108 protein-coding genes, 1 tRNA gene and 1 pseudogene (2 of these 110 only partly in view) are annotated in these 114,568 nt (G+C 58.4%); 44 read left to right on the forward strand and 66 right to left on the reverse strand.

Features of this window, described 5'->3' with window-relative positions; genetic code table 11:
• From panB to ACR3E0_RS00625, 4 genes are all read left to right on the forward strand, one after another.
• Positions 1-367, forward strand: the end of a protein-coding gene (panB, locus tag ACR3E0_RS00610) for a 3-methyl-2-oxobutanoate hydroxymethyltransferase (protein ID WP_480475155.1). It extends 473 nt beyond the left edge of the window; only the last 367 of its 840 coding nucleotides appear in the window; its start codon lies off the left edge, out of view; it ends in the stop codon at positions 365-367.
• On the forward strand, positions 364-1,215 hold the full coding sequence (panC, locus tag ACR3E0_RS00615) for a pantoate--beta-alanine ligase (protein ID WP_480475157.1): 852 nt from the start codon (positions 364-366) through the stop codon (positions 1,213-1,215). The genes panB and panC overlap by 4 nt, the downstream gene beginning before the upstream one ends.
• A gap of 71 nt (positions 1,216-1,286) precedes the next feature.
• On the forward strand, positions 1,287-2,765 hold the full coding sequence (gene glpK / locus ACR3E0_RS00620; RefSeq protein WP_480475159.1) for a glycerol kinase GlpK: 1,479 nt from the start codon (positions 1,287-1,289) through the stop codon (positions 2,763-2,765).
• A gap of 93 nt (positions 2,766-2,858) precedes the next feature.
• Positions 2,859-3,275, forward strand: coding sequence for a VOC family protein (locus ACR3E0_RS00625; protein ID WP_480475161.1), 417 nt, complete (start codon positions 2,859-2,861; stop codon positions 3,273-3,275).
• A gap of 50 nt (positions 3,276-3,325) precedes the next feature.
• Here ACR3E0_RS00625 and smpB read toward each other — a convergent pair whose 3' ends face one another.
• The 10 genes from smpB to ACR3E0_RS00675 all read right to left on the reverse strand — a co-directional run bounded on the left by smpB (position 3,326) and on the right by ACR3E0_RS00675 (position 11,481).
• On the reverse strand, positions 3,326-3,802 hold the full coding sequence (gene smpB, locus ACR3E0_RS00630; RefSeq protein ID WP_480475163.1) for an SsrA-binding protein SmpB: 477 nt from the start codon (positions 3,800-3,802) through the stop codon (positions 3,326-3,328).
• Between the two features lie 58 nt (positions 3,803-3,860).
• Positions 3,861-4,403, reverse strand: coding sequence for an isopentenyl-diphosphate Delta-isomerase (gene idi, locus ACR3E0_RS00635; RefSeq protein ID WP_480475165.1), 543 nt, complete (start codon positions 4,401-4,403; stop codon positions 3,861-3,863).
• 206 nt (positions 4,404-4,609) lie between these two features.
• Entirely contained in the window at positions 4,610-5,023 is a 414-nt protein-coding gene (locus ACR3E0_RS00640; RefSeq protein ID WP_480475167.1) for a c-type cytochrome, read from the reverse strand.
• Between the two features lie 113 nt (positions 5,024-5,136).
• Positions 5,137-6,153, reverse strand: a complete 1,017-nt coding sequence (locus ACR3E0_RS00645) for a P1 family peptidase (RefSeq protein ID WP_480475169.1) — start codon at positions 6,151-6,153, stop codon at positions 5,137-5,139.
• A 19-nt stretch (positions 6,154-6,172) separates the two neighbouring features.
• Complete coding sequence (locus ACR3E0_RS00650) at positions 6,173-6,919, reverse strand: SDR family oxidoreductase (RefSeq protein ID WP_480475171.1); 747 nt, start codon at positions 6,917-6,919, stop codon at positions 6,173-6,175.
• 60 nt (positions 6,920-6,979) lie between these two features.
• Positions 6,980-7,399: an alternative ribosome rescue aminoacyl-tRNA hydrolase ArfB gene (gene arfB, locus ACR3E0_RS00655; RefSeq protein WP_480475173.1), complete on the reverse strand. Its 420-nt coding sequence runs from the start codon at positions 7,397-7,399 to the stop codon at positions 6,980-6,982.
• A gap of 261 nt (positions 7,400-7,660) precedes the next feature.
• On the reverse strand, positions 7,661-8,305 hold the full coding sequence (locus ACR3E0_RS00660) for a queuosine precursor transporter (protein WP_480475175.1): 645 nt from the start codon (positions 8,303-8,305) through the stop codon (positions 7,661-7,663).
• Between the two features lie 91 nt (positions 8,306-8,396).
• Positions 8,397-9,281, reverse strand: a complete 885-nt coding sequence (locus ACR3E0_RS00665; RefSeq protein ID WP_480475177.1) for an esterase-like activity of phytase family protein — start codon at positions 9,279-9,281, stop codon at positions 8,397-8,399.
• The gene (gene mepA, locus ACR3E0_RS00670; protein ID WP_480475179.1) at positions 9,254-10,117 is read right to left on the reverse strand and encodes a penicillin-insensitive murein endopeptidase; all 864 of its coding nucleotides are present in this window, start codon (positions 10,115-10,117) and stop codon (positions 9,254-9,256) included. The genes ACR3E0_RS00665 and mepA overlap by 28 nt, the downstream gene beginning before the upstream one ends.
• Entirely contained in the window at positions 10,114-11,481 is a 1,368-nt protein-coding gene (locus ACR3E0_RS00675) for an MFS transporter (protein WP_480475181.1), read from the reverse strand. Before ACR3E0_RS00675 ends, mepA begins: the two co-directional genes overlap by 4 nt.
• A 129-nt stretch (positions 11,482-11,610) precedes the next feature.
• On the opposite strand from ACR3E0_RS00675, the gene ACR3E0_RS00680 reads away from it, so the two are divergent.
• From ACR3E0_RS00680 to yaaA, 3 genes are all read left to right on the forward strand, one after another.
• A complete protein-coding gene (locus ACR3E0_RS00680; RefSeq protein ID WP_480475183.1) occupies positions 11,611-11,898 on the forward strand; it encodes a YggT family protein in 288 nt (95 codons plus the stop codon).
• A gap of 78 nt (positions 11,899-11,976) precedes the next feature.
• Entirely contained in the window at positions 11,977-14,016 is a 2,040-nt protein-coding gene (gene recQ / locus ACR3E0_RS00685) for a DNA helicase RecQ (protein ID WP_480475185.1), read from the forward strand.
• Positions 14,017-14,049: 33 nt separating this feature from the next.
• Positions 14,050-14,820, forward strand: a complete 771-nt coding sequence (yaaA, locus tag ACR3E0_RS00690; protein WP_480475187.1) for a peroxide stress protein YaaA — start codon at positions 14,050-14,052, stop codon at positions 14,818-14,820.
• On the opposite strand, the gene ACR3E0_RS00695 is transcribed toward yaaA, so the two are convergent.
• Together ACR3E0_RS00695 and ACR3E0_RS00700 are read right to left on the reverse strand one after the other, a co-directional pair.
• Positions 14,811-15,272 (reverse strand): VOC family protein, encoded by a 462-nt coding sequence (locus tag ACR3E0_RS00695; protein WP_480475189.1) that lies wholly within the window; start codon positions 15,270-15,272, stop codon positions 14,811-14,813. The two genes, yaaA and ACR3E0_RS00695, sit on opposite strands and share 10 nt — an antisense overlap.
• 9 nt (positions 15,273-15,281) lie before the next feature.
• The gene (locus ACR3E0_RS00700) at positions 15,282-17,495 is read right to left on the reverse strand and encodes a response regulator (protein ID WP_480475191.1); all 2,214 of its coding nucleotides are present in this window, start codon (positions 17,493-17,495) and stop codon (positions 15,282-15,284) included.
• Positions 17,496-17,611: 116 nt separating this feature from the next.
• Between ACR3E0_RS00700 and ACR3E0_RS00705 the strand changes: the two genes are divergently transcribed.
• Together ACR3E0_RS00705 and pbpC are read left to right on the forward strand one after the other, a co-directional pair.
• Positions 17,612-23,038 (forward strand): alpha-2-macroglobulin family protein, encoded by a 5,427-nt coding sequence (locus ACR3E0_RS00705; RefSeq protein ID WP_480475193.1) that lies wholly within the window; start codon positions 17,612-17,614, stop codon positions 23,036-23,038.
• A gap of 36 nt (positions 23,039-23,074) precedes the next feature.
• On the forward strand, positions 23,075-25,111 hold the full coding sequence (pbpC, locus tag ACR3E0_RS00710) for a penicillin-binding protein 1C (RefSeq protein WP_480475195.1): 2,037 nt from the start codon (positions 23,075-23,077) through the stop codon (positions 25,109-25,111).
• A 6-nt stretch (positions 25,112-25,117) separates the two neighbouring features.
• Here pbpC and ACR3E0_RS00715 read toward each other — a convergent pair whose 3' ends face one another.
• From ACR3E0_RS00715 to ACR3E0_RS00730, 4 genes are read right to left on the reverse strand one after another with little or no spacing between them, the layout of a single operon-like run.
• Positions 25,118-27,160, reverse strand: a complete 2,043-nt coding sequence (locus ACR3E0_RS00715) for a hypothetical protein (protein ID WP_480475197.1) — start codon at positions 27,158-27,160, stop codon at positions 25,118-25,120.
• Positions 27,157-29,919, reverse strand: coding sequence for a DUF4159 domain-containing protein (locus tag ACR3E0_RS00720; RefSeq protein WP_480475199.1), 2,763 nt, complete (start codon positions 29,917-29,919; stop codon positions 27,157-27,159). Before ACR3E0_RS00720 ends, ACR3E0_RS00715 begins: the two co-directional genes overlap by 4 nt.
• Positions 29,916-30,791: a DUF58 domain-containing protein gene (locus tag ACR3E0_RS00725; RefSeq protein ID WP_480475201.1), complete on the reverse strand. Its 876-nt coding sequence runs from the start codon at positions 30,789-30,791 to the stop codon at positions 29,916-29,918. The genes ACR3E0_RS00720 and ACR3E0_RS00725 overlap by 4 nt, the downstream gene beginning before the upstream one ends.
• Complete coding sequence (locus ACR3E0_RS00730) at positions 30,788-31,795, reverse strand: AAA family ATPase (protein WP_480475203.1); 1,008 nt, start codon at positions 31,793-31,795, stop codon at positions 30,788-30,790. The genes ACR3E0_RS00725 and ACR3E0_RS00730 overlap by 4 nt, the downstream gene beginning before the upstream one ends.
• Positions 31,796-31,859: 64 nt before the next feature.
• Here ACR3E0_RS00730 and ACR3E0_RS00735 point away from each other — a divergent pair, with 64 nt between their 5' ends.
• On the forward strand, positions 31,860-32,441 hold the full coding sequence (locus tag ACR3E0_RS00735; protein WP_480475205.1) for a DUF1285 domain-containing protein: 582 nt from the start codon (positions 31,860-31,862) through the stop codon (positions 32,439-32,441).
• On the opposite strand, the gene ACR3E0_RS00740 is transcribed toward ACR3E0_RS00735, so the two are convergent.
• Positions 32,438-33,376, reverse strand: a complete 939-nt coding sequence (locus ACR3E0_RS00740) for a DMT family transporter (RefSeq protein WP_480475207.1) — start codon at positions 33,374-33,376, stop codon at positions 32,438-32,440. The genes ACR3E0_RS00735 and ACR3E0_RS00740 overlap by 4 nt on opposite strands.
• A gap of 180 nt (positions 33,377-33,556) precedes the next feature.
• On the opposite strand from ACR3E0_RS00740, the gene ACR3E0_RS00745 reads away from it, so the two are divergent.
• Both ACR3E0_RS00745 and ACR3E0_RS00750 read left to right on the forward strand, forming a co-directional pair.
• A complete protein-coding gene (locus ACR3E0_RS00745; protein WP_480475209.1) occupies positions 33,557-34,309 on the forward strand; it encodes a hydroxypyruvate isomerase family protein in 753 nt (250 codons plus the stop codon).
• Positions 34,310-34,385: 76 nt separating this feature from the next.
• Positions 34,386-34,616 (forward strand): DUF2798 domain-containing protein, encoded by a 231-nt coding sequence (locus tag ACR3E0_RS00750; RefSeq protein ID WP_480475211.1) that lies wholly within the window; start codon positions 34,386-34,388, stop codon positions 34,614-34,616.
• A 45-nt stretch (positions 34,617-34,661) separates the two neighbouring features.
• On the opposite strand, the gene polA is transcribed toward ACR3E0_RS00750, so the two are convergent.
• The 4 genes from polA to ACR3E0_RS00770 form a co-directional block, all read right to left on the reverse strand.
• Positions 34,662-37,460, reverse strand: coding sequence for a DNA polymerase I (polA, locus tag ACR3E0_RS00755; protein ID WP_480475213.1), 2,799 nt, complete (start codon positions 37,458-37,460; stop codon positions 34,662-34,664).
• A 70-nt stretch (positions 37,461-37,530) separates the two neighbouring features.
• Positions 37,531-38,001 (reverse strand): hypothetical protein, encoded by a 471-nt coding sequence (locus tag ACR3E0_RS00760; RefSeq protein WP_480475215.1) that lies wholly within the window; start codon positions 37,999-38,001, stop codon positions 37,531-37,533.
• Between the two features lie 69 nt (positions 38,002-38,070).
• A complete protein-coding gene (locus ACR3E0_RS00765; RefSeq protein WP_480475217.1) occupies positions 38,071-38,748 on the reverse strand; it encodes a TIGR02117 family protein in 678 nt (225 codons plus the stop codon).
• Positions 38,749-38,925, reverse strand: a complete 177-nt coding sequence (locus ACR3E0_RS00770; protein ID WP_480475219.1) for a zinc-finger domain-containing protein — start codon at positions 38,923-38,925, stop codon at positions 38,749-38,751. It lies immediately after the preceding gene.
• A gap of 89 nt (positions 38,926-39,014) precedes the next feature.
• Here ACR3E0_RS00770 and ACR3E0_RS00775 point away from each other — a divergent pair, with 89 nt between their 5' ends.
• The gene (locus ACR3E0_RS00775; RefSeq protein WP_480475221.1) at positions 39,015-40,007 is read left to right on the forward strand and encodes an ABC transporter ATP-binding protein; all 993 of its coding nucleotides are present in this window, start codon (positions 39,015-39,017) and stop codon (positions 40,005-40,007) included.
• On the opposite strand, the gene ACR3E0_RS00780 is transcribed toward ACR3E0_RS00775, so the two are convergent.
• Positions 40,004-40,468 carry a DUF1203 domain-containing protein gene (locus ACR3E0_RS00780; protein ID WP_480475223.1) on the reverse strand — a complete coding sequence of 155 codons (465 nt, stop codon included), beginning with the start codon at positions 40,466-40,468 and terminating at the stop codon, positions 40,004-40,006. The two genes, ACR3E0_RS00775 and ACR3E0_RS00780, sit on opposite strands and share 4 nt — an antisense overlap.
• Positions 40,469-40,587: 119 nt before the next feature.
• On the opposite strand from ACR3E0_RS00780, the gene ACR3E0_RS00785 reads away from it, so the two are divergent.
• The 3 genes from ACR3E0_RS00785 to ACR3E0_RS00795 all read left to right on the forward strand — a co-directional run bounded on the left by ACR3E0_RS00785 (position 40,588) and on the right by ACR3E0_RS00795 (position 45,067).
• On the forward strand, positions 40,588-43,506 hold the full coding sequence (locus ACR3E0_RS00785) for an error-prone DNA polymerase (protein WP_480475225.1): 2,919 nt from the start codon (positions 40,588-40,590) through the stop codon (positions 43,504-43,506).
• Between the two features lie 48 nt (positions 43,507-43,554).
• The gene (locus ACR3E0_RS00790; RefSeq protein WP_480475227.1) at positions 43,555-43,968 is read left to right on the forward strand and encodes a group III truncated hemoglobin; all 414 of its coding nucleotides are present in this window, start codon (positions 43,555-43,557) and stop codon (positions 43,966-43,968) included.
• Between the two features lie 142 nt (positions 43,969-44,110).
• On the forward strand, positions 44,111-45,067 hold the full coding sequence (locus ACR3E0_RS00795; protein WP_480475229.1) for a DMT family transporter: 957 nt from the start codon (positions 44,111-44,113) through the stop codon (positions 45,065-45,067).
• A gap of 69 nt (positions 45,068-45,136) precedes the next feature.
• Here the strand turns inward: ACR3E0_RS00795 and ACR3E0_RS00800 are convergent, their stop codons facing one another.
• Positions 45,137-46,249, reverse strand: a complete 1,113-nt coding sequence (locus tag ACR3E0_RS00800) for an S-(hydroxymethyl)glutathione dehydrogenase/class III alcohol dehydrogenase (RefSeq protein ID WP_480475231.1) — start codon at positions 46,247-46,249, stop codon at positions 45,137-45,139.
• A gap of 130 nt (positions 46,250-46,379) precedes the next feature.
• On the opposite strand from ACR3E0_RS00800, the gene ACR3E0_RS00805 reads away from it, so the two are divergent.
• The gene (locus ACR3E0_RS00805) at positions 46,380-46,670 is read left to right on the forward strand and encodes an I78 family peptidase inhibitor (protein ID WP_480475233.1); all 291 of its coding nucleotides are present in this window, start codon (positions 46,380-46,382) and stop codon (positions 46,668-46,670) included.
• Positions 46,671-46,738: 68 nt separating this feature from the next.
• Positions 46,739-48,391 (forward strand): Y-family DNA polymerase, encoded by a 1,653-nt coding sequence (locus ACR3E0_RS00810; RefSeq protein ID WP_480475235.1) that lies wholly within the window; start codon positions 46,739-46,741, stop codon positions 48,389-48,391.
• A gap of 3 nt (positions 48,392-48,394) precedes the next feature.
• On the opposite strand, the gene ACR3E0_RS00815 is transcribed toward ACR3E0_RS00810, so the two are convergent.
• Complete coding sequence (locus ACR3E0_RS00815) at positions 48,395-49,120, reverse strand: SDR family NAD(P)-dependent oxidoreductase (protein ID WP_480475237.1); 726 nt, start codon at positions 49,118-49,120, stop codon at positions 48,395-48,397.
• Positions 49,121-49,349: 229 nt separating this feature from the next.
• On the opposite strand from ACR3E0_RS00815, the gene ACR3E0_RS00820 reads away from it, so the two are divergent.
• From ACR3E0_RS00820 to ACR3E0_RS00880, 13 genes are all read left to right on the forward strand, one after another.
• Complete coding sequence (locus ACR3E0_RS00820) at positions 49,350-50,681, forward strand: NAD(P)/FAD-dependent oxidoreductase (RefSeq protein ID WP_480475239.1); 1,332 nt, start codon at positions 49,350-49,352, stop codon at positions 50,679-50,681.
• The gene (locus tag ACR3E0_RS00825) at positions 50,635-51,180 is read left to right on the forward strand and encodes a hypothetical protein (RefSeq protein WP_480475241.1); all 546 of its coding nucleotides are present in this window, start codon (positions 50,635-50,637) and stop codon (positions 51,178-51,180) included. Before ACR3E0_RS00820 ends, ACR3E0_RS00825 begins: the two co-directional genes overlap by 47 nt.
• Complete coding sequence (locus ACR3E0_RS00830) at positions 51,180-52,403, forward strand: MFS transporter (RefSeq protein ID WP_480475243.1); 1,224 nt, start codon at positions 51,180-51,182, stop codon at positions 52,401-52,403. Before ACR3E0_RS00825 ends, ACR3E0_RS00830 begins: the two co-directional genes overlap by 1 nt.
• Positions 52,400-53,017, forward strand: a complete 618-nt coding sequence (locus ACR3E0_RS00835) for a DUF3833 domain-containing protein (RefSeq protein WP_480475245.1) — start codon at positions 52,400-52,402, stop codon at positions 53,015-53,017. Before ACR3E0_RS00830 ends, ACR3E0_RS00835 begins: the two co-directional genes overlap by 4 nt.
• Entirely contained in the window at positions 53,014-53,556 is a 543-nt protein-coding gene (locus tag ACR3E0_RS00840) for a DUF3833 domain-containing protein (protein WP_480475247.1), read from the forward strand. Before ACR3E0_RS00835 ends, ACR3E0_RS00840 begins: the two co-directional genes overlap by 4 nt.
• Before the next feature lie 298 nt (positions 53,557-53,854).
• Complete coding sequence (locus tag ACR3E0_RS00845; protein ID WP_480475249.1) at positions 53,855-54,955, forward strand: ABC transporter ATP-binding protein; 1,101 nt, start codon at positions 53,855-53,857, stop codon at positions 54,953-54,955.
• 102 nt (positions 54,956-55,057) lie between these two features.
• Positions 55,058-56,149, forward strand: a complete 1,092-nt coding sequence (locus ACR3E0_RS00850; RefSeq protein ID WP_480475251.1) for an extracellular solute-binding protein — start codon at positions 55,058-55,060, stop codon at positions 56,147-56,149.
• Positions 56,150-56,221: 72 nt separating this feature from the next.
• Positions 56,222-57,496, forward strand: coding sequence for an ABC transporter permease (locus tag ACR3E0_RS00855; protein ID WP_480475253.1), 1,275 nt, complete (start codon positions 56,222-56,224; stop codon positions 57,494-57,496).
• Positions 57,497-57,501: 5 nt separating this feature from the next.
• Entirely contained in the window at positions 57,502-58,713 is a 1,212-nt protein-coding gene (locus ACR3E0_RS00860; protein ID WP_480475255.1) for an ABC transporter permease, read from the forward strand.
• A gap of 160 nt (positions 58,714-58,873) precedes the next feature.
• Positions 58,874-60,094, forward strand: coding sequence for an aminopeptidase P family protein (locus ACR3E0_RS00865; RefSeq protein ID WP_480475257.1), 1,221 nt, complete (start codon positions 58,874-58,876; stop codon positions 60,092-60,094).
• A 180-nt stretch (positions 60,095-60,274) separates the two neighbouring features.
• Complete coding sequence (locus ACR3E0_RS00870; protein WP_480475259.1) at positions 60,275-60,673, forward strand: hypothetical protein; 399 nt, start codon at positions 60,275-60,277, stop codon at positions 60,671-60,673.
• Between the two features lie 114 nt (positions 60,674-60,787).
• Positions 60,788-60,997, forward strand: coding sequence for a hypothetical protein (locus tag ACR3E0_RS00875; protein ID WP_480475261.1), 210 nt, complete (start codon positions 60,788-60,790; stop codon positions 60,995-60,997).
• Positions 60,998-61,091: 94 nt separating this feature from the next.
• On the forward strand, positions 61,092-61,220 hold the full coding sequence (locus ACR3E0_RS00880; RefSeq protein ID WP_480475263.1) for a hypothetical protein: 129 nt from the start codon (positions 61,092-61,094) through the stop codon (positions 61,218-61,220).
• Positions 61,221-62,031: 811 nt separating this feature from the next.
• Here ACR3E0_RS00880 and ACR3E0_RS00885 read toward each other — a convergent pair.
• The 15 genes from ACR3E0_RS00885 to ACR3E0_RS00955 form a co-directional block, all read right to left on the reverse strand.
• Positions 62,032-62,397, reverse strand: coding sequence for a VOC family protein (locus ACR3E0_RS00885; protein ID WP_480475265.1), 366 nt, complete (start codon positions 62,395-62,397; stop codon positions 62,032-62,034).
• Between the two features lie 452 nt (positions 62,398-62,849).
• Positions 62,850-63,746 carry an ROK family protein gene (locus ACR3E0_RS00890; RefSeq protein ID WP_480475267.1) on the reverse strand — a complete coding sequence of 299 codons (897 nt, stop codon included), beginning with the start codon at positions 63,744-63,746 and terminating at the stop codon, positions 62,850-62,852.
• Positions 63,743-64,531 (reverse strand): 6-phosphogluconolactonase, encoded by a 789-nt coding sequence (locus ACR3E0_RS00895; protein ID WP_480475269.1) that lies wholly within the window; start codon positions 64,529-64,531, stop codon positions 63,743-63,745. Before ACR3E0_RS00895 ends, ACR3E0_RS00890 begins: the two co-directional genes overlap by 4 nt.
• A gap of 2 nt (positions 64,532-64,533) precedes the next feature.
• Positions 64,534-65,433, reverse strand: a complete 900-nt coding sequence (locus ACR3E0_RS00900; protein WP_480475271.1) for an SMP-30/gluconolactonase/LRE family protein — start codon at positions 65,431-65,433, stop codon at positions 64,534-64,536.
• Entirely contained in the window at positions 65,430-66,251 is an 822-nt protein-coding gene (locus tag ACR3E0_RS00905; protein WP_480475273.1) for an SDR family NAD(P)-dependent oxidoreductase, read from the reverse strand. The genes ACR3E0_RS00900 and ACR3E0_RS00905 overlap by 4 nt, the downstream gene beginning before the upstream one ends.
• A gap of 25 nt (positions 66,252-66,276) precedes the next feature.
• Entirely contained in the window at positions 66,277-67,053 is a 777-nt protein-coding gene (locus tag ACR3E0_RS00910) for an ABC transporter permease (RefSeq protein ID WP_480475275.1), read from the reverse strand.
• Complete coding sequence (locus ACR3E0_RS00915; RefSeq protein WP_480475277.1) at positions 67,050-67,862, reverse strand: ABC transporter permease; 813 nt, start codon at positions 67,860-67,862, stop codon at positions 67,050-67,052. Before ACR3E0_RS00915 ends, ACR3E0_RS00910 begins: the two co-directional genes overlap by 4 nt.
• Before the next feature lie 71 nt (positions 67,863-67,933).
• A complete protein-coding gene (locus ACR3E0_RS00920) occupies positions 67,934-69,073 on the reverse strand; it encodes an ABC transporter substrate-binding protein (RefSeq protein WP_480475279.1) in 1,140 nt (379 codons plus the stop codon).
• Positions 69,074-69,086: 13 nt separating this feature from the next.
• Positions 69,087-70,250, reverse strand: a complete 1,164-nt coding sequence (locus ACR3E0_RS00925) for a mandelate racemase/muconate lactonizing enzyme family protein (RefSeq protein ID WP_480475281.1) — start codon at positions 70,248-70,250, stop codon at positions 69,087-69,089.
• The gene (locus ACR3E0_RS00930; protein WP_480475283.1) at positions 70,247-71,302 is read right to left on the reverse strand and encodes an ABC transporter ATP-binding protein; all 1,056 of its coding nucleotides are present in this window, start codon (positions 71,300-71,302) and stop codon (positions 70,247-70,249) included. The genes ACR3E0_RS00925 and ACR3E0_RS00930 overlap by 4 nt, the downstream gene beginning before the upstream one ends.
• Before the next feature lie 637 nt (positions 71,303-71,939).
• On the reverse strand, positions 71,940-72,803 hold the full coding sequence (locus ACR3E0_RS00935) for a sugar phosphate isomerase/epimerase family protein (RefSeq protein ID WP_480475285.1): 864 nt from the start codon (positions 72,801-72,803) through the stop codon (positions 71,940-71,942).
• A gap of 14 nt (positions 72,804-72,817) precedes the next feature.
• Entirely contained in the window at positions 72,818-73,708 is an 891-nt protein-coding gene (locus ACR3E0_RS00940) for an NAD(P)-dependent oxidoreductase (protein WP_480475287.1), read from the reverse strand.
• A 150-nt stretch (positions 73,709-73,858) separates the two neighbouring features.
• On the reverse strand, positions 73,859-75,139 hold the full coding sequence (locus tag ACR3E0_RS00945) for a TRAP transporter large permease (protein WP_480475289.1): 1,281 nt from the start codon (positions 75,137-75,139) through the stop codon (positions 73,859-73,861).
• A 1-nt stretch (position 75,140) separates the two neighbouring features.
• Positions 75,141-75,644 carry a TRAP transporter small permease gene (locus ACR3E0_RS00950; RefSeq protein WP_480475291.1) on the reverse strand — a complete coding sequence of 168 codons (504 nt, stop codon included), beginning with the start codon at positions 75,642-75,644 and terminating at the stop codon, positions 75,141-75,143.
• A gap of 67 nt (positions 75,645-75,711) precedes the next feature.
• Positions 75,712-76,707 (reverse strand): TRAP transporter substrate-binding protein, encoded by a 996-nt coding sequence (locus ACR3E0_RS00955; protein ID WP_480475293.1) that lies wholly within the window; start codon positions 76,705-76,707, stop codon positions 75,712-75,714.
• Positions 76,708-76,875: 168 nt separating this feature from the next.
• Between ACR3E0_RS00955 and ACR3E0_RS00960 the strand changes: the two genes are divergently transcribed.
• Positions 76,876-77,913: a LacI family DNA-binding transcriptional regulator gene (locus ACR3E0_RS00960; RefSeq protein ID WP_480475295.1), complete on the forward strand. Its 1,038-nt coding sequence runs from the start codon at positions 76,876-76,878 to the stop codon at positions 77,911-77,913.
• A gap of 3 nt (positions 77,914-77,916) precedes the next feature.
• Here the strand turns inward: ACR3E0_RS00960 and ACR3E0_RS00965 are convergent, their stop codons facing one another.
• Positions 77,917-78,933 carry a LacI family DNA-binding transcriptional regulator gene (locus ACR3E0_RS00965; RefSeq protein WP_480475297.1) on the reverse strand — a complete coding sequence of 339 codons (1,017 nt, stop codon included), beginning with the start codon at positions 78,931-78,933 and terminating at the stop codon, positions 77,917-77,919.
• A 138-nt stretch (positions 78,934-79,071) separates the two neighbouring features.
• On the opposite strand from ACR3E0_RS00965, the gene ACR3E0_RS00970 reads away from it, so the two are divergent.
• The 7 genes from ACR3E0_RS00970 (at position 79,072) to ACR3E0_RS01000 (ending at position 85,223) form a co-directional block, all read left to right on the forward strand.
• Positions 79,072-80,157: a fatty acid desaturase gene (locus ACR3E0_RS00970; RefSeq protein WP_480475299.1), complete on the forward strand. Its 1,086-nt coding sequence runs from the start codon at positions 79,072-79,074 to the stop codon at positions 80,155-80,157.
• A gap of 28 nt (positions 80,158-80,185) precedes the next feature.
• Complete coding sequence (locus ACR3E0_RS00975) at positions 80,186-80,500, forward strand: MocE family 2Fe-2S type ferredoxin (protein WP_480475301.1); 315 nt, start codon at positions 80,186-80,188, stop codon at positions 80,498-80,500.
• A 388-nt stretch (positions 80,501-80,888) separates the two neighbouring features.
• Complete coding sequence (locus ACR3E0_RS00980) at positions 80,889-81,758, forward strand: PhnD/SsuA/transferrin family substrate-binding protein (RefSeq protein WP_480475303.1); 870 nt, start codon at positions 80,889-80,891, stop codon at positions 81,756-81,758.
• A gap of 133 nt (positions 81,759-81,891) precedes the next feature.
• Positions 81,892-82,566 (forward strand): phosphonate ABC transporter ATP-binding protein, encoded by a 675-nt coding sequence (locus ACR3E0_RS00985; protein WP_480475305.1) that lies wholly within the window; start codon positions 81,892-81,894, stop codon positions 82,564-82,566.
• Positions 82,559-83,365, forward strand: coding sequence for a phosphonate ABC transporter, permease protein PhnE (gene phnE / locus ACR3E0_RS00990; protein ID WP_480475307.1), 807 nt, complete (start codon positions 82,559-82,561; stop codon positions 83,363-83,365). Before ACR3E0_RS00985 ends, phnE (ACR3E0_RS00990) begins: the two co-directional genes overlap by 8 nt.
• Positions 83,362-84,015 carry a class I SAM-dependent methyltransferase gene (locus tag ACR3E0_RS00995; RefSeq protein WP_480475309.1) on the forward strand — a complete coding sequence of 218 codons (654 nt, stop codon included), beginning with the start codon at positions 83,362-83,364 and terminating at the stop codon, positions 84,013-84,015. The genes phnE (ACR3E0_RS00990) and ACR3E0_RS00995 overlap by 4 nt, the downstream gene beginning before the upstream one ends.
• Positions 84,012-85,223, forward strand: a complete 1,212-nt coding sequence (locus ACR3E0_RS01000; RefSeq protein ID WP_480475311.1) for an alpha-D-ribose 1-methylphosphonate 5-triphosphate diphosphatase — start codon at positions 84,012-84,014, stop codon at positions 85,221-85,223. Before ACR3E0_RS00995 ends, ACR3E0_RS01000 begins: the two co-directional genes overlap by 4 nt.
• 173 nt (positions 85,224-85,396) lie before the next feature.
• Here ACR3E0_RS01000 and ACR3E0_RS01005 read toward each other — a convergent pair whose 3' ends face one another.
• The 14 genes from ACR3E0_RS01005 to ACR3E0_RS01070 form a co-directional block, all read right to left on the reverse strand.
• Entirely contained in the window at positions 85,397-85,999 is a 603-nt protein-coding gene (locus ACR3E0_RS01005; RefSeq protein ID WP_480475313.1) for a DapH/DapD/GlmU-related protein, read from the reverse strand.
• A 46-nt stretch (positions 86,000-86,045) separates the two neighbouring features.
• Positions 86,046-86,903, reverse strand: a complete 858-nt coding sequence (gene phnE / locus ACR3E0_RS01010; protein WP_480475315.1) for a phosphonate ABC transporter, permease protein PhnE — start codon at positions 86,901-86,903, stop codon at positions 86,046-86,048.
• Positions 86,900-87,832 carry a phosphonate ABC transporter, permease protein PhnE gene (gene phnE / locus ACR3E0_RS01015; protein ID WP_480475317.1) on the reverse strand — a complete coding sequence of 311 codons (933 nt, stop codon included), beginning with the start codon at positions 87,830-87,832 and terminating at the stop codon, positions 86,900-86,902. The genes phnE (ACR3E0_RS01010) and phnE (ACR3E0_RS01015) overlap by 4 nt, the downstream gene beginning before the upstream one ends.
• A gap of 60 nt (positions 87,833-87,892) precedes the next feature.
• Positions 87,893-88,801 carry a phosphonate ABC transporter substrate-binding protein gene (phnD, locus tag ACR3E0_RS01020; protein WP_480475319.1) on the reverse strand — a complete coding sequence of 303 codons (909 nt, stop codon included), beginning with the start codon at positions 88,799-88,801 and terminating at the stop codon, positions 87,893-87,895.
• Between the two features lie 67 nt (positions 88,802-88,868).
• Positions 88,869-89,669 (reverse strand): phosphonate ABC transporter ATP-binding protein, encoded by an 801-nt coding sequence (gene phnC / locus ACR3E0_RS01025; RefSeq protein WP_480475321.1) that lies wholly within the window; start codon positions 89,667-89,669, stop codon positions 88,869-88,871.
• Positions 89,670-89,749: 80 nt separating this feature from the next.
• Positions 89,750-90,916 carry an alpha-D-ribose 1-methylphosphonate 5-triphosphate diphosphatase gene (locus tag ACR3E0_RS01030; RefSeq protein WP_480475323.1) on the reverse strand — a complete coding sequence of 389 codons (1,167 nt, stop codon included), beginning with the start codon at positions 90,914-90,916 and terminating at the stop codon, positions 89,750-89,752.
• Positions 90,903-91,622 (reverse strand): phosphonate C-P lyase system protein PhnL, encoded by a 720-nt coding sequence (locus ACR3E0_RS01035; RefSeq protein ID WP_480475325.1) that lies wholly within the window; start codon positions 91,620-91,622, stop codon positions 90,903-90,905. The genes ACR3E0_RS01030 and ACR3E0_RS01035 overlap by 14 nt, the downstream gene beginning before the upstream one ends.
• A complete protein-coding gene (locus ACR3E0_RS01040; RefSeq protein ID WP_480480908.1) occupies positions 91,619-92,410 on the reverse strand; it encodes an ATP-binding cassette domain-containing protein in 792 nt (263 codons plus the stop codon). The genes ACR3E0_RS01035 and ACR3E0_RS01040 overlap by 4 nt, the downstream gene beginning before the upstream one ends.
• Positions 92,411-92,412: 2 nt before the next feature.
• Positions 92,413-93,291, reverse strand: coding sequence for an alpha-D-ribose 1-methylphosphonate 5-phosphate C-P-lyase PhnJ (locus ACR3E0_RS01045; RefSeq protein WP_480475327.1), 879 nt, complete (start codon positions 93,289-93,291; stop codon positions 92,413-92,415).
• A gap of 32 nt (positions 93,292-93,323) precedes the next feature.
• Positions 93,324-94,388 carry a carbon-phosphorus lyase complex subunit PhnI gene (locus ACR3E0_RS01050; protein ID WP_480475329.1) on the reverse strand — a complete coding sequence of 355 codons (1,065 nt, stop codon included), beginning with the start codon at positions 94,386-94,388 and terminating at the stop codon, positions 93,324-93,326.
• A complete protein-coding gene (phnH, locus tag ACR3E0_RS01055; protein ID WP_480475331.1) occupies positions 94,388-94,924 on the reverse strand; it encodes a phosphonate C-P lyase system protein PhnH in 537 nt (178 codons plus the stop codon). Before phnH ends, ACR3E0_RS01050 begins: the two co-directional genes overlap by 1 nt.
• Positions 94,924-95,331 carry a phosphonate C-P lyase system protein PhnG gene (locus tag ACR3E0_RS01060; protein ID WP_480475333.1) on the reverse strand — a complete coding sequence of 136 codons (408 nt, stop codon included), beginning with the start codon at positions 95,329-95,331 and terminating at the stop codon, positions 94,924-94,926. Before ACR3E0_RS01060 ends, phnH begins: the two co-directional genes overlap by 1 nt.
• Entirely contained in the window at positions 95,324-96,040 is a 717-nt protein-coding gene (phnF, locus tag ACR3E0_RS01065; RefSeq protein WP_480475335.1) for a phosphonate metabolism transcriptional regulator PhnF, read from the reverse strand. The genes ACR3E0_RS01060 and phnF overlap by 8 nt, the downstream gene beginning before the upstream one ends.
• Positions 96,041-96,293: 253 nt before the next feature.
• Positions 96,294-96,370: transfer RNA gene (locus ACR3E0_RS01070), tRNA-Arg, on the reverse strand.
• A 722-nt stretch (positions 96,371-97,092) separates the two neighbouring features.
• On the opposite strand from ACR3E0_RS01070, the gene ACR3E0_RS01075 reads away from it, so the two are divergent.
• Positions 97,093-98,073 carry a hypothetical protein gene (locus ACR3E0_RS01075; RefSeq protein ID WP_480475337.1) on the forward strand — a complete coding sequence of 327 codons (981 nt, stop codon included), beginning with the start codon at positions 97,093-97,095 and terminating at the stop codon, positions 98,071-98,073.
• 1,021 nt (positions 98,074-99,094) lie between these two features.
• Positions 99,095-99,757 (forward strand): RHS repeat domain-containing protein, encoded by a 663-nt coding sequence (locus tag ACR3E0_RS01080; protein WP_480475339.1) that lies wholly within the window; start codon positions 99,095-99,097, stop codon positions 99,755-99,757.
• Here ACR3E0_RS01080 and ACR3E0_RS01085 read toward each other — a convergent pair.
• Positions 99,667-99,885: pseudogene (locus ACR3E0_RS01085) on the reverse strand (transposase); the annotation flags it as partial. The gene ACR3E0_RS01080 and the pseudogene ACR3E0_RS01085 overlap by 91 nt on opposite strands.
• A 167-nt stretch (positions 99,886-100,052) precedes the next feature.
• Complete coding sequence (locus tag ACR3E0_RS01090) at positions 100,053-100,688, reverse strand: hypothetical protein (RefSeq protein WP_480475341.1); 636 nt, start codon at positions 100,686-100,688, stop codon at positions 100,053-100,055.
• Positions 100,689-100,716: 28 nt separating this feature from the next.
• On the opposite strand from ACR3E0_RS01090, the gene ACR3E0_RS01095 reads away from it, so the two are divergent.
• Together ACR3E0_RS01095 and gspG are read left to right on the forward strand one after the other, a co-directional pair.
• A complete protein-coding gene (locus tag ACR3E0_RS01095) occupies positions 100,717-101,241 on the forward strand; it encodes a prepilin peptidase (protein ID WP_480475343.1) in 525 nt (174 codons plus the stop codon).
• Entirely contained in the window at positions 101,238-101,678 is a 441-nt protein-coding gene (gspG, locus tag ACR3E0_RS01100) for a type II secretion system major pseudopilin GspG (RefSeq protein WP_480475345.1), read from the forward strand. The genes ACR3E0_RS01095 and gspG overlap by 4 nt, the downstream gene beginning before the upstream one ends.
• On the opposite strand, the gene ACR3E0_RS01105 is transcribed toward gspG, so the two are convergent.
• From ACR3E0_RS01105 to ACR3E0_RS01135, 7 genes are all read right to left on the reverse strand, one after another.
• Positions 101,636-102,274, reverse strand: a complete 639-nt coding sequence (locus ACR3E0_RS01105; RefSeq protein WP_480475347.1) for a PulJ/GspJ family protein — start codon at positions 102,272-102,274, stop codon at positions 101,636-101,638. The genes gspG and ACR3E0_RS01105 overlap by 43 nt on opposite strands.
• The gene (locus tag ACR3E0_RS01110; RefSeq protein WP_480475349.1) at positions 102,274-102,678 is read right to left on the reverse strand and encodes a type II secretion system protein; all 405 of its coding nucleotides are present in this window, start codon (positions 102,676-102,678) and stop codon (positions 102,274-102,276) included. Before ACR3E0_RS01110 ends, ACR3E0_RS01105 begins: the two co-directional genes overlap by 1 nt.
• Complete coding sequence (locus ACR3E0_RS01115) at positions 102,662-103,894, reverse strand: type II secretion system F family protein (RefSeq protein WP_480475351.1); 1,233 nt, start codon at positions 103,892-103,894, stop codon at positions 102,662-102,664. The genes ACR3E0_RS01110 and ACR3E0_RS01115 overlap by 17 nt, the downstream gene beginning before the upstream one ends.
• Before the next feature lie 9 nt (positions 103,895-103,903).
• A complete protein-coding gene (gene gspD, locus ACR3E0_RS01120) occupies positions 103,904-105,838 on the reverse strand; it encodes a type II secretion system secretin GspD (RefSeq protein WP_480475353.1) in 1,935 nt (644 codons plus the stop codon).
• A gap of 111 nt (positions 105,839-105,949) precedes the next feature.
• The gene (locus ACR3E0_RS01125) at positions 105,950-106,498 is read right to left on the reverse strand and encodes a hypothetical protein (protein ID WP_480475355.1); all 549 of its coding nucleotides are present in this window, start codon (positions 106,496-106,498) and stop codon (positions 105,950-105,952) included.
• Positions 106,495-107,031: a GspMb/PilO family protein gene (locus ACR3E0_RS01130; RefSeq protein ID WP_480475357.1), complete on the reverse strand. Its 537-nt coding sequence runs from the start codon at positions 107,029-107,031 to the stop codon at positions 106,495-106,497. The genes ACR3E0_RS01125 and ACR3E0_RS01130 overlap by 4 nt, the downstream gene beginning before the upstream one ends.
• A complete protein-coding gene (locus tag ACR3E0_RS01135) occupies positions 107,028-108,032 on the reverse strand; it encodes a PilN domain-containing protein (RefSeq protein ID WP_480475359.1) in 1,005 nt (334 codons plus the stop codon). Before ACR3E0_RS01135 ends, ACR3E0_RS01130 begins: the two co-directional genes overlap by 4 nt.
• Positions 108,033-108,081: 49 nt before the next feature.
• Here ACR3E0_RS01135 and ACR3E0_RS01140 point away from each other — a divergent pair, with 49 nt between their 5' ends.
• Positions 108,082-109,473 (forward strand): GspE/PulE family protein, encoded by a 1,392-nt coding sequence (locus ACR3E0_RS01140; RefSeq protein ID WP_480475361.1) that lies wholly within the window; start codon positions 108,082-108,084, stop codon positions 109,471-109,473.
• Between the two features lie 86 nt (positions 109,474-109,559).
• Here ACR3E0_RS01140 and ACR3E0_RS01145 read toward each other — a convergent pair whose 3' ends face one another.
• The 3 genes in view from ACR3E0_RS01145 to ACR3E0_RS01155 are tightly spaced (each overlapping or abutting the next) and all read right to left on the reverse strand, a layout consistent with a single transcriptional unit that may run on beyond the window.
• Positions 109,560-109,922 (reverse strand): SCO4402 family protein, encoded by a 363-nt coding sequence (locus ACR3E0_RS01145; protein WP_480475363.1) that lies wholly within the window; start codon positions 109,920-109,922, stop codon positions 109,560-109,562.
• Complete coding sequence (locus ACR3E0_RS01150) at positions 109,919-113,401, reverse strand: RHS repeat domain-containing protein (protein WP_480475365.1); 3,483 nt, start codon at positions 113,399-113,401, stop codon at positions 109,919-109,921. The genes ACR3E0_RS01145 and ACR3E0_RS01150 overlap by 4 nt, the downstream gene beginning before the upstream one ends.
• Positions 113,398-114,568: the 3' portion of an FG-GAP-like repeat-containing protein gene (locus ACR3E0_RS01155; protein ID WP_480475367.1), read on the reverse strand. Its footprint extends 1,067 nt past the window's final position; only the last 1,171 of its 2,238 coding nucleotides appear in the window; the start codon falls outside the window, past its right edge; it ends in the stop codon at positions 113,398-113,400. The genes ACR3E0_RS01150 and ACR3E0_RS01155 overlap by 4 nt, the downstream gene beginning before the upstream one ends.

The following is a 114,568-nucleotide window of genomic DNA, read 5'->3' on the forward strand; positions in this document are numbered from 1 at the left end:
TCAGGGGCGCGATGACCAGGCCGAAGCTGTACTGGCAGACGCCCGCGCCGTGGCCGAAGCAGGCGCATTTTCGGTTGTGTTAGAGAAGGTTCCGCAAGGATTGGCCGACCGGATCACAGTTGATATCGCGATCCCCACAATCGGCATCGGCGCGTCCCCCGGCTGCGACGGGCAGATTCTGGTGGTGGACGACATGCTGGGCTTTTTCACCGCGTTCAAACCAAAATTCGTCAAACGTTACGCCGATCTGGGACCGCTGGCCGAAGCCGCCATCGCGGAATATGCCGCCGAGGTTCGCACGCGCAGCTTTCCGGCGGATGAGCATGTGTTTTCCGATCAGGCTCCGGCCAAGGGACCCAAAATATGACCGCACCCATCTTGCGGCGCCTAGAGGATTTGCGTGCTCTGACGACCGAATGGCGCCAGCAGGGCGAGGTGATCGGCGTTGTGCCGACGATGGGCGCGCTGCATGCCGGGCATCTGTCCCTTGTTGCCGCCGCCAAGGCCGATTGCGACAGGGTCATTGTCACGATCTTTGTGAACCCCAAACAGTTCAACAACCCAGACGACTTGGCGAAGTACCCGCGTACAGAGCATGAAGACGCCGAAAAACTGGTCCCGTTTCAGGTCGACGCCATCTATGTCCCCGATCCCGACGAGATCTATCCGCAAGGTTTTGCCACGACTGTGTCCGTGGCAGGCCTGACCGATATGATGGAGGGGCCGTTCCGGCCTGGTCACTTCGAAGGAGTGGCCACCGTTGTTGCCAAACTCTTCCTGCAAACGCAGGCGGATCGAGCCTATTTCGGGGAAAAAGACTATCAGCAGCTTTTGGTTGTGCGCCGCATGGCCCGCGATCTGGATATCCCGATCGAGGTCATCGGCTGCCCGACGGTGCGTGAGCCATCGGGGCTGGCGATGTCGTCCCGCAACCAGTTGCTGTCACCCGAAGGGTGGAAGATTGCCGTGAAGAAAAGCGAGATCATGCGCGGAATCTCCGACCGGCTGACGGCAGGCGAGGCCTTTGCTCCGCTGGCGCAAAAGGCAGAGGCGGATCTGATGGCGGCCGGGTTCACCGATGTTGAGTACATTGATCTGCGCTGCGCGCAAACGCTTGAAGAATTGACCCACGCCTCGCGCCCCGCGCGGCTGTTCATCACGGCCTGGGCTGACGGCGTGCGGCTGATCGACAATATCCCCGTACAACCGGCCTGATTTCCGCTCTGGCGGGACCGCGACTGTTTGCGCTAAAGTCCCGCAAAACGAAACGGGGGAGACACGCAGGCATGACCTATATTCTCGCAATCGATCAGGGCACGACATCCTCACGCGCAATTCTCTTCGACGCGCAGATGCAGCGGGCGGGGACAGCGCAGCGCGAATTTCCGCAGCATTTCCCGCAAGAAGGCTGGGTCGAGCACGAGGTCGAGGATATCTGGAACAGCGTTCTGACGGTTTGCCGCGAGGTCATGGAAACGGCTGGCGTTTCCACCGAACAGATCGCCGGGATCGGGATCACCAACCAGCGCGAAACCACCGTCGTCTGGGATCGTGCGACCGGCAAGGCCATCCACAAGGCCATCGTCTGGCAGGATCGCCGGACCGCAGATATCTGCGCACGCTACCGTCAGGCGGGGTGCGAAGACGACGTCACCGCGCAAACCGGACTGCTGCTGGACCCCTATTTCTCGGGCACCAAGGTCAAATGGCTGCTGGATACCGTTCCGGGCGCACGCGACCGGGCAGAAGCCGGGGATCTGCTGTTCGGGACCATCGACAGTTTCCTGATCTGGCGGCTGACCGAGGGCCGCAGCCATGTCACCGACGCCACCAACGCGGCGCGCACCTTGCTGTACGATATCCACAAGGGCGAATGGAGCACTGAAATCTGTGACCTGTTGGATGTGCCGTTGAACATGCTGCCGGACGTCCGTGACTGTGCGACAGAGTTCGGCAGCACGTCCCTGTTTGGCGGCAACATCCCGATTCTCGGCGTGGCCGGTGACCAACAGGCGGCCACAATCGGCCAAGCCTGCTTTCAACCCGGCATGATGAAATCCACGTACGGCACCGGATGCTTTGCCCTGCTCAATACCGGGGCGCAGCCCGTGGCCTCTAAGAACAGACTGCTGACCACGATCGGCTATCAGTTGGACGGGCAGCGGACCTATGCGCTGGAGGGGTCAATCTTTATCGCGGGCGCGGCAGTCCAGTGGCTGCGGGACGCACTGCAGATCATCGACTCGGCCCCGCAAAGCGGAGAGCTGGCGGCGCAGGCCGATCCAACCCAGCATGTTGTTCTGGTTCCGGCATTCACCGGCCTTGGTGCGCCCTATTGGAAACCGGACTGCCGTGGGGCCATGTTCGGGCTGACCCGCAATTCTGGACGAGCCGAAATTACACGGGCCACGTTGGAAAGCATTGCTTTTCAGACCCGGGATCTGTGGCACGCAATGCAAGGTGACTGGGGTGCGGATGCGGATGTCATCCTGCGGGTCGATGGCGGGATGAGCGCGTCCGACTGGGCGATGCAGGGATTGTCGGACTGTCTGGGCGCCCCGGTTGATCGCCCCGTGATGCAGGAAACCACCGCTTTGGGGGCCGCTTGGCTGGCCGGGATGAAAGCCGGAGTGTATCCCGATCAGGACGGATTCGCCGAAACATGGCAACTGGATCGGCGCTTTGAACCGGGCTTGCCCGAGGATGAGCGCGACGCGGCCTACGCACGCTGGCAACGCGCGGTTGAGGCGACGATGGCATTTTGATCAGCGGCGTTTATTGAGCGTAATTCCGTGTTGCCTTAGAAAGATGAAACCGTTTGGCAGAAACACCCAAACGGTCGGACAGAAAGGCAAAACATGATTGCATACATCACAGTTGGAACCGACGACATCGCGCGCGCGAAACGGTTTTACTCTGCGTTCATGCCTGCCCTTGGGTATGAGCTTGAGGAAGGCCCCGAGGGCCTGAGCTACGCTCTGCCCGTAGAACCGGGACAGACGCCCATTCTGCCTGAGTTCTATGTAAAACCAACCTTCGACGGGCGTCCGGCCTCAGCTGGCAACGGATCTATGACGGCCTTTGAGGCCCACAATCAGCAGCAGGTTCGCGATCTTCACGCCGCCGCACTTGATGCAGGTGGTTCCGATGAGGGTCCGCCGGGTTTTCGGGCCTCCTACGGACCTCATTTCTATGTCGGCTACCTGCGCGACCCGCAGGGCAACAAGATCGCACTGTTTTCAAGCGACCCAAACGAACCGGGACGAGACGGGTAACGCAAGCATCGCTGGCGTGGTGCAAAAGATCAGCGTTGCGCCCAACTCATTTAGCTGTGGTCTTTCAAAAGCCGCTGCTTCTGCCGCGACCAATCGCGTTTGGCCTGGGTTTCGCGTTTGTCGTGGGTTTTCTTACCTTTGGCGATCCCGATCTTCACCTTGGCCAGACCCTTGTGATTGAAATACAGAACCAGCGGCACCAGCGTCATGCCTTTGCGTTGCGTCGCGTTCCACAGGTTTGACAGTTCCTTGCGCGACACAAGCAGCTTACGGCGGCGGCGTTCTTCGTGTTTGAACGATTTGGCCTGCTCGTATGGCGCAATATAGCTGTTTACCAGCCACAGTTCTCCGTCATCGACCGTGGCATAGCTTTCGGCAATGTTTGACCCGCCTGCGCGCAGGGATTTGACCTCGGACCCCTCCAGCATGATGCCGCACTCGATATCCTCTTCGATCGCATAGTCGAAGCGGGCACGCCGGTTTTCGGCGATTACCTTGTAATTCGGGTCTGTCTTCTGCTTGGCCATGACGCGTTGATTTAGGCGGCTTGCGCCGCCCATGCAAGGCAGGGATTTGCCGCCAGCTTCAGGTTTTTGATGAAATGATCAGGTCGGGACCAAATATCGTGTCGGCATGGCTGTGCAGATAGATCTTGAGCCACGGGGTGAACCGGTCCGGGTGGCGCTGCACCTCGGCCAGAAGATCGTGATAGTCGATCCAGCGGATATCCATGACTTCGTCCGGATTAGGCTCGATTTCCAGCGGGCCGCGCACATGGGCCAGAAACACATCGACCACCTCGTTTTCGACCAGGCCATTGCCGACATCGGCATGATATTCCAACCGGTGACGATATTCGGGGTACAGACCGGTGATCCCCAACTCCTCGCGCAGCCGGCGCACGGCGCAGGCAGAGGGGCTTTCGTTCCAGTCGGGATGCGTGCAGCAGGTATTCGCCCACAGACCGGGTGTGTGATATTTGCCCAGTGCACGGCGCTGTATCAGAATCTCGGTTCCACGCACGACAAAGACGGACACGGCCTTGTGTCTCAGCCCTTTTTCATGTGCTTCCAGCTTGTCAACGGGGGACAGTTCGCCGTCAACCCAAGCCGGGATCATGATACCCATCTGTCGTCTCCTGCTGCCGGTCCGCCAATCCGGCGGGAACTAGGATTTGGCTGCAGCCGGATCAGCTTGGCGTTTGAGTGCAAAACAACAGGTGATATGCACCGATTGGTCCCAGAGTGTCCACAAAATAAAGTTTGATCAATCGCACCAAAGGCCGCAGGGGCTGCGGCCTTTGGTCTTTTTCGCAACAGATTCAGGTTTAATCGCTATTCACCCGACACGCTGACGATATAGGCATAGACGTCTTCGCCGCCCTTTTTCAGCTTGAAGGTCATCTTGGATTTGGCCGATGTCTCACCCAAGTAATCTTTCAGGAAGGCTTTGGGGTCCTGGGAGTATTCGACAAAGGTTACCTCGTCCCACACCAGTCCGTTTTCGCCCGCCGCGACGATGCTGTCACCGTATTTGAACCCTTCGACGGTACCTGCCGTGCGGCCCGCGATGCCATACAGGTTCGGACCGGTCTTGCCGCCTTTCACAATCACCTCACCGTCAGGGTCAGCGATCATGTGGCAGGATTTGCACTTGTTGAAGGTCTTCTGGCCCGCCTCAGCGTCACCTTCTGCGTAGGCAGGGACAGCCAGCAGACCGACGAGTGCGGTAGCGAGGATACGATTCATTGGTTTTTGCTCCGATACAAATTGGCTGACCCGAATGGAACGCTGACACGGCAGAGAGTCAACGCGCAGATTGCCGCGCGCGGGCACTGTGTCAGGTCGATCAGACCGCATCCTTAACCAAAGTCATTTAACTCGGACCAGCAAGGCAAAATGTCCCCTGGGGCAGGGGATGCAAGGTACACCGCGCGTGCAATTGCCCGGGACAGACACAGCGATGCCGCGTGCCCTATCAGGCCCAGTTCTGTCCCGGTCTCCAGCGGATATGCGCCCGTGCTGATACTGAAAACCAGATCGCCATCGCCCGGTGTATGCGCAGGCAGGACAGCCCGCGCAATTCCGTCATGGGCGGCAACGGCAACTCGGTGGCATTGCGGCTTTGTCAGTGTGGCGTCTGTCGCGACGATCGCGATTGTCGTATTGGCCTTCTCCGGTCCGGCAAGGCGCATCGCCTCGGCTTTTCGGCTGGCAGGACGACGGCCCAAGCCCGAAGACGGATCGGGGCCGAGACCGCCGAACTCATCCCCCACCTCGAAAGGCGCGGCCCAGAAATGGCGGTCCCCCGGCGTGGTGACGCTGCCCATCGGATTGGCGGCGACCAGGGCCCCAACGGTGATCCCGTCCTCAAGCACAAGAGAGGCCGAGCCGAGGCCGCCTTTTTGCATCGCCGCCAATGCGCCCGTGCCGGCGCCGGCAGTGCCCAACGCAAACTCCTGCGCCGCGTTTTCAAAGGCCGTGCGTCCAAGTTCACGATAAGGGTTTTGATCCCAGCCCTTGTCTCCGCCGTTCAGCAGATCGAAAAGGATCGCGCCGGGAACAATCGGCACAACGGTGCTGCCGACAGGAAACCCCCGACCACGAGACCGGAGCGCGTCCGAAACCCCGGAACAGGCATCCAGCCCAAAGGCAGACCCGCCGGACAGAGCAATTGCATCAACATGTGTCACGGACTTGTCCGGGTTCAGCAGATCGGTTTCCCGCGTGCCCGGTGCCCCGCCCATCACATGGACCGATGCTGTAAACGCCTCTTCAGCGGTCAGCACGGTCGTCCCGGATTTCAGGACGTCATCCTGAGCGTTGCCGACCTTGAGGCCGGGCACGTCGGTGATCAGGTTTCGGGGTCCGGGGATCATCGCTTTGTCATCCGTTCATTTAGATGCACCGACCGCCATCGACTTCCAGCGCCACGCCCGTGATCATGCTGGCCTCGTCCGAGCACAAAAAACACGCGGCGTTGGCCATGTCGTCCGGCGTTGAAAAACGTCCCAACGGGATGGTAGACAGGAACTTGGCGCGGGTTTCAGGCGTGTCTTCTCCCATAAAGGACTTGAGCAGGGGCGTTTCACCCGCCACCGGGCAGATCGCGTTGACGCGCACACCGGACGGGGCCAGTTCCACCGCCATTGTCTTGGTGGCTGTGATCATCCAGCCTTTGGAGGCATTGTACCAATTGAGGTTCGGGCGCGGGGACAGACCAGCCGTTGAGGCAACGTTCAGGATCGCTCCTGTTGTCCGGGACTTCAGATGCGGCACGAATGCGCGCGCGGTCAGGTAGACGGACTTCATGTTGACGTTGAAGACACGGTCGAAATCCGCTTCATTCACGTCTTCCAGAGGGGTCGGTAAATGGGTGACGCCTGCATTGTTCACCAGAATATCGAGATGCCCAAATCTGTCCAAAACTGCATCAGACATGGCCTCAACCGAGGCGCTGTCAGATACATCGACGTCCTGGGCGACAGCGTTCTCACCAAGCTGTTCCGCCAGATCACGTGCCGCTGCACCGTTGATGTCGGCAATCATGACACGGGCGCCCTCGGTCAGGAATTTTTGCACGATCCCCGCCCCAAAGCCGGACGCACCGCCTGTCACGATCGCGGTTTTTCCCTCCAACCTCATGGCCTTGACTCCCCGCCGTCATTGAAAGGCAGAGTAACGATGCCCCGGAAAGTTACCAGATCAATCTTCGGACACCCTGCCGCGCAGGGCTTTGACATCCGACCGCGCCTTTTTCGTGGCCAGCCGCCGCTTGACCGAGCCATAGGTGGGTTTAGTGGCAATCCGGCGTTTGGGTTTGACGAGAGCGCGGCTGACCAACTCAGCCAGCCGGGTGCGGGCGATGTCGCGGTTTCGGGCCTGACTGCGGGTTTCTTCGCACTGAATGATAATCGCGCCATCCTTGGTCCAACGCCGCCCGGCCAACCGTTTCAGCCGTGACTTCACCGGGTCAGGCAGCGAAGGCGAGCGCGCAGCCTCGAACCGCAGTTCAACGGCAGTCGACACTTTGTTGACGTTCTGCCCGCCGGGACCGGACGAGCGAACAAAGCTTTCAGTCAGTTCCCAGTCCTGCAGGATGATATCGTCGGTGATGCGCAGCATGAGGGCGACCTTACAAGCGGCGCGCGAAAACAAAAAGGGCCGCCCCGGCGGGACGGCCCCTCGAAAGTTCAGGAGGTGGGTCGGTTAGATCAATCGACCAGCCGGAGCGAGCGCTCCGCCAAGGGCTGCCCTAACGGGCGATCCCCCCGGTTGTTCCGACACCTCTCTCCAATCTCTTTCTCGACACTGGATCACCTCCTTTTCTATCTGTTGCGGTTGAAAAGAAGCGTGCCACAACTTGTGCCAATGTCAAAGCGTTTTTTACGCGGGCTGCGCGGTCAGTCGCGCGACGATCACCTTGAACGGGATCAGCGCGATCAGAGCCAGCGAAAGTTTCACCAGCCAGTCGGCAAAAGCCAGCGTCACCCAGAGGGGTGCCATCGGGCCGGTCAACATGAAGGGCACAGGCTCCCACGCCCAGTTGATCGCGGCGTCGGCATTGGCGCCGAAGAACGTGACCGAGGCTGAAAACGCGATGGTAAAGAACAGGGCGGTGTCCAGCGCCGAGCCAACAAGCGTCGAGACCAGCGGCGCACGCCACCAGCGGCCACTGCGCAGCGAATTGAACACGGTGATATCGGTGAGTTGCGCGATCAGGAAGGCGGTGCCCGACGCAACGGCGATGCGCAGCGGTACGGCGGCATAGGTGAACCCGTCACCCTGCAGCATGATCTGGCCGCCGATCAGCGAGCAGATGATACCGGTGACAAACCCCGCAAACACAACCTTGCGCGCCGAGCCCACGCCGTAGACACGATTCATGATGTCCGTGACCAAAAAGGCCAAAGGATAGGTGAAGGCACCCCAAGTCAGCAGCCCGTCTAAGATGAGGAACTGAACCAGAATGTTCGAGGCCACAACAATGGTGGCCATGGCAATAATGCCGGGGATGTAGGCGCGTTGCATATTTTGATGCCCGTTTTGACAAGGTAGCGGCGACTTGGCCCCGGGTTCGTCCCAAGGCAGGCCGAGCGTTTAGACCTTTGCTGCGGCCCTGTCAATCGGGCAGCAGGTATTCCACCAGTTCCGTCCGCTGCAACGCCAGAAAGTTGTCGTCCGAGATCATGCTCGCCCGCAGCCAGCCCAGATCATCGCGCCAGACTGACAGGCCTTCGAGGTTGTCATGTGCGCCTGTGCCAGTCTCGAACAGGATCTCTTCGGCTTCGGGCTCATCATCAACGATCTGCCAGCGGCGCAGGCGCGAGCGAAACCCCGTTAGGGACACGCTGCGTTCCAAAACATAAAGCCGACCTTCAGGCCCGAAATCCGCGGCGACGGGCAGGAAACCATCCCGTTGCGGCAGAACAAATGGCGTGGACCAGGCGCGGCCATTCCAGCGATAAACCGGGATATCGCCCTGCGCAGTCCGGCTTTTCTCGGTCAATGTGTACAGGCGTCCCTGATCGTCGATTGCCAATGCCTCGAACGACCCGTTGAGGTCGAGCCCATCGAACGCTGCGGGGCGCGGCAGAACACGCGCCTTGGTGCCGGGCGCAGGGTAATACGCCACGCGGTGCACGCCTTCGAACGAGATATAGAAGCCACCTTCCGGGGTGACGGCGAGCCCTTCGGAATCACCCGCACGGCCCAGCATGATGCGGCCCGTGCTCGACAGCAGCGGCCAATGGCCCACAATCTTTAATTCTGTTATCCGATCCCCGTCGCGTTCAATGCGCGCGGTCACCAGAACCGACCGGTCGCTGACCGCCATCACGTGGTGCCCGTTCTCTGAAATGTGCAGGGCCGAAAACCCGCCGAACCACTCGGCAGTGTGCCGCCAGACAAAGCTGTGCAGTTGGGTCGCCGTTTTGACATCGACCGCCCAGACCGACCCGGCGAGCAGCAGGGCCGCAATCAGTTGGATTGCAGAACCGCGGCGCATTGCTGGGGCAGATCCGCCAGAACATATTCCCGGCGCTTCTTGGGCGGCGGCGCATTTGGATCCGGCGGTGGCGGATTCAGAATGTTCTGCACCCATTGCTGCGCCTCGGCACAGCCATCGCCCTTTGGCGGCGCATCCTGGTTCACGCATCCACGCGATCCTCGCGGGCAGTTCAGCCTTACATGGAAGTGATAATGATGCCCCCACCAGGGCCTGATCTTGCGCAGATAGGCCCGGTTGCCTTTTTCGTCATTGCACATCTGCACCTTGGCACCCGGGAACACGAAGATGCGCGCCACACGTTTGTCCTTGGCCGCCTCGCGCAGAACAGCGTGGTGCTGCTTGGTCCAGTTGTTGTTCACGTAGGCCCCATTGGATCGGCGCAGAGAGATCGACGAGAGATTCTCGCGCGCCTTGCGGGACAGGCGCATGTTGTCGCCCGGCAGCATCCAGATATCGATATCCAGCCCCAGTTGGTGGCTGCGGTGCCCGGATGTCATCGGCCCGCCGCGCGGCTGGCTGATATCCCCGATATAGAGACCATTCCAACCCGGTTGCCGGGCCGCGAATTTGCTGAGGTCCTGCACATAGTCGATGGCCTCTGGGTGCCCCCAGTTGCGGTTACGCGACAGGCGCATCGCCTGCCATGTTGGCCCGGTTTCCGGCAATTGCACCGACCCTGCGGCGCAGCCGCGCGAATAGCTGCCGAAGGCCGCCGGTTTTTGCTGTGAGCTTTGCTTTTGCGCGCCGAACAATTGCTTGGCCAGTGGCTGCGCCCCTGCGGCGCCAGCAAGTGTTATCGCGGTGAATAGTGCCAAAAGTCGTAGTAAAATCATCTGCTCTGATCCCCTTCCGGTCTGACCCAGCGCATCAGGACTAGACCCAGAATAAACAACAGAATGATGGGTGACACCCCCAGACGTGCACTCCCGGTTGCTGTTGTTGCAATTCCGATCAACAGCGGGGCGGCAAAAGCCGTGGCGCGGCCCGACAACCCGTAAAGGCCAAAGCTCTCGACAGGGGTTGCAGGGTCGGTATGGCGTACCATCAGGGATCGGCTGCAGGACTGCAGAATGCCGCCCATGCCACCGATCAGAACGCCGCAGCCAAAAAACACCAGATCCGGCAGTCCGGATCCTTCGGGCAGCGATATACCGTATATCTGCGTCCGATCCATCGAGACGACTGTTATGCAAACAAAGATCAGTACCCATATGGCCACCAAAATGACCGGCTTGGGGCCGAATTTCTTGTCCATCTTTCCGCCGATCCAGGCAAAGATGGCCGAGGCCAGCACGCTGACAATCCCAAAGACGCCGATCTTGATCAGGTCCCATTCCAGCACCAGACGCGCATAGACCCCGCCAAAGCTGTAGAGCCCGTTCAGCGCATCCCGATAGAACATCGACGAGCCGAGATACGTGGCAAGGCTGACCCGGTGGCGCAGGGCGGATACCGATTTGCCGAGCAGCCGTAGCGCCTCGCCCACGCTGCCCTTTTTGGCCGTATTCGGATCATCCCGAACCCACAGGAAATAGGGAACCATGAACAGGATAAACCAACCGGCCGTAAACGGCCCGACAAAGCGCGTACCCTGCTGTTGCGAGGCATCCAGGCCAAAAACAGGGTCCATGCCTATCAGGGTCTTGCCGTTGGGTTGTTCGACAAACAACGTCAGCATGATTGCAAGCGAGATCAGGCCACCGAAATAGCCAAAGGCAAAACCCGACCCGGAAATCTCTCCGACCTCGCTGTCATCCCCCAGATCGGGGAGTTGCGAGTTGATAAAGATCAGCGCGTATTCCGCCCCTACAAACCCAAGGCCAAACGCAGACAGCATCAACCACATGTTCGAGCCATCCGGCAGCGTGAACCACAAAGCAGCAGAGCCCACGGCATACATTACCGAGAAGGCGAAAATCCACGGAATGCGACGGCCGGACACATCCGCCATCGCGCCCAGAAGCGGCGCCCCAAAGGCAATGATCAGCCCGGTGATGGTCAGGCAATTTGCCCAGACCGTCTGCGCCTGGGCGGCGGCGGCCTCGGCGTCCAATCCGGTGTTTGCGTAATACCCGGCGGCCACACCGGCGAAATAGGGGCCAAAGACAAAGGTGACCAACAGGGTATGCAAAGGCTGGCTGGCCCAGTCAAAAAACCACCATCCCCAGATGCGCTTGCGCTTGGAAATCTCTGCCATACCTGCCTCTTGCCGTCTTTGCGCTCATAAGACGGGCCTTTGGTGCGTTTCGCAAGCTTTCAATTGGCCCGGACTTGCTCTTTGACGCGGGGGCGCTTAGGTCTCGACAGATGTGAAAACGGAGTTCCCATGCTGTCGCTGATCCAAATCCTGCTGCTGATCCTTGACGTTGTCTGGTTCATCATCCTCGCCCATGTGATCATGAGCTGGTTGATCAATTTTCAGGTGCTGAACCTGCATCAACAGCTTGTGGCGCAAATCTGGTATGGGTTGAACCGCATTCTGGAACCCATCTACGGCCCGATCCGCCGTATCCTGCCCGCCATGGGCGGTATCGATCTGACCCCGCTGGTGGTTCTGATCGGCGTGTACGCCTTGCGGATTGTTCTGGTCAACAACATGGTCTATTTCTACTGACCTCTTGTTCACTGAATCTTAGTATGTGATGGTCCTGTCTTAAGAGCAGCCAAACTATAAAACAGGGCTACCCCGCACATGTTCGACGCCGCACCGTTGCTGCGAGATGTCTTTGGATTCGACGACTTCCGCCCCGGGCAGGAAGAGGTGGTCGATGCCGTGACGGCGGGTGAGAACGTTCTGGCCATCATGCCAACCGGCGGCGGCAAATCGCTGTGCTATCAGTTACCTGCCCTGTTGCGGGACGGTGTGACCGTGGTGATTTCGCCCCTGATTGCCCTGATGCGCGATCAGGTTCGCGCCCTGCAGGAGGCCGGGGTCGAGGCTGGCGCGCTGACCTCGGGAAACACCCCTGAAGAAACCGACGCCGTCTGGGAAGCGCTCGAAGAAGGGCGGCTGAAACTACTCTATATGGCACCGGAACGGCTGGCGGCCGGATCCGCGCTGGGCATGTTGCGTCGGATCAGTGTTAGCCTGATTGCGGTGGATGAGGCGCATTGCGTCAGCCAATGGGGTCATGACTTTCGCCCCGACTATCTGCGGATCGGAGAGCTGCGGCGCGCGCTGAACGTGCCCTTGGCCGCCTTTACTGCAACAGCGGATGCGGAAACGCAGGATGAAATTGTCGAGAAGCTGTTCGACGGTATCGAACCGCGAAAGTTTCTGCGCGGCTTCGACCGGCCCAACATACATCTGGCTTTCGCCGCCAAGGACGGACCACGCAAGCAAATCCTCGACTTCGCTGCAGCCCGCAGAGGGCAGTCAGGCATTGTCTATTGCGGCACACGGAGCAAGACCGAAGCGCTGGCCCAGGCATTGCGCGCCGATGGCCATACCGCCTGCCACTACCATGGGGGGATGGAGGCCGAGGATCGCCGCATCGTCGAGACCCGCTTTGCCCGCGAAGATGGCCTGATCGTGGTCGCCACCGTGGCCTTTGGCATGGGCATCGACAAACCTGACATCCGTTGGGTCGCCCATGCCGACCTGCCCAAATCCATCGAGGCGTATTATCAGGAAATCGGGCGCGCCGGACGCGACGGCGCCCCTGCCGAAACCCTGACCTTGTTCGGGCCGGACGATATTCGCTTGCGCCGTTCGCAGATCGACGAAGGGCTTGCCCCGTCCGAGCGGCGCTCGGCCGATCACGCGCGGCTGAATGCCCTGCTGGGCCTGGCCGAGGCGCTGGAATGTCGGCGTCAGACCCTGTTGGGCTATTTCGGCGAGCAGGCCGCGCCTTGTGGCAAATGCGATCTGTGCGATGCCCCGCCCGAAATCTTCGACGGCACCACCCCCGTGCGTATGGCGCTGTCTGCGATCCTGCGCACCGAGGAATGGTTTGGCGCAGGCCATCTGATCGATATCCTTTTGGCCAATCAGACCGACAAGATCCGGGCCCGGCGGCATGATGCCCTGTCGACCTACGGCATCGGCAAAGACTGGTCCCGCCCGCAGTGGCAGGCGATCTTCCGGCAGATGATGGGGCACGATCTGGTTCGCCCCGATCCTGACCGCCATGGCGCCTTGCGCATGACAGAAGCGGCCAAACCGATCCTGAAGGGCGAGGCGCAGATCGAACTGCGCAAGGACTCGATCCGCAAAGCGACCCGGCGACCGGCGGTGAAGGCCATGGTCTCGGAAGAGGACGCGCCGCTGTTGTCGGCTCTCAAAGCCAAACGCCGCGCGCTGGCGGAATCCGCGCGCGTCCCGGCCTATGTCATCTTCCCGGATCGCACTCTGATCGAAATGGCGGAAACCCGTCCCAAGACTCTGGACGACATGGCACGGATCAGCGGAATAGGCGCGAAAAAGCTCGAGCGCTACGGCGCCACGTTTCTTGAGGTGCTGACTGGTGCCAAGGAAGACCTGCACCCGGCGCGGCGCAAACTCGCCGGGCGCGAGCAGGGCGATATTTATGACCGTTTGCTTGAGGTTCAGTCGCAATTGTCGCGTGGCCCGGACGGCATCGACAAGCCTCTGACCTGTTCGGCCTCGCAACTGGCCAAGGTCGCGCAACTGCGCACGGACGATCCGCATGTGATGGAACAGATTCTGGGCGATCGACGCCACGAAAGGTTTGGCGCCGCCTTTCTGGACGTGCTGCGTATCGCGGGCTAGATACAGCCGAACAGGCAAGGAATGAGGGCGGACATGCTGGTAGTGATATCCCCGGCCAAGCGGCTGGATTGGGCAGAGCGCAACGTAGAGGCCACGCAACCCGAGTTTCAGGATGACGCGATCCGGCTCTCGAAGACCGCCCGCAATCTGACCCTTGGCGATCTCAAGACACTGATGGACCTGAGCGATGATCTTGCGCGCCTAAATCGAGACAGGTACCGCGTGTTTTCCGACGCACCTGACCCCAACATGACCCGTCCGGCCGCCCTCGCCTTTGCGGGCGATACCTATCAGGGGCTTGAGGCTGCGTCGCTGGACACGGATGAGATGGTCTGGGCGCAGGATCACCTGCGCATCCTGTCCGGTCTTTACGGCATTTTGCGTCCGCTCGACGCGATTCAGGCCTACCGGCTTGAGATGGGGAGCAAGCTGAAAACCCGTCGTGGCAAGAACCTGTATGACTACTGGCGCGATCAGCTGAGCAAAGCATTGAACGCCCAGGCCGACGAGATCGGAACCGATGTTTTGGTCAACTGCGCCAGCCAGGAGTATTTTGGCGCTGTGGACCCCAAAGCCCTGAAACTGCGCGTGATCACACCGGTGTTCATGGAAGACAAAGGGGGCACCCCCAAGATTGTCAGCTTCTTCGCCAAAAAGGCGCGCGGAGCTATGGCGCGGTACGTCATCCAGCACCGTCTGACCGATCCCAAAGGTCTTTTGGATTTTGACAGCGGTGGTTACGTGTACCGACCGGACCTGTCAGACGAGAGCAAACCGGTCTTCGTGCGCCCCTATCAGGCCTGATCCAACATCGACGGGTCGTATGCAACCAGTTCGACCGTGTTCCCCTCGGGGTCCTCGGTGAAAATACCGCGCCAGCCGATCCAGCCGAATTGCTCGACCCTGTAGGGCTGCCCGATCTCTTCATACCAGCGCATCACCGCGTCCTGCTCGCTGAACGGCAGGGACAGTGCGATGTGATGCAGCGACGAGCCACCGCCCGTTACCAGCTGCCCGCCGCCTTTTGGGTGCAGGCCCGGACGCGGGGTGGCAGAGTGGTGAAACAGCGCGAGAACCTGCGTATGTCCGTCAAACCCTTCGGCGATGCGAAAAAAGGTGATGGCGCTGTGATGATCACCGCTGAGCCGCCCAAGCCCGATCACCGTCTCATAGAATTCCACCATCGCGCTCATGTTCGCACAGCGAATTGCAATCTCACCCAATGCACGGGGACGAAAACCACGATCCTGCGTCATGACCCGAGCCTAGTCCGCCTGCGGAGTTTCGGCAATCACCGGCAGAGCCTCTTTAGGTTGATAGGTCAGAACCATCTCGTGGATGCGCTGCTTGTGCAGGGGTTTGGTCAGGTAGTGGTCCAACCCGGCCGACAGGATACCCTGATCATCCCCCTCCATCGCATGCGCGGTCAGGGCAACGATTGGGACGTGGCGGTTGGTTTCGATCTCGCGCCGACGAATTTCTGCTGTTGCCTGCTTACCGTCCATCTTCGGCATCGAGATATCCATGAAGATCAGGTCCGGGTCGAATTCGAGATGCGCTTCGACCGCCTCGATCCCGTTGGTGGCAAAGCGCAGATCGATGTTCAGATCCTTGACCATCTTTTTCAGGATCAACTGATTTGTCCGGTTGTCCTCTGCTGCTAGAACCCGCATCCGCCTTTGGCCCTGTGGCCCGGCTATCGATTCCACCGGTGTTGCTCCTGAGGTATCGGTTCCACCCACCGTTTCCGAGAGACCTTCCAACGCCATCAGCCGTGAAAACAACTCGGCTCGGGGGATCGGTTTTTGCAGGACACCTTCGATCAGATGACGGGCAGGACTGGCGTGGATCACGGCAGGGTTGGCCGACATCACGACGACCGGCAGGTCGGCCCAGCCCGTTTCGGCCAAAGCCGTGGCCAGCCCCAGAGCGTCCATATCCGGCAAATCATGATCGCAAAGCAGCAGGTCAACCGAGTTGGTCATCGCCTTTAGCGCCTCTGCGCCCGTGGCACATATCGTGACCTCTGCCCCGAGGCGACCGAGCTGTTTGGCCAGAATGGCGCGATTCACGGCAAGGTCTTCGACGACCATGACATGTTTCAGATGCCCGGCCAGATCGGGTGGGGCCGGCTGAGGTCCTTCGGCTGTGGGCAGGGAAAAGCGGAACCCGAAACAGGACCCCTGCCCAAATTCACTTTCGACCCAGACCGCGCCACCCATCATATTGATCAGACGTTTTGTGATCGCCAGACCCAGCCCGGTACCTTCGAACTGACGATTGCGCTCATCCTGCACCTGATTGAACTCGCCGAAGATATGGCCAACCTTGTCGGCCTCGATGCCAATGCCGGTATCTTCGATCGCAACATGGATGTCGCAGCTTTGCGTATCCGCGTGCGGCACCCCGGTGACCCGGATCAGAACGTGACCTTCTGCCGTGAACTTCACGGCATTGCCCACAAGATTGGTCAGAACCTGTCGTACCCGGCCGGGATCGCCCACAAACAGGGTCGGCAGGAACAGGTCGTAGTCGACCAGCAAGGACAGCCCCTTGTCGCGCACGCTGGGCTGGAGAAGCATTGCCACCTCAAGAATACAGCGTTCCAGGTCGAACTGCTCGGGATGCAGGATCAGCTTGTCCGCCTCGATCTTGGAATAGTCCAGAACGTCGTTGATGATGACAAGCAGCGCCTCACCGGAATTGCGGATCGTGTTGACGTAGAGCCTTTGTTCTTCGTCCAGAGACGTTTCGGTCAACAGCTCGGTCATGCCGACAATGCCGTTCATCGGCGTGCGAATTTCATGACTCATGTTGGCGAGAAACGCGGATTTTGCCCGGTTTGCCGCCTCGGCCCGTTCCATTGCGGCCTGCAACTCGGCCTCGTGCCGGACCGAGGCGGTGATGTTGAGCGCAAGGCTCACCACATCGCCGCCATGCCCGCGCTGATCGATCAGCCTGATGTAATGGCCGTTCCACAGTTGGATCACGACGGGCGGCGGGGTGCTGCGTGCCCACCGGGATTGCATTCTGGCGCGCCACGTCCCTGCAGGCTCGGACCCGATATCCACGATCCCTTCGTTCGTCAGCAGCTCCAGAATACGCTGATACGATATCCCGGGCGCAACTTCGTCCAGACCTTCAAAAACGCTCAGATACGCCGTGTTGGCGCTGATCAGGCGGCTGTCGCCATCAAAAAAGGCAAAACCGTCCTGAATGGTCTGGATCGAATGCCAAAGCCGCCTTTCGGCAACTTCGATCTTGGCATTGGCAACAGTCAGGTCGGATTTGACCTTTTCATTCTCACCGCGAACCGTCTCAACCTCGGCCTGGGTTTCGCCAATCTGTCTGGTCAAGGCCATCGCGTGGCGGCCCAGTTTCCGGTTCGCCGCCGACAATTCGGCCTGCTTCAATTCCAGCAATCGCTCCGCCGCCAGACGTGCGCGCCGTTCCTGCGCCAGCTTGTTTGCAAAACTCATGTTTGGTGATCCCGAGACAACCTGCACCCAACATCCCGGCAGACGGTGAAAAAGTGTTTAAGCCGTTGCAAACCGTGCGAACGGCATGCGAGGCTGACGGCAAAGAGGAGGCCGTCATGCACCGCTTTGTTTTATTTATTCTGACGTTTCTTTTGCCGCTTATTCTTCAGCCTGCCGCTGGTTTTGCCCAGTCTCCCGCCCCTGAGTTTCGCTATATCACGACCCGGGATGCGGATTTTTACGGGTCAGACCTGGATGCGCTGTTTGACACGGGCCTCCAGTCCTGCATTCAGGCATGCTCGGCCAACAACCGGTGTACTGCATTTACGTACAATACCCGGTCAAACGCCTGTTTCCCCAAAAGTGGCGTGAACAGGCAGGACGTCTACGAAGGCGCCCTGTCGGCAGAGAAGGTACCAACGATAGAACAGACCCTAAACCTGGCAGAAACGCGCGCAGCGGCGCTGCCAGCCCTGCGGTCAGCCGATCTGGACCGCGCGGCGCAACAGGCCCGTGATCTGGGGTTTGTGCACAACGCGGGTGGGCTGGAGCTCGACGCGGTTCTGAGTGCGGCCCGCAATGCGACCAACGTGACCCAGGCGATGCAGTGGACCGGTGTCGCCGTGTCGCTGAGTGATGCGTCTGACCTCTGGACCGAATACGCGCGATTGTTGCTGACCCTCAACCCGTCCGGCTGGAATGAAAAACGGGACCTGCGCACTCGCGCTGTGAACGCCGCCATCAACGGATATCTGCGTGCAGACGCACCCGGTGTTCAGATTGCGGCCCTCATGACCCTCGCCGATGCACTGGAAGAGGTGGAACGCGGGCGTGACATGATCCCGGTCCTCAGACTGGCGGAACAAGTGCAGCCACGCGAAGATGTCTTGGCCAAGTTGGATGACGCAATTGGCAAATACGGCCTCCGTGTCGCAGACAGCACGGTCGAAAGCGATGCGGCTCTGCCCCGCATCTGCGTCGCGTTTTCTGAGCCACTGGTCAAAGCCGGAGTGGACTATGATCCGTTTGTACAGCGCGACTCCGAGGGTCTGGTAGTACAGGTCGACGATGCGCAGCTCTGTGTCGATGGGGTCGCGCATGGCCAACGGTATCGCCTGACCCTGCGCGAAGGCCTGCCCGCAGCCTCTGGCGAGGTTCTGACTCGCAGCGTCGAACTGACCCACTATGTGCGGGATCGCACCCCTTCGGTCCGGTTTCCGGGGCGCAGCTACATTCTTCCCAAATCGGCGGATGCGGCCCTTCCAGCCGAGACAGTCAACGTTGCCGAACTGGACCTGACCCTGCGGCGAGTCAGTGACCGCAACCTGCTGCGCGCCGTGCAGCAGGACTTTTTCGGTCGTCCGCTCAGCGAATGGCAGGAACGTGAGTTCTCGGACGAAATTGCCGAGGATATCTGGACCGGCACGGCTGAAGTTCCCAATCAGTTGAACCAGACCATGACAACCCGCCTGCCGATGGCCGAAGCCATCGCGGATCAGCCTGCGGGCATCTACACACTGACCGCACGTGTTCCGGGGGCCGATCCCTATGACGATCCGGGGGCGACACAATGGTTTGTACTGACCGATCTGGGGCTCAGCACAGCCCTTGGCACCGACGGGCTGCATGTCACGGTACGCGGATTGCACGATGCCGCCCCGCGCGCGGGGATCGAGGTTTCGCTCATCTCAAAGGCCAATGCCGTAATTGCCAAGGCACAGACCGACGCAGACGGGTACGCAGGTTTTGAGCCGGGCCTGACCCGCGGCACCGGCGCCAGTGCGCCGGCATTGGTGACTGCGTCCGCAAGTGATGGCGACTTCAGCTTCCTGTCGCTGACCGATCCTGCCTTTGATCTGTCGGACCGAGGTGTCGAAGGGCGTGCGCCCGCCGGGCCGGTTGACGTCTTCCTGACCAGTGATCGGGGCGCATACCGCGCCGGCGAAGTGATTCACGTCACCGCGCTGACCCGCGATGGTGAGGCACTGGCGATCGAAGGATTGCCCCTCACCGCCATTCTGTACCGGCCTGATGGTGTTGAATACCGTCGATCCGTCTCGAACGGCGGTGTTGCCGGAGGCCATGTATTCGCGCTTCCGGTTGCTGTGGACGCGCCGCGTGGCGCGTGGAAGATCGAGGTCAAATCAGATCCCAAAGGGGATGCGCTGGCCCGTCAGACAGTGCTGGTCGAGGACTTCCTGCCCGAACGCATCGATTTCGAACTATCCTTGCCCGATGCGCCCCTGCGTCCGGGTGACAGCCCGCCTCTGAGCATCGACGCGCGGTATCTGTTTGGCGCGCCAGGCTCTGACCTGACCATCGAAGGGCAGGTCAGCTTGGCCCCGGCAGAGACCCTGGCCGGCTTCGAAGGATACCGCTTTGGTCGCTATGACGCGGAGGTATCCACGAAAAGCACCTATTTCGGAGACGCCCGCACGGATGCAAACGGGTTGGCCACGATTGCCATCGAAATCCCCATTTTAGAGACGGAAAGACGGCCTGTTGAGGCAACCGTGACCGCGCGGTTGGCGGATGGTTCCGGCCGCCCTGTCGAGCGTCGCCTGACCGTACCCGTTGAACCGGCCCAGCCTCTGATCGGCATCAGGCCGATGTTCGAAGAGGTAATACCCGAAGGTACAGAAGCCACGTTCCAGATTGTCGGCCTGACCCCTGAACTGGCACCCAGCCCCATGCGCCTGCGCTGGACGCTGAACCGCGTTGAAACGCGGTACCAGTGGTATCAGCTATACGGCAACTGGAATTGGGAGCCGACGACACGGCGCACCCGTGTTGCGACGGGCGAGATTGACTTTACATCTGACCCGCTGATCCTGACCCAACCTGTCGACTGGGGCCGGTATGAGCTGGTGGTGCAACGGGTGGATGGACCCTACGCCGAAACTGCGGTCGATTTCTATGCGGGCTGGTATCAGTCCGCTGACGCGTCGACGACCCCGGACAGGCTGGAGATGTCGCTCGACCGCGACAGGTATCGCGCGGGTGATACTGGGCAGCTTCGGATTGTTTCGCGCATGGCGGGTGTGGCGCAGATCGAGGTGCTCTCGAACCGGCTGATCCACCGTGAAATGATTGAGGTGCCGGAAGGCGAGACCGTGATCCCAATCGATGTCACGCAGGAGTGGGGCGCTGGGGCCTATGTGACCGCCACGGTCATCCGTCCGATGGATATCGCCGCCGGGCAGAACCCCGCGCGGGCACTGGGTGTGGCGCATGCCGCTGTCGATGCGACGGATCGGAAATTGGACGTAACCATTGGTGTGCCAGACGTGACCTTGCCCCGGCAAACACAAAAGGCCCTTGTTAGGGTCGAAAACTCTCAAGAGGGCGACCCCGTGTGGCTGACTGTAGCGGCCGTGGATGTTGGCATCCTGAACTTGACCGGGTTCGAAAGCCCGGACCCGCAGGGTTACTACTTTGGCCAACGCCGCCTGGGCGTGGACTTGCGCGATGTATATGGCCGGTTGATCGATGGTATGAACGGCGCGATGGGCATCGTCCGATCCGGAGGCGACAGTGACGCAGGAATGCGGCGTCAGTCGCCCCCACCGACGCAAGACCTGATGGCGGTGTTCAGTGGACCGGTTCAGGTGGGTGCCAATGGAGAGGTCGAGATTGACATCCCCCTGCCCGCCTTCAACGGGACGGTCCGCCTGATGGCCGTGGCGTGGTCCCGCGCCGCCGTAGGCCAGGCCGAAGCAGAGATGATTGTCCGCGATCCGGTTGTTGTGACCGCCAGCCTGCCCCGTTTTCTCGCCCCTGGCGATCAAAGCCGGATGTTGCTGGAAATCGTCCATGCGGATGGTGCTGCCGGGAATATGGCGCTTGGGCTGAAAACCACGTCCGAGTTGGACCTCGGCGCAGTTCCCGCAAGTTTCGCACTCGAAGAACACGGCAAAGCCGTGTTCGAGGTTCCAATCCGCGCCAATACGGTTGGAGACCCCGAGATCAGTGTGTCCATCACAACACCGGATGGCCGCGACCTGTCTCAGACCTTGCAGATGCCCGTGCGCGCGAATGATCCTGTTGTCGCGATGACACGGAGATTTGCGCTGGGCGCAGGCGACAGCTTCCTGTTCTCGCAGGATGTGTTCGACGGCTACCGGCCCGGCACGGCCAAAGCGATCCTGTCGGCCGGTCCGCTGGCTAAGTTCGACACGCCGGGCCTGTTGGATCAGCTGAACCGCTACCCCTACGGCTGTACCGAACAGATCACCAGCCAGGCATTGCCCCTGTTGTACCTGTCCTCGGTCGCGCAGGCGACGGGGCTTGGGAACGGTCCGGCCGTGGATCAGCGCATTGACGCCTCGATCCGCAGCGTGCTGACACGGCAGTCGTCAAGCGGGGGTTTTGGTCTCTGGCGTGCGGGCAGCGGTGATTTCTGGCTGGACGCCTATGTCACCGATTTCCTGTCTCGCGCCCGCGCGCAAGGCTATGCCGTATCAGATCGCGCCTTTGCTCAGGCGATGGACAACCTGCGCAACCGCATCAACTATGCGCCGGACTTCGACACGGGCGGTCAGGACATCGCCTATGCGCTGATGGTGCTGGCACGTGAAGGCGCAGCGTCGATGGGCGACCTGAGATACTATGCAGACGTCAAAGGCGATGCGTTTGACACACCGCTGGCCGCAGCGCAGCTTGGTGCGGCCCTGACCGCGTACGGAGATCAGACACGCGCAGATGCAATGTTCACCCGTGCAGCGCAATTGTTGGCCCAGCGCCCCGCCCAGAACCAGACCTACTGGCGGGCCGATTACGGCACCGACCTGCGCGACGCCGCCGGACTGCTGACCCTGGCCGTGGATGCGGGAAGCGAGGTGATCGACCGGGACGCCCTCATCCAGCGGATCAGCGCCGGGCGATCCCGCCTGTCGACGCAGGAGGCCGCTTGGTCCCTGCTCGCGGCGCATGCGCTGGTCTCGGACCCAACGCAAAGCGGGCTTAAGGTGAATGGTGCGATGGTTGAGGGGCCGTTCGTGCAGGTTCTGGAAACGGGACAGAACCAGGACCTGAATATCACCGCCACAGATGGCCGTCCGACCGACATAACGCTGACCGTCACCGGCATCCCCGAAGTAGCACCGGAAGCCGGTGGCACCGGTTACGCGATTGAGCGGCGCTATTACTCGCTGGAAGGGGACCCGCTCGAGACCCCTGATTTCACCGTTGGCGACCGGTTTGTGACCGTTCTGACAGTTCGGCCCTTCGAAAATGGCGGGGCGCGGCTGATAGTGGACGATCCGCTGGCCGCAGGGATCGAAATCGACAATCCCAGCCTGCTGCGCTCGGGTGATGTACGGGCATTGGACTGGCTTGACCTGTCCGAGGCGACCCATACCGAGTTTCGCTCGGACCGGTTTCTGGCGGCGGTCGATCTGTTTGGTCGGCAGACCGTGACACTTGCCTATGTGGCCCGCGCGGTCACTCCGGGAGAGTTCCGCCTTCCAGCAGCTTCGGTCGAGGATATGTACCGGCCCCGGAACAGGGCGCGCACCGGTACGGCCCACGTTGCGGTCCGGTGATTAGCGCTCCGTCATATCCCGTTGCACGGTACGACCATGCCTAGGGCCACGCGGTTATTGGTGGCTTTGGCCGGGTTCCTGTACCTTGCCGCGCTGGCGCGGGATCGGGCCGAGACGTGGGTGGTGACCACAGACCTGCCGCCTGTACTGGCGGAAACCTCGGTCGAGATGCGGGACCGCACCGGAGCCCTGCTGCGCGCCATCCCGGTCGAAGACGGCATTTGGCGCCTGCGGCCCGGTCCGGTCGACCCCGCCTTTACCGACATGTTGATCCGGTACGAAGACAAACGCTTCTGGTCGCATCAGGGCGTAGACCCCGTGGCAATGGCACGGGCTGCGGCGCAAAGCCTCTGGCACAGGCGCATCGTGTCGGGCGGATCAACACTGACCATGCAGGTTGCACGCCTGATCGAGGATGGCCCGACCGGGCGCTGGAACGGCAAATTGCGCCAGATCAGGGTCGCATTGGCGCTGGAACAACGTCTGACCAAACAACAGATCCTTGAGCTGTACCTGACGCACGCGCCCTATGGTGGAAATCTGGAAGGCATTCGCGCCGGAACCCGCGCCTGGTTCGGCAAGGACCCTCGGCGGCTGACACCGGCCCAGGCCGCGCTGCTGATTGCCCTGCCGCAGTCACCCGAAGCACGGCGACCGGATCGCAGCCCTGATGCGGCCCGCCAGGCCCGCGACCGGATCTTGGAGAGGATGCAGGGATACGGCGTTCTGTCCGAGCCAGAAACCCGCAGCGCTCAGATTGAACCCATACCTGTAGAAATGCGACCCTTTCCGCGCCTCGCCCCGCATCTGACAGATCGCGTGCTGAGCATGCACCCCGAGGCCCGCATGCATGATCTGACGCTGGCGGCGACCCTGCAATCCCGGCTGGAGCCACTGGTTGCGCAGGCCGCCGCCCGGGTTGGCCCGCAGGTGTCCGGCGCCATGATCGTGGCCAATCATCAAAACGGTGAGGTTTTGGCCTCGGTCGGGTCCGCCGGATACCACGACAACCGGCAGGGGTTCGTCGACATGAGCACGGCGCTGCGGTCTCCGGGATCGACACTGAAACCTCTGATCTATGGGCTCGCCTTTGATCAGGGTCTGGCGCATCCCGAAACCCTGATCAGCGACAGCCCGGTGATGTTTGGCCGGTATGCACCACGGAATTTCGACGGAGCGTTCCGGGGCGACGTCAGGGTGCGTGACGCGTTGCAGCTGTCCCTGAACATCCCTGTTGTGCGGTTGACCCATGAGCTGGGACCGGCCCGCGTGATGGCCGCCCTGCGCAACGCTGGAACCAATCCGCGCATGTCGGGCGGGTCCCCGGGGCTTGCGATTTCGCTGGGTGGAGTGGGTCTGAGCCTGCGCGATCTGGTACAACTCTACGCGACACTGGCTGCAGGCGGACAAGGGCCGGCCCTGCGGGACCGGGTTCTGCAGCGGCCAGAGCAAACCGAACGGATCCTGTCAGACATCTCTGCGTGGCAGGTCGCGGATATTCTCGCCGGTCTTGTGCCGCCATCCGGTGCACCGGCGCGTGGGCTGGCCTACAAAACCGGCACGTCTTACGGGCACAGAGACGCCTGGGCCATTGGGTTTGACGGGCAGCATGTCATCGGTGTCTGGCTGGGTCGCCCGGATGGAACACCCGTACCGGGGGCCTTTGGCGGCGAAATTGCGGCCCCGCTGCTGTTCGAGGCATTCGGCCTTCTGAAGCCCAGTTTCGCACCGCTCGGCCCACCGCCACCCGCAACCCTGATTGTCGGCGCCGCGCAATTGCCCCCTCCCCTGCAAAGGTTCCGCCCGCGTCGCGCCGCTTTCGAGGACGATGCCGCGGCGCCGGATGTGCTGTTCCCGCCGGAAAACGCCGTTTTAGAGACTTTTGGGACTCCGTTGACCCTTAAGCTACGGGGCGGGGTCGGCCCGTTCTCGGTCCTGGCGAATGGGACACCTGTGATGACCGGTCAACGCCATAGGGAGTTCGAAATCCCAAACCCGGGACCGGGCTATACAGCGCTGGTCGTCGTGGATTCGCAGGGGCAGTCAGATCAGGTGTCGGTGCGGATTGACTGAACGGCGTCAGCCTCGCCCCTCCCGCAACCAGCCGCCCAGCAGAAACCCACCGGCCAGCAGCAGGACGAGCCAGGGCGGCAACAGGCCCGCCTGAGTGACATCGCGTGTTTCATAGGCGTTGCGAGGGGTCAAACCGATCCACCCGCGCCCCGCTGCGGGCCGACCCGCGCGCACGTTGCGGATGGAGGGCAAGCCGTCTTCCAAACGCACCACACCGCCGCGCAAGCCGTCCAGAACCGGTTGAAGTATCTCGCCAGTCGCAATGGTGCGTTCAAACTCCCGAGGTGCCGCAGGGCCGAGACCAATCACTGCGGCATGGTCACCTTCCTGCAGGCGGTAGAGGCCAATTTCAGGCCCGAAATACCGCGCCTCGAACCGCCCGGGCGTCACTTCTTCCAGCGTGATATCCAGTGTTTCACCATTTGGGCGGGTGACTGTCACCGGACCCACGGTGTCTTCGAGCGTCTGGCGGATGATGCGCATGGATTGGCCGTTTGCTTCGGCCCACAGCGCCTCTTCTTCCAGCTCGGGCTCTTTCATCATCCAATGGGCCAGCCTGCGCAACAACTCCAGTTGCGGTCCGCCCCCTTCAAACCCCCGGCTCCACAGCCATGCATGGTCCGAAGCAAGCATCGCCACCCGTCCTTCGCCCACCCGGTCCAGCACCAGCAGAGGGCGCTCGTCCAGTCCGGTCATCAAAACTTCGCCGGACCGATGGTTCACATCGATCTGCCGCAGCCACGCCCCCCAGTCTTCGGAATCCCCGAGATTGGTGGTTACGGGATGCCGGTGGCCCAGATCGCTGACCATCGGCACATAGCGTTCTTCCAGCACGCGGGCAGTGGGCTGCGCGGGCAGGATCGGTGCCAGAGGCGAGCGGAAAATGCTATCGGCCGAGGCAAAATCCGGACCCGCCGCAATCAGCACGGCGCCGCCGTCGTTGATATAGCTGGTCACATTATCCAGATAGATCGCCGGCAGAATGCCCCGCCGCTTGTAGCGGTCAAAGATGATCAGGTCGAAATCGTTGATCTTCTCCAGAAACAACTCGCGGGTCGGGAAGGCGATCAGCGACAGTTCATCCACCGGCACGCCGTCCTGCTTTTCTGGCGGGCGCAGGATGGTGAAATGTACAAGATCGACGGAACTGTCGGATTTCAGCAGGTTGCGCCACGTCCGCCCGCCGGGATGCGGTTCACCCGAGACCAGCAGCACGCGCAACCGGTCGCGTACGCCGTTCATCTGGATCAGGGCGGTGTTGTTCCGATCGGTCAACTCACCCTCGGCTTGCGGGATGGTGAACTGAATGACGTTGCGCCCGCCATGCGGCAGCGTGACGGGCAACTCGACGTCGATGCCGATGGGAATGCTAAAGCGTTCAGCCTCACCGCCGTCGACTGAGATTTCCAAAGGGGCCGTCGTCGCTCCTGCAGGGGCGGCTCCGCTGTCTTCGACCCGCAGGGTCAGAGTGACCGGCTCATCAATAATGGCGAAAGCCGGGGCGTTGCGCACAATGAGCCTGCGATCCCAGTCACTGTCGCGACCGGTCTGAAGAAGATGCATGGGTGCAGGCAGATCGGGGGCCTGATCAACGTCGTGAACGATCCCATCCGATACGACAAGAATGCCCGCGATGCGCGCCCGCGGTTCCTCGGCCAGCGCGGCGTTCAGGGCCGCCATGACCTGTGTACCTTCGTCCCCGTCGCTGTCGCCCACACGAATGCGCCGCAGTTCGGTGTTGTCACGGGATTCGATCTCGGCGGCAAGGTCCTCAGCCGCCTGCGCCGTCTGCTCGGCCCGATCCGAAAGGGCCTGGCTGGCGCTTTCATCCTCGATCATCAGGACGATATCGGTCAGCGGCGCGCGGTCTTCGACCTGATACACCGGCCCGGACAGTGCTGCGATAATGACCAGCGCCGCCAAGCCGCGCAAAGCCCACCCGGACAGGCCGCGCCACAAGGCCAGAACAATCCCTGCCACAGCAACCGCTGCCACGCCGGCCAGAATGGGCCAGGGGATCAAAGGATCAAAGATGACGGTTCCTGTCATTGTCCCAACCTGTCCAGAAGGGCCGGCACGTGGACCTGATCGGATTTGTAGTTCCCGGTCAGCACATGCATCACCAGATTGACGCCAAAGCGGTTGGCGATCTCGCGTTGCCGCTCGCCCGCATAGCCGCGCCCGACTGGCAGCAACGCCTGACCGTTTCGATCAACGGCCCAGGCCCCGGCCCAATCATTGCCGCCAATCACCACCGGCGTCACGTTGTCGTTGAGGTTGCGAAACGGCATCCCCTCGATCTGTTCTGCGTCCAACGGCGCGGATTCGACCCAGACCTCTGCTCCGGAATACCGCCCCGGGAAATCCTGCAGCAGGTAGAATGTACGCGTCAGCACGTGGTCGCGCGGGATCGGCTCTAACGCGGGGATATTCAGCGGGTCCGCCAGTTGCTGCAGCTTGCGCCCATTGGGGCTGGAGGCACCGAAGCCGGCAATATCGGCATCACGTGTATCAAACAGGATCATGCCGCCGGACCGCAGGTAGGCATTCAGCTTGGCGTAGGCCTCGGTCGAGGGTCGTGGCTGGCTGGGCGTAATCGGCCAATACAGCAGCGGGAAAAAGGCAAGCTCATCCCGCTCCAGATCAACACCGATAGGGTCCGCCGGTTCGACGGACGTGCGGTAGAACAGCGTCTGTGCCAGTCCGCGCAACCCGGCCAGTGCGATATCGTCGACTTGTTGATCGCCCGTCAGGACATGCGCCAGGACAAGCTCTTGCGTGGCTTCAAGGGCAAATGCAGTGTCTTCGGGCGTTTGCGCCTGCGCGTCGGGGACCAGCAACACAGCACCCAGTGCCATGGCTGCGGCACGCGCCAATCCCAGTCGCCCGGACAAGGCCAGCGATGCGATCACGTCAACTGTCAGAAGGATCAGCGCGAGGCTCAACAGGATGCCGCCGAGTGGTGTTTCAGTGGAAACTTCCTGTCCCCGGATCGGAACATCCGCAGGCCAGACAGCCGGGTTGAGTACCGCGTCTTCCGACAGGACATTCAGCGCCAGCTTCTGTTTGCCACTTTCATACAGGCCCGGACGCAGGTCCGGCCCGATCTGTCCGGAAATCAACTGCACACCGTCCACCCCGGCCAGGGTGCCTGCGTCCGACAGTGTCCCAAACCCGTCCATGATCTGAACCGGCTCCCAGGTGGTGCCCTGCAATTGAGCCTCCTGTCGGGATTTTGCCGCCGATGCGACCGCGAGACGGTCCAGCATTTCCACAAACAGACCCGACAGCGGCAGAGTGGACCATTCTGCATCTGCGGTGACGTGGAACAGCACGACCTGCCCCAGACCCAGCGCCTTGCGGGTCACCAAAGGCGTGCCATCCGACAGCGCGGCAATGACCCGATCCGCAAGGTTAGGGTCTGGTTGCGCCATAACCTGCGTCGAGACCACCACGTCATCGGGAATCTGCAAGCCAAAGAACGGTGAGTCCTCGGGGAATGGTGCCAGTGTTTTGGCCTCGCCCCAGCTCATCGCGCCACCCACGGTGCGTCCGCCGCTGCGCAGACGCGCGGGCAAAAGCGTATCCTCTTCGTCGCGACCCAGATCGCTGGCCGCCATCCGTGGACCGGCAAAGCGTAACAAAAGCCCACCCTGTTCGACCCATTCGATCAGCCCGGCCTCTTCGGTGTCCGACATCTGTGCCACGTCTGACAAGACGATCACGTCCGGGTTGGCCGGCAGAACGTCCAACAAGCCCCCATCCACGAAATCCGCCGTGGGGATCAGCACCTGTGTCAGGTAGTGCATGGGTGACAGCAGCTCCAACCCCTCACGATTGACCGTTCCCGCAATCAGCGCAACTTCGCGCCGGCGCAGGCTGTCATCGGTCAGCGTGACGGCGCCAGCCGAACGCTGGCCCTGAAGCTCAAACCGGGTGATCCGGGCGCGCAACTCGGACGGCAGGGCCAGTTCGATCTGCGCGTCCGTCGCACCGGCCTCAAAGGTCAGTTCGGCAGATTGCAGCACACGCGCCGTGCCCGCCGGGTCGCGGCCATGCGCCAGAATCGTCACCGTATCCGTAGGCCCGGGCTCGGCCCGCAGCACGGTCAGTTGAATGACCCCGTCCTGATACGCTGCGGGCAATACCGCCATGGCCGGCGCCGGCGATCGGTACACCGTCACAGACCCGCGGGACTGCAGGGCCGAAACCAATCGATCGTGGCCGTCATATGTCAGCCGGTCACTGAACCAATGGGTGTCAAATCCGCCGTCGACATCGTTGAGCGCGGCCAAAACCTGTTCGGTCTGCGCCTCGGTTGGTTGCCAGGGATTGGGCGTCAGGCCCGGCAAACGGCTGCGCCACGTCTCAGCCGCCTGAAACACAGGCGGTTCCGGCTCGCTGAGACGCAGAATTGACACGGGCCGCCCGGCGCGTCCGGCCTCGGTCAGCTGCGCATCGATCTGATCCAGCGTCGAGGACCAGCGCGTCGCACCGGCCCAACTTGCATCCAGTACCAGCAGCAACGGCCCGGTCCCGGTCTGATCGCGCGATGGGTTCAGGACCGGTCCCGCCAAACCGATAATGATTGCGGCTGCCGCCAGCATCCGCAGCAACAGAAGCCACCACGGAGTTCGGTCCGAGATGCTTTCGTCATCCTTGAGGCCCAGCAGCAAGGTGACCGCCGGGAACAACCTGCGGATCGGGGCGGGCGGCACCGCACGCAGGATCAACCACAGGATCGGCAGGGTCAGAAGACCCAGCAGAACCCACGGGGCGGTAAAGCCGATGCCCGCCAGAACCGTCATCGCATGCCCCCGTCCAGCGCCCGATAAAGCCACAACAAAGCCGCCTGCGCACTGTCACCGGTGTGGTGCAACCCCAGTTGCCACCCGGTCGCACGGCAGAGTTGGGTCAGCGCATCCTTGCGCTGCGCCAGTCGCTCGAGATACCGCTCGCGCAGGTCCCCTGCCTTGAGCGTTTCGTGGCGGAGCGATCCACCGACGCTTTCGAAAATCGTGCGCCCGCGATAAGGAAAGGTCTCTTCTTTCGGGTCCAGCACCTGCAACACAACGCCCCGCACACCCCGGTCGGCGGCCTTAGTCAGAGCCAGTTCGACCTCGTCCATCGGACCCAGAAAGTCCGAGATGAAAACGGCACGCGCATGCGGGATCATGGCGCGATGTTCCGGTGGGGCGTAGTCGGCCTGTTCATCCTCGGACCAGGCCTCGGCCAACCGGATGATCTGGGCATTACCGCGTCGCGGCGGCAGTTTTGTTCCGGTCAGGCCAACCCGTTCCCCGCCACGCACCAGCAGGATGGCGGTGGCCAGCCCCAAAAGGCGTGCCCGGTCAGCCTTGGCGGGCAAGGTCTGATCAGAGGCAAAGCGCATCGAAGCACCCTGATCGACCCACAACATGATGGATTGCGCGATCTGCCATTCCCGTTCGCGGACAAATTGCTGATCCCCCCGGGCGGAGCGGCGATGGTCGATCATGCGGCGGCTGTCACCGATCTGGGCCGGGCGATACTGCCAGAAATCGTCGCCCATGCCGGAGCGCCGCCGACCGTGATCCCCCAACAGAACCGTCCCTGCCAGATGCTCGGCGCGCGCCAAAAGCGGCGGCAACCGGGACGCCTCGGCTTCGGATCTTTCGCGAAGGGTCAGCGCCGCATTCACGCCGCAGCCTCGGTCCGGATCAGCCCGGTAGCGGTCGAGTCGATCAACTCGGCAAGGCTATCGCCTCGCGCCCGCGCCGCGAAGTTCAACGCCATACGATGGCTCAGCACCGGTCGCGCCATATCGAGCACATCCTCGGCATTCGGCGCCAGCCGCCCCTGCAGCATCGCCCGCGCTCGCACGGTCATCATCAGGGCCTGCGCCGCCCGCGGGCCGGGGCCCCAGGCGACTGTCTCGGCCACCCGGTCTGTCACACCCTGTTCCTCGGGACGGAAGGCCCGGACAAGATCGAGGATCAGTTCAACCACCGACTCTCCCACCGGCATCCGCCGCAGCAGAACCTGTGCAGCCAGCAACTCCTCCTTGGTGAAGATCTGGCTGGCCTCTTCTTCCTCAACCCCGGTTGTGGCCAGCAGAATATCGCGTTCGGTCTGGCGATCAGGATAGTCTACGTCGATTTGCACCAGAAACCGGTCCAATTGCGCCTCGGGCAGCGGATAGGTGCCCTCCTGTTCAATCGGGTTCTGCGTCGCCAGCACGTGGAACGGAACGCCCAGAGAACGGTCTTCGCCTGCGACCGTCACCGTGCGTTCCTGCATCGCCTGCAACAGCGCCGACTGGGTCCGCGGGCTGGCACGGTTGATCTCGTCCGCCATCAGCAACTGGCAGAAAATCGGGCCGGGAATGAACCGGAAGTGGCGGCTGCCGTCATCTGCCGTATCCAGAACCTCGGACCCCAGAATATCCGCCGGCATCAGGTCGGGCGTGAACTGGATGCGGTTGCCGTGCAGGCCCATCACCGTCGACAGTGTCTCGACCAGTCGCGTCTTGCCCAGACCCGGAAGACCGATCAGCAGGGCGTGCCCCCCGCACAGCAGGGCGGTCAGCGTCAGGTCCACGACCCGTTCCTGCCCGATGAAGCGGCGGGTGATCGAGGATTTCGCCTCTTGCAGCTTGTTTTCCAGCGCTTCGATCTCGACAACGAGGTCGGCAGGTTCGGACATGACTTTCCCTTCCGTGGACTAATATGATTGAAGTGTATCGCGCTGAGAGGAAATGGCAAAAGCAATGAGCGGACAAAAACCTGTGATACCCTCACCCGACGGGCTGGCCGCTTCGGTCAAAGCGGCCAAAACCAAGGGCTTGCCGCCCGTTCACCTCTGGAATCCTCCGTTTTGTGGCGATCTGGACATCCATATCGCAAAAGATGGCTCATGGTCTTATATGGGCTCGCCCATCACCCGGTTCGAGCTTGTGAAGCTTTTTTCCTCAATTCTTAAGAAAGAAGGCGACAAATATTATCTGGTCACCCCGGTCGAAAAGGTGGGAATCACCGTCGAGGACGCGCCGTTTCTTGCGGTGGATTTCGACCGGGTGGGCGAGGGTGAGACGCAGACGCTCAGATTCACGACCCAGGTCGGCGACGAAACCACCGCCGGTCCGGACCACCCGATCCGAATTGTCATCGACCCGGAAACGGATGAGCCCAACCCGTATATATTGGTTCGTTCAAACCTTGAGGCGCGCATTGATCGCAAGAGTTTTTATCGGCTTGTCGACATCGGCACCGATCACAAAGGGTGGTTCGGCGTCTGGTCCGGCGGTCAGTTCTTTCCCATCACGCCATCAGACGCACTGACTGACCTCTAGGCCGGACGTGCGATCCGACGGTCCTGTGCCAACACCACGGCAAAGGCGACAATGCCGGCACCCAGCGCGCGGGTCCAGTTCCACTCTTCCCCCAGAATCAGCATAATCACCATCACGTAGAAGGGTGTAATGTTGATGTGGAACGAGGCCAGGGCTACGCCAAGTTTTCCGATGGATCCGATGAACAGAACCTGACTGACGGCCATCGAGATCAGCGCATAGATTGCCAGCATGCCCATCTGCTGCGCATCAATCGCTGAGGTGGGAACCACGTCCATGCCTAGCTGATGCGCGCCAAACAGGAGCAGCGATGCCATGATCAAGCCGCCGACAAAGGTGATGGTGGTGCGCCCGGTTTGGCTGAGCTCGGGGAAGTCCCGAGCCGTTGCATGACCGGCCCAGCAGAACAGGACGGTTGACAGGACGGCGCAAACGGCGCCCAACCCCAGTTGGGCCGGGGCCAGGGCACTGGTGGCGATCAGGCCGCCGACAATCGAAACCATCACGCCCAGAACAAAGTTCCATCTCAATCGTCTGGTGCCGGTCGCAAGCTCCAGCAGAGTCGCCATCAGTGGCGCGCAGGAGGCAATAATTGCCACCGTCACCGGATCGGTCAGCTTCTGCGCCAGAATGATCAGGAACATCCCCGACCCCAGACCGATGCCGCCGACCACCATTGCATGTCCCCAACGGGCGTTCAGCACGCGCTGGGGCCCATCCAACAGAACCCAGATCGGCACCATGAAAACCACCGCCAGCCCCAGACGCGCCGCCAGTAGCGCAACGGGCGGCCAGCTTTGCAGAAGGATTTCTGCCGCAGGAAAGCCCGCCGCCCATGTCAGCATGGACGCAATCGCCAAACCGTTGCCGGACAATACCGGATTGCGACCTGCAGCCGCAGCGAGAGTGTTCCCGCGTGCAGGGTCAGGGCTCATGGCCATCGTGAACGAACCTTCTGTTGGCACGACGACATGGAAATGATTCGCCGCGATGCCCTGACCCTCCCTGATCTGTTTGGAATGATCTGGTCGATTTTCGACAATCTGTCGTTTTCAGTCCCTTTCGCGAAAACCGCCCCGGCGCTAAGGTCCGGCCACCACTGTTCGAGACCCCAAATGCCCAGATTTGCCGCCAATATTTCTTTGCTGTTCGCCGAGCTTCCCTATCTCGATCGGTTCGAAGCCGCTGCCGCCGCCGGGTTCAAAGCAGTGGAGATTTTGTTTCCCTACGATGTCGCCGCCAAGGAAACGCGGAGGGCTTTGCGGGCCAACGGGTTGGAGTTGGTGCTGATCAACGCGCCGCCACCGAACTACACCGGAGGTCAGCCGGGCTATGCCGCCGAGCCAGGCAGCGTGGCGCGTTTTCAATCCGATATCCGACGGGTGTTGCGCTATGCGGATGCATTGCAAACCGGCCTGATTCACGTGATGTCGGGATACGCCTCGGGATCGGATGCGCTCGCGTGTTTCGTGGAAAATCTGCAGTGGGCGGCAGATTTCGCGCCTGCACAGCGATTCACGATTGAACCCCTGAACCCAACGTCGCAACCCGGCTATTTTCTCAACACCTACGGTCTGGCGGCGGATGTGCTGGACCGGGTCGACCGCCCCAATATCGGCCTGCAATATGACAGTTTTCACGCGCACATGATCCACGGCGATGCTCTGGATGTCTGGCATCGGTACCGGGATCGCGTTGTCCATGCCCAGATCGGGGCCGCGCCGAACCGGACGGAACCCGGCCCCGGACCAACAGACTTTAACGCCCTGTTCGAGGCAATGGATCGCAGCGGGTATGACGGTTGGGTCAGCGCGGAATACACGCCTTCGACGCCCCGGACCGAAGCCTCTCTGCATTGGATGCGGTGAAGGTGTGCGCCTGCGCACTGGTCTTCGCATTTCATATGCTGCATATGAAATTACGCCCGCATCAAGGAAGGCTCAGATGATTCCAGCCCGTTTCGCCCCTGTGCTGTTTGGCTTTATCCTGTCGGGTCTGATGTCCTGCATCGTGACCTGCATTGCCACCGTCAAGGAAATCGGGGTGGGCCCGGGCACCTTCTCCAGCTGGATGGGCGCATGGAGCGTCAGCTGGCCGGTGGCATTCATCGTGGTTCTGTTTGCGGCCCCGCTGACCCGCCGCCTGGTGGCCCTTATGGTCAGGCCGCAGGGCTGACCCGCTGCAAAGAGGGCCCGTCGGGCCTGATGCGCAGCGCGGCGGTCAGTGTGCCTCGGCCCAGTTGTCGCCTTGCCCGGCATCCACCACCAGTTTCACATCCAGTTTGACCGCCGGATCGGTTGCACCTTCCATAATGTCCCGCGCGACTGAAACAGTCTGGTCAACCGCATCTTCGGACACTTCGAACAGCAGTTCATCATGCACCTGCAACAGCATTTTGGCTGGCAGCCCGTTGATGGCTTTGGGCATCCGCACCATGGCGCGCCGGATGACATCGGCCGCCGTTCCCTGAATCGGCGCGTTGATTGCTGCGCGGCGGGCGAAACCGGCATGCGGCCCTTTGGCGTTGATCTCGGGCGTGTGGATCTTGCGGCCAAAAAGCGTCTGGACATACCCATGCTCCTTCGCGAAGGAGATGGTGTCGTCCATGTACCTGCGAATGCCGGGGAACCGTTCAAAGTATCGGTCGATAAACCCCTGCGCCTCGGCGCGTGGAATGCGCAGATTGCGCGCCAGACCAAAGCCTGAGATGCCGTAGATCACACCAAAATTGATCGCCTTGGCCTGCCGCCGGACATCCGGCGTCATCTCATCCAAAGGCACGTCGAACATTTCGGACGCGGTCATCGCATGAATGTCCAGACCGTCCGCAAAGGCTTGCTTAAGGGCGGAAATATCCGCGATATGCGCCAGAATCCGCAGCTCGATCTGGCTGTAGTCGAGGCTCACCAGAACATTGCCCGGTTCCGCAATGAACGCCTCGCGGATGCGTCGCCCTTCCTCGGTGCGCACCGGAATGTTCTGCAAGTTCGGATCGGTCGAGGCCAGACGCCCCGTATTCGCCCCGGTGATCGAATAAGACGTGTGTACGCGGCCCGTATCGGGATTGATATGGGTCTGCAGGGCGTCGGTATAGGTCGATTTCAGCTTGCTGAGCTGGCGCCAGTCCAGCACCCGGCGCGGCAGCTCATGCTCGGTCGCGAGGTCCTCAAGAATATCGGCCCCGGTCGAGTACTTCCCGGTCTTGCCCTTTTTGCCGCCTTCCAGCCCCATCTTGTCGAACAGGATTTCGCCCAGCTGTGCTGGCGAGCCAACATTGAAGCTTTCCCCGGCCAGTTCGTGGATTTCAGCCTCTAATCCGGCCATTTTCTGCGCAAAGGCGTTGGACATGCGGCTCAGCACATCACGGTCGACCTTGATGCCATGCATCTCCATCTCGGCCAGCACGGGCACCAGCGGGCGTTCGAGCGTCTCATAAACGGTCGTCACCTGCACCTGATGCAGTTGCGGTTTGAACAGCTTCCAGAGGCGCAGGGTGATATCCGCATCCTCGGCGGCATAGGCCGTTGCCTCATCGATCGGCACCTTGTCAAAGGTGATCGCCGACTTGCCGGACCCCAGCAGGGGTTTGATCGGGATCGGCGTGTGGCTCAGATACCGCTCAGACAGGGTATCCATGCCATGCCCGTGCTCGCCCCCATGCATCGCGTAGGACATCAGCATCGTGTCATCGATGGGCGCCACGTTGATACCGTAGCGGGCAAAGATCTTGGCATCGTACTTCATGTTCTGCCCGATCTTCAGGATCGACGGGTCCTCAAACACCGGCTTCAGCAAAGTCAGCACTTCATCCAGAGGCATTTGCCCTTCGGCCAGCGCATCCGATCCAAACAGATCATCGCTTGCGCCTTCACGGTGGATCAGGGGGATGTAACAGGCCTCGCCCGCCTCGATGCACAGAGAGATGCCGACCAGATCGGCGATCATTTCATTCAGACCGGTGGTTTCCGTGTCCACCGCGACCCAGCCGCGTTCATAGGTCTGGTCGATCCATTTCTGCAGGGCCGCCGCATCCCGCACACACTCGTATTTCGACGCATCGAAGGGGATGGCTTCGGCCTCAGCATCTTCGACAACCGGGGCGGGCGCGTCGGCGATCACCGGCGCCTCGACGCCCAGTTTGTCCGCAATCCGCTTGGTGAGCGTGCGAAACTCCATCTCGGCCAGAAAACTCATCAGCGTATCCGGCTCGGGGTCTTTCACCTCGAGATCGTCCAGCGTGAAATCCAGCGGTGTCTGCTCGTCCAGTTGGACCAGCCTTTTCGACAGCTCGATCTGATCGCGTTTTTCGATCAGCGTCTGGCGGCGCTTGGGTTGCTTGATTTCTTCCGCGCGGTCCAGCAGCGACTCCAAATCTCCGAATTCGTTGATCAACAGCGCCGCGGTCTTGACCCCGATCCCCGGGGCACCCGGCACATTATCCACGCTGTCACCAGCCAATGCCTGCACATCGACCACGCGTTCCGGTCCGACGCCGAACTTCTCGATCACACCATCGCGGTCGATGCGCTTGTTCTTCATCGCATCCAGCATTTCCACACCATCGCCGACCAGCTGCATCAAATCCTTGTCGGAGCTGACAATCGTGACACGCCCACCGGCGTCACGGGCCTGAACGGCCAGGGTCGCGATGATGTCGTCGGCCTCGTACCCCTCCAATTCCTTGCAGGCGATGTTGAAGGCTTGCGTCGCCTGGCGGGTCAGGGGCATCTGCGGGCGCAGGTCCTCGGGCATCGCCTCGCGGTTGGCCTTGTATAGGTCGTACAGGTCGTTGCGGAACGTATGTGATCCCTTGTCAAAGATCACGGCCACATGGGTTGGGGCATCCGGTCCGGTGTTCCCGTCCACATATTTCTGCAGCATGTTGCAAAAGCCCGACACCGCTCCAATCGGCAACCCGTCCGATTTGCGCGTGAGTGGCGGCAGGGCGTGATATGCCCGAAAAATAAAGGCCGATCCGTCGATCAGATGCAGATGACATCCTTTTCCGAATTCACTCATGCGCCCTCTCCCTGTCAGTCAGAAACGGTTCTGCCACAGGGCCGAGCGGGTGGCCAGTCAAGAACGCAGCCTAGCCGCCAAACAGGCCGGTGAAAACATCCGAGAAACTGTTGAGCAGCGCCATGATGACCAGCACGCCCAAAACCGCAAAGAACGCCCAGGCAAAGAACTGGAACAGGATTGCGCCGGTGCCGATCACGATACCGGCTACGGCCGGGCGCATTTTCTCGTGGCGCAAAAGGCCAACAGCAGACAGAACAATTGCGATACCGCCCAGCATCGCGACACCGATGCGCAGGAAGTCATCCATATCCCGCGCCCGCGCCACGGGTTCCGGTTGTTCCAATCCGGCCGCCGCGCGCAGTGTGGACTTACCGAGTTCCGCCGCGAGTTCCCCCAACGAGACACCCGTGGACTGCTGTGGTGCAAATGGTCCTGCCCAGAAAACGAACAAAGCCGCCAGCAGTGCAATTGCCGCCACAAGAAATCCAATCCAGCCAAAAACAGGTCTGTGGTAGTCTGTTGCAGAAACATCGGTCATAAAGGCTATTCTCCCGGTCGCGCGGCGTGAGTATCATCAAAACAGGGCAAGACTTGGGCGCCCCTCCCGCTATTGCGATTGATAGAGCCAGTGGGACAGGGTGACCGAATAGGGCAGCGGAACCCAGGACCCGAAGCGCACATCAGCGGCGCGCAGCATTCGCCCGATCCAGACATTGCAGGTTTGAAACAGGTTGAACGTCCCCCGGGCAGCAAAGAACCGGTCGGTCGCGGAGAATCCGGGCGCGTTCAGAGGCATCAGCCGACCTTGGTCTGATCTGGCAAAGCTGGCCCCAATTTCCTCCAGAAACCGTGCGAACTGTGCCTGGTTCATCCGGATCCCAGGCAAGTCCAGGCCCGCCGGCAGCGGACCAACCACATCGGTTCTGAGAACGGACCGGTCGCCCGTCAAACCCTTGAACACCGCGTCCAAGGCGACATCCGAATACCTCCCGGTTGTTGTGTAAAATTCCTGCGCGCCCCAACCAACCAGGAGCCAATGTGCCTCTGGCCGATCCAAAGGGACACCTGCCGCGTTGAGATCGTCCAGCCTTTCGCGCGCCTCGGCGGTCAATGGAATGAGAAAGTCATAGTGGATGGGTCCGCGGATCAGGCGAACCTCCACCATGTCCGCGCCATTTGCCTGGTGACCAGACCCGGGAACGATGGCCCCGATGAGAGCAGCCAGAAAGTAGATTGGCAGAACGGAAAACAAGCCAGCGGCGGTCCCCAGAACCGCCTTTCGCATTTAACCGGCCTCATGCCCTTTCAGCACGTATTTACAGTCGCAATACGGGCATTCGACCCAACCAATGTCCTCGGGGATTTGCAGCCAGACGCGCGGATGGCCCAATGCGCCTTCGCCGCCGTCACAGGCGACGCGGGTTTGCTCAACGATCTTGGTTTCCGGCGCTTCGATAGTCACGGCTGGCGATCCTTCACTGGTTGTCGGCCTCGCGGGCATGCATTAGGTGCGTTTATGGGCGATGAGCAAACCGGGGGCAAGGGCCACAAATGACAGAAGCAGCGATCAAAATCGAAGGTTTGCGCAAAACCTACCGCGGCAGTAAAGGTCAACCGGAAAAGCAGGCTTTGAAGGGCGTCGATCTGACCGTTCCGCGCGGGTCGGTTTTTGGTTTGCTGGGTCCCAACGGGGCCGGAAAATCGACCCTGATCAACATCCTGGCGGGATTGGTGGTCAAATCCGCCGGTCGCGTATCGATCTGGGGTTTCGATCAGGATCAGAGCCCACGCCAGTCTCGTGCCGCCATCGGTGTGATGCCGCAGGAGTTGAACCTCGATCCGTTCTTCACCCCACGCGGAGCGCTGGAGGTGCAGGCCGGTCTGTATGGCGTGCCGAAATCCGAACGGCGCAGCGAAGAGATTCTGGAGCTTGTGGGTCTCAGCGACAAAGCCGAAGCCTATGCGCGAACTCTGTCCGGCGGCATGCGACGGCGGCTGTTGCTCGCCAAGGCGCTGGTGCACCACCCGAAGATCCTCGTGCTGGACGAGCCCACCGCTGGCGTTGATATCGAGCTGCGACAGATGCTCTGGGCCAATGTGCGCAAGCTGAACGAACAGGGCATGACGATCATCCTTACGACGCATTACCTGGAAGAAGCGCAGGAGATGTGCGACGAGATCGCCATCATCAATCACGGCGAGAAGATCGCACAGGACAGCACGGCCAATCTGCTGGACCGGATGGACAGTCGGACCATGGTGATTGTCCCGGATGGGCCGATTTCCGACTTGCCCGATGCAGGGGGCGTCACCGCCTCATTGCGCGACGATGACAGCCTGGTTCTGCAATACCACAGCAAGTCCACAAGCGCCGAACAGGTCCTGGAATCCGTCCGGAGCGCTGGCATCCGCATCCGGGACGTGCGCACGGAAGAGGCGGATCTTGAGGATGTGTTCCTCGCCCTCACGTCTGCCCGCGCGGATGACCCCCCGGCTGACGATCAGGATCAGCCGCGTCGGGGGGTACATCGCGTCAAGCTTTAGGTGCGGTCGATCCGAGCCTGATAGCAGTTGTTTCGGGCGGAGCGCACATGGATATAGGCCACGTCAGGGCGCTCAAAGATGCCTTCGATTGCTGCACTCATCTGATCTGTCGGCGTCACGATTCCGGTGCCGTAGACGATGCGATCGTTGGCACCGTAGCCCTTGATCAGATAGTCGGGCGACGAGGTCAGAATATCCGGCAGGTCTTCATCTGTGTGCCGTTCGCATGGGTCCGCACACAAGAATATTGGCCCGGTTTCCGCGTAAGGATGTGTCTCTGAAAAAGGCCTATGGGCCAATATCAGCATCTCGGCACCTTCGGGGATGTTCTTCAGACAGTGTCGGCACGGGTTGCCGGCCCCGGTCGAAATGGCTCGTTCCGGCGGTGTCCCATACGCATCCGGTGCGCCGGCCTGATAGGCGCGGACCTCTTTGGTGGGCAAGGCGGTGATCTTGTACATTTCAGGTCTCCTTCTTGGACCCAACATGCCCGTCCAGCAGTGCCCAAACGACCCGTTTCCTGCGCAATGACGCAAAGGACTCGAAAAAGAACAAAACGTGAATATAATAGGGAATCGTCATGTATGCCGAACTGTCGATCACGTCGAACTTCACCTTCCTCACCGGGGCCTCTCACCCCGAGGAGTATATGGAGCGTGCGGTCACCCTCGGCCTGCCCGCCATTGCGATTGCCGATGACAACTCGGTCGCCGGGATCGTTCGCGCCCACACGCAAGGGCGCGAGATCGCCCGCAAGGTGCGGGAACGGCTGGAATGGGAGGCGCAGAATACCCTGATCGGCCCGCCCTGTCCCGATCACATCCCCAAACCGCCCTCCTATCCCGTCTATGCGGTGCCACGCCTGATCCCGGCAGCGCGTCTGATCTTCACCGACGCGCCCACGGTCACCGCCCTGCCCCTGAACCGGCAGGGCTGGGCCAACCTGTGCCGTATCCTGTCCGCAGGTCGCCTGCGCGCCGAGAAAGGCGACTGCATCCTGCACCTGTCGGACCTGCTGGAGTTCTCCGACGGTCTCCATCTGCTGCTCTGGCCACAGACGAACCGGTCGCAGGGCGGCACGGACGCATGGCGGACACAGGCACAACAGCTGGCGCGCCGCTTTGCCGGGCGGATGCATCTGTTGGTACACCCCCGCTACGATGGCGCAGACAGTGCTTTTTTCTCTTTGTTAGAGACTGAATCCAAACATCTCAACCTCCCCACCCTCGCCAGCGCCACGCCGCTGATGCATCACGGGGCCCGCCGCAAGCTGGCCGATGTAGTGACAGCCATCCGTCTGCGCCGAAAGGTGGATGAACTGGGCCGCGAGGCCCTGGCCAATGGGGAACAGCGCCTGCGATCCGAGGTCGAGATGCTGCGCATCTTCAAAGGTCATGAAGGTGCCGTGGCCCGGGCTCATGAACTCAGCGAACAGCTCAGCTTTTCGCTCGGCGAACTGCGATATGAATATCCCAACGAAGGCAGCGAACAGGAAACCCCGACCCAGCGCCTGCACCGTCTGGCGTATGCAGGATTGGCATGGCGCTATCCGGAAGGGGCGTCGGACAAGGTCAAGAAGATGCTGACCCATGAGCTCACCCTCATCGGCAAGCTGAAATACGAACCTTACTTTCTGACTGTTCGCGACATCGTCACCTTCGCCCGCTCACGCGACATCCTGTGCCAGGGGCGCGGATCGGCGGCCAATTCGGTGGTCTGCTTCTGCCTCGGCATCACCGAGGTGAGCCCCGAGATGGGTACGATGGTGTTCGAACGTTTCGTGTCCGAAGCGCGGGATGAGCCGCCCGATATCGACGTGGATTTCGAGCATGAACGCCGCGAGGAAGTGATTCAGCACATCTATGACCGCTACAGGCGGGAACGCGCTGGTATTTGTGCTACGGTCGTCCATTACCGCGGCAAGCGCGCCATCCGCGAAGTCGGGCGCGCCATGGGCCTGACAGAGGACACGATTGCGGGGCTCAGTTCGCAGCTCTGGGGCTTTTTTTCAGCCGAAGGGCTTGAGGCGCAGCGAATGCGCGAGATCGGTCTTGATCCCGATGATCACCGCCTGAAACAGACTCTATCCCTGGTCTATGAGATCGACGGCTTCCCCCGTCACCTGTCTCAGCATGTTGGTGGATTCGTTATCACCGAAGGGCGATTGGACGAACTCGTCCCCATCGAAAACGCCACCATGGAGGGTCGCACTGTCATCTGCTGGGACAAGGACGATATCGACAGCCTTGGCATCCTCAAGGTCGATGTGCTGAGTCTCGGAATGCTGACCTGCATCCGCAAGGCATTCGACCTGATCCACCAGCATCATCATACAGCTTATACGCTGGCCACTTTGCCGCCTGGGGATTCCAAGGTTTATGACATGCTGTGCAAGGCCGACAGTATCGGCGTGTTTCAGGTGGAAAGCCGCGCGCAGATGAACTTCCTCCCCCGGATGAAACCGCGCAATTTCTATGATCTGGTGATCGAGGTTGCCATCATCCGCCCCGGCCCCATTCAGGGCGACATGGTCCATCCCTATATTCGGCGGCGGAATGGCGAAGAACCGGTTGTCTTTCCTTCGGATGAACTGGGCGAGGTGCTGGGCAAGACCATGGGCGTACCATTGTTTCAGGAACAGGCGATGCAGATCGCCATTGTCGGCGCGGGGTTCACCCCGGAACAGGCGGACCGGTTGCGCCGCTCGCTGGCGACGTTCAAGAAGCACGGCAATGTCAGCGAATTCCGCGCGCTGTTCCTGCGTGGCATGAAGCGCAACGGGTATGAGGACGACTTTGCCGAGCGCTGCTTTTCGCAGATCGAAGGGTTCGGCTCTTACGGTTTCCCCGAAAGCCACGCGGCCAGCTTTGCGCTGCTGGTCTATGCCTCGGCCTGGATCAAGTGCCACCACCCGGGCATCTTCGCCTGCGCCCTGCTGAACTCGCAGCCGATGGGCTTCTATGCGCCCGCACAGATCGTTCGGGATGCGCGTGAGCATGGGGTGCAGGTCCGTCCGGTCTGCATCAATGCCAGCTTCTGGGACAATGTGATGGAGCCGGACGGCCATGGCGGGCTGGCCCTGCGGCTGGGGTTCCGCCAGATCAAGGGCCTCAGCGAGGAAGACGCCAGCTGGCTGACCGCCGCGCGCGGCAATGGCTACACCCAGGTCGACGATGTCTGGCGCCGCGCGGGGCTGGGCCCGTCCGTGATCGAAAGGCTGGCCGAGGCCGATGCCTTTGCCGCCTGCGACCTGACCCGGCGCGAGGCGCTGTGGCAGGCCAAGGCAATTGCGACCGCCAAACCTCTGCCGCTGTTCTCGCAGGATCTGGAGGGCGAGGCGCTGGACGAGCCCGAAGCCTACCTGCCGCAGATGACATTGGGCGAGCAGGTGGTCGAGGATTACGTGGCCACCCGCCTCAGCCTGCGCGCGCATCCGGTCGCCTTGCTGCGGCATCTGCTGACACCGGATGGGCGCGACAAAACCACCCCTGTCACCTGACGCCAGAACGACCTATCTGCCCAAAACAGAGTCGAAATTCAGGCCCCTATGACCAGACCCACCCTTCCCCCGCGCTTTCCCGCGACGCCCGAGCAGATCAACGCGCAGGTCCGCGCCTTTTACGCCCGCGTGCGGCAGGATGCGGTACTGGGCCCCGTTTTTAACAAACATGTCCATGACTGGCCCGCCCATGAGGACAAGATCGCCGCCTTCTGGCGCAACGCCATCCTGTTCGAACGCAGCTATGACGGCAATCCGCAACGGGTCCATATCGAACGGCCCGATGTGAAACCCGAAATGTTCGCCCATTGGCTGGACCTGTTCGAAGAGGTCGCCGCCCAAACCCTGCCCCATGAGACAGCCGTCCCTTGGGTCGCGCTGGCCCGCCGTATCGGTGTTGGGATGAAGGCGGGCGTGCAATCGGCAAGACAGCCCAAGGACGCGCCTCCGATCCTGCGTTGATCCCACAACATGGCAGCTTTGCATGTTAGCGGTAAAATAGGGACTATGCGGGCCTGCTAAATGGGTTTACTCAGGGGCAAGACAGCCCCTTTTGGCTGGAACGGCACAGTGCCACCACACCGACATCACCCGAGGCCAGACCATGAGCACTCAAAACACCACCCTCCGGGGACTTGGGTTCGCGTTTCTTGGATTCGCGGTCTTTGCCAGCCATGACGCACTGATCAAGGTGCTGGGCGGGACCTATTCGGTGCTGCAGATCATCTTTTTCGCGACCCTGTTTTCCTTTGTGCCCATGGCGGTCACGATTCTGGCTGACCGCACGACCGACAACTTTGTGCCCCGCCATCCGTGGCTGGTGATGCTGCGGTCGGGTCTGATGGTGACAGGCATGTCCTGTGCGTTTTATGCCTTTTCGGTTCTGCCTCTGGCCGAGGTCTATTCGCTGCTGTTTTCCTTCCCCCTGATCGTCACTGTCCTGTCGATCCCGATACTGGGCGAGGTGGTGCGTGCCCAGCGCTGGGCGGCCGTCGGCGCCGGGCTGATCGGGGTGCTGATCGTATTGCGACCCGGAACGACGGATATCACTCTGGGTCATCTGGCCGCTTTGACCGCCGCCTTCTGCAGTGCATTTGCGTCGGTGCTGGTGCGCAAAATCGGGAATGAGGAACGATCCGCTGTTTTGATCCTGTATCCGATGTTGCTGGCAATCCTGATCATGAGCCTCGCGCAACCGGTCGTGTATCAACCGCCGTCGCTGTTGCATCTGGCGATGATGGCGCTGGTCGGCGTTTTTTCGGTCATCGCTCAGCACCTGATCATTCTGGCTTATCGTGCAGCTCCGGCAGGGGTGGTTGCACCCAGCCAGTACAGTCAGATCGTCTGGGCAACAATTTTCGGCGCAGTGTTCTTCGGGGAAACGCCTGATGTCTGGGTCGCCGTCGGCGCAGGCATCATCATCGCGTCCGGTGTGTTCGTGGTGTGGCGTGAAAGCCGGGCAAACGTTTCGCCGAACAAACCCGTTCTGCGGGTCCGCTCGCCACGGGCCGACACCGGCGCGACCGCAAGACCGTCACCGCAATCGGATGACAAGACCTGAAACAAGAAACGGCGCGTTATCAAACGCGCCGCTATTCTCATAAACCGCCGTTCTTGGAGACTGTAGTCGTCAGTAAACCACAACCGACCGGATGCTCTCGCCCCGGTGCATCAGGTCAAACCCGTGGTTGATGTCGTCCAGACCCATGGTATGGGTGATCATCGGGTCGATCTCGATCTTGCCGTCCATGTACCAGTCGACGATCTTGGGCACATCGGTACGGCCACGTGCGCCGCCAAAGGCGGTGCCGCGCCAGGACCGGCCGGTGACCAGTTGGAACGGGCGGGTCGAGATTTCGGCACCGGCAGGGGCCACACCGATGATGATCGACTCACCCCAGCCCTTATGCGCCGATTCCAATGCGTCGCGCATCACACCGACGTTGCCGGTGGCGTCAAAAGTATAGTCCGCACCGCCCTTGGTCAGGTTGACCAGATACGGAACCAGATCGCCCTCGACCTCTTTAGGGTTCACGAAATCAGTCATGCCGAACGCCGTGGCCATGTTGACCTTGGACGGGTTCAGATCAACGCCGACGATCTGGTCGGCCCCGGCCAGACGCAGGCCCTGGATCACGTTCAGACCGATACCGCCCAGACCAAAGACGATGGCACGGCTGCCAATCTCGACCTTGGCCGTGTTGATCACAGCGCCAATACCCGTGGTCACGCCGCAGCCGATATAGCAGATCTTGTCGAAAGGCGCGTCTTCGCGCACCTTGGCCAGCGCGATTTCCGGCAGAACCGTGTGGTTCGAAAAGGTTGAACAGCCCATGTAGTGCAGGATCGGATCGCCATCCAAGGTCGAGAACCGAGACGTGCCATCAGGCATCAGCCCCTTGCCCTGCGTTTCGCGGATCGCCTGACACAGGTTGGTCTTGGGGTGCAGACAGTATTCACACTCACGGCATTCAGGGGTGTAGAGCGGAATTACGTGATCACCGGGCTTCAGGCTGGTCACGCCCGGGCCGACCTCGACCACGACGCCCGCGCCTTCGTGCCCCAGAATCGCGGGGAACAGGCCTTCGGGATCTGCACCCGACAGGGTGAATTCGTCAGTGTGGCAAATACCAGTAGCTTTAATCTCAACCAGAACCTCCCCCGCTTTGGGGCCTTCGAGGTTCACATCCATCACTTCCAACGGTTTGCCCGCCTGAACGGCAACGGCGGCACGGGTACGCATTGTCCACTTCTCCCTGCTAATTTTGACCCGACCCTGCGTCAAATACAGGGTGTTTTCAACTGCGCTTTGATGACAGGCTGGCTAAATGTTTGATATTGCAGAAGCGACATTGCCTGAAAGAGGAACGCCAATGTACCGATTTTTTCCGATCCTTGCCCTTGTGGCGGCGTGTGCTGAAACATCACCTGCGCCCGAAGATGCTGCGCTGCCGCCCGAGCCTGCTCCGGTTGACTTGGCTTTTTGCAAGGGTGAGGCTTTTGCAGGTTCTGTTGGCCAGCCGGTGTCGTCCATTCAAGCCGATTTGCCGGAACGGTCGCGCGTTCTGGGTCCCAATGATATTGCGACGCAGGATTATCGCATCGACCGCCTGAATGTGTATGTCAACGAGACCGGAGACATCCAGCGGCTGACCTGCGGATAAGGGCAGACTCGACTCGGGGTGTGATTCTCGCTTAAGAACAAAGTAAGAACATTTGCGATGTCTGCCCGATGCCCAAACGCCGAATACTTTCGCTCTGGTTCCCGCGTCTGGGGGCTGAACGGCTGGTCCGCGCCGCGCGCGGCCTGCAGGACGGGCCGTTGGCCGTGGTGGCAGAACAATCGAATATGCAGGTCGTCACCTCGCTGAACGCCGATGCTCAGGCCGCCGGTCTGCGCGTCGGTCAGCCGGTGCGCGACGCCCATGCCATGTGTGCCGCCCTTGTCACCCGCCCTCGCAATGCCCCGGCCGAGGCCGCGTTCCTGACCGCGTTGCGCCGCTGGGCGGGCAAATTCAGTCCCTGGGTGGCCGAAGAGGCTCCGGACGGGCTGATCGTCGACCTGTCTGGCTGCTCTCATCTGTTCGGAGGCGAGCAAGCCTTGCTGAGCGTCCTTGAAACCGACTGTGCCGATATGGGTCTGAGCGTGCAGATGGGCATCGCCGACACGCTGGGCGCGGCCTGGGCACTGGCGCGCTATGCAGGGCAAGAGGCCACATCCGACCGCACCGGTGATGCCATCAGTCAGGAGGCCCGCGCCACCCGTGCCCGGGCCACTAAACGGCGGCACTGGACCAAAGGCGGGGCCGCGCCTCAGGTGATGGCCCTGGGTGGCGGGGCACGCATCGCGCCGCCGGGGCAGGCCTATGGCGCGCTCAGCCCCCTGCCCATCGCGGCACTGCGGCTTGAGGATCAGATCGTGACGCAACTGAACCGGCTGGGCCTGCGCCGGATCGGCGATCTGCTGGGACAGCCCCGCGCCTCTCTGGCCCGACGGTTCGGGCGCGAGCTGGTGCTGCGACTGGATCAGGCGATCGGCAGCACGCCCGAGCCGGTGTCACCCGCCCGTCCACCGCATCATTTTGCGGTACGGATGACCCTGCCCAATCCAATCGGGCTGATCGAGGACATGATGGCTGCCATCGACCGAGTACTGCCAACGCTGTGCGACAAGCTGGAAGAAAAGGGGCGCGGCGTCCGTACTCTGCGGCTCGAGGCGCATCGCACGGATCAGGCGGCTGAGATTATCGAGGTGGGTCTGGCGCGTCCGACCCATGATAAACACCGTATTCGCCCTTTGTTAGAGATGAAAATCGATAAGATCGATGCAGGCTATGGCATTGACATGCTGCGGCTTGAAGCGGTGCAGACCGAGCCCATACACGCCCGGACCCGCACCGGCCATGCCGAGGCCCGCAACGCCGCCCGCAATCGCATCAAGGGCAGTATAGGCCTAGAAGACCTGATCGGAAAACTGGGCGCACGGGTGGGGTTGGAGGCGATCACAAGGCGACACCCGGCAGCCTCCAACATCCCTGAGAAAACCGCGCAGACGCTGGCCGCCGCCTGGTCGGATCCCGCAAAAGACTGGCCTGCCCCGCCGCGCCCGCGGCCGCTGCAGATGTGGCAGCCCGAGCCGGTTATGGCTCCGGAAACTGCGGATGTCCCGATTGCATTCCGCTGGCGCGGGCGAGACTGGCAGATGGCACAGGCCACCGGCCCGGAACGGATCGCGCCGGAATGGTGGCTGGACGACCCCAACTGGCGCAGCGGGGTGCGGGATTACTGGGTGGTGGTGACCGAACAAGGGGAGCGGCTATGGCTGTTTTACGGCCATGGCGGCACCATGTCAGCGGGCTGGTTCTGTCAGGGACAGTTTGGTTAGAGTCTATTTTCCGCGATACACCAGCAAATCCGGCAGGAAATCGATCAGCCGGATCACCCACGAAAACGGAGCCGGGAAATCGGTGCGGAACCGGCGGCGGGACATTGCCTTGACCACACGGTCTGCCGCATCTTCGGGTGTCATCAGCATCGGCATCTTGAAGTCATTCTTCTCGGTCAGCCGGGTCTTGATAAAACCCGGATTGACGATCCGCACCGTCACGCCCGTTCCGGCCAGATCATGCCGCATGGTCTCGGCCAGTGAAATCAGCGCGGCCTTGCTGGATCCGTACCCGATGGCTGCAGGCAAGCCGTGATACCCCGCAAGGGAGCCGATGAGCGTAATCTCTCCCCGACCGGCCCGAACAAAGCCCGGAACCGTTTCCCCCAGAACCCGCAGGGCGCCGGTGTAGTTCACATCACTCATCGCCAGCGCAGCCTCGGTGTCCCAATCCGTCGTCCGCATCGGATCATAGGCCCCGGCATTATAGACCAACCCGTCCACCTCACCGGCATAGACCACGGCACGGCGGACAGCTGTCAGATCGGTCACGTCGAACGGGACTGCACGCGCATCGGGCAACGCCTCGCAAATCTCGGCCAGACGGTCGGCATTGCGCGCCGATAGGACCAGTTTGGCGCCCTGACCGCTCAACGCTTCGGCCAGCGCCCGGCCCAGCCCCTCGCTGGCGCCGATGATCCAATAGGTCTTTCCGCTGAAAATGCTCATCTTCTGGCTATCCGGGATGCCGTGCGGAACACGGCCCGACACTTTCTAGGCTTCACTTCAGTCATCGTATGAATTTTACGAACGCGCAACACGGCTGGATCACGTTGACAGCGCAGGAAAACCCGAACGCAGGCCCGGATGCTGCGGCGGGGAAATTAATCTTGGCTGATTGATCCGCGCCCAAACCTGATACGTATCCCCTTGTAAAATGTCGCACAAAGAGGATCACATGTTCGACGAAACACGGGGCGTACGTAAAAAAATCGCAATTGTAGGTGCAGGCATTTCGGGTTTATCCGCAGCTTACTATCTATCCGAAGACCACGATATCACCGTATATGAGGCTGAACCGCGTCTGGGCGGACACGCCCGGACGGTTATGGCAGGCAAAAACGGGGACCAGCCGGTGGACACCGGCTTTATCGTTTTCAACTATGCCACCTACCCTTATCTGACAAAACTGTTCGAAGAGCTGAATGTACCCGTCGTCAAAAGCGAAATGAGCTTTGGCGCGACCATCGATAACGGACGTATCGAATACGGCCTGAACAACCTGCGCACGCTGACCGCCCAAAAGCGCAATCTGGCGCGCCCCTCCTATTACAAAATGATCGCCGATATCCTGCGTTTCAGCCGCGAAGCACCGGATGCGGCGAAGGACGACGATACCACGATTGGCGAGCTTGTGGACCAGATGCGCCTGGGCCATTGGTTCCGCCACAACTACCTGATGCCGATGTGTGGCGCGATCTGGTCCACTCCCACCGAGTTCGTTGATCAGTTTCCCGCCCGCTCGCTGGTGCAGTTCTTCCGAAACCACGCCCTTTTGGCCAGCGGCCGCGCGAAGCAGCATCAGTGGTGGACGGTCAAGGGCGGCAGCATCGAATATGTCCGCCGGATCGACGCCGCCCTTCGTGCACGCGGATGCGACATCCGACTTGCCAGCCCGGTTGACAGCGTTCGGCGCGACGACGTTGGCGTGACCGTGACAAGCCATGGCCAGGACGACGAGTTCGACGAGATCATTCTGGCCACGCATTCCGACCAGTCGCTGGCTATTCTGGGTCAACACGCAACCGCCGAAGAAGCCGCCGCCCTGGGTGCGATCCGCTATCAGCCAAACTCTGCCGTCCTGCATTGCGACCCGGCACAAATGCCCAAGCGGCGCGCGTGCTGGTCCAGCTGGACCTACCGCTCCCACGCGGGAAATGTCGGCGTCACCTACTGGATGAACCGGCTTCAGAATATCCCGGACAGCGATCCGTTATTTGTCACGCTCAACGCCGCGTCGGACATTCCCAAGGATAAAATCTACGATCAGGTCGAATTCGCCCATCCGGTGTTCGACAAGGCCGCACTGCGTGCGCAAGGGCAGATCCGGGATATGCAGGGACAAAACAGAACCTGGTTCGCCGGAGCCTATAACCGACACGGGTTTCACGAAGACGGGATTGCCAGTGCAATGCATGTCGTCGACCTGCTGAAAGGCACCCCGCAAACTTTCGGAGCTGAAAATGGCGTTCTTGAAAAAGACCCGGCCATACCTGTTGCGGCCGAATAACCAAAGCTGGCGCGCTGCGCTGCTTTCGCTTGTGCTGCTGGCCCCGGGTGGGCTGGCGGCCTCCCCGCTGGACAGTGAGCTCAGTGATCCCAAACTGCTCGGCAGTTCCACGTTTCGCTTTCTTGGACTGCCGCTTTACGACGCCAAGCTCTACACGCCCGGAGGCGCCCCGTTCAGTTGGAATGAGGATTTCGGGCTTCTGCTAACGTATCGCAAGAGCCTCACGCAAAAGGCTCTGGTCAACTCGACCCTGGAAGAGATGGATCGGCAGGGAAACAGCGCACCCGTTCGCGGACAGCTAGAGACATGCTTTAAGGCCGTCAGCAAAGGCGACAGCTACCTCGCCATTTCCGAAGGACCCGACAAAGTGGGCTTCTGGCGGAACGGCGCGCAGACCTGCACATTGTCAAACCCGGGCATCAAACGTGCCTTCATGTCGATTTTCCTGGGCAGCGACACGCGATCCGCAGGCTTTACACAACAATTGAAGGGGCAGTGATGCTGTACCCGCGTGTCAGCCTCTATGCGCTGATGCTCGCTGCGGCGGGTATTCCGCTGTATATCCACCTGCCACGCTTTGCGGCGGTGAATCTGGGCATCAGTCTGGGCGTGATCGGAACAGTACTGCTGGTGATCCGGCTGGTCGATCTGGTGCAGGACCCGCTGATCGGATGGGCAATTGACCGGTGGCCCAAGGGTCAGATCCTGTTCGCTGCGGTCGCCGCCATTGGTCTGGCCGTTGGTTTTCCCTTGCTGTTTTCCCTGCCCCAAGACGCCAGCCTGACCGCTCTGGTCGCCATTCTTGTCCTGTTGTTTTCGGCCTACAGCCTTGGCGCGATCCTGCTCTATGGACGCAGCGCCACTTTGGCCAAGCGTCCCGAGCCCAAAGAGTTGATGACGCTCGCAGCCTACCGCGAAGGCGGGCAGTTGGCCGGGGTTGTGATTGCCGCAAGTGCACCGGCGCTGTTCGTGGCATTTGGTGCGCAAGCGCAAGGCTACCCGGCCTTTGGCCTGTTTCTGGGCCTTCTGGCCATCCTGACGTTGATCCTGACTTTCCCGATGTGGCGCCGCACACCGATCACCGGGGACAGCCTGTCCTTCGCCGGGCTGGGTCAGGCCGGGGCCTTGCGCCTGCTGGGGTTGGCGCTGGTCAACAGCCTGCCGGTTGCGATCACATCCACCTTGTTCCTGTTCTTCGTCGAGGACCGGTTGCAACTGCCGGGAAAAGCCGGCCCGCTGCTGATCCTGTTCTTTCTGAGCGCGGGCGCCAGCGTGCCGCTCTGGGCAAGGCTCAGCAACCGGATCGGGCCAAAGCGCACCCTGATCATCGCGATGCCCCTGTCGATTGCAGGATTTATCGGCGCCGCGACACTGGCCGCCGGAAACTTGTCGGGTTTCGCACTGATTTGCATCGCGTCAGGCGCGGCCCTCGGGGCGGACATGGTGGTTCTGCCCGCCATGTTCTCGGTGGTGCTGACACGGGCCGGCCTGAACGCCTCGGCGGCGTTTGGTGTCTGGTCATTTGCCGGCAAGCTGGGCCTCGCCCTGGCTGCCTTTTTTACCCTGCCGTTGCTTGAACGCAGCGGTTTCTCACCCGGTCAAACCAATTCCGCACAGGCGCTGGACACACTCAATCTGGCATATGCCGTGTTGCCCTGCATTCTCAAGCTTGGGGCGTTTGGAATGGTGCTGACCCTGCCTACAGAGGTCGCGAACAAATGAATGTCGTTGTCATTATCTTACTGGCCCTCCTCGCTGCCATCATCGCGAAGAGTCGCCTAATGAGTTTTCGGTCCCAATCCCCGTCGGACTATTCCGGGACCGGGCCGGAGTTCTCACTCCAGAAACATCTGAACGGCGAAATCCTGTCCGAAGGTCTGATCTATGGACCCAATGCAAAGATGTCGAACAGCTTTGTCGCGCGAATGGTCGGCGAATGGAAAGGGAACTCGGGTACTCTGGCCGAGTATTTCACCTATTCCAACGGCAAAAAGATGACCCGCAAATGGTACCTGACCATGGGCACCGGCAACACTTTCACGGCAACCGCTGATGACATCGTGGGTGAAGGCAAAGGCACGATTTCGGGGTCGACGGTCAAACTGACCTATCGGATCATCCTGCCGAAGGATGCCGGCGGTCACACGCTCGACGTCACCGACTGGATGTATCTGACCGAAAACGGGTCAATCATGAATCGGTCCGAAATGCGCAAATTCGGTCTCAAGGTGGCCGAACTGGTTGCCACAATGCGACCGGCCCCCAAGGTCAAGCCGGTGCATCTGAATGGCGCCAACGGTTATGATGCCGCCTCGGAAGGACGGCCGCTGCAATGATCTCCTATCGGTCTTTCATCACTATCATCGCTGTCGCCGGACTGACGATCCTGGCGGCCTGCTCCGCCAAGCCGCGCATTCCGGACACGTTCCTCTCCGACCGGAAACTGAACCTCGAAGAGTTCTTCGAAGGTAAAACCGTTGCCTACGGTCAGTTCCAGGATGTTTTGGGCAATGTCCCGCGCCGCTTTTCCGTCGACATTGACGGCACATGGGACGGTGAGACGCTGACACTGGTCGAAGACTTCCTGTATGATGACGGCGCGACGGAACAGCGTATCTGGACGTTGACCAAGACCGGCGAAGACACCTGGACCGGAACCGCACCGGGTGTGCTTGGAACCGCGACCGGGATCGAGCGGGGCGATACCTTCAACTGGAAATACAAGATCGACCTGCCGGTCAAAGACGGCACCATGCGGGTGAATTTCGATGACTGGATGTGGCTGCTGGAAGATGATCGCCTGCTGAACCGCGCCTATGTCTCGCGCTTTGGGGTTCGCCTAGGCGAGGTCATCCTGTTTTTCGAAAAGAAGTGATCCTGCAGACCGCTTGACGACTGCAGGAAACGATTTCTGAGCTTTACGAACCTCAGAACTCTGGTGGCGATCCCACGTATCGAGGCGACTATCGGCAAACCGGTCCCGTCCTCCAATCAAAGTTTGGCCTAGCATATGTCACGCCTCAATATGTCGCAAACATGAGGTGAAGAGGCGCTTTGCACGGCTCCGATGCTTTACTGGTCTGCGAGCATTTGTTAGCGTTTTGCGAAATGCATGAGATGATCAGATGAAATCCGCGCGTACCGGATAATCGTCTGGCAAAACAGGGGGTCTTGTGGCCGACACATCTAGCGACACCGCGTTTGTCGAGTTTCAACGCGTTCAAAAGTCTTATGACGGCGAAAACCTCGTTGTAAAAGACCTCAATCTGGCAATGCCCAAGGGAGAGTTTTTGACAATGCTCGGCCCTTCCGGGTCAGGAAAGACAACCTGTCTCATGATGCTTGCCGGGTTCGAAACGGCCACTCACGGTGAGATTCTGCTGGACGGGCATCCCATCAACAACATCCCGCCTCACAAGCGCGGAATTGGCATGGTGTTTCAGAACTACGCCCTGTTCCCGCATATGACCGTGGCCGAGAACCTGTCCTTTCCGCTGGAAGTCCGCAAGCTGGACAGATCCACGCGTGAGGCCAAGGTGAAACGGGCGCTGGACATGGTTCAGATGGGGGCCTTTGGCGGTCGTCGTCCGGCACAACTGTCCGGGGGACAACAGCAACGGATCGCGCTGGCCCGCGCGCTGGTGTTCGAGCCCGAACTGGTGCTGATGGACGAGCCGCTGGGCGCATTGGACAAACAGCTGCGCGAGCATATGCAGTTTGAAATCACCCGGCTTGCACATGAATTGGGTATCACGACCGTCTATGTGACCCATGACCAGACCGAAGCTCTGACTATGTCGGACCGTGTCGCCGTCTTCGATGACGGGCGCATTCAGCAGCTGGCGCCGCCGGATCAGCTGTACGAGGAACCGGAAAACAGTTTCGTGGCGCAGTTCATTGGCGAGAACAACACCATGGAAGGTGTGGTAAAGTCCATCGATGGCGAGACCTGCCTCGTACAACTGGATGACGGGTCCGAGATCGACGCGGTGCCGATCAATGTCCACAACCCCGGCGAACGTACAAAGGTATCGATCCGGCCCGAGCGTGTTGAGTTCAACAAGGACCGCCTGCATGCCGATGCGCATACGTTGAAGGCTACGGTCAAAGAATTCATCTACATGGGAGATGTGTTCCGGTTCCGCATGTCCGTTGCAGGCAATGAGGACTTCATTGTCAAAACACGGAACGCCCCCGATGCCGTCCGACTGCAACCCGGCCAAGAGATCGATATCGGTTGGCTGGCCAAGGATTGCCGTGCGCTTGACGCATAGGCCTTGCCGCGCAGCAAAAGCGCGGCTCCACCGAGGGACCGGCTGGTGAAAACCCGTGCGCCAGCTGACCAAATACAAAACGGGATGTACTGGGAGTAACACATGAAACCAACTAAAACTCTGCTGACGGCAGCTGTGCTGGCAACTGCGGCTGGTGGCGTTTCGGCCCAAGAGATGACCATCGTGTCGTGGGGCGGCGCCTATTCCAAATCGCAGCTCAAAGCCTATCACGAGCCCTATTCGGAAAAGACCGGCGTCACCATTCTGAACGATGACAGCTCGAACGAAGCGGTCGCCAAGCTGCGGGCCATGAACGAAGCGGGCAACATCACCTGGGATGTGGTTGATGTTGTGGCAGCGGACGCGATTCGCCTGTGCGACGAAGGCTTGGCGATGGAGATCGACTTTGACACCATGCTGGCCCCGGCGCCGGACGGCACACCAGCATCTGAGGATTTCGGAGACCTGCTGGTCAGCGACTGCTTTATCCCGCAGATCGTGTATTCCACCACGTTCGGCTATCGCACCGATCTGGTTGGTGACACCCCGCCGACAGATGTCTGTGCTGTCTTCGATCTGGAAGCCTATCCGGGCAAGCGGTCACTTGAGAAGCGTCCGATCAACAACATGGAATGGGCCTTGCTGTGTGATGGCGTGGCCAAGGATGACGTCTATGACGTTCTGGCCACTCCGGAAGGTCAGGATCAGGCATTGGCCAAGCTCGACACCATCAAAGACAGCGTTGTCTGGTGGTCGGCAGGTGCGGACACCCCGCAGCTTCTGGCGGATGGCGAAGTCATCATGGGCTCGACCTATAATGGTCGTCTGTTCAGCGTGATCGAAGAGCAGAACCAGCCCGTCGCCATGCTGTGGGATGCGCAGGTGTTCGATCTGGACGGCTGGATCATCCCCGCCGGCCTGAGCGAAGAGCGTACACAGCAGGCGCTGGACTACATCATGTTCGCAACCGACACCCAGCGTCTGGCGGATCAGGCCAAGTGGATCTCCTACGGTCCGGCCCGTGCCTCGTCGGCTCCGCTGGTCGGTCAGCATGCCGAGCTGGGTATCGAGATGGCACCGCACATGCCGACCGATCCGGAAAACGCCAAGAACACGTTCCTATATAACTACGAGTTCTGGGCGGATTACCGTGACGACATCGACGCCAAGTTCCAGGCGTGGCTGGCGCAATAAGCGTTTGCTGATCTGATACAATCGTCGGGGGCGGTGCGCCGCCCCCTGACCCAAAAAACCCAAGGGGCACCGATGACTGACGCAAGCCAAAACGCAGGACCCATGCTGGCGGCGGACGGAACGCCGCTCAAGCAATCGCTGGCACGTTCTTTGCGGCGGCAGAAGTTGCGCGCTCTGTTACTGGTTGCCCCCCTTCTTTTATTCGTTCTGTTCTCATTCATCGTGCCGATTGCTTCGATGCTGTTCCGGTCCGTGGAAAACAGTATCGTGGAAGAGACACTGCCCCTGACAGTCGAGGCACTGCAAAGTTGGGATGAAACCAGCGGTGAATTGCCGGATGAAGCTGTCTATGATGCCTTTGTCCGCGACATGGTTGTGGCCGTCGACAACAAAACCCACACCCGATTGGGTTCGCGTCTGAACTATGAAGAAACCGGTATGTCTTCGATGTTCCGACGCTCGGGCCGGAGCTTGGGAAAACTGGACCCCGAAACCGACGGTCCGTTCAAGGAACAACTGATCGAGATTCACGACGGCTGGGGCGATCCGCAGACCTGGGCCGTGATCAAGACACATTCACCACAGATCACCAACGGCTACTTCCTGAACGCGGTCGATATGCAACGCACACCGGAAGGTGCGCAGGCCCAACCCGAAGACAAGCAGATCCTAATCAAGCTATTCGGTCGCACCTTGTTCATGTCGCTGGTCATTACCGGGGCCTGTATCCTGCTGGCCTATCCGGTCAGCTACCTGCTGGCGACGCTGCCGATGCGGGTGTCGAACCTGCTGATGATCCTTGTCCTGTTACCGTTCTGGACATCCCTACTGGTGCGAACCTCAGCGTGGAAGGTGATGCTGCAACAACAGGGGGTGATCAATGACACGCTGGTCTGGCTCGGGCTGGTCGCGGATGAATCGCGGCTGATCATCATCAACAATCAGATCGGCACAATCACTGCGATGACACACATCCTGCTGCCCTTCATGATCCTGCCCATGTATTCGGTGATGCAGACCATCCCGCCCTCGTATACCCGCGCGGCGAAGTCGATGGGCGCAACCAACTGGACGACCTTTTGGCGGATCTATTTCCCGCAATCCATTCCGGGCATCGGCGCGGGTTCAATCCTCGTGTTCATTCTGGCCATTGGGTACTACATCACGCCGGAAATCGTCGGTGGCACCAAGGGCGTGTTTATCTCGAACCGGATCGCCTATCACATCTCGTCCTCGCTGAACTGGGGACTGGCGGCTGCGCTGGGGACGATCCTGCTGGGCGTCGTGCTGTTGCTCTACTGGGTCTACGACAAGATCGTGGGCATCGATAACGTGAAGCTGGGATAACCGACATGGCCGCACTGACACCCATATCCCGCAAACCTCTGTCCATGGTCCTGCCCAGCGTTGCGCTGGCCGGCGCCTTTGCCGGCATCTTTGTCGGCGCAGGTAACGGCGCGGTCCTGCCCGGAATACTGGGCGGAGCGGTTCTGATCGCCGCGATTGCCTGGGTCTATATCGCCGTCGTGAAAAACGAGAGGCTCGCACGCTGGATCAATATTCTGGGCTTTGGCCTCGCCGGCTTCCTGTTCTCCGGGCTGATGGGCGGTCTTCTCGGCCTGTTGGGCGGCTGGTTCTTTGTCTGGTTCATCTACTGGCTCTACGAAGGCCGTTACCGCCGGAAACTGCTGCCCTATCTGACCGGGCGGCAGGTGTTCAATCACTATCTGTTCCGGGTGATCTGCGGCGCAGTCTTTGTGTTCCTGATCACGCCGATTCTTGTGGTGTTGCCACTGTCCTTCAATGCGCAGGATTTCTTTACCTTCACGCCCGAGATGCTGCGGCTGGACCCCGAGGGGTATTCGCTGAAGCATTACCGGGACTTCTTCACCAACAACGAATGGCAGCGCAGTTTCAGGAACTCGCTGATCATTGCGCCGATCGCAACCGTGATTTCGGTGACGCTTGGCACTCTGGCCGCCATCGGTCTGAGCCAGTCTCATGTGCCCGGACGGCGTGCGATCATGGGTATCCTTATTTCCCCCATGATCGTGCCGCTGATCATCTCGGCAACGGGCATGTTCTTTTTCTACAGCGACATCGGCCGTTTTCTCGAAGGCACGCTGGGCATGAATAAGAACTTCGTGGGCTACCTGAAGGTGATCCTGGCCCACGCAGTCCTTGGTATTCCCTTTGTGATCATCACCGTGACCGCCACTTTGGTGGGTTTCGACAGGTCCCTGACGCGCGCTGCTGCAAACATGGGTGCCGGGCCGGTGCGGACCTTTTTCAAGATCCAGATGCCGCTGATCCTGCCGGGCGTGATCTCGGGCGGATTGTTCGCGTTCATCACGTCCTTCGACGAAGTGGTCGTCGTCCTCTTTGTGGGTTCCGCCAGCCAGAAAACCCTGCCGTGGCAGATGTTCACCGGCCTGCGTGAACAGATCAGCCCGACCATTCTGGCGGTTGCGACAATCCTGGTGGTGCTGTCCATCGCGCTGCTGACCACGGTCGAGCTGTTGCGGCGGCGTTCGGAACGTCTGCGGGGGCTTTCCCCCGCTTGACGGAGCAACCCGACTGATCTAACGATTCACCCGTCCAACCTTGCTGCGATGGCGTCGCGGAGCGACAGGGTTGATCGGCTCTCGGACCCCGAGACCGCCTGTCCTGAACGCCGGGACAAGTGGCCGGGTTTGCCGCCCGGCAAACATGAGAGACCTTGTGATGACAGACACAACAAAACGCCCCGAATTCTTTACCTGCCACAACGGCGAAAAGGCCCCGCTGCCGTTCAGCAAGGGTGAATACGACCGCCGTCTGAGCAAGCTGCGCGCGATCATGGCCCAGCACGATATCCCCGCCGTATTGCTGACCTCGATGCAGAACATCGCCTACTATTCGGGCTTTCTCTATTGCTCTTTCGGTCGCCCTTATGGCTGCGTTGTCACGCAGGATGCCTGCACCACCGTATCCGCCAATATCGATGCCGGTCAGCCGTGGCGGCGCTCGGTCGAAGACAACGTCATCTACACCGATTGGAAGCGCGACAATTACTGGCGCGCGGTGGCCAGCCTGATCGGCGGTGCCAAACGGATTGGTATCGAAGGCGACCACATGACCTTGGCGGCGCGCAATACGGCGCTGGACATGTTGGGCGGGCCAGAGCTGATCGATATTGCGCCTGATACGATGTTCGCCCGCATGGTGAAATCGGCGGAAGAGATTGAACTGATCAAAGGCGGCGCACGTACCGCAGACGTGGGCGGGGCCGCCATCCAAGCAGCGATCCGCGAGGGTGCAACCGAGATCGAGATCGCCATGGCCGGGCGCGACGCGATGGAGGCGGAGATTGCCCGCGCCTACCCCGATGCCGAATACCGCGACACATGGGTCTGGTTCCAGTCCGGGCTGAACACCGACGGCGCCCATAACCCGGTCACCAAACGCGCGCTGCAAAAGGGCGATATCCTGTCGCTGAACACTTTCCCGATGATCTCGGGCTATTACACAGCGCTGGAACGCACCCTGTTTCTCGGCGAGCCGGACGCCGAAAGCCTGCGCATCTGGAAGGCCAACGTGGCCGCGCATGAACTGGGTCTGAGCCTGATCAAACCCGGTGCCACCTGCTCGGGCATCACCGCCGAGATCAATCGGTTCTTTGCTGATGAAGGTCTGCTGCAATACCGTTCCTTCGGGTATGGCCATTCCTTCGGCATCCTCAGCCACTATTACGGGCGCGAGGCCGGTCTGGAACTGCGCGAGGATATCGACACGGTGCTTGAACCCGGCATGGTCGTCTCAATCGAACCGATGCTCTGGATCCCTGAAGGCCAGCCCGGTGCGGGCGGCTATCGCGAACATGACATTCTGGTGGTCGGTGAAGACGGGGCCGAAAACATCACAGGGTTCCCGTACGGACCCGGCCACAACGTGATCGGCGCCTGATCTTTGGGTGGGGCCGCAGGGCCCCATCCTTTCCACGGCGGAAACCCATGACGTGCCGTGTCCTCGGCACACCCTAGTCCGGTCAATTGGGGCCGTTTGGGTGTTATTTGGTTGCCCTCGGCAGGGGTCATCTGTGCTAGGTCTGGTTGCGACAAACGCCAACCGTAAAGGGAGCGCACCATGAAACTGAGCACACGGGCCGTCGCCATTTTTCTTCTCGCCATCGGCACACTGCCTGCCGCAGCCGACACCGATCCCTGGGCTGGCTTGTATCAGGCCATCGATCCAAATGATGGCTCAACCAACTATATGTCCATCGTTCCGGTCGAAAACGAGGAATACGTGCTGCATGTCTCGGTTTCGGATCACGCAAAATGCGGCTCGCCCGCTGTCATCGTGGCTTCGGCCAGCGTGCAACAAGACAAACTCCTCCGGGAAAACGCTCAGTTGCAGTGCCAGGGCTCCGAGTCCATGGAACATTCGGACGCCACGTATGAACTGGATAGAAACAACGGGATAATAACGCTCACAGCGCCATTTGACGGGCGTGTTCTGTATTATCACCGGCTAAGCGACTAAGGCAGAGCAGCGTAGCACGCTAAAGAAGCCTTAATTTACCGAACAGCCGAACCTCATTGGCAGGACCCATCTCTGAAACCGAGAGTTGGCCGCAATGCCAAGGAGGATACTGAGATGGCTTGCACAGGTGTAGAACCCCGTACCGGTTTCTTTGACCGGCTGTTCCCCCCGAGCGAACAAGCGAAAGCCCGACGCGCAAAGAAAGCTGCGCAGCGAAAGAAGCAGCGTGAACTGGACTTGCAAGTCGCCAAGGACCTGCGCGAAACAGGCTACTTTGACGACCATCTGCCTGATGCGATGTTTTATCGCCACTACTATTACTGATCTGGACTTGGGTCAGGCGGATGCCCGATCAACGCCCCTCGCAACCTGACGGGCACCGACATAAGACCGGGTGGGAAGGGGTTGAGACCTGAGGATGTCTGACGTGACGCAAGCCGTTTCAGTCACATCTATCGGCCTCGCACGCCCCGTTCTTGCGGAAACTGCGCAAAACCAACCGGTCAGCGCGCTTTACGTGGCCGCGATGAACACGGCCCAGATTTAGAAGACTATCCTGGCCCTCAGGGGACTGAACGCAAAGGTGATCTGGTTCATCGACCGGCCCGCTCGATAGCCGGGCGTCGCCGATGGCGAGGATTTCATAGCCAATTGGCGGGCAGGCGACGGCCTCCCGGCCATGGCATGGTGTGGTCACGAATGCTTTGATCCCGTCATCGGACAGCAGCGGCCTCAGCCGACCGTTTTCGCGCCAAAATGGGTCGCAGATAAAATGGGCGCGCTTACGTAAAGCGCGCCCCAGTTCCAGGGAGGACGATGAAAAAAACCGCGCTTAAAATGTGTTTGCGCGTCTCGTCGAATGCCCTCACTTTGCCCGAAACACTTGGGTACGTCAGTGACCCGGGTCACATATGTTTGCCGCCAGTCGTCAAAGCCCGGAACACGCGGACCGAACCGGCAGCATTCCGATCCGCCGTTGTTTTTCCTTCTGTGGGGAAATCCGTTCCAGGAGGCAGCCCTGCGCCATACAGGACTCGCCTCTCAAATCGGGAGGGGTTGATACGTCTGCCAGGTACTGCTCAGACGAATTGGAGTATAAGCACCGGCAAACCGATCGCACCGGCGGTGATTATTGTCATGGAAAGGGCAAGTCCTTTGAACATCGTTCTTTTCTCTCCTGTATGAACCGAAGTCTCCACACAGAGCTAGAACGATTGCGGCGTGGATTAATGCGTCAACTGGCCGCGTAGGAGATTCTGGCCGGGCATCAACAGAGCGAGCCAGTAAGCGCCTTGTTTGCCGCGTCTGCTTACGTTCTCAAAAGCACTGTTTTGCGCCCCGCGACACCCGTCGCAGGATCAGGCGGGTTCCCACAACTCGATCGGGTTGCCTTCGGGATCGTTGAGCCAGGCGAATTTCCCGTTTGGGTATGGCGAGTTCGGATCGATACGTACTTCGGTGCCGCCCGCTTGCAACTGCGCAACCATCTTGTCCAGGTCGCGTACGCGAAAGTTCAGCATAAACGTCTTGTCCTGATTGCCAAAATACTCGGTGACCTTCTCGAACGGAGCAAACACCGTCTCGCCCGCCTCTTGTCTCCAGCAAGGCGTTTCATAGTCGTCGGGAACCAGGTCGATGCCGAGGTGATCCCGATACCATTCTGCCAAGGCGGAAGGGTTTTCTGATCTGAAAAAGAAACCACCGAATCCGAGTACTTTCTCCATTTTGACCGGCTCCTTTGTTATCTTAGTTGACGCAAACGAACGCACTTTGAAGCGACGTTTCTTCGCTGTGCCGTCTGCCCCGACAATATCACGGGCCCACGGACGTAACTGTATCCAATTTCCGAGGACAGTGTACTTTTGGCCTGAAGTGCTGTGCTGGTTTCCCAAATTGGTGGCACCGGAACCCTGTTGGAGTGATCGTTTATCTGAGCCGATTCTCGGCAACTTCCCTGCATTCTTCTGCCTCCGCTATGGCCTACCACACCATGACCCGGAAGAGATTTTGCATGAACGAGGTATTTCGCGCGACGATACGTTGGTTGGCACGACACTCCGTCACCCTTGTCAAAATCAAAGGGCCATCGACATCAGGGCAAGGCGCTTGATTTCATGATGCCGGAACGTCGTGGAACACTGTCACCGTATCACCCGAAAACACTCATACCTGGCGGCTATTTGAACAACATTGCTGCGCCAATCGCTGCCCCATCACTTCCGATCCTGCTCTTGAGAATTGGCAGATCACGGGCGTCCGGCGCCCAGATTCTGGGTCTGGCTTTGTCGACCAGCGCATTAAAGTACGGCGGGTTCGTGCCTAAACCACCACCAATGATCAAGGCGTGCGGGTCAAACATGTTTACCAACTGCGCCAGATAGCTGGAAAGCGCCTCGGCAGCCTGGTTCAACAAACGTGATTCCAAGGAACCTGCCTCTGATTGGAAAAGTTCCCTTGCCGAGCATTCGCGCCCCGTTTGCCTTTGGAAGGTTTCTGACAATCCACGTCCGCTTGCGAGTCCCTCAAGAACAAAGCTCTCCTGACTACCGCAGGCGCTGCACACGGCCATGATCTCGCTGGACGCAAAGTGAATTGCATAACCATTTGCGCCTCGGTGAATGATCCCGTCGTTGCAGTAAGCGAAGGACAGACCTGAACCTATGGTCACAAATACAAAACTCGGATAGTCCCGGCCATGACCGTACATAGCTTCGGCAGCGGCCGGAGTGCGCGCGTCACTCTCCAGAATGACCGCGCCAAAATCCGACAGGTCGCCGACAATGTCTCTTTGGTCCCAGTCGAAATTCCAGCCGCTTTTGATTTCGCCGTCATTGTTGACCAGTTCGGGTATTCCAATCCCGAGGCCTACCGCTTGAATGCCCCGTTCGGCCAGTTCCACCGTCGTTTCGGAAATCAACTTACGGAACCGCTCCAGAACGCGGCCTCCGCCCTCATGCCGAAGCGTTGGAATCTTGTTGCGGTGCAGGACTTTGCCCGCTTGCAGATCGAACGCCACTAGGGAGATCTTGGTGCCCCCGACATCGGCCCCCAACGCCACGCGCCGCTTCATCATGCCACCCGTCCGGCCGCATGTATGTCGGCAAAAACTTCGGCTCCAGCACATTCGGTGACGATTGTGGCAGGCCAATCCTCTTCGTATTCCCTCGCGCCGGTAATTCTGTCGAAGGCTAGTCTTTTTCCATGACCCAACAGGATCATTGCCACGGATTTGGAGTGGTTCGCGATTGTACCCACGCCGATGGTCACACCAAATTTCGGGACATCAGCCAGTGTGTCAAAGTCCGGGAACGTCTTCAGATTGTCCCGCCGGGTCGCATCGGCCAGACGAACGATCCGGGATAGGCTGTCACGGGCCGACCCGGGCGGGTTGAAAGCAATGTGCCCATCGCTGGCGCCTGAGGCGAGAAGAAACAGATCGATACCTCCGATGGCCGCGATCCGTTCGTCATATGCACTGCAATCCTTGGGGTCTGGGAACCAGATGTTCCCGGATCTGATTTGCCTTTCAGGCGGCCGGGTGCGGTTTATCAGATGAGCAATGTCATGGGTGGCGAAACGACGACAGCTGTAATGTGCCGCACTGTCGACATAGGTGAAGGGTGGGGTTGTGCCCTGCAGATAATCATCCATCATCACAATGATCGTATGGCTCAGATCGGTATTGTGTACGGCAGCCAGGCGGGCAAGCGCGGCATAGACCGGTTTGGGGCTGCGACCGCCCGGGCAGCCAAGCACGAAGGGGCGCCCTTCGGATGCCGCAGCCTGAATCCGGTCAATAATTTTTGTGGCAACCGCGTCGCCAAGCGTTTCTTCTGAGCTGAACAGGTGCGTCTGCATGGTTATCCCCGATACCAATTGTCACCCAACCCGCGCACACCTGGCTGAATTGCAAAAATGTTCCCGGCATCGGGTGTGTGTTTCAGGTCCGCTGCGCTCAACTCGAAGCGACCGGTCGTGGTGAACAGGGTGGAAAGGTCATCACCTCCGAAAGTGCAGTTGGTCACCTGTGCCGCAGGAACCTCTATGACCCGGTCGACCGTTCCGTCTGGCGCAAATCGGACAACGCAGGACCCGTCCCAGCGGGCATTCCAGAGATAGCCGTCTTCGTCCACGGTCGAACCATCCGGGTGCCCGCGATCAAATCTGGCGAACTCGCGCCGGTTCGAGATATTGCCCGTTTCATTGTCGAAATCAAAAGCAGACAAGACCCCGGTTGCGGTGTCGGTGAAGTACATGATTCCTGCATCCGGCGACCAGCAAATGGTGTTGGCGATCATTATGTCATCAACCATTTTTTCGCAGGATTGGTCCGGTCCGATCCGATACAACCCGCCCGATGCCGAGACGATTTGAACGCTGCTGCCGTCCGGTGCGATGTTGTTCTGCATCGTCCCTAGCCAGAAACGACCTGCGGGATCGGCAGCGCCATCGTTGCTGCGGTTGAACGGTTTGAGAGGTTCGGGATCGAACAGGCGCGTCAGAATACTTGTGTCGGGATCAAAAAAGTTCAGCCCGCCGTGGGATGCAACCAATAGGCCCTTGCCGTTTTCACGGGCGGTGACCGAAGTGATCATCTCGGCCATATCCCAGCTGTCGGTGGCGCCACTGTCCGGGCGATACCGAAACAATCGCGACGGCATGGGGACATCCACCCACCAGAGGCACCTCTCTCTTTCGTCCCAATGTATCCCTTCACCCAGCGTGCATCTGCAATCGATCAGGCTTTGTGCTGTGTTCATGCAGGCTGGTCCCCCATGTCCGTGCTGATCTGGTCCCGGATGTCCAACTTGCCCTTGAACGCGCTATAGCCGGAATCCACCGCGTGCGTCGCGCCGGTCACACATCGTGCGGCATCGGACAACAGGAACGCAGCATATTCCGCGATGTCTTCCGGGGCGGCAACTTCCACAAGATGCAGGTCGTCGATGACCTTCCGGCGGGTTGGGTCCTCAAGAAAGCTCGCCTGATCCGGGGTTGTGACAAACCCCGGGCAGATTGAATTGAGACGCACCCCTTGCGGAGACAGGCCGGCTGCAGCCGAGCGTACCAAAGACACAACCCCGCCCTTCGCCGCCGAATAGGCATCGACGCCAGCCTGTGCGATCAACGCATCCACGGTGGCTGTCATAACCATGGACCCCGCAGCCTGCTTGAGCATCTGCCGGCCCACTGCGCGCAGGACGTTGAAGGTTCCGGTCAATGTCAAACCAATGATATGGTTCCAGACTTCATCAGATAGGTCCGTAACGATGGTATCGTTGTTGTTCACATAGGCAGCCGACATGGCGTTGTGAAACAACCCATCGATACGGCCAAAGCGGTCAAGCGTCTGCGCAATTGCCGAGTCGATGGAACCGGTGTCCGTGACATCAAGCCTAAGGCCAAGCGCTTCGTGCCCGGTCTCCCGAAGGACCTGAGCGTTGCGCAGGACGGGCGCATCGACGACATCGGTCAGAATGACCTTTGCTCCGTGCATCGCGAATACCTGCCCGGCCGCTTCGCCTATCCCCTGTGCGGCTCCGGTCACCAGCACAACCTTGTGTTCCAGAAATGTCATTGCTCACTGCCCATTGAGACCACACTCACCCGCGATACTTCGTGAGTGCCAGAGCGATGATCGAACTGCACAAGGATATGACGATCAGAACGGTTCCGATGGCATTCACGCTGGGTGTCAGCTGGGTTCGGATCATGCCCCATATCATTGTCGGCAGGGTGTTGCCCTGACCGATCGTGAAGAAGGTGATGATGAAATCGTCGACCGACAGGGCAACAGCGATCAGAGACGCACCGATAATCGTCGGTCTGATCATTGGGAGCGTGACAGTGAAAAAGGCGGTCAAAGGCGAGGCCCCCAGATCACGCGCGCTTTCCACTGCGGTAAAATCAAACGACGCCAGGCGGGCATATGTCACCAAAACCACAAAAGGCAGCGTGAACAGAAGATGGCTGATGATGACGGTGAACAGGTTCAGGGGCAGATGGAGCGCGTGATAGTAGGACAAGAGCGACACGGCCAGTACCAGTGGAGGCATCATCATCGGCAGACTGAGGATCGCCAGAATGGTCGCCGCCGAACGCGGCGTCATTCGCGCCAGCGCCAGAGCCGCCATTGTCCCCACTATAGCCGAGATGACCCCGACACTAACGGCGATGATCAGGCTGTTGGTCATCGCACCATTGAACGCCGGGTGCGCAAGCATTTCGCGCCACCAATGCAGCGAGATGTTCCCCAAAGGAAGTGTTGAAAGCGGGTTGTCCGAAAACGAAAACAACGCAACCAGAAACAGGGGGGCCAACAGAAACAAAACCAATACCCCGGTCAGCAATTGCAACAGGAGATCGATGGCACGCGTCATCTTGGCCTCCAGAGGCTGAGCAGAAGGGCAAAGGCAGCGACAAAGCCAAGGGAAATGGCCAGCGTCACAAAACTCATCGCGGCGCCCAATGGCCAATCGAATTTCTGACCGAACTGAGGTGTGATCATGTTCCCGATCATTGAGACCTTTCCGCCAACGAGTATCGGGGTGACGTAGTCTCCGACAGTCAGCAGGAAACAGATGACAAAGGCGGACACGATACCGTTTCGGCAGCGCGGGAGGACAATATCGCTGAACCGACGCCAGGGGCCGGCCCCAAGGTCGCGGGCGGCGTCCAGTTCAATATCCTGAATGCCGCGCATGCTGGCGTAGATCGGCAGGATCGCGAAAGGCAGGAGAAAATAAACCAGTGTAATTCCAACCGCAAACGGGGAATAGAACAGGGCCGTAACCGGCTCTTGGGTCAACCCTGCCGATATCAAAGCGCCATTCAGAATGCCGTTGATACCCAGGATTGTTTTCCACGCGTAGATCTTAACAAGATACCCGCCGAACAGCGTCATCAACGGGATGAAAATCAGAAATATGGACCATCGGCCCGCCTTAAAACGGACAACGCCGGCATAAAGCGTGCCGAGAACAACACAGGCCAAAGCGACTGCAAGAGCAACCGAAAACGTTAACTGGTAAATCGGCACATAGCGTTCGAGCGCTTTGGCATAATTGACCCAACTGAAATCCGGGCTGAGCTTGTACAGCCGGACGCGCCAGAACGACAAAACAAAGAAATAGACAAATGGTGCGACGAAGAACAGGAAGAAGATCCCGAAAGCCGGGAGTAGTAGCAATCTGGATCTCCAGGTAAGGTCCAAGGTCAAATTCTCCGTCGCACCGGGTGGTCAGGGAAAGGCTTCAGCGGTCAGGCTGCTTTGAAACGCTCGTATTCTTCATTCCAGCGCGCGATGCTGGCCAGACCATCGCGCTCTTCCAGCGGCGGGAAGGGGAAGAAGGTGGCTTTGGCCCCAAAGGCATCCATGTCCGAATATGGATAGAGAGCGGCGGCCTCAGGAGCCAGCGCATCAATGGCAGTCTGCGAGACGATACCCTGCAGCATTTCCTCGCCCACCATGCGTTGGGACTCCACCGACAACACGTGGTTCGCCATCTTCAGATCGGCTTCGAAATTGGGCGCGTCCTTGACAATGCAGACATTGTCGAGCCAGGCAAAGGTGCCTTCCTCGGGGTAGACAAATTCCACCACTTTACCCTTGTCGCCCGCGAATTTCTTCATCGTCTCCCAGCCTGAGAATGTGGCGACGATTTCGCCCCGCGCCATGGCGTCCGACAACTCGCCCCAGGATGTCGCCACCAGCCGGGATTTGTCTTTCAGCATGATAAGGTAATCAATCGCCTGTTTAAGTTGCGCCTCGGTCAGCTCTGTTGCCACGTCGGCATCCGTGGCCACAATGGCCGCAATGGTTATGTTGCCAATCGGGTCATCCGAGAACCCGAATTTGCCTTCCAACTCAGGCTTTTCCAGATCCCGCCATGATTGTGGAACGGCATCGCCAAAATGCGCCGGATCATAGAGCATCGGCGCGGCCCCCCAGGTAAACGGCGCGGCATAAAGCTTGCCATCCACAACAATGTTCGGGTCATTGCGGAACACCGGCAGGACATTGGCGAGGTTGGGTACCCCTTCTTCGTCTATCGGCTCCAGCATGTCTGCGGCGACCATCAGGGGCACATACCCCATATAGGGGGTGACGATATCGATAGACCCGCGGCCACCCGCAGTGATCTTGGTCAGAATCTCATCGTTTGACCCGATATATGTCGGATTTATTTCCAGGCCATTCTCGGCCAGAAAACCACCGGCCTTGAAAGCGTCATCATAGCCCTGCCAGCATACCATATTGATTTTGGTCGTGGACTGGGCCAGCGCCATGTTCCCCGACACTGCCAGGCCCGCCGAGCAGGCCGCCATGCCTTTCATCATCTCCCGCCTGGATACAAACGACCGTGTGATGAACAATCCACTTTCTCTTACTTTGGTCACTTTCTTCCTCCCACTATTGTGCTTGGTTGATCAGAATTGGCCCGTTTGTTTTGTAGTCCGCATGGGCCGCTGCGATTGCCTTTTCATCTATGTCCACGCCCAGTCCAGGGGCCTCGATCCGGCCCCAGTTGGGTTTGGTGGCCGGTGGAACTTCGTTGAGGATTATGTCTGAGGTCATCCAGGCGGCAGTGTGCTGATGGCCGATATCCGCGTTTGGCGCAGCCAACATCAGGTGCTGCCCCAAAAACGCGGTCAGTCCCAGTTCTCCATGGGTGTGCTTGATGATCCTCCAGCCCCGGTAGTCGGCCAGCCAGGCCAGCGACATGAAACGCCGGACCGATCCAACCCAATAGGTGGAAAAACACAGGTAGTCGCCCAGTCGGGTATCGATGATGCGGTGCACGTCAGGTTCGTGCCAAAGGCCTTCGTTGACCGAGATTGATACCCCGGTACGTGCCCGCACATCCTGCATCTGGGTCAGGTCATCAATTATCACCGGCGCTTCGACCAGATGAATTCCGATATCTTGCTGCCAGCGGTTCAGGATGCGCACCGCCTGCGGTACTGACCATGCCTGATTGGCATCGATCCGGATCTGCCGATCCGGGCCGATTTCCTCGCGGATCAGCTTTAGACAGGCTTGTTCTTCTGTCTCGTTGAGGCCGACCTTTATATAAAACACGTCGAACCCACGCGCGACGCCATCACGACACAGCGCGCGCAGATCGGCTTCTCCGGTCAGGGGCAGATAATAGTAGTAGTTCACGTCCTCCCGCATCGGACCACCGATCAGATCGTGGACCGGACGGCCCGCAATTTTCCCTTTCAGATCCCACAGCGCCATATCGATCCCGGCGTGGGCGAGGTTCGCGGTCATCGGTTGTAGGTGCCATCCACCCCTGACCCAGAGGTCCCGATGTATAGCTTCACCTTCAAAAACATCACGGCCGATAAAGTAGGGACGCATCGAAGTGAGAGCCGAGAGGATCGTGCCCGCGTCCGCGCAGCGTGTCGCCTCGCCCCAGCCGACCAATCCGTTGTCCAGCGTGACCTTTACCAGCGTCTCGGTGATGCCTGCGCGGGACACGATTGCCGATTTCTCGCGATAGGAATAGTAGACATTGACGGGAAAGAACTCGATCTCTGCGATCCGCGTGTCGGTCCTGTTGACTGTCATGCGGGCTCTCCCGCCTCAAAAATCCGCTGATCCGCCATTGACCAGCCGAGCCTGACGGTCTCGCCTATGTCCGCTGGCTCACCAGAGGGGCCGATGACCCGCAATTCCGTTCCGCCGCCCGAGGTTTCAAAATCCAGCACCTCGGTCGGCCCCTGATAGGTTCGGGCAACCAGTTTGGCTTCTATCGACAGGTCAGGGGTCTGATCTGGGGCAACGCGTTGCATTTTTTCCGGGCGGATCATGCAGACGATATTCCCGTCCGGGCCCTCTGCGGACAGGACCTGACCCGTTTCGAGCGTCACAACCCCGCCATTCCGGTGGCCTAACAACAAGTTTGCCTCGCCGATGAAGGTCGAAACGAATTGATTTGCAGGATGGTTGTAGACATCGGTTGGATGACCGATCTGTTCGATAGCACCGGCGCGCATGACTGCGACATTGTCCGCAAGCGACAAGGCCTCTCCCTGATCATGGGTAACCACGATGAAGGTGCCACCGATATCGTCATGGATGCGACGCAATTCGCGCTGCATCTGTTGGCGAAGTTTCAGATCCAGCGCTGATAAAGGTTCGTCCAGCAGCAGGATCTTTGGCCGCATAACCAACGCCCGTGCAAGTGCGACGCGCTGTTGCTGCCCCCCCGATAACTCATGAATGGCGCGGCTCGCAAACTCTCCCAGCCGAACCAGATCGATGGCATCCTGAACACGGTCGGCAATTTCGTCTTTGGCGACATTTTGATGCTTTAGCCCGTAGCCAATGTTCTGTGGAATTGTCATGTGCGGGAACAATCCGTATCCCTGAAAGACCGTGTTCACGGGGCGTTTTTCCGGTCCCATTTTGGTGACATCGTCGCCTTCAATGACGATCCGACCCGAGGACGGCTGTGCGAAGCCACCTATCATCCGCAGCAGAGTGGTTTTTCCGCACCCTGATGGGCCAAGCAGGGCAAAAAATTCGCCTTTATTGATGTCGATGGACGTCGGCTTGACTGCGGTTACCGGGCCGAAGCTTTTTGTGACGTTGTCCAATGTCAGAAGAGGAGGCGTCATATCACGCCGCCTCAGCCTGGGTCTTCAAAAGCAAATCGGACGAGCCCTCGGTCGGGGTGTCAATACAAGCGGTTACAGCAATGTAATGCAGGCTCTTACACGTGAAATCGCGGACGCAGGTTGCGACCTGCCGGAACAGGGGTACTGGCAGAGAGTCCTCGGGTCCTGAAAGACATGCAAATCCGGATGTGGCGACCATTGAAGCGACTCATTTAACGACAAAGCCATTATGTATACAAAACATTAATTGTATACAAGATGGTTAAATGACTACCTTTTTATAGAGATCGGGGTCAGCGTCATACAGGTCTTCTTTCTCCAGTGACCTCGGCAAAAATCCGATCTGCTTACCAGGTCTGCTGGAGTGAATGTGACGACGCCGCGAAACGGGTACGGTCGTCATTGTGTGCTTCGGCGACATCGGGCCGGCCCGGGTCGTGCAGCCCGGCCTGACCACCGTCCTTGCCCCACACCGTGAGATGGGCTGAAATTCCCTTACCCGGGCGCCATGACGGTAGACGCCTTTGGCCGGAGCTGGAGACGCATAAAAACAGGCCTGCCCAAGGGCAGACCTGTCCTTCAGCCTTGTGACGTTATGGGAGGAACATCGGGGGCTGGATCTCGTGGTTCAACTGCGTCAGCCGAAATGCTGCTTGAAGCGATCCACGCAAAGGCGGAAGCCGTCTTCGTAATCGCCGTTTCCGGGGTGATAGACGCTCTCGAATGAAATGACGCCGTTATAAGCATCTGCGCGCAACGCATCTGCCATCGGCTGAAACTGATCCGACAACTGACCCTCGCCCATCTGCTTGACCGTCAGCGTCGCGCGGGGCGTGTCGACCTGAACATCCTTGATGTGAACGTGCCCGAGATAGCCGTCTTTCACCTCTTCATAGCCGGCCGGAAAAGCCTGTTCATGACACCAGCAATTGTTGGCCGGGTCCCAAAGCACTTTCAGCGTGCCTTTGGCATCCAGATCGTCAATCAGTTTGCGCCCGGTGTAATTCGAGTTCACCATCGTGCCATTGCCGGTTTCGACAACAAGCGTTACGCCGCCATCCTTGGCGACTTCAATCGCCGGGGCAATCAGGGGCAGCATCGCATCCCACGCGCCCTTGGCGACGTTCCATTTCTCGGCGCCTCCGAACCCCCAAAGGATTTGCTCCTTTTTCGGGGTCATGATGCGCACCAGCGGGCTGCCCACCACATGTGCCATGTCGATCACGCGCTTGAGCGCATCCATGTGTTTGGTATGCAACTCATCCCCCGGCTTGTTCGCCCCGGTCATCCCCGCAAAAATATGTCGGGACAGGCACGATACCGGCTTGCCCCGATCCCGCAGCAGCGTGTCGATGTCCCGGATTTCGTCGGCCGAATGATCGCCGACCTCCGTATCTCCGACAAACTGCAGTTCGGCATATTCAAGATCAAACTCGTCCATCACATCGACCGCGTGTTTCAGATCACGGCTGATGCCATCGCAGATTACGCCAAGTTTCATGTTCTTATCCTTTCTCAGCGATGCAGTTCAGCGCCGACAATCTCTTCGATAACGCGGGTACAGGCCCAGTTGTCTCCGTCGGGAAACCTGGCCTTGCCGGCGTGGAAAATCTGCATGGCCGAGGACGCCACATGCATCGGAACGCCCAGTTCCTCAGCCAGATCCAGCGAAATGGTCAGGTCTTTGTGCATCGTGCCGATGCCAGATCCGGTGTTCTCGAATTTGCGGTCGATGATGTTCTCAAGGGCCGTGTTGGTGCAGCCGCAGCCGGCACCGGATGTGGAAAAGACCTTGAACAGGTTCTCGCCCTTGACCCCGGCCTTGGCGGCCAGAACAGAGGCCTCAAACGTTGCCGAAAAGATCGAACCGATCAGGGTCTGCAAACACGCTTTCACGGTCTGGCCCTGGCCGGGCGCGTCACCCACATGGTGAATGGTGGCCGAAACCGCCTCCATGACCGGTCGAAACTTGTCCAGCACCGCATCGGGCGCAGCGGCCATCATTGTCAGGGTGCCGCCTTGCGCACCGGGGAAACCACCCGAGACCGGGCTGTCGATCAGGTGAATACCCGAGCCTGCCATGGCCTCGCCGATCTCACGCGCCTCGCGCGGTTTGATGGTGGCCGTGAGGATGACAGCCCCGCCGCTTGGCATGTGGTTGATCAGACCATCTTCGCCAAAGATCACGGCCTTGGCCTGATCGCCGTTCATGACCATGACGTAGACCGCATCCGAATGTGCGCCAACATCCGCCACGCTGGTCCCGGGCCTGCCTCCCATGTCGACCAGGGCGCTCATCCGCGCCTCGCTCAGGTCGAAACCGGTGGTCTCGAACCCGTTCTTGATCAGGTTCTTGGCCAGTCCGCTGCCCATATCGCCCAATCCTATGACACCTGCACGTTGCATTTCTGTCTTCCTAACGTGTCGTCCGGCTTTGCCGGAATTGAGATTTGGCGCCCCCAAAAACTGTGGGCGTCGATGTGTGCGGAGTTTCAGGCTCTGGCTGGCCAAAGCCGGGCAGGTCCGGAAGACACCCCGCTGCCCAATTCTGTGCCGCTACGGCCCCATCACCGCGTTCGGGATCCACATGACCAGTTGCGGGAAGACCGCAATCAGGATCAGCACCGCGACGTTCGCCATCAGGAACGGCGCGGCACCGACAAAAATCCGCCCGATCGGCAACCGACAGATCGCTGCACAAACGTTAAGGCAGTTGCCAACCGGGGGGGTACACGCACCAACCGCGAGCCCCGACACCATCACCACACCAAAATGCACCCCCGACACGCCCATCTTCTCGGCCACAGGCAAGAGAACCGGGGTCAGCAGTAGAATGGCGGGGCTGACGTCGATGAACGTGCCGGCCATCAGGATCAGAAGGGCCGTCAAAACCATGAAGGCGACAGGCCCAAGCCCCAATCCTGAAACAAAATCCGCAATCTGGTTCGGCACGCGCTCGAGCGCCAGAACCGTGATAAAGACCTGACTGAAGGCAATGATCATCATGATCTTGGCCGACATGATGATGGCGTGGCGCATGGCGCCGGGCAGGTCCTTCAAAACGCCGAAACCGACGATGAACAGACCGATGATCAGGCCATAAACAACCGCGGCCCCGGCTGTCTCGGTCGGTGTGACAAAGCCAAAAACCACAGACCCCACGATCAGAACAGGCATCATGGCAACGGCGGCCGATCTGCGCGCCTGCCGCGCGGCCTCGGCCAGCGTGAACGGCACGTTTTCTGTCGGATAGTTGTTCTTTTTGGCAACCAGCCAGACAATGATCAACTGCATGAGACCGACCATGATGCCGGGAATGATCCCGCCCAGAAACAGGCGCCCGATACTCTCTTCGGCAGCGACGGCGTAGATGATCATCGGGACAGAGGGCGGGATGATCATGCCCATGGTGGATGAGGCCACCGTGATGCCCGCTGCAAAGCTCTTGGGGTAGCCGCGCTTTTCCATCTCGGGGATCAGAACAGAGCCGATAGACGCCGTGTCCGAGGCAGAGGACCCGGAAATCCCGCCAAAGATCATCGATCCAACTACGTTGACCAAGCCAAGCCCGCCCTTGAGCCGGCCAACAAAGAACATCGACAGGTCCAGCAAGCGCCGCGTGATGCCGCCGGAATTCATCACCAAACCCATCAGGATAAAGAAGGGCAGTGAAACCAAAGGGTAGTTGTTGATACCGGAAAAGAAGCGCTGAACGACAAATCCGGTTGCTGCCGGTGCCTCGAGCAGGAAATAGGCCAACGACGCCAATCCCAGCGAATACGCGATCGGCACGCCGCAGATCAGCAGAATTCCCAATGTGGCAAACAGGATCAGCATTTCAGTCCTCCGGCATCCAGAGGACGTCAATGGAATCCCGACCGGTGATGGTCATGACGATCCGAACGAAGCAGTAGAAAACGGCAATCGCACATGAGATCGGCACAATGACAAACACATAGGCCTGCGGCATTCCAAAGGGTTGCCAGATGTTTTTCCCCGGACCCGCAATCCAGTCGACCGACAGCCAGACCAGTGCCGCGTTCATCACGCCGACCAGAACCAGCCCCATCAGATAGAGCGCCATTTTGATGTAATAGGGCATCAAATCGATGAAGTAGGTGATTGCAATGTGTTCGCGTTTGGTGATTGCCACCGCCCCGCCCAGTGCGGAGGTACAGAGAAACGCGATCTTGACCTGCTCGTCGACACCATAGATCGCCATGTCGAAGGGGCGCATCAGGACCTTGGTGACCACGATCACCAGAAACACTCCAAACAGCACGACCATCAGCCATTCAATTAGGCGCGTCAGCACGCGGTCGATTGCAGAGAGCGTATCCATAGTCTGATCCCAAAATGAAGAAATCCGGGCCCGGTGATCCACCGGTACCCGGAGATGTTACGTCAGATCAGCTACAGGATGCAGCAGCGGCTCGCGCGGCGTCCACATCGTCCATCGAGAAATGTCCGGCATCGATCATCTGCTGATACACAGGTCCAACAGCGTCCTGGAACCCGGCAAGGGCTTCGGGCGTGAGTTCGTTGATTTCCATGTGTTTGCCCAGTTCACCGATGATGTTTGTTTCCGCATCCCGGTACAGTTGATCCGACATGGCCATCGCCTCGACAGCGACTTCGTCGAATGTGGCCTGCAGATCGGCGGGCAGACCGTCATACCACGCTTTGTTGACAATCAGCGGATCGGGACCGGTCATGTGGTTCGACAGGGTCAGATAATCCTGAACTTCGTGGATGTTGAAGTCCCAGATATTCTGCGGCGGGTTGTGCTGCCCGTCGATCACGCCCTGCTTAAAGGCTTGATAAGCCTCGGAGAATGGCATGGCCACAGGAACTGAGCCGATGGCCGTACCGGTTGCGATCATCAGGTCCGACTGGGGTTCACGGATGCGCAGGCCCTGCAAGTCATCAACCGAGGTGATTGGCTTCACGTTATTGGTATAGGCGCGGAACCCCTGGCTGATGCCGGTGGCCGGAATATGGTAGCCGTTTGCCTCGGCACGGGCCTGAACGCCTTTGGTGAAGTCTGAGGCAACCAGACATTCCATCTCATCCCAGTTCGCGACAAGGAAGGGCAGCTGGTACAGGTTGAACGCACCGGACGCATCGGCAAAGAAACCGCCGCGCGTGCCCTGCAACAGGCCCGCCGTCACCTGGTCCATCATCTCGCGCTCGTTGCCCAATGCCGCGCCAAAGAAGTTCTCGACTTCGATGCGGCCGTCAGTGCGCTTTTCGAGTTCGGTCTTGAACCAGTCCATGGACTGCGACCGGATCGAGGTCTCGGGCTGCTCGTTTCCGTACTTAAACGTGAAGTCGGCGGCCAGTGCCGTGCCGGCGGTCATCATCAGGCCGGCCACTCCGGCCAGCAGTTTGGCTGTGTAGGTCATATCATCCTCCCTGAACGGGACTCGATCCCGCTGTATGCCGTTGAGATATGCTGCCGCTGCAATGGCTGGCAAGAGAAACAACATCAATTGACGGAATTGATGTTTTTTGATTTATCATGCGCTCATAATGAGGATGATTTTGATCTTAAATGATGGTACGTCACAGATATGAGCGACGATGCCCCCATCATAACGAAGAAAGCGCGCGTGGCCGAGATCGCCAAGCTGGCCGGCGTGGGAACCGCCACCGTTGACCGGGTGCTGAACAACAGATCCAATGTCAAAACCGAAACCCGTCAACGCGTATTGCAGGCCAAACACGCCATCGAATCCGGTGCGCAATTGGGCCGGCGGGTTCGTCCGTGGCGGCTCAAGATATTCCTGCCCGAAGAGGCCGGCCCGTCAACCGAATTTCTTGCCGATTGCTTTCAAAACGTTTTCACCAATGGCCGCGCCACGGTGGAGTGCGTGTTCTCAAAAAAGCTTGAGCCGTCCGTTCTGGCCCGCAAGCTGCGCGCCTGCGCCGGGCAAGGTGTCGACGCGGTGGGCTTTCAAGCCCTGGATGACCCGCGCGTGCGTGATGCGGTGGAAGAACTGCATGCGCTGAACATCCCTTGCGTGCCCGTGGTGTCTGATCTCATCAGCCCTGTGCTGGGACAGTTCGTAGGAACGGATAATATGGCCGCAGGGCGCACGGCCGCGTATCTGATGGGGCGCATGCTGCGTCAGGCCGGTCCGGTTGGCGTCATATCCGGCGAGCAGTTGTATCGCAATCATTCTGACCGCGAGATGGGGTTCCGATCTGCGCTGCGGAAGGATTTCAGCCATCTGAACGTCGTGGGCACCTATATCGGCCATGATGACGTGGAAGAAAACCGCGCTCTGGTCGGCCAACTGCTCGACGAGCATCCCGGTCTGCTTGGAATTTACAACGTCGGTGGCGGGAATGAGGGTATTGTCGCTGCTCTGAACGATCGCGGCGTGTCCGAAGAGATCATGCTGATCGGGCACAATCTGACCCCCAAGACGCGGAACTACCTGCTGGAAGGCTCGATGGATCTGATCATCCACCAGAACATGCGTCGCATCGCGGAACAGGCGGTTCAGACGCTGATCGCCAAACTGGAGAACCGCCCCTATCAGGCCGAGGTCGTGCCGGTTGAGGTCATTACCCGCGAAAACATCAACGGGGCTACATTCGGCTGACCCCTACAGGTTTTCCGGTGTGCAGATCTCGAACGACACCAGTCCATCCTGCGCCGCAAGCGATTGCCCGGTCAGGCATCGGGACATCATGCGTGTCACACGGTCGGCGACCTGATCCACAGGGTTGTTGATCACCAGATCGATGCTGCCGTCCACCAGCGCGGCCTCTGTCACCGGTGTGCGTTCATGGCAGATGTAAACTATGCCCTGAGCGCGCCCCGCTTCGCGCAACGCCCTCAAGGCTCCTGACACCCCGCCGCCGCAATGGTAGATGCCAGAAAGGTCCGGGCTGGCCCGCAGCAATTCCGCGGTGGCCTCATAGGCAACCGCTGCGTCATCCAGATAGACCACCGAGTCGCGGATCGCTGTTTGCGGCGCAAACTCGCGCATGGAGCTTCTGAACCCGCTCTCAAGGGCCTCATGCCCCAGATAGCGATGTGACCCGATCAGGATGCCAACCGGGCCATCGGATCGGTTCAACCGTGCCATGGCCCAGCCCGCCGTGCGCCCGGCCTTTCTGCCGTCGATCCCAACAAAGGCGGCGATATGCGGGGATGACAGCGGGGACAGCAACGCAAAGACCGGGGCATCTGCGGTCGCAATCGCCCGGTTGATGTCCGCATGATCAATGGCAACCAATCCGATGGCATCCGCACGGGCGCTCATCTCGCCAACCGCTGATGCAAGGTCTGACGGCGACAGGCTCTCGACAAAGCGGATGTCGACGGTGGCCCGAATGTTGCGCAGGTGTTCTGCCCGTCTTTGTAGTGCGGTTGCCAGTTCGCGATAGAACCATTTCCCTTCTTTCTGAAGGACGAAACCCAACCGTTTTGCCGGGGCCATCTCCTCGACTCTGCGGCGCAACAGTCCCGCCGAGCGATAGCCCAACGCATCAACTGCGGACAGAACCCGCGCAGACGTGGCCGCAGAAACAGGTGCCCGCGCGTTCAGAACCCGGTCAACGGTCGCGACGCCGACCCCGGCCTTTTCAGCCACGTCTTTGAGGGTGACACGCGCCACGATCACGCTCCATGATAGATTTTATCATCATATTTGCAGTGCATTGTGAAAGAAAAGATAAAAAATATCATACAGCATTTGACCTGCAGCTGATGCAAGGGCTTTGCTTTCCGTGGAAACGCAAAGAAGGATATTGATGTGTCTGCGGAAACCACACTGCTATGGCGGGACTACTCGCTGACAGGCCGGGACAGCGGACCGAGTTTCACGCCGCAACAGTGGTACGCCACGCCGGTTCCCCGCAAACGGATGAAAGAACTGATGACGCGTCGCGACGGGCCAGCGCTGATCGACTACGGCATCTGGCTGGGCATGGTTCTCTTGACAGGCGCTTTGGTTGCCGTGACATGGGGCACCTGGTGGGCCGTTCCATCCGTGATCCTGTACGGCGTGTTCTACGGGTCTTGCGCCGATAGCCGCTGGCACGAATGCTGTCATGGCACCGTGTTCAAGACACCGTGGTTGAATACGGCCGCCTATCAGCTGGCTTCGTTCATGTCTCTGAAGAACCCTTATCTCTGGCGGTGGAGCCATACACGGCACCACACGGATACCGTGGTTGTCGGCAAGGATCCCGAGATCGCCTTTCCGCGGCCTCCGCATCCGTTGAACATTCTCTGGAACATGCTGCATCTGCAATCGGGATGGGCAGAGCTGAAAAAGATGCTGCTGCTTTCAGCAGGCCTGTTGACCATGGATCAGAAGACATTCCTGATCGAAGCCGACCGCTCCAAGGCCTTTTGGGCCTCGCGCGTTCATCTTTCAATCCTATTGGCGACGATCACCGCATCGCTGACGCTTGGCTCGTGGTTGCCGATCATTCTGATCGGGGGGCCAACTTTCTATGGCTCGTGGCTGCATCATCTGTTGGCGTCGCTCCAACATGCCGGGCTGGCCGAAGACGTCCCGGACCACCGGCTAAATTCACGAACCGTCTACATGAACCGGTTCTTTCGCTTTGTGTATTCAAATATGAACTACCATGTCGAACACCACATGTATCCCATGGTGCCTTTCTACAACCTGCCTGCGTTACATGAGGAGATCAAAGGCGATTGCCCGCCCGCGTACGACGGAACGCTGGTCGCCTATCGCGAGATGCTGCCAGCCATCATGAAACAGCGGCGCGATCCGCTCTACTTCGTGGACCGGAAACCGCTGCTGCCGCAGGGCGCCCATCCAAGCCCCGACTATACGCGCCCCATGTCTATGGCGGCGGAATAAAGCAATCCCTTTCAAGGACAGCAAACAGATGACCCAGTGGATCCGCGCCTGCGCCTGTGACGATATTGAAACTGAGGATCTGATCCGCTTTGACCACGGGGACCGCACATTCGCGATCTATCGCAGCCCCGAAGACGAGTTCTATTGTACCGACGGCCTGTGCACTCATGAACAAGTGCATCTGGAAAACGGTCTGGTGATTGATCACCTGATTGAATGCCCAATGCATAACGGCCAATTCGACTATCGCACCGGCGAGGCAAAGCGCTCGCCGGTCTGTGTGAACCTGAAAACCTATCCGGTGAAGGTCGAAGGCGGTAACATCTTCATTGATATTGGATGAGACAATGGCGCGAATGTGCGACGGGGATGCAGGGTTCACGCTCGGACGTTTGACTGCATCAGACCGGCGCGGATTGAAGGTGGGACGGATCATTCGCCTTGGATCTTCGAAGGGACGCGCCGTCCGGCCATTGCTCGCTCAGAAAAGACCAGACGTATCAGCCCTCGTTTTCAAATTGGTGAATCGCGCATTCGCCCTCAAAATCAATGGGTCCTGAACCCGGGCGCTCCTGCCTGCCACGCGCATCGTAAACGCATCACACAATAAGGCTGAATTGCGCTGAGGCTGCGATTGAGCGGCAATGAAATGAGAACGTCACCTCGTTGTCATGAAGTCGTTTCACTCCGTCTGAATCATTCGGATGAATTTCATTCACGGGGGAATCACCATGAAACTTCGCTCTCTGTTTGCTGGCACTGCGCTGGCGATCACCTCTGCTTTTGCGGCGTATGCTGAAACATGGAAGCTCGCGGTCACTGATGTTGAAGGTATGGAGCGCCTTCAGCTTGAGTGGGGCCCATTCAAAGACGCGCTCGAAGCGGCAACCGGTGACAGCTTCGAGTTCTTTGCGGTGAACTCGCGTACAGCTGCGGCAGAAGCCTTGCGCGGCGAAACGGTCGATTTTGTCGTTTCGGGCCCGGCCGAGTATGTCGTGATCAACAAGTTGACCAACGCGACGCCGATTGTCGGCCTGGGTCGTCCGGACTACCACTGTGCGATTGTGGTGCGTGCCGACAGTGGCATCAACACCGTTGCAGATCTCAAAGGCAAGACGGTGGCTTTCGGTGACATCGGGTCCACGTCCAATATGCTGTGCCCGATGCAAGTCCTGGCAGATCACGGCCTTGATCCCGTAAATGATATTGAGAAAACCCACACCAGCCGCAACATTGCGCACGAAGCGCTAAAGGCCGGCGATGTGGATGCGCTCGGTTCGAACGCCGGGTCCTGGCTCAACGTGCGCAACAAAGAAACCGACGTGCCGTACGGCTTCTTCAAAATTCTGGCGCGCTCGGGTGATCTGCCGAACGATATGATCATGGTAGGCGCACATGTACCAACCGATGCCGTTGCGAGCGTGCGAAGTGCCATCATTGAGAACAAGGCCAGCATTATTGTGGGCATCACAGCCCATGAGGAAAACGACAAATATGTCGGCATGGACCTCGTCGAAATTGAGGACAGTGCTTATGACTACGTACGGTCCATGTATTCGAACGCAGGCTACCCTCAGTTCGATAGTTTCATCGGTGACTGAACTTACTACAACGGCGCCTGCGCCGGGCCCGAACCTCAGGATCGGAGCAGACGTCTCTGCTCCGATTCTTCCTGTCGATCTCCGCGTCACAGGACTTGCAAAGTGTTTTGCGGGTACACCGATATTCGAGGACGTGTCCTTCGGCCTCTCGCGCGGAGAAGCGGTCGCCATTGTCGGTGCCAATGGAACAGGAAAATCCACGCTTCTGCGTTGTCTTCTGGGCCTGATCCCTGCGGATCGCGGAAGTATAAGTGTTTTGGGAACCGATGTGGTCCGAGCAAAGATGGCCCATCTGCGTGCAATGAGGGCTCAGATGGGGCTCGTTTCTCAAAAACACAATCTGGTTCCGCGCCTTTCCGTTTTATCAAACGTGGTTCAGGGGCTTCTGGGCCAGCACCCAGGTTTGCGCCACTGGAATCAGGCGCTTGCACCGGCTGCATCTCGTCGGACGGCAATGGTTGCATTGGAAAAGGTTGGGCTGTCACATCTTGCGACGCGTCGCGCGGACCGGCTCTCGGGTGGCCAGTCTCAGCGCGTGGCGATTGCCCGGGCTCTGGTCGGACAACCCAAAATCCTGATCGCGGATGAACCCACTGCCTCGCTGGACCCGGCTGCGGGCGAGGATGTTATGGATCTGTTCTTTGCGCTCGCGCGGCAAGACGCCGTCACGGTGATTTTCATCTCGCACAATATCGAACACGCCCTGCGCTATGGCGACCGAATTCTTGGTCTGGCGGACGGACGCATGAAACTTGACGCGCGGGCGGCGGGTGTCAAGGCAGAAGACCTGAGAGGGCTTTATGACTGATATCGCACATCCCGTCCGATATGATCGTCCTTCGGCGCTGGCTTTCCTCGGCTATGCCGCGGCTGTGGCTGTGATCCTCTGGTCCTTTGCAGGGGCCGGTTTTTCCGTCGAAAAAGTGATCTCGTCCCCGCCGCGGTTCGCCGACTTTGTGGACCGCGCCTTTCCCCCGAATCTGGAGCCGGAGGTGCTGGTCCGGCTGGGCTGGAAGATGTTGGAGACCTTGCAGATCGCGCTGGCAGGGGCCGTGATCGGCGTCATCGTTTCGATCCCAGTCGCGCTGTTGGCCGCGCGTGATCTGATCGCGGGGCCATGGATCAATCAGGCGGTGCGCACGATGCTTGGATTCATCCGGGCTGTACCGGATATCGCCTGGGCGCTGGTTTTTGTCGTGGCCGTCGGGCTGGGTCCGTTCGCCGGGTTGTTGGCGATTGCCATCGATACGATTGGCTTTTGTGGCCGCTTCTTTGCCGACGACATGGAAGCCACCGACAAAGGGCCGGCGGAAAGCCTGTCGGCCACAGGTGCCCGCAAACTGGATGTCGTGGCCTGCGCCACCATCCCCGCAGCCATGCCCGCCTTTGTCTCGACATCGCTTTACGCGCTGGAAAAGGCGGTACGATCCTCGACCATTCTGGGCCTAGTCGGCGCAGGCGGCATCGGGATCGAGCTGAAAGTCGGCTTTGATCTTTTTGACTATCCCACGGCAATGACGGTGATCCTGATGATCGCCGTGGTTGTCATCTCAATCGAACAGCTTTCGGGCTGGGCCCGGACCAAGATTATCGGAGAGCAGCGTTGAAAACCGACACGGCAGACCAGCACTGGAGCAAAATCTGGACCGAAATTGAGGACGGCTCGAAATGGCTCACCGCGGAGCCGGATGTCAAACGATGGGCTCAAGCTCTGGATCAGGGGGCCACGATCCTTGATCTGGGCGCAGGCGTTGGCAGGCATGCGTTGTTTCTCCAGGCGGCCGGGTTCGCAGTGACGGCCCTGGACGCCGCCTCTGAGGGTCTGGCCGAGATCGAAAAGGCCGGCATTGGGGTGGTAACCAAATTGGGCCGAATGGATGATCTGCCGTTCGGGGATGCCAGTTTTGGCCATGTCCTCAGCTGGAACGTCATCTATCATGGGGATGAGACCGTGCTTTTGAACACGATCGGGGAAATCCGGCGTGTGCTGAAGCCCGGCGGCACCTTCATGCTGACCATGCTCTCAAAACGCCGGTTGTGGAGTGACCGTAAAAACCTGAAACACCCGCGCGAGATTTCGCGGAATACTTGGGTGTTTGACGAAGACAGCTCGGATAAACGCCATCCACACTACTATTGCGGGGCTGTCGAAATGCTGGCCCTGTTTCAGGGCTTTGAAGTCCTCTGGATGGAAGACCGTGAACACGAAAGACCGGGATCCTGGCACTGGCACCTTGTTCTGGAGCGCCAGGCATGATCCAGACCTTTGTCGGGGCACAGGTTTATCTGCCCGGTGAGATTGCCGAGACCAACGTCACCATTGACGGGGATGCAATTGTAAGTATCGGCGGGCCGGTTCAGGGTAAAGAAATCGATGCACGGGGCAAGGTATTGGCACCTGCGCTTATTGATGTGCATGGTGACGCATTCGAACGTCAGGTCATGCCACGGCCCGGGGTCTTCTTTCCGATAGAGACGGCGGTATTGGAAACAGACCGTCAGTTGGCAGCCAACGGGATTGCGACCACGTTTCACTCGATCACGCTCAGTTACGAGCCCGGTCTGCGCAGCGTCCAGCGCGCGCGCGCGATGATACAGGCGATCCACGACCTGGCCCCACGCCTGACGGTCGAGAACCGAATTCAACTTCGCTGGGAGACCTTCGCCTTTGAGGCGCTGGAAACGCTGGATTGGGCGATGGGCGCAGACCTGAAACCGTCACTGGCCTTCAACGACCATCTTTCGATGGCGATGCGCAGCAAAGGGACCGGGATTCAGGACCGGCTTTTTGAGCACAATCCGGATTTCGAAGTGATGGACCTGAGCGATGCCGCGCTTTTCGAGATGCGACACCGCAAACACACCGAACGCTCGGGGCTCGATTACAGCGACCACAAGAAACTGGTGCACAAGGTTTGGGATCGACGCGCTGACGTTGTGAAGACCATGGAGACTATAGCGGGCAAAGCGCGGGCAAAGGGGATCCCCATGCTGAGTCACGATGATACGCAGGCCGAGACCCGCAGGTTCTACAACGGTCTTGGCGCGACTTCGTCAGAGTTTCCCATGTCCATGGGTCCGGTTCATGCGGCCCGGGCCAACGGTGATATGATCGTCTTCGGCTCACCCAATGCCGTGCGCGGCGGCAGCCATATTGGCTCGTTGGGCGCGGCCGAAATGGTGGAGTCCGGGCTGTGCGATATACTTGCCTCGGACTACTACTATCCCGCCATGTTAGCCGCCATCGATCGTCTGGACCGCGAAAGGCGTGCAGACCGTCTTGCGCTTTGGTCTCTCGTCTCATCTGGGCCTGCCCGGGCCATGGGTCTTAAAGATCGCGGTGAGATTTCCACCGGTAAACGGGCTGATCTGGTGCTCGTGGACTGGCCAGCGGGGCAAGCACCCGCCGTGCAGGGAACATGGGTTGCGGGGCGCTGCGCCTATAGTGCGTGTCCACGCGGATAATCCGGCGCAATCGCTGGTCCGCGATCAGGCTTAGGGTCTTGCGGATTATGGGCCACGGCACATCCTATTAGGCATATGCGATCTTGCCATCGACGATGGCGCGCATTGGTTTCAACGCTTTTAGGCACATTGCCGGATCGCGCTGGTGAATGTCTGCAACGCCAGGAGCCTTTTCAAACCAGGTACTTTCGAATGAACGCATCAATTTCGAGCTTTCGAACGTCTGGCAGGGCCGCTTTGTAGACCTCTCGCGGCCAGTCCCAGACAGCGATCTCCTGCAGGGCCTTGGCCTGAGCTTTGGTGAAGCGCCGTTTTATGAACCGTGCTGGCACTCCACCCACGACGGTGTAGGGATCGACATCGCGTGTGACCACAGCTCCGGCTCCGATCACGGCACCTGTCCCAATGGTTGCGCCGGCGGTAACGGTGGCACCATGACCGATCCAGACGTCATGTCCGATCGTTACCCGATTGTCCCTGCGCCAATCAAAGAAGTCATGATCGTCCTCTCCCAACCCATAAGCTTGAGCGCGATAGACAGAGTGATGCTGGACTGCACGCCATGTCGGATGATTGCCGGGATTGATGCGTGTGGAATTGGCGATGGAGCAAAACTTACCGATGGTCGTCCAGATCACATGGCAATTCTGTGTGATGTAAGAGTAATCACCCAGTGTGGATGATTTCATAACGGTGTTCTTTCCGACCTCGGTCCAGACACCCAGTTCACAATCCTCAACAATTGCACTGTCATGAATCGTGGGCGCCTCGCTCAATAGGTTTTTTGTTCCAGCTCCAGCCATGACGTGACCTCGGTTTAGATTAGTGTATGCCTTCCCATTTCCCGATCACGTTGGTGCGGATCAGACCGGACAGGTAGTCGATCAGATACACCATGCCGATTATCAAGAAGATCATGGTCCAGGCCTGGTCCCAGAAATACCCGCTGATGCGGTCGCTCAACATGAAACCGATGCCGCCGGCACCGACGATCCCCAAAATGGTGCTGGAGCGCACATTGGATTCGAAATTGTAGAGCAAGATCGAAAGATGCACCGGCAAGACCTGCGGCATGATCGCGTAACGGATCGATTGCAGGCGGGACCCGCCAGAGGCGATAACGCCCTCAACCGGGCGGCGGGATGTGTTTTCCAACGCTTCAGAAAACAGTTTGGAAAATGTCCCGATCTCAGACACCGCGATGGCGAGAATGCCAGCAAGCGGTCCCAGCCCGAAAGCCCGGATGAAAATGAGCGCCAGGATCAGCGTCTCAAAGGCGCGGATCACGTCATAGAAACGGCGTGAGCCTTGGCGCAGCCAGAATATCCGGTTTATGTTCTTGGCACCCAGAAACGACAGCGGAAAGGCCACAATAGCCCCAAGAAGTGTCCCCATGAACGCCATGGCAATGGTCTCACCCAAAGCGGTGAACACTTCGAGCCATTCTCCCCACGTATCCCAGAGGTGGGGTGGGAACATGAAGGATATCACACGCCCCAAACGTTGCAGTCCGACCCAAATACGTTCGGGTGAGAAATCAAATTCATAGATACACCAGCCAAACAGACCGAAGAACCCTACCCAAAGTGCGATCTTACGGAAGCGCACGGCCGCGGTGTCGCGGAATGCGCGCGGGTGTTCTTTCATTGCCTGTCGAACCTGCGCCTGCGTGGGGATCATGTCGCAGGTCCTTTCTCAAGGCCGATGATGCGGTGACGGATTTTTTCCGACCCATAATCGATGACCATAACCGTCGTGAAAATGACGAGAAAAAGCGCGGATAGATCGGTGTATTCCTGCAAGGACAAGGCTTCGCGGAATTCCTGACCCAGCCCTCCGGCACCCACATAGCCGATGATCGACGATGCACGAACATTAATTTCGAACCGCAGCAGCGTGTAGCTGATGATGTTCGGAAGCACCTGTGGAACCGCGCCGTATCGGATCTGGTCGAACCATGTTCCACCTGCGGCTTTCACGCCCTCAAGCGGCCGCATATCTATGTTCTCGTTTACTTCTGAATAGAGTTTCCCCAAGGCGCCCGTGGCGTGCAGACCGATGGCAAGCACTCCTGCCAATGGGCCGACCGAAAAGCAAAAGACAAAAATCAGAGCCCAAACCAGATCGGGCACGGTTCGCGCGATTTCAAGGTAGCGACGGCAAATCCATAGAACCCATTTGTTTGGTGCAAGGTTGCGCGAGGCAGGGAAAGACAAAAGAAATCCGCCGATTACGCCGAGCGTTGTGGCCATAAAAGCGATGAGTATCGTTTCGATAAGAAGGTTCAGCCAGACCTTCCAACGCCAAAACCAGTTTGCGAAGTCCGCACCGAGGCTGTCCCAATGCAAAACCGGAAAGGTCTTCTCGATAAATTCCCCAAGCCGGGGAATGCCAGCCGGTATGATCCAGCGCCACTCGCGCGAGCCATCTTGAAGAGTCACTTGGGTGACTTTAAAAAAGTCGCCCAGCCACGCGGAAAAGGTGAAGAAGGCAAGAAAGATGACACTGGCGATCAGCCAGGTCAGCTTTTTCCTCTGTCGCAGAGCCGCATAGTCCAATTCGAATTGGGCGATAGGATGCAAAGGCGTCGCAGCCGCAACAGCGATCATGACTCAGACCCCCAAAAATGGAGACCCTCGCCGCACGAGCGAGGGTCAAAATCGCGTACTCTACGAACGGCGTTGTTGCTTCAGCCAATCGCGCATATCAACGATCCACTGATAGCGATCATGGTCTACCTCGATCCAACCGGTCTGCGGGTTCGGCGTATCTTCAACTTCGCCGATCATCGCCTTGAAAGCTTCGGGGTCCTTCTCGGGGATTGTCATGACAAGTTTTTTCATCGCATCCTTCAGCTGTTGCGGAATATTCTTGCGTGCCGTGAAGGGCCCGGATGTGATTTCAGGGCTTTCCCAGATCGGACAGATCTCGCCTTCGGCAATCATGCCTTTCTCGATCATGCGTTGCCAGCGACCGTCGACCGCGTTGTTCTGCCACGTGGCGGCAGCGTCAAAGGTACCTTGAGAAACGCCGGCGACCCCGGCCTCATGCGAACCCGAAAAGGGAATCGCCGAGAAGAAAGTTTTAGGATCCACTTCCTTTGCGATGTTGAAATATGGAACGGCATAACCGGAGGTGCTGTCTGGATCTGCAAAGGCAAGGACTTTTCCTTCGAGGTCCCCGATGCTTTCGTAGCCGTCCTCGCAGCGGGTCACTACAACCGAATAGTAACCCGTCGAGCCATCTTTGCGGATTCGCGAAACAAGCGGTTCGACCTTGCCTTCGGTTCCCGTATAGGCTGCGGCGTAAGATGACGACCCAAAGAAGGCGAATTCGATCTGGTCGGCTGCGATCGCCTGGATCACACCATCATACGAACCAGCGGTGAATATCTCGACTTCGACGTCCAGTTCTCTTTCCAGATACTCCTCGAACGGCGTGTAGCGTGCAATCCGGTCCTTTTCGTTTTCGCCCGACAGGATGCCGAACTTGATCACCTGGTAGTCATCTTTCCAGTCTTCCGCGACGGCCGATGTGGCCATCAGTGCGGCAAGAGCGGTTGTTGCAAGGTATTTCATTGTCAGGTCCCCCTGGTTTGGTTTGATGACTTAAGACTGGGTCAGGCTGGCAACACGACGGCAGGGATCATGCATTCAAGGCGATCCTTTGCGTCGACGTCACGGCCTCATTGAATTCCCTCAGACCTTCCAGACCGTAGATGTCACGCACGACGTCGTCGGTGAGTTGCAATGCTGTTCCATCAAAAAAAATGCGCCCATGACGCATCGCGATGATCCGGTCGCAGTAGGCACGCGCGGTATCAAGCGTATGCAGGTTGACGAGAACAGTCAGACCATCTTCCCGGTTGATCTGACGCAGGCCATCCATGACCAGCGTTGCGTTTGCGGGATCAAGGGAAGCAATCGGTTCATCGGCCAGCATGATCTTGGGGTTTTGAACCAATGCCTTGGCGATTGCGACGCGCTGTTGCTGGCCGCCGGAAAGCGTGCCGGCGCGCTGCAGCGCTTGTGGGACCAGATCGAGTCTGTCTAACGCCTGAAGCGCCATGGTGCGTTCCAGGTCTGTGAACCGCATGGCCATGGAACTGAAAAAGCCATGTTCCGCCAGACGCCCGATGAGTACATTACTCAATACGTCAAGCCGTTCGACAAGGTTAAACTGCTGAAAGATCATCGCACAATCACGCCGCCAAGTACGCAGCGCCTTGCCGCGCAGGTTGGTAACCTCACTGCCTCCAAACGAAATCGACCCCAGCGTGGGGTCGATCAGACGGTTGATAAGGCGGAGCATTGTGGACTTTCCGGCACCTGAGCGGCCAATGACACCAACGAATTCTCCAGGCTGGATTTCGAGTGTTACATTGTCGACAGCGCGGGTTTCAGCAAACAGTTTCGAAACACCGGTTAGGGTCAAGGCAGCAGACATGGGCGATTCATCCGAATGAATTTCGTGTTCACCATGACCCGAGTCTGTGACGCCAAGGAGTCTGATTTGTAAAAACTTGGTTAAGCCACGGCGGCAACCTGTGACGTTCCCAAAGCCAGACTTACCGAACCGTTCGAAAAGATCGTCTCTCCGGCGCTCAGGGTGTACACAATACGATCAGACGAATCGAAGATTGCCAGATCCGCCCGCTTGCCCAGAGCAATCTCTCCGCGGTCGACCAATCCAAGTGCCCGCGCCGGGTTCACCGACGCCAAACGGACCGCCCCAGCTAATCCGTCCGGGTCCACAGGCGCAAGAGCGCGGATTGCAGGCAGAATTGCCGCCGGGTGGTAGTCGGCCGCCAAGATGTGCAAAAGTCCTGCGGCATGGGCATCACGTGCGGACAGGTTGCCGGAATAGCTTTGCCCGCGCATCGCATTGGGCGCACCCATTGCAACCATCAGCCCACGGCAAGCGGCCGTTTCGGCGGCCTCCATGGTCACGGGAAACTCACTGATCACCGCGCCCATTTCAGCCATAAGGTTCGCCTTGGCGACGGTGTCATCGTCATGGCTGGCCAAGGCCACGCCATAGTGCCTGCACAGGCGGGACACTTCCTGCAGATTTTCATAGATCTGCTCGGCAGGCGTAGCCGCCGCGATACGGGCCTCTATATCCGCCCACGCTTCTTCCTCTGACGCACCCGTATTGTGCCTTCGATAAGCGACGAGTTTTTCAAGGTCGCGATACTGGCCCTGACCGGGTGTATGATCCATAACAGAAACAAGATCGATTGCGCCAACGTCCAGCAGACCGTCAAGAGCAGCGACCGCATCCGAATAGGTCATGTCGAACCGCGCATGAATTCTGTGATCCACGCGAAGCCCCTGAATACTCTCCTTGAGAGCGCGGATGATGGCGCTTGTGTGCTCAAACGACCTACGCTCGCCATCCTTGGCATTGCGCGAGAATGAAACGCCTGCATAGGCGGTCGTGACACCCGACGCCGCAAGCCGTGCATCCAGATGACCAACGGCAACCTCCGTGGGAAAGTCGACCTTGGGCCGTGGTTCAAGCTCCAACTCGATCATATCGCCGTGCATGTCGATGAAACCGGGGAAAACGGTGAGACCGGAAGGCACACCGGTACTTTCCACAATCTCCGCAATAACACCGCGTTCCAACCGCAAACTGCCATTCTCGATCACCCGGTCGGCAAGGATGAGTTTCACATCAGAGATCCACATCGGCACACTCCTCTTTCATCATTGAGTCCGGGGTCAAATCAACGACCCTGTCAATCAGGTGCATCACGTCGTCCGGGTGGTGAAAAACGCCAATCATTGCTGTGCCTTTTTCCTTGAATTCCTGCAACCGAGCGACCAAGGCAGCCCGCGCCTTGACATCAAGCGACGCGGTTGGCTCATCAAGCATAAGCAGTTTCTGGGGCAAGATCAGCGCACGGGCCAAATTGACCTTTTGTTGCTCACCGCCGGAGAACGTCGTTGGATAGGCGGCCCAAAGGTCCGGTTTGACCCCAAAAGTCTGAAGCGCCGCACGTGCCGCCTCGATCGCTTTTGCCGGCTCCCATCCCGCAAGCCGCAAGGGTTCGGCGACAATCGTCTCGGCACTGACCCGCGGTCGCGCCGTCAAGAACTGCGTGACAAACCCGATTTCTGTTCGACGGAGAAGCGCGATATCCACATCAGCGGCGCGCGCAAGATCGATCAATCCAAAACTGGAGTGAAACCTGACCTCTCCGGCCAGCGGCAGATATGATCGATAAAGTGTACGCAGAAGGGTGGATTTACCAGCACCATTGGCACCTTTAAGCAGCACAAACTTACCAGATTCAACATTGAACGAAACGTCCTGGAAGGCGCCGATCTCTTTATTGAGGTGATGTAGTGAAAAGCCCTTCGTAAGCCCCCGAATTTCCAGTACTTGTGTCATAGTTTTGCGTGCACCAACTGCTGTGTGTAAGGATGTTGGGGATCCTGAAAAATCTGGTCGGCCAGACCGGTTTCAACCACGTCACCCCGTCGCATAACCATGACCCGGTCGGCTAACGTTCGTATGACACCCAGGTCATGACTGACGATGACCATCGTGATCTGACGGTCCTGTTGCAGGCGTTTAAGCGTATCAAGAACGAGAGCCTGAACGCTCACGTCAAGGCCCGTCGTCGGCTCGTCAAGCAACAGCAGCGCCGGTTCCAACGCGATGGCTTTGGCCAACTGCACCCGCTGCTGCATGCCGCCCGAGAGCTCGATCGGTGGCGCGTCCAAACGGTCCAGCGGGAACTCGGAGGCATCGAGCGCCGCGGTCGCCGCGGCGCGTAGCGCAGCAAAGCGGCGCTCTCCCGCGACCAACAACCGCTCGGCCACATTCCCCGATGAGGAATGCTTCATCAGTAACCCCAGATGTGGGTTCTGATAGACGATGCCGATCTTTGTGGCGCACAGCTTCCGCCGTGCGAAACGGTCAAGATCAAAGAGGTTCCCAGCCACGTCTGGCAAGTCCAGCGTATAGCTGCCGGAATCCGGAGCTTCCTCCAGGTTCATCATTCGCAACAGCGTCGATTTCCCTGATCCGCTCTCTCCCACAATGCCAAGAACTTCTGCGGGATAGACATGGGCCGAAACATTCCTGAGGGCGTGCACTTCACCGTAGGACTTGCTGACGTTTCGCAAATCCAGCAAAGGACGTGTTTCGACTAGGCGGGGGACATCAAGTACCATTGTCACTGCGGAAGCTCCCCGTCCTTGTACCAAGTATCGCCCCGTGTCTCGCCTTCACCCGCTCTGGCGCGAATGGTCTTTGCACCCCACTCGCTGTCGGAGACCTCAGAGGCAGAGCTGCCATCATCTTGCGGGATCTCGTTCATAAAAAAGCCACGTGCACCTGAACGCGCACAGGTGAGGTGTCCGTGATCCTCAACACGGTATGGGACATCCGAGAACACAAGTGGCTCGACGCGGGTGAAAGGTGGAACGGCAAAGATGCGTTTTTCGCGGCCAGCCGACAGGATTGTCAGGTGCTTGGCCATGTTCAGCTTGGGCACGTCCCAGCGCGGAATCGGAGAGGGTGTCATCACATGCCGCCCATTCACCAGGCTGGGGTAGGACGCGCCCTGCATAACCCGGCCCGAGCGCACAAGCTGTTCATAGAGTTGAAGCCATATGCGGCCGTAATCCGCATCGGCATGCATTTGACGCGCGATCGACATATTGGGCTGCACAGGACGCAACGGTTCGGGATTGGGCACTTGCAATACAAGAACCTGGTCCTCGCGCAGGATTTCCTCGGGGATGCGGTGGCGCGATTGTATCAGATCCGCCTCAAGAGCATCCATTGTCACGGGCGTGCCTGCGACACGCGCGATAAACCGGCGAATTGAGGCGGCGTTCACGCTGTCATCCGCACCCTGGTCGATCACTTTCACACGGGTTTGCGGGTTCACCAGAGTAAGCGATACCTGCAGGCCGCCCGTTCCCCATCCCCGCGCCATTGGCACCTCGCGGCTGGCATAGGGCATCTGGCATCCGGGCACGGCAACGGATTTAAGCATCTTGCGCCGGAGTTCGCGCTTGGCTGAGGCGTCCAGAAAGCCATAGCTCATCGCTTCCCAGGGTCTGGTCAATGCAGCAAGGGTCATTCAGCTGGTTCGGCTTGAGGCTTGTTTGCCGCCTTCTTCGTTTTTGCATCGCGCATCGCATCGAGCGACGATTGAAAGGTCACGTAGTGTGGCAGCTTGAAGTGAATACAGAAGCCCGAGCTTTCGACGCCTTCTGTGTGGTAAAGAAAGAACTCCTCCTCTGTCGCAGAACCTTTCTCCGCACCCGGGCTATTCAGATCAAGCGTGGCGGCGGCGATACATTTGACCTCATTCCAGCCAAAGGTGGCGGCATAACCGATTCCGAGTTTTTTGCCTTTTTTGTCTACGACTTCGGCCTGGCTGACTTTGACTCGACCGGCAGAAAAGCGACGCCCGTCAGGGTGTTCGACCCCGATCTCAGCCTCGGCCAACCGCAATTCGTTCACAGTCGGATGTGCCTGTCCGTACCCACGCATGGCAGCATACCCCAAGGCCAGCACACCGCCGGTCTCGGCCCGCGCGAGACTTTGCAAAGTGTGCGCGCGCTTGCTTGGGAAGAGCAATGGCTCACGCGTTAAATCAGGGATATCTTGACCGGAAGTCGCATCCTGTTTCGGCAGATCGAGCAGATCGTTTTCCGCCTGCCAGGCACTTACTGTAGGCTGACAGGCCGACGACGGAGTGGAGGCAGGTTCAACCGCCTCGGGCGCATAGGTCTCCCCCTGCAAAACCCCGGTTGCAAGGATGCGACGCGCATAATCCAGTGTTGGTCCCAGAACCTGCCCTCCGGGAATATCTTTGAAGGCCGCAGAAATTCGACGGTGTGTGAAAAGCTCTTCCTGCTCGACGGCAACCGCGACGCAGAGACGCGGTTGCGTTGTCCGCCAAGCGCGCAACAGCAACACGGCCTCATAAAGTTCGCCGCCCGTCTGGGCCAGCGCCAGCGCAGCCAGGTCTTCATCATAAAGCGAGGCCTCGCCCATTACCCGATCAATCAGGTATGGAAGGCTTGTTTTGATCTCATCAACGCGTTCCCGGTCCAAGGACCCCAGCGCCTCTCGGAAAAACCGTTCCGATTGCTCAATGGCTTTCTCGCCACCACGCGTTGCGACATAAGCCATCAGGCTGCCTCAACTGTGGTTGAGCGCGGCACGCCGAGAACGCTCGTACCATCCACGAAGAGCAAATCGAAACCCATTGGGTACCGCATCCGCGACATGCGGGCAGACCAGAATCCGGTCGGCAGGCCATCCATGCGCACCACCATCTCCCCATCGACACCAGGTCCTGTGAGGTGAAATGCCGGTCCGGTGCCGATCTTTGCGCGGATCACGACGGTTGCGCCGCCGTCCGGGTAGAAATCACTGCCAATTGCGAGGTGATTGATCGCGGTGCAGGACGTCATCGCACCCAAGAACACATGGTCGGCCTGGCCAATTTCCGAAATCTCGGCCCCGCTGCGCATAATTGTCGGGACCAGCAGTGCATCCGCCGAGTAGGCGCGGCATTCACGATCAAGCAGCGCCGCGATGATCGGTCCCTCTCCTGCCTCGGGCAGCGTCCGGACCCTGCCAGGGCGGCTGAGCGCCCAAAGCAACGCGTCGAAAGCAGAGTTTTCGAGTGTTTCGGAAGCACTCGGAAGAGGCTCAGCCCGCATCAAAACGTCTCCAAATTCACGCGGGTCGCCTCGACACGCCGCAGCACGTCAACATCCCTCATTTCGAGCGCCTTTGCTTCACGATCACAGAAGGCGGCACAGTCTTCGGCCCGCACATCCCTCGACAGCGCCAAATCCACCAAGGCCATCGCCATAGAAGCCTCCAGATCATGCCCACGGCGCATCCCATAACCGTCTGTACCCTCTTTTCGGATGCGAGCTTCGCTCACCAGGACTTCGCCCAAATGAAACGCGACACCCTGAGCAGTGTCTCGGATCGGCAGCATCACCAAACCACTGCGCGATTGCAGAACCTCAATGTCGCCCAGATCAGCAATCAACGTTTCGGCGAAGGCTTTCAGCCGAGAGGCGTCTGCGCGGGCGAGCGTGCCAAGTGTTCTATCCATCAGAGTGCTCCATGGTGAATGTCACTCGTGCAGCGGACCAGACCACCCGACTGTACGATATCGGCGTTCCATCCGGCGTGACGTCCAGTGCAGTTACGACAAGCACTGGAACATCGGCGTGTTGTTTGAGCGTCTTGACCTCTTCCGACTTCGCAGAACGGGAATAGATCGAAGTCTGCTGACGCAGATAGTCGAGAATTCCATACGATCGGTAGGTTTCAGTTGTTGATCCCAGAAGGTCTCGTCGCTCGGCAAAATCCGGGAACCGTTCCGCGCAATGATAAGATGCGCCAAAAGCAACCGGCAAATCGTTTGCCATGGTGATCCGCTGGCTCTTGATAACCTGTGCACCCGAATTCAACAGCAGCGCTTGCGCGACTTGGTCGGGCGCTCGAACCCGAGCGGCAGAAATCAGCTGGCTTGAAACATTTACGCCTTGCGGGATCAAATTGCGGCGAAGCCGTGTACGCTTGCCGATCTGATATGTCAGTTTTGGAGTGTCCGCGACAAAGGTGCCGCGTCCTTGTTCAATACTGATCTTACCTTCTCGCGCCAAGGCGTCGAGCGCACGACGCACAGAATGGCGCCCGATCTCAAAGCGATCCACGAGTTGAGTTTCCGTGGGCAACTGATCTCGAGCAGACAGTCGTCCAGTGCGAATGTCCTTAACAATCTCGTCCCGTACGGTGGCCCAGGTTTTGCGTTTCATATGCCGATTCATCCGAATGAATTTCGTTTATCCGTCACGTGTGACATCAACGTGACAGGTTCAGGAAAAACCTAACGCGGGAAAAGGAAACCCGGCCGAGATTAGGACCGGTTGGACGTCGAGGAACTTAAATTCCGACGAATGGTCAAAATTGCTGGTAGGGGCCGTCTAAAGCGGGGCACGCTTGCTCAGAAACGGGATACACCCATGTAAATTACTGTAAAATATGAGAAAAGCTTTGAAATTAACTATTTGGCGACCCCGGCAGGATTCGAACCTGCAACCTGCCCCTTAGGAGGGGGCTGCTCTATCCAGTTGAGCCACGGGGCCATCTATTTGATTTACATGGGTAAATCTGATTTCATGGGTTGAGCATACTTGCTCGGGGTAGCGCATGGGGTAGCAAGAATTGCAATCCATACGCATTGGAGGTTGTGCCTTTTGCGCCACGGTTGGTCAACTGGTCAATACCCTGATCCAAGCCATAAACTGTTACTCCAAAAAAATGGGTGACCCGCAGGCCACCCAGTCAGGTTTCATACATGTCCCGCTGCTAAACCGCTATCGCTTGGCGTGGCAGCGCCCAATCAGCAGTACGATCTACGTCGGAAGGCTGCGCCAGTGGGCGCAGACATGCTCGACACGACCGAAACGAACACGCTCGTAAGCGTTCACGAATACATCGCCCTTCATGCCCTAGTCTCCTGTAAGAGTGGGTTTCCCTTGAAAAAGGGCGCGGCGCATGTCAGATATGAACTTGCAACAGTTGGGTTCTGACAGGGCCACGCCCCGATGAATACCACCACGAAAGTCGATCCGCTTGGGTCGGCTTTCTTGTTTCCCCTTACGGTCAGACCGAAGCCCGGGTGGTGCCCCGCCGGGGAAAGCCTCTTCTTGCCATGCTCGATTCCTTATCATGTTTCCATCCAATTTAGGTCGCGACCGGCCCATCGTCAACAGTGAAATCGATACAGCCGTAAAATTTTATTGATGTATCACTTGACGTATTGATCTGCCGTCGCCATTATGATGGCAAGCCAAGGAGGCACCTGATGACAGAGAAACCAAAGAAAGAACGGAGCCCGTCCTTCCCGTTCATCGCATTGTCTGAAGCGGTCAAGCGTCTCGAAGCCTTCGAGCAAACATTCGGACGACACCCTGCACCAGCCGCAAAGTCTGGATTGGCGTGGGGACTAAAAGACGGAAGCAGTCAAGCCGCCCAGTTACTTGCTGCCCTTAAGGCATTTGGCTTTATAGAGTATAGTGGGACCGCAAAAGATCGGACCGCGTCTTTGACAGAACGTGCGCGAACTTACCTGCGCGCGCAACAACAGCAAATCAAGGATGGAGTTCTGCGGGAGGCAGCTCTAGAGCCAAAGCAGTTTCAGAAATTTTGGACAATTTGGGGCGCAGACCGACCGCCCGACCCCGTTTGCCTTGATGAGCTTGTGTTGAATCACGCGTTCACTGACAGCGCAGCCAACACCTTCCTGAAGGTTTACGACAATACTATTGAGTATGCGGGGCTGTCCAACGCCGATGCAGAACCTAGCGATCAACAGTATGATGATGGTCGCGAAGATGACATCAGTGGCGAGGGAGACACTTCAGCAACCCCAAAATTCTCTGAAGGTGCCCTGATCAATTGGGAAAGCGGTGGTCAGCTTCAATGGACAGCACCACGCAAGGTAACATCTATCGACCAGCACGAGGATGGTTCCTACTACTACAAAGTTCAGGGGCCACCGGAAGACATCCAAGCGGTGGGCTGGGTGCCCGAGTCAGAAGTGATCGCTAGTGATGTGTTGCCAGCGACGCGCAGTGGATTTGCTCCACCGCCGCCAGTTGCGCCAACTGGACCTGCAGCCGACGTTGAACCCCAAACGGGTCAAAGGAAGGCTGTGTTTCCCGTTTCAGAAGGTGACGTTGTCTTTCTATTTCCAGAAAGCATATCGCTGGACGGACTTGAGGAACTTGAGGACTACCTTGCCGTATTTCTCAAGAAAGAGAAGCGGTTGGCTTCTGAGCGCTGAGTAACCTAACGCTAATACGATTTGTTGAGGCCGACAAAACCGGGAAGCCGTTACCGAACGCTTCGTCGGCCCCTCCACAGGGCATTGGCTCCTGCAGATCAACCGCGCAAGGCGCAAGGAGCCCCGCGCGGCGATGCTGTTAGGCACGGGCAAGGCCGTGCAGCTTGCTTAGGGCGTCGTTAGCGGCTTGCTGATCGGCCAGCTTATAACTGTTGATGCTGTCGCGCTTCTTACCCAGAGTGCGCGAAGCGAGGGTCATCCGGTCCAACACGTAATTGGTCTTGGCGTGCGCCTTGTAGAGGGCGGGACACAGCTTCTTGCGAGCTTCAGGGCAGGGAATGGTTTGCCCCGGTTGAGTATGTTGGGAGTCACACCAGCGTCGGGATTCAAACCGGCGATATGAATGGGGACGGTTTGTCTGATGTCGTGTTGTCGGATAGGTGCGATACCGACAGCGCCACATGTGTCAGAACCCGGTTCAGGTCCACTGTTTACCTGTCTGCTGGAGCCAAGTTTGTCGCAGTCTCGCCGGGCGAGGTTGCCTCCTCCGGTAATCCTGTTGGAACGAAGCGTGGCGTTGTTGTTGATGTTGACGGGGACGGGATTGGGGACATTGTGGGCAAGGAGGGGAATTCGCACCTGTTTGGGGTGTCGGGGTTCAAGAACCTTCTGTCGTCCGTGTCCGAGCCGTTGGGTGGTGAACTGTCGGTGGAATATCTGCCGTCTGGGCATTTCAACGACAACCGGGTGCCGCGGTCTTATCCGGTTGTCAGCCGGCTGACGCGCTCTGACGGGGCAGGGGTGCGGAGCGTGTTACGGATTATTCCTATGTCAGCAATCGCTTTGACTATGAGCGGCGCCAGACGCTGGGCTTCCGGACGATCACGGCAACCCTGCCTGCGATCGAGGGGGAGGCAGTCAGGCCGCAGCTGATAACCACCTACATGCAGAACTATGCCAACGGGCGATCGAGCTCGGGTTATAAAGGCAGGTCAAGTCCCGCACACTGGTGCGGGATGGTGTGACCTGGCGGCAGGAGATCAATGACTGGACGGAGCTGGATCTGGACCGCAAGCCGCAGCGCGCCTGGAAGACGCGCGCGACCGAGAAGGTTCTTGATGGAGGCACCCTGACCGAACGGACCATGGAATATACCATGAACCTGTATGGCGCGCCGATGGCCATTGCGGATCTGGGCTACGCGGGAACCGAAGATGATCGTACGACGTGGTTTTCCTATACGCCGAACCCGGACAGCTATGTCGTCAACAGGGCGTCACAAAAAGCGGTCAATGCGGGCTCCGCGCCATCAACCGATCCGTCAAACTGGCTGTCTGCGGAATTCTACCTCTATGATGGGGAGGCAGCGCCTGGCCTGACGGCTCCGGTCAAAGGCCAACTGACAGAGTTGCGCCGGATGCGCAGAGACGCCCAGAGCACGGTTTATCACCAGACTGTCGGGGCGTTCACCTATGATGGTTTTGGCAACGTTTTGTCCGAGACCGATGCGAAGGGCCGGACGGCAACATTCACCTATGATGCCCAGAAACATCTGCTTCTGACCAGTGCAACAAATGCGGCGGGTCATACGGCACCCTCGGCCTTGATGCCTTTACTGTCGACGAGAAGGTTCAGCGAGCCGGTTCCACCGCGATACGGCAGGCTCACGTTCAGTGTCTTTTGACGGCGGCAAAAGGTGCTGAAATCGGGCACTGCCCAGTCCAAACCAACCAGCCGCAACAGGCTCCCGACGAAACCTGTAGTTTGCCGCAGCGGCAAGCCAAACACCACTTTCAACGTCAGACAGGTCTGGGTCTTGTACTTCGTTTGGGCCCAACTGCTCATGATTCCCGGCTATCACGCTGGATTCATGGAGTGAATCCTCAAACCGATTTGTGCAACAAAACCCATCGTAACCACCAACAAACATATCCTTGAACTAACACTTAATTGAGTTCTGAAACGCGCCGGCCAGAACGCTACTCAAAAGGAACACGTACCGAAAACACAATTGTATCTGTCTGGTAAATCAAACTGTTGTCCTTTGAGTCTCCGGAAACGTCGACGTAGTGAACTGGCAAATTGCCAGTGTTCATCTGAGTGCTAGTTGACCGATTGGTGATCCAATGCTCAAGGTCAGGGTAACCCTGGAGACTTCCACCTGCGATCGCAAATCTTTGACGCAATGGCTTATCCACCAGTCCATCTTCTTGTATTTGAACTGCGACCCTACTCAAATCGGGAGGAAGGTACCGGATAAACTGGCTTTCGGTAGATCTAGAAACATCCAAAACACCATTTACATCTTGCACAACTACTTCAACAGCTTGTCCGTCAAGTTCCACTGAGTGAACCAAACTATCGAGCGTCAAGCCACTTGTTTTGTTCACGCTCAACATTGCGTCTGCAATAATCGGTCTGGCCAGCTCTCTCACCGCATCCTCCATCAGGTCTTGACGCTCAGCTTCGCTAAGGCGGCTTAACACCTTTAGGTTGCTCACCGCCAAAGTTTGAAGTAGTGCCGTGACACTCACAACCAGCATTAGCGAGATCAGGGTCGCCAGGAAGACTATGCCGCCCTTTTTATTTCGCCGTTTTGGCTTCAATCCAATCACGAGAACGCTTTCCGATTTGAGTATTACGATGAAGTTATTCGCAAGTTTTTCACTAATTTATAGTGCGACATTTTGGTTTCTTTGGATACCGGGAGATTGGTTCGTTTTTGCGCTAAGTGCTGCACTGGGACCGCTTCTGATTTGGATATCTGTCAATGACCTTTTGACTTACGAGATCCCAGATTCAGCAACTCTATTTGTAAGTCTAGTTAGCACCACCTTTGTTTGGCTTCTAGAGCCACAAAACCTATTTCTCCATGTTGTAACAGGTGTAGCCGTTGCCGCTATTTTTTGGCTTGCCGGTTCAGTGTACTTTCGTCGGTTTCATAGTGAGGGGCTTGGAATTGGAGACGCAAAGCTGTTTGGAGCCGGAACGATTTTACTTGGTCCGGCGCAATTGGCTGACTTCGTTCTACTTTCAAGTCTGGGTGGCATGTTGAGCATTGCGGTGTCGAGAATTCGTAACCCGAAGGCACGACAAGGCATTCCATTTGGCCCGTTTATCGCCTATGCAGTTTTTGTCCTTAGCTTTTTGGATCCTGTTTTCTTATGAAATCTCAACACACTGACCCACAACTCATACGTAAGAACACCCGAGGCATCTCAATTCTGGAGGTTATGGTCGTACTAGCGATAATTGCGCTGGTTGTCGGGCTCGCCGCGCCTCGACTCATGGACAATTTCGGGCGGGCAAAATCGAAAGCTGCAGAGATCCAAATGAACAGTGTCCAAGGAGCACTGCAACTCTTCTACATTGACGTAGGCAGATATCCTTCGGAAGCGGAGGGGCTACAAGCACTCTTGGTTCAACCTTCGGAGACTCCGAATTGGAGAGGTCCTTACGTCGACAACCGGGAAGATATCCAAGACCCATGGGGGCGGATTTACTACTACCGTAGTCCCGGGAAAGAAGGTGCATTTGACCTGTATACGCTTGGCCGCGATGGTCATTCTGGCGGCACGAGCGAAGACAGTGACATATATCTGTGACGGTCTGACTTTCCTGGATGAAGAGTAAGTGGGGGGGATGAAATTCCATCCTCATTTAACCACTCGACTTTTACAAGGTCGGGAAGAACTGTTTTGTCTGGCCAAGTGTTTGACCAACGTCCGCCATATCCATTGGATTTGCGCCGAAAATAGCTGATTTCTAACGCACCAATTGATCGAGCAAGTTCCCAAGACGTTTCAACTTGTCTCTGATCACTGGGGAGCTGACCACTAAGTTGCACCGATAGAGAGTTGGTACCTGCGACGGGTTTCAACTCTACTAGGACGTGCGTCGGAGCCCCGTCCCAAAACCCTGCTGCGGACGTTAAGGTTCCAAATTTAAACCTTGTGTTGTCGCCTTCGAAGAAAAACACCGATTGGTTGCCGCCGGGTTCGAATGGAATCTCTTCCGCCCAATTCTTCAGCATTCGCCGTGCCGTCAATTCACCGGTCTTTCCGAATAGCCACTGAAACTGATGAACGGCTCTTCCACTGAAACTCAACGTATTTGCCGCCAGCACTGCGATTATTCCCATTACTGCAACGGCAAGCAACACTTCCAGCTGCGTTACACCGGCGGTGGGACTACGATCCATCAGTTGCCCCTGCGCCGTGCGACAACAGTGAATTCTTCTAGTTCCCATTCTTCCAAGCCTATTTGTCTTACTTCAGCAGTAATTCGAACAAATTCAAAATGATCGTTGTGCCGCGTTGACTCCACGGTGGACTGAACTGACTCTGAAACGCGCCATTCCCAGTGGTTCTTGTAGGTTCCGGACATTTGCATCAGAGGGTAAGTTGCTGTGTACTCATCGAGTACGGCCCGGGCCATGGCCAACAACTCATACTCGGCTCTTGCTTCGGCTTGTTTTCGAGAAAGCTGGAAAGATACAGTGTAAGTCGTCGCCAAAATCAACCCCAGTAGCGCGACTGAAACGATGCTTTCAAGTAACGTAAAGCCCCTTGTAGCGACCCTAGCTGACCTAGAAGGCAATCTCATTAACCTCCAGAACTGCACCCATTAACGTATAAACCAAAAACCCAATTCCAAGCCCGAGAACGAGCGTAAGAAGTGGAGTCAGCAGGCTAAGAAAACGTTGAGTCTTTCTATCCAATTGGGAAGACAGAAAATCGGACAGGGCGGCGAGTGTCGAAGGCAAATTGTTTGTGCGCTCTCCTATGCGAAACAATTCTTTGAAGGATGGCGGCATCTTCGTGTCTTCATCAAAGACGTCCGCCGCAACCAAGCCGGACTCCACGGCTTCAGCGGCGTCCTCAAAAAGCGAACTCAAGCTGCCAGATAGTCTCATTGTGCGCTCAGCAACTCTAAGGGCGTCTGGAAGCGTTCGACCTGATGATAAAAGAAGGCCAGTTGCCCGCGAAAGTCTTGATAGGTCCGAAAGGTAGAAGACTGGTCCAAGGAAAGGGAATTGGTAGCGAAGCCCAACTATCCTCGACTTCAACGTAGGTACATGCAAACACACCAAGACAACCGCAGCAAATAAGGCTATGGAGGAAAGGATTAGAACCCATTGCCCCTTCAAGAAAAAGTTTGCTGCAAGAAGCATTCCTAAAATGTCTGGCACGTCTTTCCCAACTGAAGAAAAGATAGGCTCAATACTTGGTGCCAAGTATAGAACGACCATTAAGACGAGTGCACAGGCCATCAACACCAGTATTGCGGGGTAGATCAAGGCAGAGATTACTCGTTGTCTTACCGCATTCTGGTTCTTGAAAAACTTCGAAAGTTCACTCAACAAATAAGGCAGGGAATTCGCTGTGTCACCGACACGCAAAAATGAGACAAAAATGGGTGAAAAGTCCTTGTTTGCCGAACTAAATGCTTCCGAAAAGCTAACCCCCTCTGATACCTGCTGTTCAACTCGCTCGAAGTGACTTTTGATCTTGGGTTTCTCCGCGGACAAAATCATGATTTGAAGAATTTCGGAAATCGTAATCCTGGCGCCAAATAGTGCCGCTAGCAAATCAGCGACTACCGCTTGATCTTCATACGATAATTCACTTCCGGTTAACGAAATGTCCCGGCTGTACCACGGCTCCACGGGTAGATCGGTCGAATTTTTCTGGGAAAGGTCAAATACAGTTATTCCGCGAGACTGGAGTGTCTCAAATGCAAGTTTTTCACTACTTGCGTTGATCGTTCCGCTTTCGCTATCTCCGGAACGGTCAACTCCTGTGAACGAAAACAGTGGCATATCAGAGCGCTAATCCAAAACGTCACTTACAGTGTGCTTTGGAGATCCGAGGCCAGATTTCAGGATTGAATTCGCTCCAGACAACTTTGATCGCCAATACTCGGTTGCGGTTCGGGCGTCGGTTGCAGTGTGGACGACACGGGGACGAATGAGTACCAAAAGTTCCGAACGCTGTTTGTTGCTTTCTGTCCTTCGAAACAGTGCGCCTACAACAGGGGCATCACCCAAGCCCGGTACTTTGGTGACAGTTTTTGTATCTGAAGATTGAACCAAACCTCCCAGGGCAAGTGTAGCACCATCGCTTAGCATAACATTTGTTGCCACTTTCCTTTGGCGAATTGTCGGCGAGTCTATTCCGGAGGTCTGCTCCTCGGCGACGCTACTGATTTCTTGAACAACATCCAGTACAACCCTTCCGTTGCGGCTGATGTTTGGAGTGACCGTCAAGATTACACCCGTATCGCGATACTCGATGTTTGTTATGGTTGGAGCGTCGTTTGTAGAATTGTCGGTTGATGTTTGTGTTGCGATGGGAACCTGATCCCCAATCTGCAAAACGGCTTCTTCGTTGTCGAGTACCATCAGTGTTGGGGATGAGATCACTTTGACATCAGTCACTCCCGAGAGTGCACTAAGCGCCGCGCTCGCACCTCCCGTACCAAACACCGCCGAAAAACCTGGAAACGTTGGCCCTGTGCCACCGTTTTGGGCATCTGAAAAAGTATAATTGAAGTTTCCACTTTCAAAGAACCAACGAACACCCAAATCTAATTCATCGTTCAACCTCACTTCAGCGATGGTGGCTTCCAGCATGACTTGCTGGGGACTGCTATCGATTTCGCCAATTAGATTTCGGATTTCACGATGCTCTCGCCGATTTGCGCGGACGAGAAGAGCATTTCGTGCTTTGTCTGCCGCAACCCGGGAACCCACCGAACCGACCTCTGTACCTTGCCCCCCCTCGCTCGTCGAAACACCGTCGATGAGCAGGTCGTTCAAGATCGGTGCAACATCAACTGCACTTCTGTTTTGTAGTTCATATATCTGGATAAATTTGTTGGACCCACTCGCAGTTCGATCAAGCTCGGCGATCCATCTTTTTGCGGCGGGTATGTATCTGGATCGATTTGAAATTATCAATAAAGATCCCAACCGGTTGTTTGGTATGAACTCTACTACGCCCTCCAAGTTTCCCCCTTCTTCTGTTTCAAAGATCAGCTTCAACTCCTGAGCAATCGCATCCGGGTCGGCAGAATTCAACTCAACCAACGCGACTGACTTTCCGGCCAGAACGTCCACATCAAAGAGATTTAGGGCGTCCAACCCCGCCTCCAGCTGCGAGGGAGATCCGGACAGTAGTATTAAGTTTCGGCGCTTATCGGCAACTGCTGTTAACCCTTCGGTGATTAGCGGTTCCAGAAGGTTAACCATCTGACTCGAAGAGATATACTCAAGGCGTGCAACAATGATGTTTGATCCACTCAAATCACCTTCAGTGGCTAACTTAAATGCCTTGTTGCCAGATGTGCCTTTAACAACCTTTACAACGTCACCCTGCCTTTCCAAGCGAGCGCCGTTAGCGGACAACGCAGCTTCAAAAAGCTCTAGTAGTGCGTCTTTGGGTATTGGCCCTGTTGATTGCAGCGTAATCGTTCCACCAACTTCTTCACTTACAACGAAGTTTTGGTTGAGAGCGTCTCCCAAAACTGCCTCGGCAGCCGCATTTACGTCGGCGTTGACAAGTGAGATCTCGACCATTTCTCCACCACGCGGTACCACAATTGCCTTGGAAGATCGCGAATTCGCAGCGCGGCGTGGGTTAACAAACTGATCATTTCCTCGCGCCATGGCACCTGATTGCGCTCGTGACGTGGATTCACTGCTGGTGCCACCAAACCGGTTTACGAAGGAGTTTCTTTCAACTGTGACATCCTCACCAAACACGCCTGAACTAATTGTGGTTGTCTCGGTGCACGCGCTGAGAACAACCACGACAAATGAAAGTAGGAGTAGACTGCCTCGCATTGGAACCTCAGTTTTCCCGTTTTGATAGAGTCAGCGGTCTCTTTGCACAACAATTTCGTGCGTTTCGCGCTCCAATCGAACCGCGGTTTTTGACACAAATACAACATCCCAATCGAGAATTCGATCCCCAACGGCAACCCACATCTCCTCCATAGTTTGTTCAACGAATAACAACACACTAGTTTGATATCCTGTTGACAAATAACCACGAAATTCCAAATCAGGTGCATCAGGCATCAATCCCGCCTCAGCAGCCTCGACAACAGCCTCCCTGACGACCGCCTCTTCCACTTCATGTACATGTGATGGAGTTTCATCTTCTACTTTAGGAAGACTCCGTTCTTCCGAGAATAGTGGCTTGCGGCGGGCTTCCTCAATACCATCGGCATAGTTCGTCGGCTCTGGAAAGAAGAAGGCATACTCGCGCTCATTCAGGGTGTCCGAGCGGTTGTAACCTCGATCAGGCTCTTGCTTGACTCGATCCGCCACACTGATCGGCTCTCGAATAGCAAGCAACAATAACAATACAGCCATCAACCAAACTGAAAGCGGCGGCAGCAAAAGCCTTGCCTTTCTCATGCACTGTCGCTCCAGTAGGACCAAATGCTGACTTGCATGAAAACCATTGTACCAACGTCAGTTGCCGAAAGGCGTTGGCTTGGTTTGATTCTAAGCGTTGAAATGGCAACTCTGGGATCGACACTCTCCAATTCAGCCAGAAAAGAAAGTGCGTTTGCTAGGAGCCCTTCTACTTCAATTGTAAGCGAAACTGACTGAAATTCAGTCTCACTTAAAGTTGGAGATCTGGCCAAGTTAACCACCTTCAGCCCTGATTGTACTGCGGCGCTGACGGTCGTCTCCTGCAACTGGAATTCTGCCGCGCTTTTCGAAGCCTCTCTCCAGACCAACTGATTTGGGAATGTGACGTTTCGAGCGTTGTTCGAAAACTGTTCTACCCGAGTCTCTAATCCGTGGATGTCGTCGCGGAGTTTTGATATTCCCTGCAGCAATTCGACTTTCTCGGATCTGAACGCCAGTTGGCTCTGGATCAAAATACCTGTCAACAAACCTATGACCAAGAAACGTGCAAGGATGGGCTGAAGGTTTTTCAATTCAGTTGCTCCCCAAACGGAACCAGAGAGATTGCAATGTCAAACCTGTTTCGTCGGGAAAAGGAGTCAAAGACCACGGGACCATCAAGCTCGACACGATCCACCCATGAAACCTCCCGCAGTACTTCAATAACGTCTGTTACTTCGTCGTTTGTGAAGCCCGAAAGAACTAGTTTTTGATGGCTGAAAACAAGCTCTGATATCCACGTTCTTTCGTCGAGATGTTCACTCAGTTCAAGGATGATGGGGAGCCGTTGGTACTCAGAAAGAAACAAATCCACATCATCAGAGATTGTGGACAATCGCGACTCCTCTGTATCGAGTTGGGCTCTTAACGCGGTGGCTTTTTCGTTGAGTTCGGCTTTTCTGAGAGTAAGCGCCGATGTCTGTTGTCTCAACTCATCCCTGTCGTTGTATCCTTGCAATAAGGAAATGAAGACAACAACCAACACGAGCAAAAAGAAAACAGAATCCCAAAGGCGTCTCGCCCTATCAACGGCGATCCTGCGATCAACAAAGAAGCCAGCATTTGGCGAGCCTGCCAGGCCGATGGTTCTAACGGTTGCATTCTGTAGAGCGACTGAACGTTCGATTGCTACGAGTGTCTCTTTTTTTGCGAGATACACTCCCACTTGCATTTCAGATTTGTCTCTTCCTTCCTCTCTGAAAACCCAGACCAAGTCCCTCCCGCCATCGGGGAGCACCTGGCGCATTCTTAGGTTCACAACCTTATTCAAGTCTGAACGCACCGTCTTTGGTACGCTAAGCTGTTTACGGAGCAATAAACTCTGATCCAGTTCAATGTCCATCAACTCGCCCGGACGAATCTCGCTTTCAAATCCATAAAGGGATGTTACGTTGAGCTTACTTGACCAAGTTCTAGTAAATCCCGGCAATGTCAGCCAACCTGGTAGACTTCGATAAGCCTGCCCGACCATCCATTGAATCTGATGGAACTTCCCTGCCTGCATGGGGTTGTTTGCTTTCAATTTATACGCCAAGACTTTAACCCACACTCAACCTATAGCGCAACAACCATCGAGGCCTGATATGCCTTTGGCGACCCAGAAACAGTTATCGTCGCAGTCATTGATTGAGACTCTGCTCGCCGAGCACTTCCTAAACCAAAATGGCGCTATTCGGGCTGAGGCTATCTCAAAAAGCGAAGGGATTCCGATTGATCGTGCAGTTCTGAAGTTGGGATTGGTCGATGAAGAAACTGTCCTAAAAGTCGTTGCCCGGGTTCTGCAAATTCAGTTTCTGAGCGACCCTTCAGAGCACAGTTTGCACGAAGCCGCCGTTGACACGCTCACCCTACAGTATTGCCAGTCCAATCTCGTGGCACCTTTGTTGGACAGCCAAGGAAAGCAGCAAGTACTAACTTGCGATCCATCCAATGACGCGTTGCGAACCGAAGTATCGTTCTTTCTCAACAGTCCGCAGCAGTTCGTCGTGGCGTCGACCCGCACAATCAGAGACTTACTCTCGAGGCTTGAGGGCACGCATGAATCTCCTGTGATATCGGAAGAACGTCTGCAAGCGGACCAAGAGCAGCTGAGGCGCGGTGAGGCCGATGGGCCCGTTATTCGCTTTGTGGGGGAAGTGTTCAACGAGGCAGTGGCCGTGGGTGCGTCGGACATGCACTTCGAGGCTCAGGAAGAAGGTATCCGAGTTCGGCTGCGGGTGAACGGGATTCTTCGCAATCACACGGTGGACAGATCACTCAGCGTTGCTTCCATTCTTGCACGACTAAAAGTGATTTCCGGCATGAATGTGTCAGAGCGCAGACTTCCGCAGGATGGTCGTATCACATCGACAATTGCAGGCCGCAAAGTGGATTTTCGAGTTTCATCTGTTCCGACCAGCTTTGGTGAAAGCATCGTGTGCCGTGTACTTGACCCGAACGCTTTGCGTCTGGGTTGGGATAAACTGGGGTTTGATGCTGAAACGACGCGGCTGGTCATTCAGATCATTGAGCAGCCAAACGGGTTGTTTTTGGTTACGGGTCCCACCGGGTCCGGCAAAACGACAACGCTGTACACCGCGCTGGCGCATTTGAATGAAGAAGGGCGCAAGATCCTGACCGTGGAGGATCCGATTGAGTACAACCTGCCTGGCGTCGAGCAGGTTCAGGTTCATGAGGAGATTGGTTTGACATTTGCACGTACGTTGCGGGCTTTTTTGCGTCAGGATCCGAATGTGCTGATGGTGGGGGAGATCCGGGATCAAGAGACAGCCGAGATTGCCTGTCGGGCGGCGCTGGTGGGGCGGATGGTGTTGTCGACGCTGCATACGAATACGCCCGAGGGGGCGGTGACGCGGCTGACGGATTTGGGGGTGCCGAAATATGTGGTGCAGGATGTGTTACGTGGGGTGTTGGGGCAGCGGTTGGAGATCACGGATGGGGGTGTGCGGCAGTTGCGAGCGAAGCTCTCAGTGTAATTCGGGATTGTGTGCATAGTAAGAAGCTTAGACTGACATTTCTAATCTCTGTGAGACACAAGCAAGGAGCGTCGCTCAAATATTTCTCAACTCTTTTGCATCTCAATAAGAGCATACTTTGCAGACCTAACAACGCTCGCCCATTCTGGTTTTGATATGTAATCTTTGTCTTCTAATTCAGTGCCATACAGTTTGAACAGGTTCTCTATTTCACAAGTCAGTGTGTTGATCGCATCTGCCTCCTTTGAGTTCTTGAGTAAAATGCCGATACAAGAATGCGGTGCGCTCGCAAGTTCTGTATCGTCAAACAGAAAATGCACGGAATAGTCGAATGTGCTTGTGGGTTCACCTACGACGCCCCAACTAGTTCTCTGTAGCTCAGGTGAAGCTAGTTCCAAAATATAATCCATGAGTTCGTTACGCATATTCTCATATTGAATATCTGTCATGGTTTATTCCAGCTTTTCCAGGTATCATATTCCGATTTTGGTATATGAGCGCTTGTAGCGTTGTTTTTAATGCTACCCGAAATCGGTTTTCCGTCTCTTCCGATAACTTGTCCGTTGTGTCGAACCAGAACGTGATCAACTTGCTGACTTGGCAAACTATGACTAGGGTTCCCTTTGTCAAATCTCACGCCATTTCCAGGATTAGATGGATCGCTCCATCTTGTACCTTCCCCCTTACGATTTGGCTTACTTTTCCAGTTCGAAGGGATCAACTTTGAAAAAAATTGCCCCGTCCCTCTCGGTTTTATGACTGACGCCGGTTTAGCTGTTACCGCGCCTGGTGCGGTACTGGATTTTAGTGATCCTGTTGTTGCAGCTTGCACTCCTCCTTCAGGAAGGTTGTTGGGCCGATAACGCCCGCTGCCACCGCCAACGTACTGAAGACGCCCTCCCAACGCCAACCGCTTCATCAAGTCAATACCGTCCTGAGCGAGTTCATATTCTTCGTCATCTTTGGCGAATGCGGACTCGTTTGTACCTGCGTTTTCGCCGTTGGCATTCACACCGTTCGCGTTTCCGCCATTTGTGTTCCCGTCTCTTCCCTCTCCCCCTTCGTCGAGACTGTCTGAGCGCAGCGAGCCTGCGCGGTCGATGGCATTTCCTGATGGGTCTGAGAGGTTGATGGGATCGTTGAAGGAATAGGAGTACCTGTTTGTCCCGACGCCTTGTTGTGTGACTTCGAACCAGTCTGGCTGGATGAAGAGGGCAAGTTCGGGGTCGTAGTATCTTGCGTTGAGGTATTGCAGGCCTGCGCCGGCATCAAAGCGCTCGCCGATATAGCCCTTGGTCTCGGGCGCGGCGACCAGGTCCGAGATCCAGTCCCGGGCGGTGCCGAACGGGTGGTAGATGGTGCGCTTGTCCTCGGCCCCGTCGGAGCCGGCGATCATGCGGACCGAGTTCAGCTGGTCGCGGTGCATGTAGCTGGCCACGCCGTTGACCAGCCGCACATCCGGATGCGGGTAGGTCACGATCTCTTCCGCAGTGCCCTGTCCGAAGTTGCGGATCTCGACATCGCCGAAGGTGACGGTGACCATCTCGTCCGGACGCCCGGTCCGGTCGATCCGTTTCAGTCGCGCGCCATCGGCGCCATAGACATAAGAGGTGGTCGCGCCGGCATAGGTGACGCTCAGCGGGCGGTTCTCGCCATCATAGCTCATCCCCTTGCCGTGCAGGCCCTGAAGCATGTTGCCATTGGGGTCATAAGTCAGGCTCTGACCCGCAACACTGGTAGGGCGGTGGGTACCCGGCAGATAGTCGTAGACCCCCAGATGACTGTTCGAGCGCATGTTGCCCGCGGTGTCATAGGTAAAGGTCTGATCGAACGCGGTCACGTTGCTGCGGTTGGTGACCGTGGTCAGGCGGCCGGCATAGTCGTAGGCATAATCCAGATTGCCCGCGTCCTGGAGAGTCCACTGCTGGGCCACCCGGCCTGTGGCCGACCGGACATACTGCGTTTTGGACATGGCCAGACCGGAGGTGTCGCGCAGCTCGGTCCGGTCCATCCAGCCCCGGCTGCGCGAGAACTCACTGACCGACCGCAGGCCGTTGCCATAGACGATCTCCACAGGGTTGCTGCGCAGGTCATAGAGAACGGTTGTGATATGCGGGCCAAACCCGGTCAGCCGGTTCGCTGCGTCATATGCGAACGCCTCGGTCCAGTTGGTTGTTGTCGCCCCGGGTGTATCCGGCAGCGTACGCCGAAGCGGAGCGCCGTTGGCGGCATACTCGGTTTGCAGCTGATACGTGCGGCCATCGATCTCGTGCCGCTCTTCTGCCAGCAGGCCCTGAATGTTGTAGTCGTATTCGATCGCATGGGTACCGGCGATCGAGACGCCCGTGAGCATGCCGATATTGTAGAACCCGCCCCTGGGCTGGTCATAGCTGTGCTGGGTTGTGATGCTGCTCAGACCCGGGCCGCTGACGGTTTTGGTCTGCACCCGATCCAGTTGATCATAGGTATAGGCAATCGTCTGCCCCTTCGCGTCGATCTGAGAGATCAGGTTGTCGGTGGCGTCGTAAGACAGGGTCCACAGCCCAAGGCCGGGATCATCAGCGGTCAGCCGATTGCCAACAGCGTCATAGGTATAAGCCCATTCCGCACCTCCGGGGTCTCTCACACCGGTCAGCCGGTCAAGAAGATCATGGGCAAAATCGGTTTCGTCGAACAAGGATGTTTCCGGTGCCGTGGTGCCATTGCGCACCCCGGTTCGGATCGTGTTTCCACGCGCATCCAACACCGCGCGCGTCCAGCCGCAGATCGTTGCGGTATCATTGTCAAAGCACTGCGCGTCTTTCTGATCGACAAACGGGAAAGACCCATTCTGACCGGTGCCGTACGAGGCAAAAGGATCGGTCCGGCCATAGCTGCGCTCAGAATAGGTTCCGTCCGCAGCGGTGACCTGCAGAACCCGTCCCAGGGTGTCGTATAAAAAGCCGGTTCGCTGATTGCTGTCCGCACTGTTGTCCGCAGCGTCCGCCCAGGACAGCGGTATGCTCGTCCAGGCTACATTCCCACGTGTGTCATAGTGATTGAGCGTGACGATCGCATCCTCGATCTGGCTTGTCGCACCGCTGGTGGTTTCCTTGTAGACCTGACCAAACCCGTCAAAATACTGCCGGGATACGGTATCCGAGGTCGCGCCGACGGCAGAGGCCGATGCCGCACGGGTCTCGACATATTGCGCGGCCGGGTCCCCAAAGACATTGTATGTCCAGTTCACCTCATACCCGTTCGGGCCCTGTTTGCGGATGCCCCGGCAATGCAGGTCCAGAGTGGTTGTCGTGACCAGACCATTGGCATCCGTCTCTGTGAGCGGCGCCTGACAGCCATGGTGCCACTGCGTGCTTGCCGTATGACCCGCCGCATTTGTTGCACTGGTCAGAAGCAGATGTTTCTGGGCATCATAGGTGAATGTTGCCGTCCGGCCCTTCGCATCGGTCTCGGACAAAACGTTGCCAAAACCATCATAGGTGAACGCCCCGACAGTCTGGTGATAAACCGTGCTCTGGGCGTCTCTGCGCATCCGGCGCAACTCTGTCAGTTGGCCTTTGACCGGAGCCGTCAGGCCAGGCGCTGCCTCCCCATCATAGAGGTAGAATTCCGCAGACAGCCAGTTTGACGGATCGGTTGATGGCGCGGAGCCCGCATTGACCGCTTTTTGTGACGCCCTGTTGACGACATAGCTGTCCGGGTTCGGCGTATAGGAAAACCACGTCGTACGATCATCTTCGGTTCCCGCGTAGCCCAGATCCGCAATGGCCATCGGCGCGCCATACAGGTTCATGGTATATTCCATGGTCCGTTCGGTCAGGGTGCCTCCATCAAGAACCTTCTCGGTCGCGCGCGTCTTCCAGGCGCGCTGCGGCTTGCGGTCCAGATCCAGCTCCGTCCAGTCATTGATCTCCTGCCGCCAGGTCACACCATCCCGCACCAGTGTGCGGGACTTGACCTGCCTTTATAACCCGAGCTCGATCGCCCGTTGGCATAGTTCTGCATGTAGGTGGTTATCAGCTGCGGCCTGACTGCCTCCCCCTCGATCGCAGGCAGGGTTGCCGTGATCGTCCGGAAGCCCAGCGTCTGGCGCCGCTCATAGTCAAAGCGATTGCTGACATAGGAATAATCCGTAACACGCTCCGCACCCCCTGCCCCGTCAGAGCGCGTCAGCCGGCTGACAACCGGATAAGACCGCGGCACCCGGTTGTCGTTGAAATGCCCAGACGGCAGATATTCCACCGACAGTTCACCACCCAACGGCTCGGACACGGACGACAGAAGGTTCTTGAACCCCGACACCCCAAACAGGTGCGAATTCCCCTCCTTGCCCACAATGTCCCCAATCCCGTCCCCGTCAACATCAACAACAACGCCACGCTTCGTTCCAACAGGATTACCGGAGGAGGCAATGGTGCCGACGGGTAGCTCCACAAACGACTTTCCCGTCGAGAGAAACACCAGAGATTGATACTTATTTACCGAACAGTGTGCCGAAGACCAAGTGCACTTTCTTGTCACCACGACATCTGCAAGCCCATCGCCATTCATGTCCCGCACCTGCGCGGTCGCGTCCGTAAAGACGTTGGAGCTTTGAAACCGGAACCAATCGCTGCCATTCACTTGGAAAGATTTACCTTCCGAGAGGTGGACAACTATTCTTCCACGGTTTGAGCTGTTAAGAGTTGGCTGAATAACCACGAGGTCTTGGGCACCGTCGCCGTTCACGTCCCCAAAGCCCAGCTGCTTGTGAACTGTGTACCGGTACCTGACCGGATTGCTTCTTGTGTGGCTCGCTAATCCTACCGACGCGATCGGGTCGCGGTAAATCCAGTTCGCATCATTTTCGCTATTGCTGCCAAAAATCTCGTCCTGCCCGTCGCCATCAATATCAGCAGATGAGATCAACGCCCCCAGATTGCCCAGAGCTCTGGCCGAAGCCAAATGACCGCCCGCCGACAACTGATACAGGTAGTAGCCAGAGGTTGCTTCTAAGCCCGCATCGTAATCAAAATTTCCGAACAGCTTTGCGTTGTGTCCGGCCGGTATCGTGGCATCAGGGGTTCCTGGGGTAATGCCCCTGATCGCACGCTTT

Source organism: Ruegeria sp. AJ12 (assembly GCF_056536245.1).

What these genes read in the sequence shown, in the direction of transcription:
- panC (WP_480475157.1), top strand. Translation starts at nt 364, where the DNA reads ATGACCGCACCCATCTTGCGGCGCCTAGAGGATTTGCGTGCTCTGACG.
- glpK (WP_480475159.1), top strand. Translation starts at nt 1,287, where the DNA reads ATGACCTATATTCTCGCAATCGATCAGGGCACGACATCCTCACGCGCA.
- ACR3E0_RS00625 (WP_480475161.1), top strand. Translation starts at nt 2,859, where the DNA reads ATGATTGCATACATCACAGTTGGAACCGACGACATCGCGCGCGCGAAA.
- smpB (WP_480475163.1), bottom strand. Translation starts at nt 3,802, where the DNA reads ATGGCCAAGCAGAAGACAGACCCGAATTACAAGGTAATCGCCGAAAAC.
- idi (WP_480475165.1), bottom strand. Translation starts at nt 4,403, where the DNA reads ATGGGTATCATGATCCCGGCTTGGGTTGACGGCGAACTGTCCCCCGTT.
- ACR3E0_RS00640 (WP_480475167.1), bottom strand. Translation starts at nt 5,023, where the DNA reads ATGAATCGTATCCTCGCTACCGCACTCGTCGGTCTGCTGGCTGTCCCT.
- ACR3E0_RS00645 (WP_480475169.1), bottom strand. Translation starts at nt 6,153, where the DNA reads ATGATCCCCGGACCCCGAAACCTGATCACCGACGTGCCCGGCCTCAAG.
- ACR3E0_RS00650 (WP_480475171.1), bottom strand. Translation starts at nt 6,919, where the DNA reads ATGAGGTTGGAGGGAAAAACCGCGATCGTGACAGGCGGTGCGTCCGGC.
- arfB (WP_480475173.1), bottom strand. Translation starts at nt 7,399, where the DNA reads ATGCTGCGCATCACCGACGATATCATCCTGCAGGACTGGGAACTGACT.
- ACR3E0_RS00660 (WP_480475175.1), bottom strand. Translation starts at nt 8,305, where the DNA reads ATGCAACGCGCCTACATCCCCGGCATTATTGCCATGGCCACCATTGTT.
- ACR3E0_RS00665 (WP_480475177.1), bottom strand. Translation starts at nt 9,281, where the DNA reads ATGCGCCGCGGTTCTGCAATCCAACTGATTGCGGCCCTGCTGCTCGCC.
- mepA (WP_480475179.1), bottom strand. Translation starts at nt 10,117, where the DNA reads ATGATTTTACTACGACTTTTGGCACTATTCACCGCGATAACACTTGCT.
- ACR3E0_RS00675 (WP_480475181.1), bottom strand. Translation starts at nt 11,481, where the DNA reads ATGGCAGAGATTTCCAAGCGCAAGCGCATCTGGGGATGGTGGTTTTTT.
- ACR3E0_RS00680 (WP_480475183.1), top strand. Translation starts at nt 11,611, where the DNA reads ATGCTGTCGCTGATCCAAATCCTGCTGCTGATCCTTGACGTTGTCTGG.
- recQ (WP_480475185.1), top strand. Translation starts at nt 11,977, where the DNA reads ATGTTCGACGCCGCACCGTTGCTGCGAGATGTCTTTGGATTCGACGAC.
- yaaA (WP_480475187.1), top strand. Translation starts at nt 14,050, where the DNA reads ATGCTGGTAGTGATATCCCCGGCCAAGCGGCTGGATTGGGCAGAGCGC.
- ACR3E0_RS00695 (WP_480475189.1), bottom strand. Translation starts at nt 15,272, where the DNA reads ATGACGCAGGATCGTGGTTTTCGTCCCCGTGCATTGGGTGAGATTGCA.
- ACR3E0_RS00700 (WP_480475191.1), bottom strand. Translation starts at nt 17,495, where the DNA reads ATGAGTTTTGCAAACAAGCTGGCGCAGGAACGGCGCGCACGTCTGGCG.
- ACR3E0_RS00705 (WP_480475193.1), top strand. Translation starts at nt 17,612, where the DNA reads ATGCACCGCTTTGTTTTATTTATTCTGACGTTTCTTTTGCCGCTTATT.
- pbpC (WP_480475195.1), top strand. Translation starts at nt 23,075, where the DNA reads ATGCCTAGGGCCACGCGGTTATTGGTGGCTTTGGCCGGGTTCCTGTAC.
- ACR3E0_RS00715 (WP_480475197.1), bottom strand. Translation starts at nt 27,160, where the DNA reads ATGACAGGAACCGTCATCTTTGATCCTTTGATCCCCTGGCCCATTCTG.
- ACR3E0_RS00720 (WP_480475199.1), bottom strand. Translation starts at nt 29,919, where the DNA reads ATGACGGTTCTGGCGGGCATCGGCTTTACCGCCCCGTGGGTTCTGCTG.
- ACR3E0_RS00730 (WP_480475203.1), bottom strand. Translation starts at nt 31,795, where the DNA reads ATGTCCGAACCTGCCGACCTCGTTGTCGAGATCGAAGCGCTGGAAAAC.
- ACR3E0_RS00735 (WP_480475205.1), top strand. Translation starts at nt 31,860, where the DNA reads ATGAGCGGACAAAAACCTGTGATACCCTCACCCGACGGGCTGGCCGCT.
- ACR3E0_RS00740 (WP_480475207.1), bottom strand. Translation starts at nt 33,376, where the DNA reads ATGAGCCCTGACCCTGCACGCGGGAACACTCTCGCTGCGGCTGCAGGT.
- ACR3E0_RS00745 (WP_480475209.1), top strand. Translation starts at nt 33,557, where the DNA reads ATGCCCAGATTTGCCGCCAATATTTCTTTGCTGTTCGCCGAGCTTCCC.
- ACR3E0_RS00750 (WP_480475211.1), top strand. Translation starts at nt 34,386, where the DNA reads ATGATTCCAGCCCGTTTCGCCCCTGTGCTGTTTGGCTTTATCCTGTCG.
- polA (WP_480475213.1), bottom strand. Translation starts at nt 37,460, where the DNA reads ATGAGTGAATTCGGAAAAGGATGTCATCTGCATCTGATCGACGGATCG.
- ACR3E0_RS00760 (WP_480475215.1), bottom strand. Translation starts at nt 38,001, where the DNA reads ATGACCGATGTTTCTGCAACAGACTACCACAGACCTGTTTTTGGCTGG.
- ACR3E0_RS00765 (WP_480475217.1), bottom strand. Translation starts at nt 38,748, where the DNA reads ATGCGAAAGGCGGTTCTGGGGACCGCCGCTGGCTTGTTTTCCGTTCTG.
- ACR3E0_RS00775 (WP_480475221.1), top strand. Translation starts at nt 39,015, where the DNA reads ATGACAGAAGCAGCGATCAAAATCGAAGGTTTGCGCAAAACCTACCGC.
- ACR3E0_RS00780 (WP_480475223.1), bottom strand. Translation starts at nt 40,468, where the DNA reads ATGTACAAGATCACCGCCTTGCCCACCAAAGAGGTCCGCGCCTATCAG.
- ACR3E0_RS00785 (WP_480475225.1), top strand. Translation starts at nt 40,588, where the DNA reads ATGTATGCCGAACTGTCGATCACGTCGAACTTCACCTTCCTCACCGGG.
- ACR3E0_RS00790 (WP_480475227.1), top strand. Translation starts at nt 43,555, where the DNA reads ATGACCAGACCCACCCTTCCCCCGCGCTTTCCCGCGACGCCCGAGCAG.
- ACR3E0_RS00795 (WP_480475229.1), top strand. Translation starts at nt 44,111, where the DNA reads ATGAGCACTCAAAACACCACCCTCCGGGGACTTGGGTTCGCGTTTCTT.
- ACR3E0_RS00800 (WP_480475231.1), bottom strand. Translation starts at nt 46,249, where the DNA reads ATGCGTACCCGTGCCGCCGTTGCCGTTCAGGCGGGCAAACCGTTGGAA.
- ACR3E0_RS00805 (WP_480475233.1), top strand. Translation starts at nt 46,380, where the DNA reads ATGTACCGATTTTTTCCGATCCTTGCCCTTGTGGCGGCGTGTGCTGAA.
- ACR3E0_RS00810 (WP_480475235.1), top strand. Translation starts at nt 46,739, where the DNA reads ATGCCCAAACGCCGAATACTTTCGCTCTGGTTCCCGCGTCTGGGGGCT.
- ACR3E0_RS00815 (WP_480475237.1), bottom strand. Translation starts at nt 49,120, where the DNA reads ATGAGCATTTTCAGCGGAAAGACCTATTGGATCATCGGCGCCAGCGAG.
- ACR3E0_RS00820 (WP_480475239.1), top strand. Translation starts at nt 49,350, where the DNA reads ATGTTCGACGAAACACGGGGCGTACGTAAAAAAATCGCAATTGTAGGT.
- ACR3E0_RS00825 (WP_480475241.1), top strand. Translation starts at nt 50,635, where the DNA reads ATGGCGTTCTTGAAAAAGACCCGGCCATACCTGTTGCGGCCGAATAAC.
- ACR3E0_RS00830 (WP_480475243.1), top strand. Translation starts at nt 51,180, where the DNA reads ATGCTGTACCCGCGTGTCAGCCTCTATGCGCTGATGCTCGCTGCGGCG.
- ACR3E0_RS00835 (WP_480475245.1), top strand. Translation starts at nt 52,400, where the DNA reads ATGAATGTCGTTGTCATTATCTTACTGGCCCTCCTCGCTGCCATCATC.
- ACR3E0_RS00840 (WP_480475247.1), top strand. Translation starts at nt 53,014, where the DNA reads ATGATCTCCTATCGGTCTTTCATCACTATCATCGCTGTCGCCGGACTG.
- ACR3E0_RS00850 (WP_480475251.1), top strand. Translation starts at nt 55,058, where the DNA reads ATGAAACCAACTAAAACTCTGCTGACGGCAGCTGTGCTGGCAACTGCG.
- ACR3E0_RS00855 (WP_480475253.1), top strand. Translation starts at nt 56,222, where the DNA reads ATGACTGACGCAAGCCAAAACGCAGGACCCATGCTGGCGGCGGACGGA.
- ACR3E0_RS00860 (WP_480475255.1), top strand. Translation starts at nt 57,502, where the DNA reads ATGGCCGCACTGACACCCATATCCCGCAAACCTCTGTCCATGGTCCTG.
- ACR3E0_RS00865 (WP_480475257.1), top strand. Translation starts at nt 58,874, where the DNA reads ATGACAGACACAACAAAACGCCCCGAATTCTTTACCTGCCACAACGGC.
- ACR3E0_RS00870 (WP_480475259.1), top strand. Translation starts at nt 60,275, where the DNA reads ATGAAACTGAGCACACGGGCCGTCGCCATTTTTCTTCTCGCCATCGGC.
- ACR3E0_RS00875 (WP_480475261.1), top strand. Translation starts at nt 60,788, where the DNA reads ATGGCTTGCACAGGTGTAGAACCCCGTACCGGTTTCTTTGACCGGCTG.
- ACR3E0_RS00880 (WP_480475263.1), top strand. Translation starts at nt 61,092, where the DNA reads ATGTCTGACGTGACGCAAGCCGTTTCAGTCACATCTATCGGCCTCGCA.
- ACR3E0_RS00885 (WP_480475265.1), bottom strand. Translation starts at nt 62,397, where the DNA reads ATGGAGAAAGTACTCGGATTCGGTGGTTTCTTTTTCAGATCAGAAAAC.
- ACR3E0_RS00890 (WP_480475267.1), bottom strand. Translation starts at nt 63,746, where the DNA reads ATGATGAAGCGGCGCGTGGCGTTGGGGGCCGATGTCGGGGGCACCAAG.
- ACR3E0_RS00895 (WP_480475269.1), bottom strand. Translation starts at nt 64,531, where the DNA reads ATGCAGACGCACCTGTTCAGCTCAGAAGAAACGCTTGGCGACGCGGTT.
- ACR3E0_RS00900 (WP_480475271.1), bottom strand. Translation starts at nt 65,433, where the DNA reads ATGAACACAGCACAAAGCCTGATCGATTGCAGATGCACGCTGGGTGAA.
- ACR3E0_RS00905 (WP_480475273.1), bottom strand. Translation starts at nt 66,251, where the DNA reads ATGACATTTCTGGAACACAAGGTTGTGCTGGTGACCGGAGCCGCACAG.
- ACR3E0_RS00910 (WP_480475275.1), bottom strand. Translation starts at nt 67,053, where the DNA reads ATGACGCGTGCCATCGATCTCCTGTTGCAATTGCTGACCGGGGTATTG.
- ACR3E0_RS00925 (WP_480475281.1), bottom strand. Translation starts at nt 70,250, where the DNA reads ATGACAGTCAACAGGACCGACACGCGGATCGCAGAGATCGAGTTCTTT.
- ACR3E0_RS00930 (WP_480475283.1), bottom strand. Translation starts at nt 71,302, where the DNA reads ATGACGCCTCCTCTTCTGACATTGGACAACGTCACAAAAAGCTTCGGC.
- ACR3E0_RS00935 (WP_480475285.1), bottom strand. Translation starts at nt 72,803, where the DNA reads ATGAAACTTGGCGTAATCTGCGATGGCATCAGCCGTGATCTGAAACAC.
- ACR3E0_RS00940 (WP_480475287.1), bottom strand. Translation starts at nt 73,708, where the DNA reads ATGCAACGTGCAGGTGTCATAGGATTGGGCGATATGGGCAGCGGACTG.
- ACR3E0_RS00945 (WP_480475289.1), bottom strand. Translation starts at nt 75,139, where the DNA reads ATGCTGATCCTGTTTGCCACATTGGGAATTCTGCTGATCTGCGGCGTG.
- ACR3E0_RS00950 (WP_480475291.1), bottom strand. Translation starts at nt 75,644, where the DNA reads ATGGATACGCTCTCTGCAATCGACCGCGTGCTGACGCGCCTAATTGAA.
- ACR3E0_RS00955 (WP_480475293.1), bottom strand. Translation starts at nt 76,707, where the DNA reads ATGACCTACACAGCCAAACTGCTGGCCGGAGTGGCCGGCCTGATGATG.
- ACR3E0_RS00960 (WP_480475295.1), top strand. Translation starts at nt 76,876, where the DNA reads ATGAGCGACGATGCCCCCATCATAACGAAGAAAGCGCGCGTGGCCGAG.
- ACR3E0_RS00975 (WP_480475301.1), top strand. Translation starts at nt 80,186, where the DNA reads ATGACCCAGTGGATCCGCGCCTGCGCCTGTGACGATATTGAAACTGAG.
- ACR3E0_RS00980 (WP_480475303.1), top strand. Translation starts at nt 80,889, where the DNA reads ATGAAACTTCGCTCTCTGTTTGCTGGCACTGCGCTGGCGATCACCTCT.
- phnE (WP_480475307.1), top strand. Translation starts at nt 82,559, where the DNA reads ATGACTGATATCGCACATCCCGTCCGATATGATCGTCCTTCGGCGCTG.
- ACR3E0_RS01000 (WP_480475311.1), top strand. Translation starts at nt 84,012, where the DNA reads ATGATCCAGACCTTTGTCGGGGCACAGGTTTATCTGCCCGGTGAGATT.
- phnE (WP_480475315.1), bottom strand. Translation starts at nt 86,903, where the DNA reads ATGATCCCCACGCAGGCGCAGGTTCGACAGGCAATGAAAGAACACCCG.
- phnE (WP_480475317.1), bottom strand. Translation starts at nt 87,832, where the DNA reads ATGATCGCTGTTGCGGCTGCGACGCCTTTGCATCCTATCGCCCAATTC.
- phnD (WP_480475319.1), bottom strand. Translation starts at nt 88,801, where the DNA reads ATGAAATACCTTGCAACAACCGCTCTTGCCGCACTGATGGCCACATCG.
- phnC (WP_480475321.1), bottom strand. Translation starts at nt 89,669, where the DNA reads ATGTCTGCTGCCTTGACCCTAACCGGTGTTTCGAAACTGTTTGCTGAA.
- ACR3E0_RS01030 (WP_480475323.1), bottom strand. Translation starts at nt 90,916, where the DNA reads ATGTGGATCTCTGATGTGAAACTCATCCTTGCCGACCGGGTGATCGAG.
- ACR3E0_RS01035 (WP_480475325.1), bottom strand. Translation starts at nt 91,622, where the DNA reads ATGACACAAGTACTGGAAATTCGGGGGCTTACGAAGGGCTTTTCACTA.
- ACR3E0_RS01040 (WP_480480908.1), bottom strand. Translation starts at nt 92,410, where the DNA reads ATGGTACTTGATGTCCCCCGCCTAGTCGAAACACGTCCTTTGCTGGAT.
- ACR3E0_RS01045 (WP_480475327.1), bottom strand. Translation starts at nt 93,291, where the DNA reads ATGAGCTATGGCTTTCTGGACGCCTCAGCCAAGCGCGAACTCCGGCGC.
- ACR3E0_RS01050 (WP_480475329.1), bottom strand. Translation starts at nt 94,388, where the DNA reads ATGGCTTATGTCGCAACGCGTGGTGGCGAGAAAGCCATTGAGCAATCG.
- phnH (WP_480475331.1), bottom strand. Translation starts at nt 94,924, where the DNA reads ATGCGGGCTGAGCCTCTTCCGAGTGCTTCCGAAACACTCGAAAACTCT.
- ACR3E0_RS01060 (WP_480475333.1), bottom strand. Translation starts at nt 95,331, where the DNA reads ATGGATAGAACACTTGGCACGCTCGCCCGCGCAGACGCCTCTCGGCTG.
- phnF (WP_480475335.1), bottom strand. Translation starts at nt 96,040, where the DNA reads ATGAAACGCAAAACCTGGGCCACCGTACGGGACGAGATTGTTAAGGAC.
- ACR3E0_RS01075 (WP_480475337.1), top strand. Translation starts at nt 97,093, where the DNA reads ATGACAGAGAAACCAAAGAAAGAACGGAGCCCGTCCTTCCCGTTCATC.
- ACR3E0_RS01095 (WP_480475343.1), top strand. Translation starts at nt 100,717, where the DNA reads ATGAAGTTATTCGCAAGTTTTTCACTAATTTATAGTGCGACATTTTGG.
- gspG (WP_480475345.1), top strand. Translation starts at nt 101,238, where the DNA reads ATGAAATCTCAACACACTGACCCACAACTCATACGTAAGAACACCCGA.
- ACR3E0_RS01105 (WP_480475347.1), bottom strand. Translation starts at nt 102,274, where the DNA reads ATGGATCGTAGTCCCACCGCCGGTGTAACGCAGCTGGAAGTGTTGCTT.
- ACR3E0_RS01110 (WP_480475349.1), bottom strand. Translation starts at nt 102,678, where the DNA reads ATGAGATTGCCTTCTAGGTCAGCTAGGGTCGCTACAAGGGGCTTTACG.
- ACR3E0_RS01115 (WP_480475351.1), bottom strand. Translation starts at nt 103,894, where the DNA reads ATGCCACTGTTTTCGTTCACAGGAGTTGACCGTTCCGGAGATAGCGAA.
- ACR3E0_RS01125 (WP_480475355.1), bottom strand. Translation starts at nt 106,498, where the DNA reads ATGAGAAAGGCAAGGCTTTTGCTGCCGCCGCTTTCAGTTTGGTTGATG.
- ACR3E0_RS01140 (WP_480475361.1), top strand. Translation starts at nt 108,082, where the DNA reads ATGCCTTTGGCGACCCAGAAACAGTTATCGTCGCAGTCATTGATTGAG.
- ACR3E0_RS01145 (WP_480475363.1), bottom strand. Translation starts at nt 109,922, where the DNA reads ATGACAGATATTCAATATGAGAATATGCGTAACGAACTCATGGATTAT.